The sequence below is a fragment of the Hyphomicrobium sp. genome, assembly GCF_051860585.1.
In the GTDB taxonomy this organism is placed as follows: domain Bacteria; phylum Pseudomonadota; class Alphaproteobacteria; order Rhizobiales; family Hyphomicrobiaceae; genus Hyphomicrobium_C.
Window position 1 is genome coordinate 141,632 of record NZ_JBHYDS010000002.1, and the last position, 115,343, is coordinate 256,974.

Sequence of the window (115,343 nt, forward strand, 5' to 3'; positions counted from 1 at the left end):
ACTGCCCACTGCCCACTGCCCACTGCCCACTGCCCACTGCCCACTGCCCACTGCCCACTGCCCACTGCCCACTGCCCACCACCGTCCTTGATTGTTGCAAATCATTCCTATATGCAGTTAAGGGACACCTTGGAAAGGCTGCCTGCTGATGTCGATGGCTGATGGCGCAACGCGCCGGTACGTGACGATCGCCGCCCTCGTTGCCGCCGTCGCACTCGCCGTTATGGCCTACCGGGGAGGAGCGGAGCACGAAGCAGCCGCCCCCGTTGGCCCCAAGACGTTCCGTGTCGTCACCACTTTCACGGTCATCCAGGACATCGCCCAGAACGTCGCCGGCAACGCCGCCGTCGTCGAATCCATCACGAAGCCCGGCGCCGAGATCCACGACTACCAACCCACGCCCGGCGACATCGTCAAGGCGCAGCACGCCGACTTGGTGCTCTGGAACGGCATGAACCTCGAGCGCTGGTTCGAGAAGTTCTTCGAGAACGTCAAGGACGTCCCGAGCGCCGTCGTCAGCGCCGGCATCGAGCCCGTCGGCATTGTGGAGGGGCCTTATACCGGTAAGCCCAACCCGCACGCCTGGATGTCGCCCAACAACGCGCTTGTCTACATCGAGAACATCCGCAAGGCGCTGGCGGAGCATGATCCCGCCAATGCGAAAACCTACGCCGGCAACGCCGCCGCCTATGCCGCCAAGATCAAGGCCCTGGACGCGCCGTTGCGCGCCCGCATCGCCACCATCCCCGACGCCCAGCGCTGGCTCGTCACCAGTGAAGGCGCGTTCAGCTATCTCGCGCGCGATTACGGCATGCGCGAAGCCTACCTGTGGCCGATCAACGCCGACGAGCAGGGCACCCCCCAGCAGGTTCGCAAGGTCATCGACCTCGTGCGGGCGAACAAGATCCCGGTCGTCTTCTCGGAAAGCACCATCTCCGACAAGCCCGCCAAACAGGTCGCCAACGAGGCCGGAGCCCGCTACGGTGGCGTACTGTACGTGGACAGCCTGAGCACAGAGACGGGACCCGTGCCGACGTTCATCGACCTTCTCAAAGTCACCGTTGAGACCATCGCCGAGGGTTTCACCTCTTGAACCTGCCGTCGATCAGCGCGCAGAACCTCACCGTGGCCTATCCCAACGGCCACGTCGCTCTCAGGGACATGTCGTTCGAACTTTCGTCGGGCACGATCTGCGGCCTGGTCGGCGTCAACGGCAGCGGCAAGTCCACGCTCTTCAAGACCATCATGGGATTCGTTCGCCCGACGCGCGGCGAGGTCCGCATCTCGGGCCTTCCCGTTCGCGACGCCCTGAAGCGCAACTGCGTCGCCTACGTTCCCCAGAGCGAGGACGTCGACTGGAACTTCCCGATCCTCGTCGAGGACGTGGTGATGATGGGCCGCTACGGCCACATGGGCTTTCTGCGCATCGCTTCGCAAGACGACCGCCGCAAAGTGGATGCCGCCCTTGAGCGTGTCGGCATGAGCGCCTTCCGCGCGCGCCAGATCGGCGAGCTATCGGGCGGACAGAAAAAGCGCGTGTTCCTGGCGCGCGCATTGGCGCAGGAAAGCCAGATCATCCTGCTCGACGAGCCGTTCACCGGCGTCGACGTCAAGACCGAGGGCGCGATCGTCGAGCTCTTGCGCGCGCTCCGCGAGCGCGGACACTTGATGCTGGTCTCGACGCACAATCTCGGCAGCGTTCCCGACTTCTGCGATCAGGTCGTGCTCATCAACCGCACGCTGCTGGCCGCCGGGCCAACGCGCGAGACGTTCACCGAGGCCAACCTCGAAAAAGCGTTCGGCGGCGTCTTGCGTCATTTCAAGCTCGAAGGCGCAGCCCTGCACGCCGACGACGACAGCCGCTCCGTCACCGTGCTCACCGACGATGAGCGGCCGCTGGTGTTCTATGGCGATGCCAGCGCGGCCGGCCGCAAGGACGAGCCGCAAAAAGACGAGGCCGGCTCATGAGCGAGCTGCTGGTCCCTTTTGATTATGACTACATGGTCCGCGCCATGTGGGTCAGCGGCCTTGTCGGCGCCACCTGCGCGTTCCTCTCCGCCTACCTGATGCTGAAGGGCTGGTCGCTGATGGGCGACGCCCTCGCCCACGCCATCGTGCCAGGCGTGGCCGGCGCCTACCTGCTTCATATTCCCTTCGCCGCCGGTGCGTTTTTCGCGGGCTTCCTCGCCGCCCTCGGCATGTGGTTCGTGCGCCAGGCCTCGAAGCTGCGCGAGGATGCCGTGATCGGCATCGTCTTCACGACCTTCTTCGCGGCCGGCCTCCTGATGGTCTCCATCTATCCGACAGCCGTGAACATCCAGTCGATCGTGCTGGGCAACATCCTCGGCATCTCGGACGGAGACGCGCTGCAGGTGGTGATCATCGCCGCCGTGTCGCTCGCCATCCTCGGCCTCAAGTGGAAAGACTTGATGGTCGTGTTCTTCGATGAATCGCACGCCCGCACGATCGGCCTCAACCCGACCGCCCTCAAGATCCTGTTCTTCACGCTGTTGAGCGCCTGCACGGTCGCGGCGCTCCAGACAGTCGGCGCCTGCCTCGTGATTGCGATGGTCGTGACGCCCGGCGCCACGGCGTACCTCCTGACAGACCGCTTCGGCCGCCTTCTGGTGCTGAGCGTCATCATCGGCGCGACGACGAGCATCGTCGGCGCCTACCTGAGCTACTTCCTGGACGGCGCCACCGGCGGCGTCATCGTCTCGCTCCAGACGTTGCTCTTCCTGACGGCGTTCGTCTTCGCGCCCAAACACGGATTGCTTGCCAGCCGCATGGCCAGTCGCATGGCCAGCACCGAAGGCGCACGCTGATGGGCGATGTCATGTCCTTCATCACCGCGCCGCTCGCCTTCGAGTTCATGCAGCGCGCCCTCCTCGCCGCCGTGCTGATCGGCGCGGTCTGCGCCGTGCTCTCCTGCTATCTCGTTCTCAGGGGCTGGTCACTGATGGGCGACGCGATCTCGCACGCGGTTCTGCCGGGCATCGTGCTCGCTTATGTCACTGGCCTTCCGCTCGCCGTCGGCGCCTTCGCGGCCGGCCTCTCATGCGCCGTCCTGACCGGCTACCTGAAGACGAACAGCCGCGTCAAAGAAGATACCGTCATGGGCATCGTCTTTTCCGGTATGTTCGGCCTCGGCCTCGTGCTCATGACGAAGGTCGAGACCGACCAGCACCTCATCCACATCCTGTTCGGCAACATGCTCGGCGTGACGTGGCGGGACGTGGCGGAGATCGCCCTCATCTCCGGATCCGTGTTGCTGATCGTCCTCTCCAAGCGCCGCGATCTGGTCCTCTACTGTTTCGATCCCCAGCATGCCCGCGCCATCGGCCTGCCCGTTGGCCTCATGCATTACGGACTGCTCGCGCTGCTCTCGCTGACCATCGTCGCGTCGATCAAGGCCGTCGGCGTCATCCTCGTCGTCGCCATGCTGGTGACGCCGGGCGCAACCGCGTTCCTGCTCACCCGCCGTTTCGAGCGGATGCTGGCCGTGTCCGCCGCCGTCTCCATCGGATCGAGCGTCCTCGGCACGCTCGTCAGCTTCCACATCGACGGCGCGACCGGGCCCTGCATTGTGCTGATCCAGTCGACGGCGTTCCTGCTGGCCTTCCTGTTCGCACCCGAGGCCGGCGTGCTCCGCAGGCGCCGCGAACACGCATCCGGAAACGCATAAGCGCGAACCGTCGATTTCAGCGCGCCGTGCCGGACAGGAAGATGAACCCGGAATATCCGCTGCGGATTTCGCGATCGACGATGCCGATCATCTCCGCGCCCACGTGATCCGCATGATGCTTGAAGACGTCCTGAATGGTCTCTGGCGACAGCTTCAGCACCGGAAACGGGCGGTCGGCGACCACGTAGCCTTCGGAGCGCACGAGAAACGCCGCCGCAAGCGTCCCGCCCGTGCGCACCGACCGCGCGAACGCCGCGCAGGCCGCCTCGAACTCGTCCATGACGCCGGTGATCGATTCCGCGCAGAAGAACATCGTCGCCGCGTCCCAGGTCCGCGCCGGGAGATCGAAAATCGACCCCTGCGTCACCTCGCATTTGGACCTGAGCGACGGGATCGGGTTCTCCGGCAAAGCGTACTCCGGGCCATAAGCCTCCCGCGTGACGCCCCAAAAGTGCTCCCACTGCGAACGCAGGTCGTCCCGCTCCAGCTCCGCCTTGAGCCACGCGACATTCGTCTCGGCATACTCCCACGCCGTCAGCCGCCGTGCGCGCGGCAGGGCGCAAAAAAACGGAATGAGATTGGGACCGGTACCGACGTCCACCACGTCGAGATCGCCCGCCACCGGCGCGGCGCGCTTGAGGGTTTCCACCGCGACGCGGATGACCAGATCGTCATCGGGATGCGGCTCGCCGTAATAGTGCTGGAAGTAGGCCTCGGAGTCGAATTTCGCCCACTGAAAATCAGCGTTGCCCTGCGGCCCGCTCGCGTCGCCCGTCCCACCCATAGCCACCCCGTCTTTGATTTGTGCCGTGACAGACACAAATCCCAACGTGGCGCCAAAATCAAGCCGATGCGGCCTGCGGGGATGGTTCCATCTGCGGAAGCTCCGTCACCGGCGAGATCCGCGGCACGAACCGTTCCAATAGGCTGGTGAGCTGCGCCGCCTCGATCGGCTTCGAGAAGTGGAAGCCCTGCATTTCGGTGCAGCCGAGGTGGTTCATCATCAGCGCGTCATAGTCCGTCTCGACGCCTTCCGCGACGATGCTCATGCCGAGGCCGCGCCCCAGCGAGACCACCGACTGGACGATGGTCCGCGATGTCAGCGCATTCGACACGTTGCTGACGAACGAGCGGTCGATCTTGATCTTGTCGAACTTGAAATTGCAGAGGTACGACAAGCTCGAATACCCCGTGCCGAAGTCGTCCAGCGCCGTCTTGAAGCCCATCGCCTGGATCGACTGCAGCACCTGCTTGGTGTGGTCGCTGGCCTCGAGCAGCACGCCCTCGGTGATCTCGAGCACGATCCGCTCCGGCTTGATGCCGTGCTCGGTCGTGAGACGCTCCAGGCGGTCCGCGAAATCGGCTTCGCCGAACTGCACCGGCGAAAGGTTGACCGCGATCTCGAGTTCCGGCCAGAGCTTGGCATCCTTGATGGCCCGCTCGATGATCCAGTTCCCGAGGGCGGGCATCATGCCCGACACTTCGGCGATCGGAATGAAGGTCGCGGGCGAAATATCGCCGCGCATCGGGTGACGCCAGCGCAGCAGCGCTTCCGCGCCGACGATGGCGCCGGTCCGGCACGATACGATCGGCTGATAGTGCAGCCGCAGCTCCTCGCGCTCGATCGCGGCGCGCAGATCGAGTTCGATCGATCGCCGCGTTTCGACTTCCTGCGCCATTTCGGCGGAGAAGGCGATCGCACGGTCGCGGCCCTGCTTTTTCGCTTCGTAGAGCGCGATATCGGCGTGCCGCATGAGCTGGTCGGCCGTCTGGCCGTGTTCGGGCGCCATGGAGAGCCCGATCGAAACGGAGGCCCGAATGTTCTGGCCGTCGATGGCGAACGGCTCGTCGAAGGCATTGGTGATCCGCGCGGCCAGTCGTGCCGCTCCGTCTTGCGCGTTGGACGAAATGCACATCACCGCGAACTCGTCGCCGCCGAAGCGGGCGAGGAAATCGTTCGTGCGCAGCCGCGCCTTGAGGCGCCGCGCGACGGCCTTGATCAGCTTGTCGCCGACCTCGTGACCGAGCGTGTCGTTGATGTCCTTGAACCGGTCGATGTCCACGTAGGCGGCAATGGCGTGCTCGCCGGCGCGCCCGCCATCGGAGGCCCTGAGCCAAGCCTCGACATTTTCGATCATGTTCTGGCGGTTGGGCAGCCCCGACAGGGCATCGTGCTTGGCTTCGTGGCGCGAGCGCGCTTCACGCTGCGTAAGCTCCTCCGACGCCAGCTTGAGGCGGGCGAACATGTCGTTGCAGAACATGCCGGTCGCAAATACGCCGCACGCGAGCAGCGGCAGGATAACGGCAAGCAGAAAATGGCCGGGACGCCGCGTTTCCCACGACAGGTACCCGACCAAGCCGCCGTCGTCGCCGACGAAGGGGTCGGAGACGTAGGTTCCTGACAGCACCCGCTCCTTCGACAGCGAAAGGGTCGGCAGAAGAAGCGTGCGGGACAGCCTCGAAATATAGTCGTCGTCGATATAGACGACACTGATGAGCAGCTTCGGCGGGCCCTTGAGCAGCGTCAGATCGACGTTCGGAACGATGGTGAGAGCGGCCACGACGGCATAGCGTCCCTCGACCGAGAAAATGTGTCCGGACCAGCGCGCCGATTCAACGGCGCCGGCGAGCACCTTGTAGTTTGTCTGCAGTTCCTTGAATTCGTCAGGCCGCGCCGTGAGCTTCGAGGCGCCGCCGCGGGCTTCCGAGATGACGGGAGCCAGAATGGCGCGCCGCTTCTCGAATTCGGCCGGCTCGTGCCGGGTCGCATCCGAATACGCGTAGAGCGGCCGGTCTTGCGCGTCGAGGATGTAGACTTCGTCGTGACCGTACGTTTCGGTCAGGAAGACGCCAAAGTTGCTGTCGGTGAAGTCGAGGTCGATCGCTTCGGGCGTGATCTTGGTGACGGCTTCGTCCCACCACGCCACGCTCTTCTGACCGTCGAGCACGTTGGCGATGCTTTGGTTGAACGCATTTTCGAGCAGAGAGCGCTCGGTCTCGGTTGCCGCACGATTTGCGGACCAGCCGGCAAATGCAACCGTCGCGAGCAGCACCATCCCGAAAAACGAAATGGCGATCCGCGTCAATCTCGTCAGGCGACGAAGATTGCCGTCGTAATGATCAGTCGTGTCTCCAAGTATCATAGCTGCTCGACCACGCCTTGATGTCTGGACACCAGCTAAACCGCGGAACAGCTAAGTCATTATTAGGCTGCACCATATTTGACCCCTTCTCTCAAATCGTCGTGAACAAACTGTTTCGGCCCGTAATGAAAGGGCGCGCGGACAGCGTGTTAACTCTTTTTCGGTTGCATTCAACAGATTAACGCTTTATTAAGCTCTCAGTAAGGGGACGGTTCCAAGTTCTCGCGTTTATAGAGTCATTGAGCAAAACTCTCATGGATGCACATCTCGTTATTCGTACTCGTGCAGACAGCGAAGAACTCCGGAAAGCCTCACTCTCGATAGAGCAGGCTGCGTGGAGCGAGCTGGGATACTTGAATTTCACCCGCGCTCACTATGAACTCTACGCAAATCTACTTACGGAATACTCTGACTATCAGCTCTGCCTCGTCGACGAAGACACAAATTATCCTGTGGCCGTCGCCAACTGTGTGCCCATCGACTGTGCAGGCCCGGACGATCTGCCGCCCGAAGGATGGGACTGGGTTGTAGAGACGGCCGCCCGCCCGAAGGGACGCCGCCAGATGTTGGGCGCCCTCGCCATTTCCGTCCCCGTCATTCATCGCTCCAAGGGCTACGCGCGCATGATGATCCGCGCCCTCATGGAGCTTGCGGAGGCTAAGGGGCTGGATGGGCTGGTCGCGCCGGTCCGCCCGTCCGCCAAGGCGCTTCACCCGTGGGTTTCGATCGACGACTACATCACCTGGACGGACGACCGCGGCCGCGTGTTCGACCCCTGGGTGCGCAGTCATCTGTCGTCCGGCGGCAAGCTGATCGGCCCCTGCAAGCGCTCCATGGTCGTCGACGAACCGCTTGCGTTCTGGGAGACGTGGAGCCGCCAGACCTATGATCGATCCGGTTCCTATGCCCTTGATGGCGCACTGGTTCCGGTCGATATCGATGTCGAGCGCAAGGTCGGCCGCTACGAAGAGCCGAATATCTGGGTCGCCTACTCCTGCTGATCCGATCGGCGGGCACAGGCCCTGCCGCAAGCGGCGCTCCGGCGTAAATGTCAGCACGCAGCCGGATCTCACTTTGTTGTCATGCTGCCGAGTTGCGCGGCGGCTATAATCAGTGTCTGTTGTGTCTGCGTATCGGGTGAACCGGGGCTCCCGGACGCGAGCACAATTGAGGGACACACATGACCTCTGCACGGCCTCTGAATAGGCGCCGCGGCTTGGCCGCCCTGGCGGCACCCATCATGACCATAGGCCTCGTCTCACCGTGCGCGGCCGAACCGACTTTCTCCCCTTTGCTTGGCTCCTGGGCGGGCGGAGGAATGTACAAGCTGCAAGACGGCACGTCCGAACGCCTGAAATGCGACGCCTACTACACCGGCAGCGGTTCGCAGCTCGGCATCGCCGTGCGCTGCTCGAGCCCAAACAATAAGATCGAATTGCGCAGCAAGATCAGCGCCAATGGCACGTCCCTGAGCGGAAACTGGGAAGAGCGCACCTATAACGCGGGCGGCGAGGCCAAGGGTACCCTGACCGACAGCAAGCTTGCGCTCGCGATTGTCGGCGGCGTGACAGGGTCGATGACAATCACCTATGATCAAACGAAGCAAAACGTCGCGATCGCGACCGAAGGAACGCCTCTCCAGAGCGTGACCATCAGCCTGTCGCGCAAATAATGCGTCGAACACGAAGGAAGTGAAGGTCAATGGGTTCGCCGCCCTCTCTAGCAGCCCGGCTCGGAACGGATCAAACCGTGCTGACGGCCGAAGGCTCTTGGACCATTGATCACGCCCACGCCCTTGACGGACTGATCGAGCAGACGCTGCGTTTGGCGCCCCAGGAGCGGCCCGTCGTCGTCGCCCTGGACGGCGTCACCAACCTCGACACCTATGGCGCTTGGCTGATCGAACGCGTCATCCGGACACGCGAGACCAGCGTCGGGCGCGCGCGCCTGCAAGGTCTGCCGGACCGCTATCGTAGCCTCTACGACGAAATCCGCAGCACCGAGCACGCGCCGGATCCATCGGCCGCCCCGGCGACGCCCGTGCTGGACCACATCCGCAACCTCGGCCGCGGTACGATTGCCTTCGGCCACGAGCTGGCCGCTTACGCCTCCATGCTCGGAGCCCTCGTGCTGGCGATCGGCCGCGTGATCGCAAACCCGCGCTCGTTTCGCGGCACGTCCACGCTTCATCACCTGGATCGGGTTGGCTGGCAGGCCGTGCCGATCATGGTCCTGATCACGTTCCTGATCGGCTGCATCATCGCGCAGCAGGGTTTTTTCCATTTCCGGAAGTTCGGCGCCGACGCCTACGTGGTCGACATGGTCGGGATCCTCGTGCTGCGTGAGATCGGCGTGCTCATCGTCGCGATCATGATCGCCGGCCGCTCCGGCAGCGCCTACACCGCCGAGCTCGGCTCGATGAAAATGCGCGAGGAGGTCGACGCGCTCCGCACCATGGGCCGCGACCCGATGGAGGTGCTGATCCTGCCGCGCATCGTCGCGTTGGTGATCGCGCTGCCGATCCTGACCTTCCTCGGCTCGATGGCGGCGCTCTACGGCGGCGGTGTGGTGGCCTGGCTCTACGGCGGCATGAGCCCGGAAATCTATCTCCAGCGTTTGCGCGAGGCGTTATCCGTCACGCACTTCGAGGTCGGCATGTTGAAGGCGCCGTTCATGGCGCTTGTGATCGGCATCGTCGCCTGCACGCGCGGGCTCGCGGTGAAGGGCAGCGCTGAATCGCTGGGCGCCGAGACCACCGCGTCCGTCGTGAAATCGATCTTTCTCGTCATCGTCCTGGACGGCCTGTTCGCCATCTTCTTCGCTTCGGTGGATATGTAGCCCATGATCAATGGCACCATCCAACACAACGTCATCGAGGTGCGGGATCTCGTCGTCGGCTTCGGCGACCGCACCGTGCTCGACCGTGTCAGTTTCGACGTGAAGCGCGGCGAGGTCTTCGGCTTCGTCGGCGGATCGGGCAGCGGCAAGTCGGTCCTGTTGCGCACCATCATCGGGCTGATCCCGCGGCGTTCCGGCACCATGAAGGTGCTCGGCACCCAACTCGACACGGCCTCGGAAGAAGCCCGCCGCGCCATCGAGCGCCGCTGGGGCGTCCTCTTCCAGCAAGGCGCGCTGTTCTCGTCGCTCACCGTCCTTCAGAACGTGCAGTTCCCGATGGTCGAGTATCTCGATCTCCCGCAGCGCCTGATGGATGAGATGGCGGCGGTCAAGCTCGACATGGTTGGCCTCCGCCCCGCCGACTACGACAAGATGCCGTCCGAGCTTTCGGGCGGCATGACGAAGCGCGTGGCGCTCGCCCGCGCGCTCGCGCTCGACCCCGAGCTCGTCTTCCTGGATGAGCCGACCTCGGGCCTCGACCCGATCTCCGCGGGCGATTTCGACGCCTTGATCCGCACGCTCCAGAAAACGCTCGGGCTCACGGTCTTCATGATCACGCACGATCTCGAAAGCCTGCACACCATTTGCGATCGCGTCGGCGCGCTGGCCGACGGGCGCGTGGTCAATACGGGCTCGATCGAATCCATGCTGGCCAGCGATCATCCGTGGGTTCAATCGTATTTCCGCGGCCGCCGCGCGGCCGCCTACAACAACCGTCCTGCCAACACCGAGGCTTGAGCCGACCATGGAAACGAAGGCGCGCTATACCCTGATCGGATCCTTTGTCCTGGCGGTCACGCTGGCCGTCTTCGCATTTGTCTACTGGCTCGCGAACACGGGCGGTTTGGCCGACCGGCAACTGTTCCGCATCCGCTTCCAGAGTTCTGTCTCGGGTCTCCTCAAGGGCTCGAGCGTCGTCTTCAATGGCATCCGCGTCGGCGAAGTGACCGACATCTCGCTCAACTCCGATGCGCCGAAAGAAGTCTTGGTCACGATCGCCGTCGATCCCTCGACGCCCGTGCGCGACGACACCGAAGTCAATGTCGACTTCCAGGGCCTCACCGGCGCGCCGGTGATCGAACTGAGCGGCGGAGAACCGACAGCCGCGCGCTTTGCCGCCGTAGCCGGAGAGCCGCCGCTCCTCACCGCCAGCCCAGCCAGCACGCAGAGCCTGACGCAGTCGGCGCGCGCCACGCTGACCCGCCTCGACAAGGTGATCGACGACAACAGCGCCGCCCTGCATGACGCCATTCAGGGCATCAGCACGTTCGCCGGTGTCCTCTCGCGCAACTCCGAACGCATCGACGGCATCCTCGCCGGCCTCGAACGCTTTGCCGGCGGCGCCAAGGCGAAGCCCGGCATCTACGTTCTGACGGCGCTGAAGGGCGACGCGTCATGCAAGGGGAAGAAGCAACCCCAGCTGGTGATCCCCGAGCCCGCCGCGGCCATGGCCTTCAACTCCGACAAGGTGATCGTCATCGGCGACCCGCCCGAGAACAATCCGTTCGACAAGGCGCAGTTCACCGACAACATCCCCTCGGTGGTGCAGTCGAAGGTGATCGAGAGTTTCGAGAATTCCGGCTGCTTCGATGGCGTCACGCGCCCCCTCGACAATCTCGAGGCGAGCGAACAGCTCCAGGCCGAGATCCGCACCTTCGCCGTCACGATGACGCCGAGCCCCAGCGCGACCGTCGAAATGGCCATCAAGCTCGTCAGCGCCGGCGGCAAGATCGAAGGCTCGCGCGTGTTTACGGAAACGACGCCGCTGGCCGCGGTCGATTCCCCGTCCGCTGTCGCCGCCCTGGATGCGAGCTTCGGCAAGGTGCTGTCGGCAGCCGTTCCGTGGGTCGCCAAGCTCCCGCGCACCGCCGCGCCGGCTAAGGCCGCCAAGCCGAAGGAGGGAGACGTGCCGAAGGACGACGATCTCCCGAAGGACGGCGATCTTCCAAAGGATGATGGTCCCGAGATGCCGGAGCCGCCGCCGGCGCCCTAGCGGGCTAAACCGCCCTTTCGAAGCGCAACGCGCGAGAGCGAAGCCAGACGCGCGAGCGGCAATCAGAAGCGGTCGCGCCGCACATCGACTTTCACGAGCCCGGTCGCATAGGCGATGACGGCCAGCACGATGGCGAGCGGAATGGCGACGACGAGCACCATGGCGAACGTCATGGCGATCCCGAGCAGCGCAGCCAACCCCACCATGACGACCAGCCCGAATACAACGTAGGCAGCGCCCGCCGCCAGCCAACGCCGCCAGCCGGTCAGCTCGGTGGGCTGTCCGCCCGTCTGCTGTGCGTGGCGATCGATCACGATGATCGTCTCGTCGGGTTTGGATTTCATCGGTATCTCCAGCCGCGGACGTGATGCCATCCGCACGTGTCACCCATTATACAGGACCTCATATAGGATTACGGGCGCGATTTTCGAGCACCGCAACCCTGTCACCAGGGCATTGCTCGCGGAATTGGCGTCGGCCGGCCATCAGGCGTCGGCATCCGCGGCCGCGGCCAAGCCGCCCTCGGCCAGCAGCGGCTCCGGCAGCCCCTCGCCCGTCTGCTCCAGCAAAAACGCGTCGAGCTCGATCGCGGTCGGAAGGCCGAGGCGCGCGCCCAGGCGGCGGCACTTGAGCGCCGCCGCAGCCGACGCGGCACGGGCCGCCGCCGTATCGCTCAGCCCCGACGCAATCCCGAGCGCGAATACACCGTGAAACGCATCTCCCGCCCCGGTCGTATCGACGATCGGCACAGCGAAGCTTTGCTGCTCGCCCGCGCCCTTCCGCCCGCTCCAGAGATAACCTCGCGCGCCGCGCGTCACGCCCGCGTGCTGTACGCCGCGCGCATGCAGAGCGGCGAAGCGCGCTCCCGCGTCGGCGCCGTCGATGAACTTCTCGAACGCGGGCGCGGAAAAGATCGCGTAGTCCGTGAGCCCGATGACGCGCTCCAGCAGGATGCCGCCCCCGAGGTCGATATCCGCAACGGTCGGCACGCCATGCCGCCGCGCTTCGGCAAAGGCGGCCTGCGTGCCTTCGAGCCACGAGAGATCGCTGAGCACCGCGCCCAAAGACGCGACCTGACCGAGCGGCAGCCAGCCTGCGTCCATCGGCATGACGCGGTCGTCTTCGCTGATCACCAGGCGTTCACCCTTGGCGTCCACGACAATGGCGGCCGTCGGCGTGATCGCGCCATCGCACGCGACGACGAATGCGGTGTCCACGCCGCACCGGTCGAGCGCACGCCGCACTTTCTCGCCGGTCTCGTCGTCACCGACGCGGCTCCAGAGGCGCGGCGTGCCGCCCAGCATGGCGATGGCCGACGCCGCATTCGAGGCCGCTCCGCCGCCGTCCTCGCGGTGGTCGAGCGCACGCACCTTGGTCGGCTTGGGAGGAAAGGCTTCGATGCGATAGAGGTGGTCGAGCGCTGCATATCCGACGACGATGACGGGTTTCATTTGGCTGGAACGATCCTCAAAGCGAAACTCTCGCGTTTTAAACGCTCCCAGCGTTCAGAAGGTCCAAGAGTCCGAAATTTATTCAGCAAAAACAGTGAATTTCGCGCACTTCGAAAACTTCGGTGATGTTCCTGCCGGGACAGAACTTCCTCGCGCCGCATGGCACTTTCCTGTCAACGGCGACCCGCACCGGGCCGCCACGGAAATTCAGATCGCCAGGAGCGAGCCATGTACAAGATCGTCGCCATCGTGCTTTCCACGCTGCTGATCGCCGCGTTTCAGATCCAGGCCGCATCGGCCGGCTGCGGCGGCGGACACGGCGGCTTCCACGCCTACCAGTCGCACGCTCCGAGCCGCCACGCCGCTCAGCAGTCTCGCGCGCGCAAGGCTCAGGCTGTCGCCGCCGCTAAGCAGAAGAAGGCCGCTCAGGTCGCTCGCGCCGAAAAGGCTGCCGACAAGAAGGCCGCCGAACCCGAGACGGCCGCTGCGTCCGCAACCTTCACGGAGAAGACCGCCGAGACGGCGAGCAGCACGGAAGTGTCCGACGAGAAGGTCACCGTCGCCGCTGTCGAAGGCTCCTGCTCCAAGTTCATCGCCGCCACCGGCACGACCGTCACCGTCGAGTGCGCCAAGCAGTAGAACGCGCACCATCACGATCCTGGCAAATCGAGACCGGAGCCCCGCTCCGGTCTTTTTGCTTTCAGACGCCACGCAACAGCCGCCAAATCGGCCACCCGCTGATCGCGATCCCCAGCGCGGCGAACGCACCGGTGGCCATGGCAAGACGCGTCTGCGAGACGTGATCCTCCGCGAGACGCTCCGCAAATGTCGCCCGCGAAAGCCCAACCACGCGGTCTGCGTGGAATATGCGCCGGCCTGCTTCGTCCTTGAGACGACCCATCGCCATCACCGAGCCGTTCGCGACCAGCCCTTCGATGCGGACTGAGCCGCGCGCAAAACGCGGATGCTCGTCGTCGCGCTTGGAATCGGTCCAGCGGGAGATCGTCCGGTCGAGTTCGTAATCGTCATTGCCGATCAGATACCTCCCTGACACGGTGTCGACCTCGAGCGGTTGCTTGCCGCCATCAAGGTCTCTCCAGCCACGTTCCCTGCGCTCGCGCCGATAGACGACGAACTCGTCGTGCAGCGGCACGACCGAAGCCGAAATCCGTCCGTCGATAATCGAGAGCTGACCGGGTGAGGCGGTCGCGACATCGGGGAGCGTTGCGAGCAGAATTTGCAGGTCCGCGATATCGCCGGCCGTGATGACAGCCTTGGCCGAGATCAGGAGAGCGACGACCGCGAGCGCGCCGACCGCGATGAAAAACCCATCGGCGTACGAGATGTTCGGGGGTCGGGCGGGTCTCATTGGCTGTCCGGCTGAAGGATCAGACGCCAGACAGAAATGCACGAGACCGTCCGACGTGTGAAGGGTCGAAGGAAAAATTCCCGCACGCAATCCTTGCTATGTTCTTATTTTGTTCTATACTATTGAAACCACCCCATCCTGACCCCGATCGGAGGCAAGCCGCTGATGACGCCCCCGCATGTCCGCTCGGCCTCCCGCACGCGCGATGAAACCGCCGCCACGCGCAACCAAACACTAGGCGAACTGCGCCGCATGCTGTCCCGCATCGAAGGCCTGCACATGGAAGGGATGCAGGGCGGCGAACCCGATTGCCTGTCGTTCGGGCTGCCTGCGCTCGACGCTTATCTTCCCCGCGGCGGTCTCGCCTTCGGCGCCATGCACGAGATCGCCCCCGAGACCGAAGCCGATGTGCCGGCCGCGTTCGGATTTCTGATCGCGCTTCTCGCCCGCACGCCGGGCACCGCCCCGCTTCTCCTCATCCTCACCGCGCGTGGTCCCGTCCGAAATGCGCGCCTCTTCGGCCATGGCCTCAACACGCTCGGCCTCGATCCCGGCCGCGTCATCCTCGTCGAGACCGCCGACGAGAAGGACGCCCTCTGGGCGACCGAGGAAGCCTTGCGCTCGGGCGTGCCCGCGGCCGTCGCGAGCACCCTCGGCGTCAAGCTGGATCTCAAGACGAGCCAGCGGCTGCAGGTTGCGGCCCGCGAGTCCCGCCGCGCACTGCTGCTCATGCGGCCGCCGGCCGCTGAGCACGCCGCCACCGCAACCACACGATGGCGCATCACCTCGAGCGAAGCCGCCCGCGACCGCTTCGGCCTCGCCGCCCGCTGGCGATGGCGCGCCGCGCTCGAGCGCTGCCGCAACGGCAGGCCCGGCGAATGGATCCTGGAGTTCGACCATGCCACGCATTGTTTCAGTCTGGCTGCCGCGCTGGCCGATCCTGCGCTTTCTGAGGAACGAAGCGCGCCAATCGCACAGCGAGTCCCACAATCGGCCCAAAAGCGAGCCGGTTGACCCGCGGCGGCCGTTCGCGCTCGCCGATGCCGCCGACACGGCGAGCATCCTGGCCGTCAATCGCGCCGCCGAGGCGGAGGGCCTCGCGCCGGGCGCGCGCCTTGCCGACGCGCGCGCGCGGATCGGCTTCCTGCAAGTTCGCACCCACGATCCTGAAGCCGACGCGAACGCCCTCGCCCGGCTCGCCCACTGGAGCACGCGCTACACGCCCTCCGTCGCCCCGTTCGATGCCGCGAATGGCGCCGATGGCTTGTTTCTCGACATCACGGGCGCGGCGCATCTTCTGGGTGGCGAGGAAAAACTGCTGGCCGATCTCGCCCGCAGGCTCGCCACCTTCGGCCTCGAAGCCCGTCTCGCCTGCGCTGAAACGCCCGGCGCCGCGTGGGCGATGGCGCGCTTTTCGCGCACGCCCTCCCCCATCGTGACCGCAGGCGCTGAGGCCGAAGCGCTCGCGCACCTGCCTGTCGAAGCCCTGCGGCTCGATGCGGAAACCGCGCTCACACTGCGCCGGCTCGGCTTCAAGCGCATCGGCGCTCTCACCGGTCAGCACCGCGCGCCCTTCGCCGCCCGCTTCGAAAAGGCCCTGCTGAAACGTCTCGATCAGGCGCTCGGCCGCGCGGCTGAACCGCTGCCGCTGCTCGCCCCCCCGGCCGTCTATCTCGCGCGCCGCTCGCTCATGGAGCCGATCTTCAACGAAGATGCGATTGTCGAAGTCGCCAACACGCTGATGGGCGACCTCGCCTCCACCCTCGAACGCGACGGCGCCGGCGCGCGCGCTCTCAAGCTCTCGCTCTATCGCGTCGACGGCTTGGTCGAGGCCATCGATCTGAGCCTTGCGCTTCCCACGCGCAATCCGGATCACGTCACGCGCCTCCTCAAGCTTCGGCTGCATCGCATCGCGCAGGAGGTCGATGCCGGATACGGCTTCGAGACTCTGACCCTCGCCGTCACCGTCGCGGAACCGATGCAGGCCGCGCAGGTGGAGATGGCCGCAGGCGCCAACACGTTCGAGGAAACCGCGCAGCTCGCAGCCCTTCTCGATGCCTTGCGCCAGCGGCTTGGCCCGCGCAGCGTCCGACGCTTCGAAGCCCGCGCCCGTCACATCCCCGAACGAAGCGAGGCCATCGTAGCGGCCGCTGCGCAGGCGGCGCCATGGCCGTCCCCACGCAACACGCGCCCGTTGCTGCTCTTTCCGCATGCCGAGCCGGCCGATGTCATCGCCCTCTTGCCCGATGGTCCGCCCCAGCGCATCACCTGGCGCGGCCGCCAGCACATGATCGCGCGCGCGGAAGGCCCCGAGCGCATCGCCGCCGAATGGTGGACCATGAAAGCGCAAGCCCCCACGCGCGACTATTATCTCGTCGAGGACAAAGCCGGCCGCCGCCTCTGGCTCTACCGCGAAGGCATCCCCGGCCGCGAAACCGCAGCCCCGCGCTGGTTCGTGCACGGCCTCTTCGCATGATCGACGTTAGCCAAATGCACCACCATATTCCTCCCCCACCTCGTCGAAGGCGAGCCGTCACTTCTCCTCCCCCATCGTGCCGGAGGCATATCTCCGACATGACATGGGGGAGGCCGGGAGGGGCGGATTCCAGAACGCTAACCGTCGGGATTCCCCCCACCCCTAACCCCTCCCCACAAGGGGGAGGGGAACGCCCTCGGCGAGATGGGGACGGCCCACAAGTGAAAGGAGAACCGCCTTCGGCAAGTGGAGAGGATCTCCCACAGGAGAGCAGCTCATGACCCGCTACGCCGAGCTCGCCGTCACCACCAATTTCTCGTTCCTGCGCGGCGCCTCCCATCCGGCCGAGATGGTGGCCGTGGCCGAAGCCCTGGGGCTCGACGCGCTCGCCATCACCGACCGCAACAGCTTCGCCGGCGTCGTCCGCGCGTTCGATGCCTGGAAGGAGAACAAAGCGCTGAAGCTGATCGTGGGCGTGCGTCTCGTCACCATCGACGGACTGGAGCTGCTCACCTATCCCACCGACCGCGAAGCCTATGCGCGCCTCTGCCGCCTGCTCACGCTCGGCAAGCGCAAGGGCGCGAACACCGAATGCCTGCTGACGCTCGAGGACATCCTTGCAGCCAGGGACGGCCAGATCTTCATCGCCCTCCCGCCGGATACGCTCACGCCTGATTTCGAACGGCGCCTCGACACGCTGGCCCGCGCCACACACGGCACAAGCTTCCTCGCCGCCGTCCACCGCCATCAGGGCGACGAGCCGCGCCGCTTCGGAGACCTGGATACGCTCGCGCGCCACGCAGGCACGCCCCTCGTCGCCGTCAACGACGTGCACTATCACGCGCCCGAGCGCCGTCCGCTCGCCGACGTGCTCACCTGCATCCGCGAGAAATGCACGATCCACGACGCGGGATTTCGCCTCGACGCCAATGCCGAGCGCCATCTCAAACCGCCCGCGGAGATGGCCCGCCTGTTCGCGGACTATCCCGATGCGATCCGGCGTACGATCGAGATCGCTGGAGCCTGCCGTTTCGCGCTCGACGATCTCAAGAACGAATATCCCGACGAGCCCGTGCCGCCAGGAAAGACCGCCCAAGAACATCTCGATGACCTGACTTGGCAGGGCGCGGCAAGACGCTATCCGAAAGGCGTTCCGGAAAAGGTCGAGAAACAGATCCGCGAGGAGCTGACCCTCATCGCCGAGCTCGATTACGCCCGCTATTTCCTCACTGTCCACGATGTGGTCAAAGAGGCGCGCCGCCTCGAGATCCTCTGCCAGGGCCGTGGCTCGGCCGCCAACAGCGCTATCTGCTTCTGCCTCGGCATCACCGAGATCGATCCAAGCACCTCCAATCTTCTCTTTGCCCGCTTCCTCTCAAAAGAGCGCAAGGAGCCGCCCGACATCGACGTCGACTTCGAGCACGAGCGGCGCGAGGAGGTGATCCAATACATCTATAAACGCTACGGCCGCGAATACGCCGCCATCTGCGCCACCGTCATCCACTACCGCTCGCGCCGCGCCATCCGCGAGGTCGGCAAGGTCATGGGACTGACGCCCGACGTGACCGCCGCCCTCGCCAAGACCGTTTGGGGCAGCCACGCCGACGGCCTTCCCGACACGCACATTCGCGAGGCCGGCTTCGATCCGGAAAATTCCGCGATCCGCCAGGCCATCCTGCTCGCGCGCGAGCTGATCGGCTTTCCGCGCCATCTTTCGCAACACGTCGGCGGCTTCATCTTGACGCGAAGGCGGCTCGACGAAACCGTGCCCATCGCCAACGCCGCCATGGCGGATCGCACCTTCATCGAGTGGGACAAGGACGACATCGACACGCTCGGCCTGATGAAAGTCGACGTGCTCGCACTCGGCATGTTGAGCGCGCTCCGGCGCGGCCTCGATCTCCTGCGCACGCATCACAAGAAAAGCTACACGCTGGCGACGATCCCTGCGGATGGCACGAAAGACGCGGAGAAAACCTACGATATGCTCTGCGAGGCCGATTCCGTCGGCGTCTTCCAGGTCGAGAGCCGGGCGCAGATGTCGATGCTGCCGCGCCTGAAGCCGCGCTGCTTCTACGACCTCGTCATCGAGGTGGCGATCGTTCGCCCCGGCCCCATCCAGGGCAACATGGTGCATCCCTATCTCAAGCGGCGCGATGAAAACCCCGATACGATCGTCTATCCCTCTCCGGCACCGGAACATGGCGACAAAGACGAACTGAAGGAGGTGTTGAAACGCACGCGCGGCGTGCCGCTCTTCCAGGAGCAGGCGATGCAGATCGCCATCACCGCCGCCGAGTTCACGCCCGACGAGGCCGACGGGTTACGACGCGCCATGGCCACCTTCCGTCATACCGGCAAGGTGCACCTCTATCGCGACACGTTCATCCGCAACATGACCCGCCGCGGCTACGATCCCACCTTCGTCGAGCGCTGCTTTGGCCAGATCGAAGGCTTCGGCGAATACGGCTTCCCCGAAAGCCACGCCGCGAGCTTCGCGCTGCTTGTCTATGCCTCGGCGTGGATGAAGTGCCACTATCCGGATGTCTTCTGCGCGGCGCTCCTGAACAGCCAGCCGATGGGCTTCTACCAGCCCGCCCAGCTCGTCCGCGACGCGCGCCAGCACGGCGTTGAGGTTCGCGAGGCCGATGCCAACTTCAGCGACTGGGACTGCACGCTGGAGCACGCCCACGCCGAAAGCCCGCACCGCTTCGCCGTCCGCCTCGGGCTGCGCCAGATCGAGGGCCTCCCCGAAAGCGAGATGAAACGCCTCATCGCCGCCCGCGGCAACGGATACGCCAATCTCGAACGCTTGGGCGCAGCCGGCATCTCGCGCGGCGCAATCGAACGGCTCGCCGCGGCGGACGCCTTCCGCTCGATGGGGCTCGACCGGCGCCAGGCGCTCTGGTCGGCCCGAAGATTGCGCGCCATCGGCGTGGAGTCGTTCCCCACAAGAAAAGAGGACGCGCACCCAACCGCCCATCGAAGCAAAAGAACCGTCCTGCAGGACACCCAAACGCTGCCGCTCTTCGATCCTCATCTCGGCGACGAGCTCTTTCCCGAGCCCGCCGTCATCCTGCCGTCGATGCCGCTCTCCGAGCACGTCGCCGAGGACTACGTCACGACGGGACTGTCGTTGAAGGATCATCCCATCGCCTTCTTCCGCGAGCGCTTGAGCCGGCGCGGCGTGACGCGCAATGCGGATCTGCGCGATCCAGCAAAGACACCACACGATCAGGAGATCATTGTTTGCGGTCTCGTTCTCACGCGTCAGATGCCGGGCGGCAAGAAGGCGGTCTTCGTCACGCTCGAGGATGAAACGGACATCGCCAACATCATCGTCTGGCCGAAAGTTTTCGCGAGCAACCGCCGCACCGTGATGAGCGCGCGCTTTCTTGCCGTTCGCGGTCGCCTGCAGCGCGCGGGGATCGTCGTGCACATCCTGGCCGAAAGCTTCATCGACCTCTCGGCGGATCTTGCGCTTTTGCGGGACGCGGAACGTCTGCAACAGGAGAACGACAGCACCGCGCCTCTCGCTCCGCAGACCTCATTTCCGCTGCGCAGCCGCGACTTCCATTGAAAACGCCAATCGCCCGATTGCAAAACTGTGCTTGCCCTACGTTATATTCTTATGAATATATCGTGAAGGGAGCGGATCTGGCCTCGCGCCAGGTCCGGAGTTGGGGGACTACAATGTCTAGAAAAGTGTTCGCTGCCGTTACGGCAGCAAGTCTTTGCGTGGCCGCATCGTCAGCGCTCGCACAAGAAGGCAGTACGGCAACCGCTGGTGGCGATGTCACGGCCGATGAAGCGACTCCGCTTCCGCCCATCGTCGTCCAATCCCCTAAGGAACCGCTTGTCAGCCGCCGCCGCACGAAGGGCGCAGGCGCCTCGTCCGCTCAGTCCACGGCAGCCGCCTCCGACGGATCCGAAGGCTCCGGCACAACCGCGATTGAGGGCGAAGGCCCCGCCATCGGCATCTTCACGCTCGGCCAGCTCGACATGATCGGCGGCTCGACGATCACCAACGAGGCGATGTGGACCTATAACACCCAGTCCCTCGATAAGGCCGTCGAACTCGCACCCGGCGTTTCGTCCCATACGGGCGGCGGGCGGCGCAACGAACGCGACATCTACGTGCGCGGCTTCGATCGCTTCCGGGTCCCGCTGTCGATTGACGGCGTGCGGGTCTACCTGCCGGCCGACAACCGTCTCGACATGAGCCGCTTCCTGACGCCCGACCTTTCTGAAGTCCAGATCCAGAAGGGATATGTCTCGGTCCTGAACGGCCCCGGCGGCCTCGGCGGCGCCATCAACATGGTCTCGCGCAAGCCCACCAAGGAACTCGAGGCCGAAGCCCGCTCCGGCGTGGTGATGAACGGCGACCTCGACGATCTCAATCAGTGGAGCAGCTACGCCTACATGGGCACGCGCCAGAAGGGGTACTACGCGCAGATCAGCGGCACCATCGTCGATCAGGACCAGTTCAACCTGTCGGACGATTTCCGCCCCGCGACGCCGTCGACGCCGTTCGATCCGTTCTTCCCTTACGAACAGGGCGGCGCCCGCGACAACTCCGATTTCAGCGACTGGCGCATCAATGCCAAGGTCGGCATCACGCCGAATGCGACGGACGAATACAGCATCAACTACACGACGCAGAGCGGCGAGAAGAGCGCGCCGCTGCACATTCGCAAGGAACAGTTCCAGACCCAGCGCTATTGGGAATGGCCCTACTGGGATATCCAGAGCTTGTCGTGGCTGTCTAAAACGCAAGTCGGAAGTGCGTCCTACGTCAAGACGAACGTCTATTACAACACGTTCGAAAACCGCTTGAGCTCGTTCGACTCCCCGAGCGCGACGGTTGCGCCCTATTCACAGCAAACAGCGATGTCCGCCTTCAACAGCGACTACGAGGATTTTGCCTACGGCGGCTTCCTGGAACTCGGCACTGAGCTGATCCCCATGAACACGCTTAAAGGCGCGATCCACTATCGCAGCGACAATCATGCCGAGCGCAACTTCGGACGCCCCGATCATCCAACCCAGAGCTTCGTCGAGCCCTGGCAGGAGAACATCGAGGACACGTGGTCCTTCGCGCTCGAGAACACGTTCCACGCCAGCAAGCGGCTCGATTTCATCGCCGGCGTGAGCTACGACTATCAGGATGTGAAGCGCGCCGAGGACTTCACCGCCGGCGTAGTCGTCCAGAACGAACTCACCACGAACCACGCCTGGAACTACCAGGGCGGCGCCGTCTATCGCTTCTCCAACACCGGCGACGTGCACGCGACCGTTTCGAGCCGCACGCGTTTCGCCACCGTGTTCGAGCGCTACAGCACGCGGTTCGGCTTTGCCATTCCCAACCCGAACCTCGAAGCCGAGCGCGCGACGAACTGGGAACTCGGCGCGACGGAGACGTTCTTACGGGACGTGCGCGTTTCAGGCGCCCTCTTCTATTCGGACCTCAAGGACTCGATTCAGTCCGCTTACATCATCCGTCCTGACGGCAGCGTGTTCACGCAGAACCAGAACGTGAGCGGCGAGACCTACGGTGCCGAACTGTCGGTTGACTGGGACGTCGCACCCGGCCTCCGCGTCGGCGGCAACTACACGTTCCTGGAGCGCAGCTTCGACTACATCACGCCGGGAACCCGGCCTGAAGGCACGCCCCAGCACGAAGGCTTCCTCTATCTCTCTTGGGATGCGACCTCGAAGCTGACGTTCACGCCGAGCCTGTCGCTCGCCAGCGATCGCACGAGCTTCGTCACCAGCGGAAAGACCAGAAGCTACATCGAGACCGGCAGTTTCGCGTTGGCGAACCTCCAAGCCGAGTACAAGTTCAACGAAAACGTCTCGGCTGCCGTTGGCGCGACCAACATTTTCGATCAAAACTACAGCTTGGTGGAAGGCTTCCCCGAAGCGGGCCGGCAGTTCTTTGCGAACGGCCGCGTGAAGTTCTAGGTCTCGGCACACTTGTCTTCAATTCTGCTGCGCGGCGCGATATAAGACGGTAGCTAGCGCCGTGCAGCAGAAGGATTTCAGTCCATGAAGATCAGCGCCCGCAACGTCCTCACCGGCAAGATCGTCGACGTGAAGAAGGGAGCGACCACCGCCCACGTGCGTATCGATATCGGCGGCACGATCGTGACGGCTTCGATCACCAACGAGTCCGTTGATGAACTGGCTCTCAAGCCCGGAATGACCGCGTCGGCGGTGATCAAATCGTCCGACGTCATGGTCGCGGTGGAGTAAGCATGAAGACGCTGCTGTCCCTTTTCGTTGCCAGTGCGGCGCTCGTTTCCGCGGCGGCCTCATCCGTCGCCGCGCCGGCTGTCGGCTGCGACGGCTTTTTGTGGCCGCTCGCAACCGAAATTGCCTGGATGAAATCGGACGGCACCGAAACGGTCGACAGCGGCTCGACCCTGCCAACGCCACCGGACGGCAAGGCCGTCGCGCTCGCCCTCAAACCGGCAGCCGAGGTCACGCTGCCGGCCACGCCGACCAAAACGCCGAAACCCGGCGACGACAAAACGCTCGCCGGCGTCGTCACCTTCGGGAGCATTTCCCAGGGACACTACCAGGTCACGCTGTCCGCCCATGCCTGGATCGACGTGGTCCAGAACGGCAAGGCGCTCGAGGCGACGGGTCATACCGGTTCGGCCGATTGCGAGTTCGCCCGCAAAAGCGTCCGCTTCGAGATCGCCGAAGGGCCGGTATCGATCCAGATTTATGGAGCGCAGGCGGCAGTCGTAAAATTCACGATCCGTCCCGCCACGGACTAACGACGCCTCGCCACCAAAACAGCCTTAATTCCCGGGCAAAGTTGCAACGCAAGCCCGAAAAATGACCGTGCGGCCGCCATATTTCGGCTTCCCCGCACAATGCGCTTGACCGCCGCCATTCCGCAGCCTGAAAGAAGGCGCTGCATTTATTTTGATCACATGTCGGCGCGGACGATCGCCGAACGTCATTTGAGCGACGCCCCACCGCGCGTCATCAGATTTTGACGACTGCAAAACAGAAGCTGAGATTTTCCCATGTTGAAGCACATCTTTGCTTGGATGCTCGTGATCCTTGCCATCGGCGGCACGGCGGGCGGGCTTGGCTACTACAAGTATTCCGAGATCCAGACGGCCATCGCCGCATCCCGGAATTCGCCGGAACCGAGCGAAGCGGTCCAGTCCGTTCGCGCCCACACGGGCGAGTGGTCGGCCACCACCCGCGCCATCGGCTCGGTCGTCGCGCTGCGCCACGTCGAGATCCGGAACGAGATCGCAGGCGTGGTCGCGGAGATCGGTTTCCGCTCGGGCGATATCGTCGATAAGGACGCGCTCCTCATTCAGTTCGACGCGCGCCAGGAGCAGGCCGCCCTCGCCGCGAGCGAAGCCGATGCGCGCCTGGCCAAAATCACACTCGACCGCCGCGAAAGCCTTCGCGCCAGTGCCGCCTTCAACGAGCAGGAATTCGATCGCTCGCGCGAGGAGTTCGCCGCTGCAACCGCGCGTGCCAACAACCTCGCTGTCGTCGTCGACAAGAAACGCATCACGTCGCCCTTCCGCGCCCGCGTCGGCATCACCAACTGGCAGCCCGGCGCTTACCTGGACGTCGGCACCCTGATCGTCACGCTGCAGGGCGTCGACGCGGATGCCTATGTCGATTTCGCATTGCCGCAAGACAGCGCGGCCGCCATTCGAGCCGGCAGCCGCGTGACGCTCTCGGGCCCCGCCGTACCGAACGGCGAGATGACGGCCACCATTCTTGCCGAGGACAACACGGCCGACGGATCGAACCGCGCCGTGGCCTTCCGCGCCGTCGCGCCCGGCTTCGGCGAGCGGCTGCGACCCGGCACCTTCGTCGACGTCACCGTCGAGACATCGAAACCACAGCAAGCGGTCATGGCGCCCCTGTCCGCCATCCGCCGCTCACCGAACGGGCAGAACGTGTTCGTCCTGGTCGAGGAGGAGGGCAAGCTGCGCGCGCGCATGCGGGCCGTCACCACCGGCGCCGTCAAGGGCGGCGACATCGTCGTCCTGAAAGGCCTTGCGGCCGGTGACCTGATCGCCTCGTCCGGCTCATTCAAGCTGCGCGACGGATTGCTCGTCCATACTGGCACTCCGGCTCCCGCTCCGGCCGAAGTCGGCGTCAACTGAGCGAGCCCGCCATGCGCGTCATCGACCTCTTCGTCCGCCGCCCCGTGATCGCGCTGGTCTTGAACCTGGCGCTGGTGCTGATTGGCCTCCGCGCCGCAACACAGCTTCCGATCCAGCAATATCCGCGCATCGAAAGCTCCTCGATCCTCATCACGACGATCTACGTCGGCGCATCTGCCGACAGCATCCGCGGCTTCGTCACCACGCCCATCGAGCGCGCCGTCTCCTCCATCACTGGCATCGACTACGTGGAGAGTTCGAGCGTCGCCGGTCTGAGCACCGTCACGGCCCGCCTTAAGCTCAACCATCCGAGCACGGTCGCGCTGGCCGAGGTCGGCAACCGACTCGACCAGATCCGCAGCGAGCTGCCGCAGGAGGTCGAAAGCCCCGTCGTCGAGGTGCAGCGCGCCGACCGGCCCTACGCGACCTTCTACGTCAGCGTCACATCCAACACGATGACGCCGCCCGAGATCACCGACTACCTCTCGCGCAACATCCAGCCGCGCCTGAGCACGATCGCCAACGTCCAGCGTGTCGGCATGGAGGGCGCGCGCCCACAGGCGATGCGCATCTGGCTCGACGCGGACCGCCTCGCGGCTTTCAACCTCGGCGCAAGCGAAGTCGAGGCCGCCCTCCAGCGCAACAACTTTCTTGCCGCCGTCGGCCGCACCAAAGGCAACGAAGTCCAGGTCGATCTTCTCGCCAATACCGATCTCAAGAGCGTCGAGGAATTCGAACGCCTGATCGTGCGCGAAGACGGCAAACGCATCGTCCGCATCTCGGATATCGGCCGCGTCGAGCTGGGCTCCGAGGAGGAAACCTCCAACGTCCGCCACAACGGCAAGGACGCGGTGTATCTATCCGTCTGGCCGCTCCCCGGCACCAACGAGATCGCCGTCGCCTATGCGCTGCGCGACGAGCTCGAGCGCATCCGCCCCGACTTGCCCGCCGGAACCGAGATCGACCTCGCCTACGACGGCACGGTCTACATGGAGAATTCGCTGAAGGAGATCGCCAAGACCTTCAGCGAAACCGTGCTGATCGTCGGCTTCATCGTCTTCCTGTTCCTGGGCTCGTGGCGCAGTGCGCTGGTTCCGCTCGTAACGATCCCGATATCACTCATCGCCGCCTTGGGGGCCATGATGGCGATGGGCTTCTCCCTCAATCTGCTGACGCTGCTCGCCATCGTGTTGTCCGTCGGCATCGTAGTCGACGACGCCATCGTCGTGGTCGAGAACGTCACGCGCCATATGCAGCACGGCATGGGCCGCATCCAGGCGGCGCTCCTCAGCACCCGCCAGCTGTTCACGCCCATCATCGCCATGACGATCACGCTCGCCGCCGTTTATGCGCCGATCGGGTTTCTGTCCGGCCTGACGGGCGTTCTGTTCAAGGAATTCGCGTTCACGCTGGCGATCGCCGTCATCTTCTCGGGCTTCGTCGCGATCACGCTGTCGCCGATCATGAGCGCCTACACGGCGACCGAGGGCGGCCATGAGGGACGCTACGCGCGCTTCGTCACGCGGAGCCTCGACCGCCTCTCCGAAGCCTACGGCAACGCTCTCGACGTCATCCTCACATTGCGCGCGCAGATCCTCACCTTCGGCGCCTTCATCTGCATGCTCGCCGTGCCCTTCTACATGTTCTCGTCGCAGGAGCTTGCGCCGGTCGAGGACGAAGGCTTCATCCTCCTGATCGTGAACTCGGCGCCGGACGCCTCGCTCGCCTACACCACCTCGCACATGGACAAGATCAAGAACATCGGCACCGCGCTGCCCGAATACGAAGCGATGTTCGAGATCGTCTTTCCGTCGAACGGCTTCGGCGGCTACCTGCTGAAGAACTGGCACGACCGCACGCGCAGCGCCCATCTGATCCAGCCGGAGATTTTTGGCGCCGTCTCGCAGATCAAGGAGCTGCAGGTGTTCCCCGTGCTGCCGCCCGCTCTCCCCGGCGCCGGCAACTACGACGTCGAACTCGTGCTTAAAGGCCCCGGCACGCCCGAACAGATGGCGGACTACGCCGGCAAGCTCGTCAACGCCGCCTTCGCCAGCGGACAGTTCATGTTCGCCGACACCGATCTCAAGATCGATCTGCCGCAGGTCATGGTGACCGTTCACCGCGAGCGCGTCGCCGATCTCGGCCTCGACCTGGCCGACGTCGGTCAGCAGCTCGGCGTTCTCATCTCGGGCAACTACGTCAATCGCTTCACGCGTGAGGGCCGGGCCTACAAGGTGATCCCGCAGGTGAACCTCGACGCGCGCGCCGTCGCCTCACGCCTGCTCGACTACAAGATCAGGACGCGCGACGGAAAACAGATCCCGGTTTCGGCCATCGCCAGCCTCGAGACGAAAACGGCCCCGCGCACGCTGACGCGTTTCCAGCAGGCCGACAGCTTCCGGGTCTTCGGCGGCGTCGTGCCCGGCGTAACCAAGGGCACGGCCCTCGCCACGCTGGAAGCCGCCGCGCGCGACATCCTGCCGGCCGACTACACCATCGACTACGCCGGTGAATCCCGCCAGATCCGGCAGGAAGGCGCAACGCTGGCCGGCACCCTCGCCTTCGCCATCGTGCTGATCTACCTCGTGCTCGTCGCGCAGTTTGGCAGCTTCCGCGATCCGCTCGTCGTGCTCGTCGGATCGGTGCCGCTTGCCCTTTCCGCCGCCCTGCTGTTCACGTTCCTCGGCTTCACCACGATCAACATCTACAGCCAGATCGGCCTCATCACCCTCGTCGGACTGATCGCCAAGAACGGCATCCTGATCGTCGCCTTCGCCAACGAGTTGCAGAGGGAAGGTCTGACCAAACTCGCCGCCATCCGCGAAAGCGCCAAGACGCGCCTGCGTCCGATCCTGATGACCACCGCCGCGACCGTCTTCGGCCACTTGCCGCTGGTATTCGTCACCGGCGCGGGCGCCGAAGCCCGCAACAGCATCGGCATCGTGCTCGTCACGGGCATGGCCATCGGCACCCTGTTTACCCTCTTCATCCTACCGGTGATCTACCTCGCCATCGCCGCCGAGCACCGCGCCGACGAATGGGACACCGAGGGCGAACCCCAGATCCCCACTGCGCCGGCCGCGCCGGGACATCCGAACCAAGGCGGCGCGGGCGCGTTCGTTTAACGGTCCGTCTACGCCCGCGGCCGCGCCGAGCCTTACGAATTTGTAACGGCGCGGAAAGCGGACGGACATCGCGGCGCAGTTATAGTCGGGGCACGCCGACACCTATCGCAAGGACGCGACGCATGCGCGTGCTACTCATCGAGGACGACCCCGACACCGCCCAATACGTCATCAATGGCCTCGAGGAAGAGGGCCACACCATCGACCACAGCGCCGACGGGCGCGAGGGCATGACCCAAGCCATGGGCGAAACCTACGACGTGCTCATCGTCGACCGCATGCTACCCGGCCTCGAAGGTCTCGCCATCGTCAAGACGATGCGTTCGGCCGGATGCAAAGTGCCGATCATCTTCCTCACGGCACTCGGCGGCGTCGACGACCGCGTCGACGGCCTGGATGCAGGAGGCGACGACTACCTCGTCAAGCCGTTCGCATTCTCGGAGCTGCTGGCCCGCATCAACGCCTTGTCGCGCCGCCCCCACCTCAAGGGCGAAGAAACACGGCTCAAGGTCGGCGACCTGGCGCTCGATCTCATCACGCGAAAGGTCTACCGCGGCACCGCTGAGATCGAGCTTCAGCCGCGCGAGTTTCGCCTCCTCGAAGTCCTGATGCGCAACAAGGGACGCGTCGTCACCCGCACGATGCTGCTCGAACGCGTCTGGAGTTTCCATTTCGATCCCAAGACCAGCGTTGTCGAGACGCACATCTCGCGGCTGCGCAGCAAGATCGACAAGCCCTTCGCGACCGAGCTGATCCATACCGTGCGCGGCAGCGGCTACAGCCTCCACGAAGGCCCGTGACGGAGGGCCCCGCCGTGCTGAAGCGAACCCCGTTCCGGCTCGCGGCGACATTCACGGCCCTGTTCGCGGCGACCGTCGTCGCGCTGTTCGCCATCCTCTTCCTCGGCATGACCTCGCGCCTCACGGATCAGATCCATGTCCGCGCCCAGGAGGCGATGGAGGCGTTCCAAGCCATCGACGACGAACGTTCGTTCCAAGATCTCGCGGGCGTTGTGGCGAGCGAAAGCGCCTCCGTCCGCCACGCGGATTTCATCGTCGAGCTCATCGACAAGGACGGCCGCCACGTCGCCGGTAACGTGCGCAACATTCCCACGACCGACGGCTGGATCACGCTCGAGCGCGCCAAGGTCCAGCCCGACAGCTCCGCGGGCGAACCGGACGACCGCTTTTTCGCCATGTGGGAGAACGTTTCCGAGGGCCGAATTCTGGTCGGCAGCAGCGACCGCGAGCTGCGGCGCACGCAAACGTTCCTGCTCGAAGTGCTCGGCATCGGCCTCGTTGCGACGACCCTGCTGGGCGGCGCGTGCGGCGCGTTCATCGCACGTCAGACCCAGCACCGCATCGACGCCTTTGCCCACACGCTCGCCGCCGTGTCCGACGGAAACATCAAGGCCCGCGTGCCGATGTCCGGCTCGGGCGACGACATCGATCATGTCGGAGAACAGGTCAACCGCACGCTCGACCACCTCCAGAAGCTGATGGAGAACGTCAACCAGTCCTCATCCGATATCGCGCATGATTTGAAGAAGCCCGTCGGCCGGCTGCGCCAGCGCCTCGACATCGCGCGCCGCGGAGCGAGCACCGCATCCGACTTCCGCGCGTCGCTCGACGGCGCGCTCGACGATCTCGACGCCATCATGGAAACGTTCGATGCCCTGCTGCGCATCACGCAGATCGAAGCCGGCGCACGCCGCGCACGGTTCGGCAGCGTCGATCTCGTCGCGATCCTCGACGATGTCGCGGAAATCTACGCCGCCGTCGCGGAAGACGCCGGACACCGCCTCGCTTGGGCCGATACGCGCTGGAAGCCCGCCCTCGTCAAGGGCGATCGCGAGCTTCTCGTGCAGCTGTTCGCCAACGTCGTCGAGAATGCCATTCGGCATTGTCCGACGGGCACGCATATTTCAATCGCGCTGTATGATGAGCCGCAAGGCTTCCGAGCGGAGCTTTCCGACAATGGTCCGGGCATTCCCGAGACCGAGCGGGAAAAGGTTTTTCAGCGCCTCTACAGGCTTGAGCGCGCCCGCACCACGCCCGGCAGCGGCCTCGGCCTCACCCTCGTCGCAGCCATCGCCGAGCTGCACGATGCGGCGATTGCACTGAAGGATCAGACACCTGGACTCTGCGTTGCGATTTCGTTTCCGGGCGCCGCCGAGGCGGCCTGATCGGCCCTTACGAATCCGTATGCTGGCGGCCAAGCGGCGGCAAGATGAGGAGTGCATATCAAGGGGGCGCATGGGTTGAGCCAAACGCCCGGCGAAAAAAACAGGAGCCACCGATGTCTACCAAAGTAGTCGCCCCCATCATGCTCGCAGCGCTGACCGCGATGTCCGTGAGCGCATTCGCGGCGTCGCAGACCAAAACCGGCGACGTCAAATCCACCGATGCCGCCAAGCACGAATTGACGCTCGCCAACGGCGACACGTTTGAAGTCGGCAGCCACGTCAAGCTCGACAAGATCAAGGCCGGCGACAAAGTCGCGATCACCTTCGACACGAAGGACGGCAAGATGATCGCCTCGAAGGTTCATCTCTCTAAGTAACGCCCTGCCGCGACGGGAAAGAAAGTACGGAGAGACCCGATGTATACGATCAAGACGATTGGCACTGTTGCTCTTGCACTGGCGACGGGTGCGGGCGCTGCCTCAGCCGCCGGCGCAACGCACGAGGCCAAAGGGCGCATCGAGCACTTGAACCCGCGCGCCCAGCACCTCACGGTCGGCCAGCAGACTTATCGGTATGACCCCCGCGCGATGGGACAGGGCCTGCGCCGCGGTGAGCAAGTGCGCGTCGTCTATCGCGAGGCCCATGGCCATCGCTACGCCATCAAGATCCTCCCCGCCGTGTGATCCAAAGCTCACCGGTTGAGAGGGGGCGGGACGCACTAATCCCCCAGTGCCCCGCCCTTCTTTTTTCTAATACCCGGTCATCTCCAGATACCCTTCTCCCGCGTGCGACCCGGCAAAACGGATCGGCCCTTCCCAATAGGGAAACGTCGTGCCCATCCAGGCATCGGCATTGAGCGGCACCGTCTTGATCTTGAGCCCCCGGCTCTTCACCTCGACCTCCCACGCAATAGGAACCGTCCGGCCCGCGACGCGGCGCGTCTCGCCCGGCGTCAGCACGATATCGCCGCTTGCGAGCGGCAGCACGGCGCCGTCGCGTCCAATCCAGTTTCCGGATCGGTAGAAATCACCCGCCGCGCCGCGGAGCTGGAACAGCATCAGTTTCTCCCCGCCCGGCAGATGTAGCGACAGCCAGTCCCAGCCTTTCTGTTCGGCCGCGAGCGGCTGGCTGCTCCACTCGCGATCCATCCACGCCGTCCCCGTAACGGCGACATCGCGCCCATCGAGCGTCAGCATGCCCGCGACGTCGAAATAGGGTTGGCTGAAATAGTAGGAGGCCTGTCCGCGATCCGACTTGCGGCTGTAGCCGCGCTCGCCTTGCAGCACCGGCGCGCGATCGGTCTTGAGCGTCAAAGCATAGGAGAAATCTTTCCCCCTCGCCGACAGCTTCGCTACCCGCATCGCCGTATCCGCTTTGTCGACGCTCTCGAACGACCAGTCGTCGATCCAGGCCTGGAACGGTTGGGCAGTAACACCCGCCTGTCCGACGCCGCCGCGCGCCAGCGTTTCCGAGAAGCGATGCGCAGCCGCGCTCGTCACTGCCGCGTGCCCCATCCAGACCTGCTGGTTCGCCCAGCCGTTGCGCTGCGGCCCTGGCTCGAGCGCTTGCCGGAAGAGCGTCCATTGCACGCCGTAGGCGGCGCCATCCTTGTCTTTGAGGTTGGCGGTCACATACCACCACTCGATGCGATAATCCGGATGCGCACCGAAATCGGCCGGAAACGCCATAACACGCCCCGGCACGACGGCCGCAAATCCGGCCGCGTCATCGCCAAGCCCTGCAAATCCTCCGGCCGCCACGCGCTCGCCGCCCCACACGACGAGGAGCAGCACGGCCGCAGCGATGCCCCGTCTAACGCTCATTGGCGAACACCTTGAGCAGATCCTGCGGCGCGGTGCGCCCCAGCCGCACGACCGGAATGATCGCCGCGACGAAGGCCGTGAGTAGCGCCATCGTGAAAATCAGCGCCCACTGCGACGGAAAAACGTGGAACGGCAGCCGCCAGCCGAACGCCTGCACGTTGACGATGGCCACGAGACACCACGCGAGCACGAGCCCCAGCGGGATCGCGAGCACGGCTGTCACCGCCGCAAGCAGCAGCAACTTGCCGACTTCAAGATCCCCGAGCCGCCGCCGCGTCACACCCAGCGCCCACACTGGCGCGACCTGCGCCAGCCGCACGCCGCTGAGCGTCAGCAGGCTCGCGAACAGCGCCACGCCCGAGACAAGCAGCGTCAGCGTATTGAGCGCGCCGGTCACGGCGAACGTGCGTTCGAAGATTTGCTTCGACATCGCCTTGAGCGCCGCTTGATCCACCACCCGCGAAAGCTTGGCGCCGAACGCAGTCTGCATGTCGCGGATCAGGGCGTTCGATCCCCCGGGCGCGACGCGCAGGCTGTAGCTCGTCCGCCTCGCATCCGGCCAATGTGCGACAAGCGCATCGACATTGACGCGCACCTGTCCCTTCGGATTGCCGTAGTCCGGGTACAGCCCGACGATGGGAACGCGCCAGCTATCGCGCGCCGTCGGAAGTTCGATCGCATCGCCGAGACCGAGCCGCGTCCGCCGCGCCAACTGTTCGCTGACAAGCGCGCCTTTTCCGTCGCGCACCGCATCCCAGGCGCCGGGCGACTGCGCGAGCAGAGTGAAATGATCGCGATAGGTGGCGTGATCGCGCGTGCCGAACACGTCCACCGGCCAGCCCGCAATCCGCGTCTCTGCTTTCCACACCGGCAGAACGGCGGTGACATCAGGCCGCCGTCCTAGCCACGCTTCGATCTCACGCGCTTCCGAAACGCCCGCCGCATCGAAATAGACTTCCGAGTTCAGCCGCTCGTCCAACCACGCCGTGAACGTCTTGCGGAATCCTTCGACCATCGTGCCGACACCCACATTGGCCGCAAGCGCGAGCAGCAACGCCATCAGCGCCAGCGAAAGCCCCGACAGCTGCTGGCGCGTATCCGCCCAGAACCACTGCGCCAGCGCGCCGGACGCCTGCCGCTCCCCCAACCTCAGTACGCCGGAGAGCACGAGCGGCAACAAGAGCGCGGACCCAAGCAAAATGCCCGCGATCACGGTGAACCCCGCTTCCAAACCGGTCCCGCCAAGATAGGCCGCACCCGCGATCGCCAGCGCGAGCACACCCGCCGCGCCTTGCCGCTTGAGCTGGAGCCGATGGGTTTCGCGCCACGCCAAAGGCTTCGCAATCGCCAGCACGGGCATGCGCGCAATCCTGAACAACCCCGCGGCATACGCGACCAACGCCCCGGCCAACGCCATCCCGATCCCGGACAACCACCAGCGCGCATCGAGTGCGAGCTGCCCGCCGACATGCGCGCCGTAAAGACCTTGCAGGCTTGCAGCAACATCCGGCAGCAGCGCGGCCGCGATCAAATAACCGCCCGCGACGCCGAGCGCGCCGGTCACCAATGCGAACAGGACAGCCTCGCCGACATGCGCGGCGATGAGTGTCTTGAGCGAGACGCCGACCGCCCGCAGCGTCCGCACTGTGGCGAGCCGCTGCTCGAACGCCAGCCCGATCGACGCGTGCACGATGAAAAGCCCCACGATGAACGCAAGAAAACCGAACGCCGTCAGGTTGAGATGGAAGCTGTCGGTCAGCCGCGCGAGGTCGCCGGCCTCCTCGGCCTTTTCGATCCTGAGTGTCTCCCGCAAGGTGGGCGGCAACGCGCGCGTCTCGACATCCCCTCCGCGCAGAGTGAGCCGCGACAACTGCCCCGGCCGCCCAAGCACGGCCTGCGCCTGTCCGATATCCACCACGAGCAATCCGGGCGCGACCGCATCCGAGACGGCCAATGGCGGCAAGTTCCGTCCCGTCTCCGTTCCCGGCTGCGCACCCGCCGCGACGTCGAGTTCGACCAGCGTCTCGGGCGCGACGAGCGTGCGGCCCGGTGCTCTCAAAAAGCCCTCAAGATCGACAGTCGTCGCGAGGCCGCCAACTGCAGATCCCTTCGGGCTCGTCAGCGGCTCGATGCCGATCAGCCGATACGAAACGCCGCGAATACGCACCGTGCCTTCGAGCACCGGCGACACAGGCCAGCCCGCGCGGCGCAGCGCCACGTAGCTCTGTTGCGGAATGAAGGAACTCCGCGACGCGACGAGGCTCGCCGCTCCCGCGTCGCCGAAGACGGCGGCAGCCTTGTCGTAGCTGGTGCGCGCCTGCGCGTTGAGCGCCGCCACGCCGCTCCAGAGCGCCGTCGCGATGGCGAGCCCGATCACGAGGGTAGCGAGGTTCATCGGATGGCGACGCCAATGGCTCAGCAGCGTCGCGAACGTCCAGAGCGCTTCGCTCATGGCATCACCAATACGCCCTTGGCAAGCGTCACCTGCCGGTCGAGGCGTCGCGCCAGGCGCGTGGAGTGCGTCACCATCAGAAATCCGCAGCCCGTCGCCGCGATGAGATCGAGCGCCAGCCCCAGCACGTCGTCGCCGGTCGCCTCGTCGAGATTTCCGGTCGGCTCGTCGGCGAGGAGAAGTTGCGGCTTGACGGCGAGCGCGCGCCCGATCGCGACACGCTGCTGCTGCCCACCCGAAAGCTGCTCGGGATAACGCTGCTCCAAGCCTTCGAGACCCAGCCGCGCCACAAGCTCGCTCTGCCACGCCGCATCGAACCGCCCCGCGATGCGCGCCTGGAAGGCGAGATTTCCCGCCACCGTCAGGCTCGGCACGAGATTGAACTGCTGGAACACGATCCCGACCCGCTCGCGCCGGAGCACCGAACGGTCCGCGTCGCCCTGCCCCGTGACGCGCACGCCATCGAGCACGATCTCTCCGGCATCCGCGTCGTCGAGACCGCCGACAAGGTGAAGGAGGGTACTCTTGCCGCTGCCGGACTCGCCGAGTAGTGCCAGGCTCTCTCCGCGCGCGAGCGTGAGATCGACGCCGCGCAACACGGGCACCGGCCCCTGCGGCGAAGGATAGGATTTATGGACCCCCGACACCCGAAGCAGCGGAGACGCGGCGGGCGGCGCACGATCCGTTTGCTGCGGCACATCGAGAAGGGTCACTTTGACGTCCCGGAGATGGGCGAGGTCCCGGCGGTGAACGAGGCCCCGGCGGTGAAGCGGTCGAAATCGGCCTGCGTGTCGATATCCGCGAACAGCGTCGCATCGTCGAAGACCACATCAAGCCGCTCTCCACCCAGTGTGTCCAGCAGAGACTTCCCGCCTCGCGCACCGTTGAGCCCGGCCAGCGCCGCAAATGCGGATCGCGGCCACAGCACCGGATTCCGCTGCGCGCCGTCGCTCGTGACCGGCACGACAATCTTGTGGCCACCATGCGCTTCGAATTCATGCGCAAGGCAGCGGAACAGGGCATCCGTCAGGTTGGGAAGATCGCCGGGCACGATGAAGACGCCGTCGGCGTTGTCTCGCACGAGCCGCACGCCGGCCGCGATCGATCCGCCCATCCCCTCGTCCCAAACCGGGTTCGCCACAAACCGAACGGGCAAGCGGTCGAGAGCCTGCACATAAGCGTCATGCTCCGCACCCGTGACGACAATCACGTCGTCGATGCCCGCGTCCAAAATGTGCAGCGCCACGCGGCGCACGAGAGGCATGCCACCGATTCCGGCCAGCAGCTTGTTGTCAGGCCCGAAGCGGCGCGACGCCCCTCCGGCAAGCAGCACGGCGGCGAGCCTGGCGCGCGGCGCGTCGGTCGAAGTCATAGTGCACTTGCCATGTCAGGCTCCGTGCCGGGCCTTGATCAACGCCGCGAGAATGGAAACCGCGATCTCACCCGGTCCCTTGGCGCCGATGCGAAGACCGACCGGCGCATCGACGCGGGCGATCTCGTCGTCAGACATCCCGGCCGCACTGAGACGCGCGACACGCTTCTCGTGCGTGCGGCGTGAACCGAGCGCACCGACATAGAAGCAAGGCGAACGAAGCGCCAGCAGTAGCGTCTCGTCGTCGAGCCGCGCTTCGTGCGCGAGCGTCACCACCGCAGTGCGGACGTCGAGGCCGAGCGCAGGAAGCGCAAGCTCAGGCCAGTCGTGACTGAGCGGCACGCCCGCGAACCGCTCGGCGGTCGAAAACGCCGTCCGCGGGTCGACGACCGTGACCTGGAATCCGAGCCGGGTGGCGAGATCGGCAAGCACCTGCGCGATATGGCCGGCACCGACAAGGATGACGCGAACCGGCGGTGCCAGCGCGTTGAGGAAACGGCGCGCTCCCGGCGTTTCATCGAGTAGGCATTCACCGGACGCGAGATTGGCCGCAACATCCGCGCCGAATGTGGCGGCATCGCCGTGAATCACACGCCGGCCGCTTTCAAGATCGGTCTCAACCACCAGCAGCGCCCGCGACGCCCGCGCGGCAAGAACCGTATCGAGATAGCGCGCGTCATCCGCGCCCGAGAGCCGTTCGACGAGCACCTCGATCTTGCCGCCGCAGGGCAGTCCGACATGCCAGGCCGTCTCATCCGAGACGCCGTACGCCAGCACCTTCGGCTGGCCCGCCACGACGCTCGCGGCCTCGGTGATCACGGCGGCCTCGACGCACCCGCCGGAAACCGATCCCTCGAAGCGGTCCTCCGGCCCGATGACGAGTTGGCCGCCGACAGGCACGGGAAACGATCCCGACGTCTTGATCACGGTCGCGATTGCGACCGTGCCGTACTGATCGAGCCAGCGGCGCGCAACGGTGACCGCATCGCGGTCGGCCGCATCGCGGTCGGAGAGCGCTTCGCCAGCTTGGCCATCGGCATGCAATAGGCCGGCATCCGGCATGTCATCTACCCCAGTTTCAATCCGACATCGAACGGCAGCACGCGCACGCGCTGACCTGTCCCCGCGGCGATTGCGTTGGCGACCGCAGGCCCGACCGGGGGAACGCCCGGCTCGCCAATCCCCGTCGGCGCTTCAGTGGACGGCACGATATGGACCTCCACATGCGGCATCTCGTTGATGCGGAGCACTTCGTAACTGTCGAAGTTGCCCTGCTCGACGACGCCGTCCTTCATGGTCACCTTGCTGTGGAGGACGGCACCCAGACCGAATCCCACGCCGCCTTCCACCTGCGCCTTGATGTTATCAGGATTGACGGCGAGGCCGCAATCGACCGCCGCCACCACGCGCTCGACCTTGGGCTTGCCATCGACGAGGCGAACCTCGGCCACTTCGGCGACAAAGCTCTTGAAGCTCTCGTGCACGGCCACGCCGCGGAACACGCCTTCGGGCGCCGGGGTGCCCCAGCCCGCCTTCTCCGCGGCGAGCTTCAACACGCCGGTGTGGCGCGGATGCTTGGTCAGAAGCGACAGCCGGAATTCCACCGGATCCTTGCCTGCCGCAACCGCGATCTCATCGATCATCGTCTCCATCACATAGGCCGTGTGCGTATGACCGACGGACCGCCACCACAACGGACGCGGACCGGCCGTGGTGCTGTGCAGCTCGACATGCATGTTGGGCACGTCGTAGGGCGTATCCGAAACGCCTTCGACGGACGTTCCATCGATCCCATCCTTCACGATCGCGCTTTCGAACGGCGTGCCCGTCGCAATCGACTGCCCGACGATGCGGTGATGCCAGCCGACGATCGCGCCGTCCTTGTCGAGCCCGACACGCACCTTGTGCACGTAGATGGGCCGGTAGTACCCGCCCTTGATGTCGTCCTCGCGCGTCCAGACCAGCTTGATCGGCTCGCTGCGCCCGGTCACCTTCACGATTTCGGCCGTTTCCGCGATGTAGTCGGAATCGTAGACGCCGCGACGGCCGAACGAGCCGCCCGCCCAGAGCGTGTTGATCGTCACGTCCTCGGGTTTGATGCCGAAGATCGCCGCCGTCACCGCCTGGTCGACGGTCTGAAGCTGAGAGCCCGTCCACAGCGTGGCCCGGCCATCCTTGAACTGCGCCACGCAATTCATCGGCTCCATCGGCGCGTGCGCGAGATAGGGAAACACGTACGACGCCTCGACCACCCGGTCGGCCTTGGCGAGCGCCGCGTCCGCGTCACCTTTCTTGGCGACGACACCCGGCGTCTCCGCAAGCTTTTGATACTCGGCGATCAGCGCATCCGTGCCGCGCATGTCGGCCTTGCTGTCGTCCCAGGTGATGTTGAGCAGCTCGCGGGCGCGGATCGCGGGATAGGTCGAAGTCGCGAGCACGGCCACGCCGCGCGAGGTCGTCACGACATCGACGACGCCCTTGACCGCGCGTGCCGCCTTGTCGTCCACCGACTTCACCACGCCGCCGAAGCGCGCCGGCCGCGCCAGCGTGGCGACGAGCATGCCCGGCATCTGCACATCCTGCGTGTAGATGCGCGCGCCCGTTGTCTTCGCCTTCGAGTCGAGGCGCGGGAACGACTTGCCAATGTAGGTGAATTGATCCGGGGTCTTGAGCGTGGGATCGGCCGGCACGGGAAAAGTCGCCGCGTCCTTCGCCAGCTCTCCGAGCGTCGCCGAGTTGGAACCCGACGTCACGACGCCCTTCGCGATTTTGACGCTCTCCGCCGCGACGCCCCAGCGCTTCGCCGCCGCCTGCACGATCATCGCGCGCGCCGCCGCGCCTGCCTTCCGGTACTGCTCGAAGGAGTTCGCAATGGCCGTCGATCCACCGGTGCCCTGCACGCCGAACGCAAAATTCTTGTAGAGCGCGACATTGGCCGGCGCGAATTCCGGAACGATCTGCGCCCAGTCCGCATCGAGTTCATCGGCCACGAGCGTCGAGAGACCGGTCGCGACGCCCTGCCCCTTGTCCTGATGCTTGATCAGCACCGTCACGACGTTATCGGGCGAGATCTGCACGAAGGGCGTGAAAATGCCGTCCGCTGTCTTCGACGCAGCGGCCGTTTCCGCAGCAGCCGGTGCGGTCTTGATCAACCCGCCGATGACGAGCCCTGCGCCCGTCCCGAGCGCGAGGCGCACGAACAAACGGCGGTCGAGCGGCAACGCCTCGCGGCGCGCTCCGGCAAAAGCGGGCAATTCATTGAGATCGATTGGTCCTAGCATCGCGCGTCCCTCCTCAGCCCTTCAATGTCGTTGCGGCGTCATGAATGGCCGTGCGAATTCTCTGATACGTATTGCACCGGCAGATGTTGCCGTTCATTGCGTTGTCGATGTCCGTCTCGGACGGAGCCGAAATCTCGCTGAGCAGCGCGACCGCGCTCATGATCTGTCCGGACTGGCAATACCCGCACTGCACGACGTCGAGCTTGACCCAGGCCTCCCGCACGGCTGACGCGACATCGCCGCCGAGCCCCTCGATCGTCGTCACCTCACGCCCGGCGACGTCGGACACCGGCGTCACACAGGCGCGAACCGGCTGCCCGTCGAGGTGCATGGTGCAGGCGCCACACTGCGCAACGCCGCAGCCGAACTTCGACCCGATCAGCCCCAACTCGTCACGGACCACCCAAAGCAAAGGGGTATCGTCCTCGGCCGTCACCGACACCTCGCGGCCGTTGATTTGAAACGTCGTCATGTGGAGATCCCTTTGTATTCACGGGCACTTCTTCATGGACACGACTGCCCCCAAGCCAGCAGACCGCAAGCATGCCCACCCGAGCGAGCGCGTCCGGCGCACGAACTGGGCATATGCGACCGGCGTGGCAATTTTTCCAGGGGCCGGAAATCACTTCTCTTTCCCGCGTCTTTACGGGGCGTTTGCCTAGAAATCCGGGCGCAGCACTTTCAATTCCCGCCGCGAGTTACATATGTGCGCGAGGCCCTCGCAGGAGATCTCCCGAATGACCGACAAGCTTTTCACGCCGCTCACGATCGGCACCATGACGCTGCCGAACCGTATTGTCATGGCGCCCCTTACGCGAAATCGCGCCGCCGAAGGCAATGTTCCGCACGACCTCAACGTCCAGTACTACGCCCAGCGCGCGACGGCGGGGCTCATCATTTCGGAAGGGACGCAGATCTCACCGGAAGGTCAGGGATACCTCGCCACGCCAGGTCTGCACGCCGACGAACAGGTCCTCGGCTGGCGCGCCGTCACGGACGCGGTGCACGCCAAGGGTGGCCACATCTTTGCCCAGCTCTGGCACGTCGGGCGCGTGTCCCATGCGTCTCTCCAGAAGTGGGAGCAGCCGCCCGTAGCGCCCTCGGCCATCACGGCCCGGACGCAAGTCTTCACGACCAAGGGCTTCGTCGACGCCTCCGCGCCCCGCGCCCTCGAAACGGAAGAAGTCGCCCGCGTCGTCGAGGACTATCGCAAGGCCGCCGAGAACGCCAGGATCGCCGGCTTCGACGGCGTCGAGTTGCACGCCGCCAACGGCTATCTCGTCGATCAGTTCCTGCGTGACGGCTCGAACAAGCGGCACGACTGCTACGGCGGCAGCGTCGAAAACCGCGTCCGCTTCCTGTCTGAAGTCTTGGCCGCGCTCATCACCGTCTTTCCCGCCACCCGCGTCGGCGTGCGCTTCAGTCCGTTCTCGAACTTTGCCGACATCGACGACAGCAACCCGATGGCGACCTTCGGCGCCGCCATCGCCCGCGCGAGCGAATTCGGCCTCGGCTATCTCCATCTCGTCGAAGGCCAGACCGGCGGCACGCGAGACCTGCCCGCAGGATCCGACATCCGGGCCCTGCGCAAGCTGTTCGCCGGCGCCTACCTCGCCAACAACGGCTACGACCGGGCGGCCGCCATCGACGCCGTCAACTCCGGCGCCGCCGACCTCATTGCGTTCGGCCGCCCGTTCATCGCCAATCCCGATCTCGTCACCCGCCTGACGCAGAATGCCCCCCTGAACGAGCCGATCCAGACCACGTTCTACGGCGGCGGAGCCGAAGGCTACACGGACTATCCAACTCTGGACGCGAAAGCCGCCTAGAGCATTTTCCGACGAAGTGGATACCGGTTCGTCGTAAGAAAATGCGACAAAACAAGAAACTAGAGCGTCCGATCCGATCTCGTCGGATCGGAAAACGCTCCCCAATTGCATCCAATACGGAACCAGTGTGCATCTACCGCGCCCATTGGTTCCGAGACGAAGCAATGGCATCTTCCTCCTCGAAACGGCGGCGCAGTTCGCGCCGCCAGCGAAAGGAGCAGAGCCATGATCACGGTTCGCAAAGGCAGCGACCGCGGCGCCAGCAACTTCGGCTGGCTCGACAGCAAGCACACGTTCTCGTTCGGTCACTACTACGACCCGGAGAACATGGGCTTCGGTACGCTGCGCGTCATCAACGAGGATGTCGTGTCGGGCGGCAAGGGCTTCGGCACGCATCCGCACGACAACATGGAGATCGTCTCCTACGTGCTCGAGGGCGCGCTCGCCCACAAGGACAGCATCGGCACCGGGTCGGTGATCCGCCCCGGAGACGTGCAGCGCATGACCGCCGGCACCGGCATCGCCCACAGCGAGTTCAACGCGTCGAGCAGCGACCCCGTCCACTTCCTGCAGATCTGGGTGCTGCCTGACAAGCGTGGACTTGCCCCGAGCTACGAGCAGAAATCGTTTCCGCCCGAAGAGCGCCAAGGCCGCTTGACGTTGGTCGGCGCGCGCGACGGCCGCGACGGCGCAGTGACGATCCACCAGGATCTCGATCTGTTCGTCGCCAACCTCGGCAAAGGCGATGCCGTGACGCACACCCTGCGCCCCCGCCGCAAGGCATGGGTGCAAGTCACGCGCGGCGAGGTCGTCATCAACGGCACGGTGATCGGCGCAGGCGACGCGGCCGCGCTGACCGACGAGACCGCCGTCAGCATCGGCGCCAACGACAACGCCGAGATCCTGCTGTTCGATCTCGCAGCATAAACACCCGCCGGAGCGGCTTCCAAACGCCGCTCCGGCGTCCTCCTCCTCACGACAATCCCGCCAACGGAAGGCACACCCCATGACTAAAGTTCTCGTTCTCTACTATTCGAGCTATGGCCACATCGAACGCATGGCCGAGGCGATCGCCGAAGGCGCGCGCGAAGCCGGCGCTTCGGCCGATGTGAAGCGCGTGCCGGAAATCGTGCCGCCGGACGTGGCCGAAAAGAGCGGCTTCAAGCTCAACCAGACAGCGCCCATTGCCACCGTCGACGACCTGGCGGGCTACGACGCGATCGTCTTCGGCACGCCGACACGCTTCGGCAACATGGCGGCGCAGATGAAAAACTTCCTCGACCAGACCGGCGGCCTCTGGTTCCAGGGCAAGCTGGTCGGCAAGGTCGGCTCGGTCTTCACGTCCACGGCCACTCAGCATGGCGGCCAGGAGAGCACGATCCTCTCGACCCACACCGTCCTGCTCCACCACGGCATGGTCGTCGTCGGCTTGCCCTATTCGTTCCAGGGTCAGACGATCCTGTCGGAAATCACCGGCGGCTCGCCGTACGGCGCCAGCACCATTGCCGCCTCGGACGGCTCGCGCCAGCCGAGCGAAAACGAATTGGCCGGCGCTCGCTTCCAGGGCCGGCACGTGGCCCAGATCGCAGCCAAGCTCGCCGCATAATCCAGCGCACGGAATCGCAGATGCCAGCGGCCGGGACGCAAGTTCGTTCCGGCCGCAAATGCGTCGGGGCAACCGCGAGAAATCGGCCACGTCCGCATAAAATCCCTGTATACCAGCGCTTTGCACGCTTGCGCGTGTCGGGCCGACTATGGAAAGCTTGCGACGCTCTGCCCAGAGACCGAGGAGCTTCGCTTGAAACGGAAAATCGCGGTCATTCTCGCGGCGGATATCGCCGGCTACAGTCGGCTGATCGCCGAGGATGAAGAAGAAACGCTCCGCCGCTTCGAGGGCTACCGCACCGTCTTCGCGGAGTTCGTCGAGCGCGGCGCCGGCCGCATTTTTAACACCGCCGGCGACGCCATCCTCGCCGAATTTCAGAGCGCCGTCGAAGCGGTGCGGTGCGCCGTCGACGTGCAGGAAAGCCTGAAGGCGCGCAATCTCGCCTACGCGCCGAGCCGCCACATGAACTTCCGCATCGGCATCACCATCGGCGATGTCGTCGAGCGCGAGGGCGGAGACTTGCTCGGCGACGGCGTCAACATCGCCGCGCGGCTCGAGTCCATCGCCCCGCCCGGCGGCATCTGCGTCTCGCGTTCAGTGCACGAGGCGGTCTCCGGCAAGATGGGCCTGCGCTTCGCCGATGCCGGGCCGCAGGCGTTGAAGAACATTCCCGAGCGCGTCCATGCCTACACGTTGGCCCTGGACGACGGCCCGGATACGCCTGTCGCCGTGACGAAGGTGGATCCGCCCGCGCCCTCCGCGTCCGCGCGGCCCCCACGCCCGAAGGGTCAGTCGAATTGGCTCAGCATCGTGCTCGCCCTCTCCGCGCTCGTGCTGGCCGGCGTCTACGCCTACGAATACCTGCCTAACTCGGTGCTCGAAAAAATCGGCCTCGCGAAGGAGCAGCCGCTCGATCTCGACAGCGGCCCGGCTCCGACCGCGGAAATAACGCCGGAGCCCGTCTCGCCGCCGCCGACGGCCAATCCTCCGGCGAAGACTGAGCCCGCACCGGAGCCACAACCGGAACCGGCACGCAAGACCGAGACGCCCGAACCAGCGCCCCAGCCTGAACCCGCGCCGCAGCCCGAACCGAAGAGCGCGCGCACGCCGCCCAATCCCCTCGCCTCACGCTACGTCCTGACCCGCCAGTGGAAGGACTGCCAGAACACCGAAAAGCCGGACGAGGCCGAGAAGGCGTGCAACGACCTCCTCGAAACGGGCGGGCTGGTCGATGAGGACTACGCCACCATCCATTATGCGCTCGGCCGCGCCCTTCGCGACAAGGGCGATCCGGACCAGGCCATCGAGCACTACGATGAATCGATCAAGCTGAACCCGACCCCCGACGCCTACAACCATCGCGGCGTCGCCTACTACGACAAGGGCAACTTTCAGTCCGCGATCAACGACTATACCGAGGCCTTGAGGCTGGCCCCGTCGATGGCGGACGCCATCAACAATCGCGCCTGGACGCGCTACAAGGCCGGCGACCTCACCACGGCCCTGCAGGATGCGAACCGCGCCATCGAGCTCGACGCCAACAAGGCGTACATGTTCGACACACGCGGACACATCCATGAGGCGCGCGGCTCCCGCAATGCCGCCATCAGCGACTATCGCAAAGCGCTCGCCCTGGACGGCTCGACCGACTCCAGCGCCGAGGGCCTGCGCCGCCTGGGCGTGAACTGAACCGGCGAACACGGAGTGTCCGACCCGGGTTGATGGGCTCGCCGTGCGCAGTAGCACGACCTCCAGCCGGCGCCGTTGTTCGACGCATCGGATCGGCCCGGCGCATAAGCGCTGCAAGCGCTTGCGCAAACAAAAAGGGTGCGAACCCGCGGTCCGCACCCTTCAATCTCGTCATCAAGTTGGCCGATGGCCCCGTCGCGCGAGCGCTAGAGAGTCGCGCGAGGGCTAGAGACCCGCGCCGACGCCCATCCCGAGCCCCGGAGGAGCACGGCGCGCCTGCTGACGTTGACCACCACCGCCTTGGTTGCGGCGCTGCGTGGCCTGCGCTGCACCCTTCTGACGCTTGCCCGTGTTCGGCCCGGCGCCTTCCTTGCGGTACGTGGGCAGCAACGGAGCGGCCATGCCAGGAGCCGACGGCGTGAAGTAGTACGTATCCGTCAGCGCGCTTTCTTCCCACGGCACCTGGCGGTTGGAGGTTTCCGTCTGAACGTCGAGGCGAACCTTGATCATCATCTGGTGAACGTCGAGGCCCGGCGTGCCCAGATGTTTGAGCAGCGCCTTCGTGAACGGGCTGTTGCGCCCGCCGCCGTCGTCCGAAACGTTGTTGGGCTGCGTCGCGTAAGCGCGGAAAATACCCGATGCGCCGCTCGTCGACGTCACGTTGACCTTTGAGATGCCGCGATGGAATGACAGCGAGCGAAGTTTCCGCGTCGCGCCGTCCTGCGCCACGATCTGCAATCCGAGTTCTTCCTTCGACGGCGTATTGCGGCACGCGTCGAGGAAGATCATGCCGAGCTTCGCCTTCTGCATCGGCTCGATCACCGCCGACATGTTCACGAGGTTGCTGTCCAGCGCCTCCTTGCTCGCGGCTTCGTCATCGACCTTGATCTCGGCCGGCATGTCGATCGGGATCAGGAAGTTTTCACCGCTGAGCGAGATGCCGTGACCGGCGTAGAAGAACAGGCCCTCGTCGCCCGGCTGAAGCTGCTCCGAAAAGTTCTCGAACGCCTCGTGCATCTGGTCGCGCGTCAGGTTCTGGCCGAGCATCACGTCGAACGAGAGCTTGCGCAGCTTGTCCGCCACGTCCGCCGCATCGTTCTGCGGGTTCGTGAGTTCGGAGACATGTTGATACGTCGAGTTGCCGATCACGAGCGCAAGACGCCGCCCGGCCGCATCGGCCGGAGCGGCACCGCCGGCCAAGGCAGCCAGTGCAATCGTCAGGATGGAATACGAAATCGTGCGAGTCCGCATGACACTATCCTCTCGATAAGCCGCTCAGGGCTGTGCTCACTGGTTCGGGTCGGTGCCCAGGGTCTTGCTGACGGACGCCGTCTTGTCCGTCACATTGATGATCTGCACCCGGCGATTGACGCTGGCATAGGGTGCCTGCTTGTCCTTGAGCCGCTCGGCGCCGTAACCGACAACCATGACGTTGCTCTCAGCTACATCGAACTTTTCGGCGAGGTATTTCCGGACCGCGTCCGCACGCTTCTCGGACAGCGAGAGATTGTATTCGTTGCGTCCCTTCGCATCCGTGTGCCCCGCGACCATGATCGAGGCGCCCTTGAGGGAGTCGTCCTTCAGCGCCGTGCCCAACGCATCGAGCGAGGCCTTCGACTTGCTCGAAATGTTGGCGGAGCCGAAGTCGAAATAGATCACGAAATCGAGCGAGGGCTTGTCGCTCACCGCTTCGGCAAGCTGTTGGCGCTCAGGCACCGACAATCCGCGCGAGGCTGCCTTTGTCTTGAGGTCGTCGATCACCTGCGCCTTTTCGATGTCCGCCTTGCTGGGCTTGACCGAAAGACCGCGCGTCTTGCGCGGCTTCAGCGCTTCGATGATCTGCTGAACCGACGGCGTCGCTTCGGCGCTTGCCGCGCCGGTCGATGAGGAAGACACAAACGAAAGGGAGAGGGCTGCCACAGCGCCGCAAGTCAAGGCTCGCGACCAGAAAACGTGTGTCGACATCGGAACCTCCAATAAATCAGTCATCAGCATATCCCAGAGCGTAATCGCTTGCCAGTGCTGATACTGCTCGACAAATCCTAACCGCGGCGATTTCGGTTAACACCGCCACAGCTTGTTCCCTAAGGCACCACAGGCCCTTAGCCCCGGCTGTTCCCTGCGTTACACCCTTCAAAAATCAACAAACTTTTCCGGCCCGCCGTCCCCCGCGGGGAGGACCCTGAGCGCAAAAAAAAGACGGGCACGCGATGGCGCACCCGTCTGGATCTGTCCGCAGCGATCGCCAGCTACTGCAGTTTGAACGATACGCCGAGGCGTCCGCCAACCGTGTTCTGGTCGCCCGAAAACTCGGTGTACACGGCGGCTCCGTAGGTCCAAGGCCCTTGGACGTAATCGTAGCCGGCTTCGAGGAGGCCGTAGTTGTTATCCTGCTCGAAGTCGGCCGTGAAGTCGCCGCGCACTTCGATGTCCTCGCCGAACACGTTCTTGTAGCCAGCCGCGAAGTAGGGCCGGGCGACGCCGCCGTCCATCTCGATGATCGTGAACACGGTGCCCTTGATGCCGGCGTTCCAGCCCTCGGCGTGTCCCTTGATGGTGTTGGCGGTCCCGGGAAGGGTGAAGCGATCGCCCTCGATGTCGTAGGAGCCAAGGTTGACGCGAGTGTCGAACTTCCAGCCGCCCGCCATATCCCAGGTGTAACCCATCACGCTGTTCGAGTAGTAGCCGGAGATGTCGTAGTTGTAGGATCCGCCTGCGTTCCGGCCATCGGCATCGCCCGAGAGGCCGATGAGGAGCGACATGCTGTAGTAGTTGCCCTTGGACCAGAGATAGCTGCCGCCGTAGATGAAGGCGTCGATCTCGTTCTTGAAGGTCTTGGCCTCGTCGTCCTGCGTCAGCGTGTTGTAGCCGAGCAGGCCGCTGACGCGGACCTTTCCGCCGAACCATGTGCCAGGGAGATCGTAGCTGGCGTTACCGAAGAACGAGGCTTCGTCCGTATCGAACTCCGGCGTTGTTCCGCCGCCGCCCTTGATCGTCAGCCCGTCATGATTGGTGTGCCGCAAACGGCCGGTGGGCGCAGCGAAGGCGGCGAAGGCGCCGACATTGAGCTGCTGGTTGATCATCGCGTCGCCGATCCCGCTCAGCGAGCTTCCCAACTGTGTGGCAACGTTGGCTGTCTCACCGCACTCCGGATAATCGACAAAAATGCCGGGCGAGACCTCGTAGCCGAAACAATGGCCGAGCTGCGCTTGCGCGGCCCCCGGCGCCAGCGCAACGAATGCAAGCGCAGCGATGCCGCCGCCAAATGCCTTAGTGTAAATGCCCCGTATCATATGTCCGTCCCCATGCACCGATGTGCGCCAGACCGAGAAAAGCCCCTCCGACTCAGTTAGCGCGATTCCCGACATTCGAAAGTCGCAATGCGACGACTGACGATGTGTCCACAGTCGTTTAAATGAGACTGTTGCGAAACTGCAACCGGCCGACACCGTTGAAAAATCGACGTGCCCCCTGCTCCGCCCCATCGCGCGCCCCGACGTCCACACGCTCTGTCGAGCGGTCCACGGATGAACGTAGACTTACCGAGGCGATCTTCGAAAGATTAATTCGACGTCAGATGATGCGACCACGTCGATTGATTCGCTATTGTTGCATAGGCGCAACCGAGCCAAACAAAGCAAGCGAAGCCGATTGGGGAAGCGGCCAGGGGCCCAACGGCCGTATTCGGTCTATTCGGGCCGCCCCCCTCCCGACGAATGGCGTCAAAGAGGGCGGGGGTGAAATGAACCCCTGGCGCGCCCCGCAGTCTAATCCATCCTGCCGTCGCCTTAAATGACAAGCCGCGGCCCGCACCGGCCGCCCGCCTTCGTATGCGCCAATCCTTGGGATAGCCCGTTGGGGACGCAGGAGGGGCCGTTCAGAATCGCGCTACAACCTTGCGAGGCGCGACGCAATTTTCCCGTCCGCACCTGTAACGCCACCGGCTTCACGCCACGGGACCCCAGCATGCCGCCAGCCGCGCTGCGCAAGACCGCCTCCCTCGCGCCCTTGGCCCCCCCGCCGAGCCAGGGCGAGGCGCGCACCGTGCCCAAAGTGCCGAGCCTCGCCGAGGCGCGCAACGTGCTGGAAGAGGTGTTCGGCTACACCAGCTTCCGCCCGCATCAGGCCGAGATCATCGAGGCCCTGATCGGCGGCGGCGACGTGCTCGCCCTGATGCCGACCGGCGGCGGCAAGTCGCTCTGCTACCAGATCCCGTCCCTCGTGCGCCGCGGCACCGGCATCGTCGTCTCGCCGTTGATCGCGCTCATGCAGGATCAGGTCGACGCGCTGAAGGAAGCCGGCGTCCGGGCCGCCTTCCTCAACTCCTCCCAGGATCGCAACACGCAGGACGCGATCGAACGTCAACTCGTCGCCGGCACGCTCGATCTCCTCTACGTCGCCCCCGAGCGCCTCGTGTTGGATCGTACACTGCGCCTGCTCGAGCGCGCCGAGATCGCCCTCTTCGCGATTGACGAAGCCCACTGCGTATCGCAATGGGGCCATGACTTCCGCCCCGAATACCGCCAGCTCAAGGTGCTCGCGAGCCGCTTCCCGAACACGCCGCGCATTGCCCTGACCGCAACCGCCGATCAGCGCACGCGCGAGGAAATCGCCACCGAACTCTGTCTTGAGAACGCGCTGCGGCGCGTCGCAAGTTTCGACCGCCCGAACATCCGCTACACGATTGCCGAGATGGGCTCGATGAGCGCCCGCGAGCGGCTCTGGAGTTTCCTCGCTGCCGAGCACCCCAACGACGCCGGCATCGTCTACTGCCTGTCGCGCAAATCCGTCGACGAGACGGCCGCCTGGCTTGTGCGCAAGGGACGCAACGCGCTTGCCTATCATGCCGGGCTCGATCCCGAAGTTCGCCGCTCCGCCCAGGAGCGCTTCCTGAAGGACGACAACATCGTCATGGTCGCGACGATCGCGTTCGGCATGGGCATCGATAAGCCGGACGTCCGCTTCGTCGCCCACCTCAATCTGCCGCGCTCCATGGAAGCCTACTACCAGGAGACCGGCCGCGCCGGCCGCGATGGAGAGCCGGCCAACGCCTGGCTCGCCTACGGCATGCAGGACATCATCCAGCAGACGCAATGGATCGCCCAGAGCGAAGGCTCGGAGCTGTTCAAGCGCGCCCAGCGCCAGAAGCTCGATTCTCTCGTCGGCCTGTGCGAAGCCGCGACCTGCCGGCGTCAACTTCTGCTCGCCTATTTCGGCGAGACCGGCTCGCCCCCGTGCGGCAACTGCGACAACTGCCTCAACCCGCCGCAAACCGTCGACGGCAGCGTACCCGCCCAGATGGCACTCTCGGCCGCCTACCGCACCGGCCAGCGTTTCGGCGTCGGCTATCTGATCGACGTCCTGCAGGCGAAAGACACCGAGCGCGCGTGCCGCAACGGCCATGATCGATTGTCGGTGTGGGGCATCGGCAAGGACACGGACGCTACCGTCTGGCGCAGCCTGTTCCGCCAGCTCACCGCCCTGGGCTATCTCGCCTCCGACGAAGAGGGCCACGGCACGGTGCAACTCACCGAAAAGGCGCGGCCCGTGTTGCGCGGCGAAGAGAAGTTCCTGCTTCGCTTGGCGCCGCCCCGGGAAAAGAAGGCCAAGTCGTCGAAGAGCGCCGCCGCATCCGCCGAAAAGGTCGCGGCCTCCGACCGCCCGCTCTACGACGCGCTCCGCGCCCTCCGGCTCAGCCTCGCCACAGCCGCGAAGCTGCCACCCTACGTCATCTGCCACGACAAAACGCTGGTGGAGCTAGCGACCAGCCGCCCCGCCGACGAGGAAGGTCTGCACGGCATCACCGGGCTCGGTGCAAGCAAGATCAAGCGCTACGGCAAGGCTATCCTGGATGAGATCGCGAGCTTTGGCGCCAACACCGGCTTCGACAGCCGCCTGAGCCCGACCGTCAACCGCACGCTTGCCCTGCATCGGACGGGTGTGGCGCCCGAGGCGATCGCGGCCGACCGCAATCTCGATGTTTCGACGGTCTACACCCACTTTGCCGACGCCATCGAAGCCGGTGTCCTTGCGGCCGACGACGTCCTCGATCTGGACCCGGCCGACCTCGACGAAATTCACGCCGTCTTCGAGCGCCTGGGCACCCTCGACTCCGGAAAGCTGGGCCCCGCCCACGCCGCGCTCGACGCACGCTTCGAGTACGGCATCCTGAAATGCCTTCTCGCCGAGCTGGCCTAGCGAAAGCTTTCGCGGCCTCCCCAAAATCGTCATGGCCGCGAAGGCGGCCATCCACGGCAAGTGTCCACGGATGTGACAAATCTGAGAACGCACCCGAGTTGAAACGTGTCGTGGGTGCCCGCCTCCGCGGGCATGACGGTGAGAGTGGGCGGCCGGAATCGCTCAACGGGACACCGCAAGCTATGCTTCGCATGGACCGATCGCTTTCGGGTGAAAGGGCGCGAGCGCATCGCCCCCACTGTCATCCTCGGGGTCATGGCGTAGCCATGCTCCGCATGGACTCCCGAGGACCCATTTCACCACTTGGGAAAGCAGCATGAGGCCAGCGCCCCCTCACCTTCCCCAGGGGGAGAGGGAACCTGTTGCCGATTGGTGGCGGTTGTTACCTCGTTGCATCGCAAGACTACGTCGGAAGCGGTGAGTGCGACCGATCCCTTCTCCCCGTGCTTACGGGGAGAAGGTTAGGATGAGGGGCAGCAACACACCGCAGCGCCAGCATCCGCCCCTCACCCTGACCCTCTCCCCGCGGGCGGGGAGAGGGGATTCTGGTTTTCCATGCAAACGATGCTATAGAGCCCGCCAAACGACGTTCCGGACAAGATGATGAGCAACGACAATCTGGCGGAAACGCCGGAGGCGCAGGACAGCCCCTCCGCAACTGCCGCACCGAAGCCCGCCGCAATGGCCCAGGCAAAGCTCGCCGAGGAAATCGGCCGGCGCCGCACGTTCGCGATCATCTCGCATCCCGACGCCGGTAAGACGACCCTCACCGAAAAGCTTCTCCTGTTCGGCGGCGCGATCCAGCTCGCCGGCCAGGTCAAGGCCAAGCGGGACGGACGCTCCACGCGCTCCGACTGGATGGCCATCGAAAAGGCGCGCGGTATCTCCGTCGTCACCTCCGTCATGACGTTCGAATACGGCGGCGCCGTCTTCAACCTGCTCGACACGCCGGGCCACGAAGACTTCTCCGACGACACCTACCGCACGCTGACGGCGGTCGATTCCGCCATCATGGTCATCGACGCCGCGCGCGGAATCGAAACGCGCACGCAGAAGCTGTTCGAGATCTGTCGCATGCGCGACATCCCGATCGTCACCTTCATCAACAAGCTCGACCGCGAAGCCCGCGAGCCGCTCGATCTCCTGGACGAGATCGAGAAGACTCTGGCGCTCGATACGGCGCCCATGGTCTGGCCGGTCGGCAAGGGTCGCGAGTTCCGCGGCACCTACGATCTCTATCAGCCGCGCATCCGCCGCCTCGACGCAAACCCGGACGGCGAACCGATCACCGGCCCCGACGATCCGCTGCTCCACGAGCTGCTGGAGCCGGACGCCTACGCCCGCTGGCGCGAGGAAATCGATCTCGTGGGCGCCGCGTGCGGCCGCTTCGATCTCGAAAAATTCCGCCACGGCGCGCTCTCGCCCGTCTACTTCGGCTCCGCGCTCAAGAACTTCGGCGTTCGCGATGTGCTGGACGCCCTCAAGACATATGCGCCCCCGCCGCTGTCGCAGCGCGCCGCCACGCGCGAGATCGAGGCGACCGAGCCGGCCATGACCGGCATCGTTTTCAAGATCCAGGCGAACATGGATCCGAACCACCGCGACCGCATCGCCTTCATGCGCGTCTGCTCGGGCAAGCTCACGCGCGGCATGAAGGTGAAGCACGTCCGCTCCGGCAAGACCATGGCGATCAACTCGCCCCAGTTCTTCTTCGCTCAGGATCGCTCGATTGCCGAGGAAGCGTTCGCGGGCGACGTGGTCGGCATTCCGAACCGGGGCGTGCTCCGCATCGGCGACGCGCTCACCGAAGGCGAGGACATCACGTTCCTCGGCATCCCGAGCTTTGCGCCGGAAATCCTGCGCCGCATCCGGCTCGAAGATGCCATCAAGGCCCGGAAGCTCAAGGATGCGATCCGCGAGATGGCCGAGGAAGGCGTCGTGCAGGTGTTCTCGCCGATCGACGGCACCCAGCCCGTCGTGGGCGTGATCGGCGCGCTGCAGCTCGACGTTCTCGCCGACCGGCTCAAGCACGAATACGGTCTGAAGACGGACTTCGATCCCGCGCCGTGCGATGCCGTGCGCTGGATCCGGTCCAAGGACCCCGCAGCTCTCAAGAAGTTCATCGACAGCAACCGCTCGTCGATCGCCACGGACCTCGACGGCGACCACGTCTATCTGCCGGGCTCGATCTTCAACCTCAACTACAACGCCGGCCGCAACCCGGACGTCGAGTTCCTGGAGATCAAGACGTAAGGCCCACGCCGCGGCGCAGCCTATCCATCATTCAAGCCTGGTAGGAAGCCTGCCCCTGCGGCGCACCAAGGACCTGCGGCGCAACATCGGCGACCATGATGCCGGGAGTGTCTCCGATCACGACCGGCTGCCCCAGCACCGCCACCCACTGCACCGTGGCCTGGTATTCGACGTCATTGAGCAGGTTCTCGGTGGGGCGGAACCCCGGCGCCTGGCTGATCGCCAGCGCCACCATCTTGCGGAACTCGGGCACCTCGAAATACGACGTGTGCACGAGTTCGTTCCACGTCAGATAGTTGGAAATCAGCTTCGACCGCGCATCCTCGCCTTCGGCATAGGAAAGTGTGCTGATCGCCTCGCGGAACTTCGCGATCGACTGCGAGGCCATCGCATTGCTGTGCGCGGAAATCCTGTCCGCCACATCCGCCGGCAGCTCCCACGTGACCGGGTCGAGCCATGACGGCCCATAGTCCGCCCCGACGACGATTTCGCCTTCCGTATCGTTGCCGAACGTCGACCGCTTCATTTCGGCCAGCGTCAGCTTGTTCAGCCCGCGCGCGAGCACCTTGCTCACGAACTGAGCCAAATATTCGATCACCTTCAGCATGACGAGCGCAATCACCGCGAACGCCAGCGGCACCAGTATCACCGGGATCAGCAGCCGCAGCAGACCGCCGATCCGTCCCCCCACGACTCCGTCGTCGATCACCGCACTCGAAAGCTCGTCCGTCACGACGTGGAACAGAAGCTTGCTGTTGAGTGCATAGTCATGCCCTCCGCCGCAGAGCCTCCCGCCCTCGCATGGCTGACCTGCACGCTGTAGAAAGCGGCGCTTGAAGCGTTGCGCGCGCTCCACGCTGTTGAACTCCGGAAACGACTGCTCGAGCTGCCGCCGCTTTTCCCGTAGCTCGCGCCGCGCGCCCGCCGCCCGTTGCCGCGCTTCTTCGGCGGCCGCCGGATTGAGACCGCTCTGCTGATCGGCCTGCTCCTGATATTCGCGCATCCGCCCCGAAAAATTCCGCAGTTCTTCGCGCGCTTTGGTCGCCGCGCCGTCTTCCTCGACGAACTCCTGCACGTCGTAAATCCGTGTCTGCAGAAAATCCGAGATCCCGAGCATGATCGTCGGCGACGTCACGGCGAAAAGATAGACGAGCGGCAGCGCGATGACCGCAGCCTTGGTGATCGTGGAGGCCGCGAAACCGTCGTCAAAGAAGTGGAGTTTCATGCCGGGCAGCATGCGCAACCCCTGCACGGCTTCGTCGTTCTTGTGGCTGATTGGCAGCCATTTTCCCGCGTACGAGGTACGCGCGCGCGCTACGGTTCCCCCACTGTACCCCTTCAGCTCTCGCCCATCGAAGAAGCGGAACACGATGTAGGAAAACAGGATGGGCAACGTCATCATTACGCCGTTGAACAACAGCGCCGTGTAGTAGCGGTCGCTGCGTGCCTGGAAGCCATGCGTGAACAACTCACCCATGACGTAGAACAGGAACATCAGCGCCAGCATCAGCGAGGCGACGAAGATCACCTTCCGCGTCAGCGTGAGGCGCGAGAACAGAAAGCGCTCCTTGCGCATCCCGACGAACGGCGTGCCGATCGTGATCCAGCGCTTGAGGTTGACCAGCGGCCTGCGCCGCGACACGCTCTCGATCAGCGCCGACGCAATCACCGACCCGCCGTGGCTATGCCCGACGACGACATACGGCTCGCCCTTCTTGTCGAGCCCGCGCAGCGTCTCGAGCAGAGCCGAGCCTGCCTGACGCCGATCGATCTCGCTGTTCTGGGAGCGCCATGTGAACGGCACGACGTCGACCGGCCCGTCCTCACCCGTGACGTAGCTCTTCACCTCGTGCTCGAAGGTGCTGCCCTGCTGCCACCATTGGACCGGCGCGTCGGGGTTGATGTTGAGGGCGTCGGCCGTGCCCGCCGAATGCACAAACGTGCCATGGACATTGACGACGGTGGCCACACAACCCTCCTACACAACCTGAACGGAACGCCCCCGGGAGCATCCGGCGGATAGCCTATAACCGTGACTGAAGCTAGGCAAAGCCGCTGGCGGGGCGCGCGCCCGGCCAGCAGTCAGGCGACCTCCTAGGGCTTGGCCTCCGCTCGCGCCGACGACGTCCGCACCGCGACCAGCAGATTGGATTCGTTTGGACGCCACCGGTAGCCGACCCCGAAATCGATGGGCGTGGCACGGCCTTTCGCGAACAGCTCCTGCATCTTCGGCTGGTAGGCCCTGGGGAAAATCCCAAGCGGCCGCAGATACCGGCCATAGGCCTCGAGCCGCCAGGCGGACTCCTCCAGGAAGCGCACCGGCACCCCCGAGTCGTCCTGCACCAGCGTGCCGCTGTTCTCGACGATGAACGACCGCACCATGGAGAAATTATCGGAGTGCATCAGGTACGACGCGCTCTTGACGAAGCTGTCACCCTCGCCGAGCCCCTTGCAGAACGCCAGAAACCCGCTCGCCTTCAGGCCGCCGTCCGAAAGATCGGTGTTGAAGTAATAGAGCGTCTTGTCGGGACCGGCCCCGGACGAGAACTGAATCTTGGCGCCCGGGCTCGCCCCCTTCGCCAACTCTCCCGTGAGCGGCGTCACCGTGCCGTCGGTGTTGAGCGAAACGAGCGTCGTCTCTTTCACCGTTTTTCCGGACCGCGCCAGGAACGTGTAGAGAATGGGAAGCGTGCCGGTGAGGCGTCCGTCGCGCAGCTGCGTCTTCATCTTCTTGGTGATGAAGAAGCTGTAGCTCAGCACCGAGTTGAGCGAGTTCTGCAAGCCCCGCAGCTCGCCCCCGAACGCCCGCGGCGTCAGCGCCGTGAGATCCGGCACCTGCCCGACCGGCTCGAGGCCGGACAGCACGTACGTCGAAGCGCCGTCGAAGAACGCGTCCGCGTACAGGAAGTCCGGACCGCTGAACATATAGAACAGCACCGGCTTGCGGTTCGGCACATGCTTGGCCGACCACGTCTTGATCTTGGAAAGCTGGCGCGCCGAAAGCTGCGCCCACGCCGAATTGAAGTACCGCGAATGCGACTGCCACGACGCCTCTTTCGTGAACGCTTCGAGCGGCGAGCCGGTCGAGGGCGCCAACCCTCCGAGCACGCGCGCCGTATCGTCTGGCGTCGCCTTGGCCTGCGTCGCCTTGGCCTGCGCGGCCGGGGCGGCAGGCGCCTGCGCGTTTGCCCGATCTGCGAATGGAAGGCTCGCGAACGCGAGCGCCAGGGCAAGCCCCGCGAGAACTGCGTGACGCAATCTCATCTGCCGAAATCCCTTGATGTTTGCGGTGGTGTTCGTCATGCCCGCGCCCCGCCCCTGTTCGACAGCGCGAACAGCACCAAGCCGGACGCCATCAGCCCGAGACTGGCAAGCGATTGCCAGGGCTTTTCGAAAAGAAGGTAAGTCATCATGAAGCCCGTGACGCCGAGAAACACGAGCGGCGTCAGGGGAAATGCCCAGACCTTGTAGGGCCGCGGCAGGTCCGGACGCGTCACGCGCAGCACGATCACGCCCGCCACGGCCAGGAACGAGCACAGCGTCAGGCTGAACTGGATGAAGTCGAGAACCGCTTCGAAGCTTTGCGTGAGCAGCAGAAGCGTCACGACCGAGATCTGCAGCAGGATCGCCGTCGCCGGTACGCCGCTGCGCGAGTACCGGGCAAATACGCTGAGCAACGAGAAGTCCTCGCCCATCGCCACCGTCACGCGCGGACCGATCCACATCATGGCGCTGATGGCAGAGACGAGGCCGATGCAGATCAAGCCGGCCACGATGCGCCCGCCGGTGGCGCCGAAGATGTGCTCGCCCGCAACCTGCGCCACGTTGAGCTGCCCCGCCATCGCGCTCATTGGCGTCGTATAGAGAAAGACGGCGTTGAGCAGCACGTAGAGCACAATGACGATCAGCGTTCCCCAGAACATCGCCCGCGGCAGACTGCGGGCCGGATCGTGCACGTCGCCCGCGATGTAGGTCGCGGCATTCCACCCCGAGTAGGAGTACATGACGAACACGAGGCTGACGGCGAACGGCGCGCTCGCGAGATAGGCGAGGTCGCCCGCCTGCGGCAGGAACGAGATCGGCTGCGGCTCGGCGGTCGAGAACCCGGCAACGATGAAGACGAGAATCAACGCGACCTTGATGGCCGTCGCGACGTTCTGAAAAATCACGCCCGGCGCCGCGCCGGAGAGCTGGATCAGCGTGACGCCCCACGCCACGGCGAGGCCGCACAGCAGCGGCGGAGCCCCCGGGAACGCGCCGGCGAAATAGTCGCCGAACGCCATGGCCGCCAGCGCGACCGGCGCCGCGAAGCCGACGGTCGCCGAGACCCAGCCGGCCATGAAGCCGATCATGGGGTGATAGATGCGCGACAGGAAGTTGTATTCACCCCCCGAACGCGGAAACGCGACCGCCAGCTCGGCGTACGAGAGCGCACCACACAGGGCCGCCGCGCCGCCGACAATCCAGAGCATCAGAACGGCAAAGCCGGACGGCAGTGACAGGAGCTGGAAGCCGAGGCTCGTGAACACGCCGATGCCGATCATGTCCGCAACGGCGATGGCCGTCGCAGTCCCCGTCGACACCGACCGCCGGTCGGCGTCGGGAGCGCGCGCGGTGAGAACGGCGTCCGTCGAAGTCATCTATCTGTGCCCACGTCCAAATCGAGCCGGAACCCTATAAGGCGGAACACGGACCAACAAGCGCGGGGCGAAATTCGGCGGTTCACGTGGCCAAATTGCACCGCCGGCGCAAATGCAACACAGATCAGTGGTCTCACATCTTGGACACGATTGATCGGTAAGGCGTCTGGGACGGGCATCAAGGCTCAAGAAACCATTCCGAGCCTAGGGTGTTCATTGAGCGTGTTCGTATTGAGCGTGTTCGCATCAAGGGGGTTCCGAGCGGGCCATGCGCGCATCTGGGCGCAGCCACAATCCGCATCCCTCAAGCAACGGCGGCCATGGAATGAGGCGTTCAGCCGAGACGACGACGACCTATGCGAACGCCGCGCGGCGAGCCGTTGCGCGCACGGCCAGGTTGTGTGCCGTCGCCCTGGCCGCGTTCGCGGCTCCTGCCGCGCACGCCAAGGCCACCCCCGTCAAACCGAATCCCGCCCGCGTCGCGATGCCGGAAGCCGTTCCGAAGCCCCATCCGGTCCAATCCCGTTCCGCGCCGCTCGCGCAAGCCAAGACGGCGCTCCTTCCCTTCCAGACCGCACCTTTCCCCTATCGCGGTGAAGTGCCGGGCACCGGCCACCCCTTCCTCGATGTCGTCAACGAGGAAGGCCGTCGCGGCCACACGACGCCTTATGGGCGGCTCTACTGGGAAGACGAAACGTACGCCGACGACCGCGTTCTCCTGCACATTCCCAAGGGCTTCGACATCCGCCGCCCCTCGGTGATCGTCGTCTTCTTCCATGGCCACGGCGCCACCCTCGAGCGCGACGTGCTGCGCCGCCAGCGGGTTGCAGATCAAATCTCCCGCTCGGGCGCCAACGCCGTCCTGATCGCCCCGCAATTCGCCGTCGACGCCGCCGATTCGAGCGCTGGCCGCTTCTGGGAGCCGGGAGCCTTCGGCCGCTTCATGGGGGAAGCGACGCAAGCCCTCACCAAACTCCACGGCGACCGCCGCAGCGCCGTGAGCTTCGCCTCCGCCCCCGTGGTCTTTGTCGCCTACAGCGGTGGATATCTTGCAGCCGCCACCTGCGCCACGAAGGGCGGCCTGAAAAAACGCCTGCGCGGCGTCGTGCTGCTCGACGCCCTTTACGGCGAGCTCGGCAAGTTCACGTCCTGGATCGAAAACGACCGCTCTGCCTTCTTCGTCAGCGCCTACCTCGGCTCCACGCGCGACAAGAACGTCGAGCTGGCCACCATCCTGGCATCGAAGGACATTGCCTACGAAACCGAGCTGGTCCGGCCGCTCAATCAGGGCGACGTGACGTTCCTGTCTGGCCTGTCCGGCGGCGAGGATGTGTCCCATCGCAGCTTCGTGACCCGGGCCTGGGTGGACAACCCCATCGAGGACCTGCTCCGGCGCCTGCCCGGCTACCGGCGCTAAACGCCAGTTTCCGGCATCCTCTGCCGAACATCTCACAAAATGTCATCCACCACCGCTCGGTTAAGCGGACTTTAATGCATGCTGATCAATTCTACAGGCTGATGCTTCTTTAGACCCGACGGGAACGTTTGCGGGCGGCTGTTTCCCCGTGAGCAATCCCGAACCGGGCTCCGTCAACCAAGGAGAATTTGCGTGTTTTCAATGCGACGCACGACTGAGCCCACGGACAAGATGCCGGTTCAAGCCGCGCCCGCCGGTCGAGCGGAGCAGCAGCTGGTCGACGCCCTCGAAACGCTCATTCGCAGCAAGCTGTCCGCCAAAATCTCCATCGACGGCAATCTGGGCAACGCCCTCGAACGTCTCGTCGACCTCGTGAAATCCGGTTACTCCAACCAGCTCGTCCTGGCGAGCGGCCTCGGCAAGGAAGCCTGCGAAGCCGCCATCAACATCGGCTGGCTGTCGCACGACTTCAGCGAAGTGGCCCAGTCGACGGTCTCGATCTCGAGCGCCGTCGAACAGATGGCCGCGTCCATCGCCGAACTGTCCACCGTCTCCGCCGCCAGCGCCACGCAGACCGAGAATGCGCGCGACACCATGCGCAGCTGCATCAACGACAGCCGCGCGGCCGTTGAGGCCATGACGAACATCCAAGGCCAGTCGAGCAAGATCGGCGAGCAGGTCGCGGTGCTGCAGAGCGCCGTCGATCAGATCGGCGAAATGGCAACCTCGATCGACTCGATCGCGCGTCAGACGAACCTTCTGGCCCTCAACGCCACCATCGAAGCAGCCCGCGCCGGTGAAGCAGGCCGCGGCTTCGCGGTCGTCGCCGCCGAAGTGAAGAGCCTCTCCGTTGAAACCGGCAAGGCAACGCAGGAAATCCGCTCGCGCGTCGAAGCCCTCACCCGCGAAATGCGCGAGATCCGCCACGCCGTCGCCGACAGCCTGAAGTCCGTGGCCTCCGGCAATTCCGTGGTCACCCAGGTCGGCTCCATCATCGAAAGCATGGGCGACGAAGTTGCCGAGGTTGCCGAGCGCATCCGCGGGCTCTCGAACGTGCTCGAACAGCAGCGCGCCGCCACCACCGAAATCACGCAGAACGTCGTCCGCATCTCGGAAAAGGCCACCAAGAGCAAGGACGAAGTCCAGAAGATCGGCAAGCGCCTCGAGGAATGCGAAGGCACTCTGCGCAAGGCGTTCGACGCCGCCGAGCTGCCGGTTCGCTGCGCCGCGCTCATCCGCGTCGGCTCCGAATCCGTATCCTGGAAGCTCCAACTCGCCCAGATCCTGCTCGGCGCGATGCCGGTGCCCGCCACGACCCCGCAGCTCTCGCAGTCCGGCGTCATGGCGGAAGCCGACGAGGTCGCGAATGCAACCGGCGCGTCGTCTCTCGCCGCCGATCTCGCCTCTGCGATGTCCACCGCCCAGACCCAGGCGACGAAGATGGTCGACGAGGTCCGCAATCACAACTGGGGCGCCGCAACGCCGGCCTACGTCGCCTGCGACGAAGCCATCGCGAAGCTCCAGCAGGCCGCAGCGCGCCTACTCGAACGCGCCGCCGGTTAAGCGACCACCACCCGAAAACAAAACGGCGCGCGACCATCCGGTCTGCGCGCCGTTAGTTTTTTGGAGGCGCGAACGCTAGAGGATTTCCGATCACACGGACGCGCACATTCTTCACCCTCCCCTTGACGGGGAGGGTGGCGCCGGCGTGACGGCGCCGGGTGGGGTGAAGCCAGAAAACCGACGAATGTCTCTTGGCTTTGCGCCTCTTACTCCTCCCCGCGTCCAGGCGCAGCATGGCTTCGCCATGAAGGGGGAGGGGATCGCATTGCGATTCCGCCAGATCGGAAAATGCTCTAAAGCAGGTCGCGCAGGCGATAGTACAGCATGCCCAGCGCCAGCATCTGGTTGCCGAGGAACTGCCCGACCGGCAGACGGATTTGGCGGATCTTCTCGAACAGATCGAGCCGCTCCATCGTGCCGGAGATCGCGTCCGCCACGATTTCGCCCGCGATATGCGTCGCGTTCACGCCGTGCCCGCAGTACCCCTGCATGTAATAGACGTTGGCCTCCCGACGTCCGATGGCCGGAACGCGCGTCAGCACAATGTCGATCTTGCCGCCCCATGCGAAATCGAGCGCCACGTCCTTGAGTTGCGGGAACACCTCGACCATGCGCGGCCGCAATGTTTCGCGGATATCGCTTGGATCGCGGTTCGAATAGTTGCACCGCCCGCCGAACAACAGTCGGCGGTCGGCCGATAGGCGGAAATAGTCGAGCACCACATTGCTGTCCGCAATGGCCAGATCACCGGGGATGATCTCGCGCGCGACGTCCTCCGCCAAGGGCTCCGTCGCGACGATATAACTGCCGGTCGGAAACAGCAGCCCATTGAGCGGACCGGTCTGGAACGAGGGATCGAGAAATCCCGCGAGCACGATCGAGGCCGCATCCACCCGCCCCTTCTCCGTCACGACCGCGGGCGACGCGCCCCCCGTGACGGAAACGACCGGGCTTTCCTCGAAGATGCGCACGCCCAGCCCCGCGGCCGCGCGCGCCTCCCCGAGGCACAAGTTCAACGGATGGAGATGTCCGCTGCGCCGGTCGACATAGGCGCCGTGGTAGGCATCCGAGCCGATCACCGTTTGCATGGCATCCGGCTCGATCACCTCCAGAAGATCGCCGTCGCCCTCGGCGTGTCTCTCCTCGACGTATGCGCGCAGCATGTCCATGTGACGCGGGCGCGCCGCCACCTCGCCCCAGCCGCGCTTGAGGTCGCAGCGGATCTGATGGGCTTCGATGCGGCGCTCGATGATGTCGTGGCCGAGATAGCGGATGTCGGCCAGCAGCCGGCGTCCATCCGCGCCGAGTTGGCTCTCGATGCGGTGCTCGCCGCTGATGCCGGCGATCATCTGCCCGCCGTTGCGCCCCGACGCGCCCCAGCCGATGCGTTGCGCCTCGACGAGAGCAACCGTATAGCCGCGCTCGACAAGGCTCAGCGCCGTCGAAACGCCCGAAAACCCGCCGCCAACGACGCAAACGTCGGCCTTGTGCGTACCTTCGAGCTTCGGATAGCGGGTCTGATCGTTGGCCGTGGCCGCGTAGTAGGAATTGATGTGAGTGGCTGACATGGGTCTTACTTAGGCGGTCGGAGCGCACTTGGAAATGGTCCACGGCGCCACCGCCCTCTCGACAGGATGCGATGGCAAGCGCGTCATAATCGCGCCACGACGAAACGTACGTCGAAACGCCGGAACGGATCTATTTCGCGCCCGCGTCGACCGCCTTCACCTCCCGCTCTTGCTGCTGGCTCGCGCGTTTCGTCGTGTACGACGCCACGAGCACGCCAATCGTCACCAGCCCGATCATGATCGTCGAGATCGCATTGATCTCGGGCGTCACGCCAAGCCGGACCTGACTGTAGATCTTCATCGGCAGCGTCGTCGCGCCGGGACCCGTTGCGAAGCTCGCGATCACGAGATCGTCGAGCGACAGCGTGAACGAAAGCAGCCACGCCGAGATCACCGACGGCGCGATGATCGGCAGTGTCACCTGCAGGAACGTCTGGATCTGCGTCGCACCGAGATCCATGGCCGCCTCTTCCACCGACTTGTCGAAGTCGAAGAGACGCGCCTGCACCACGACAGCCGCGAAGCACATCGAGAACGTGGCGTGCGCGATGACCACCGTCCAGAATCCGCGGTCCATGTTGAGCGCCACGAACAAGAGCAGCATCGAGAGGCCCGTGATGACTTCGGGCATGACGAGCGGCGCGAAGATCAACCCCGAGAACAGCGTCCGGCCTGGAAAGCGCCCCGCCCGCACCAGCACGAGGGCCGCCAGCGTGCCGAGAATGGTGGCGATCGTGGAGGACACGATGGCCACCCGCAGCGTCACCCACGCCGCGTTGAGGAGGCCCTCGTTTTGCAGCAGCGAGGCATACCATTTTGTGGACCAGCCGCCCCACACGGTCACCAGCTTCGATTCGTTGAAGCTGTAGATCACGAGCAGCAGGATCGGGATGTAGAGAAACGCAAACCCGAGTGCGATGGACGTCGCATTGAACCAGCTGAAGCGTCTCATCGCGCAGCCTCCCGCTGATTTTCCTGGTTGCGCTGGAACATCACGATGGGCACCACCAGCACCAGCAGCAGCACGACCGCCACCGCCGAGGACACCGGCCAATCGCGGTTGGCGAAGAACTCGCCCCACAGCGTCTTGCCGATCATCAGCGTGTCTGAGCCGCCGAGCAGATCGGGAATGACGAATTCGCCGGTTGCCGGAATGAACACCAGGAAGCAGCCGGCCAGCACGCCCGGCAGGGACAGCGGGAACGTGACCTGCCAGAACGCCTTCCACGGCGGCGAGCCGAGGTCGGCCGCGGCTTCGAGCAGCGCCGGGTTGATCTTCTCGAGGCTCGCGTAGAGCGGCAGAATCATGAACGGCAGATACGAGTAGACGATGCCGATATAGACCGCGAGCGGCGTGTTCATGATCGTCAGCGGCTCGCTGATCACGCCCATATTCATGAGGAATAGGTTGAGCAGGCCTTCCTTCTTCAGGATGCCGATCCACGCGTAGACGCGGATGAGAAACGAAGTCCAGAACGGCAGGATCACCAGCATGACGAGCGTGGGCTGCCATTCCTTCGGCGCCCGCGCCATGCCGTATGCGATCGGATAAGCGATGAAGAGCGTTAGAATGGTCGAGATCCCGGCGATCTTCAGCGCAGATAAATAGGAATTCACATACAGGCTGTCGTTGAAGATGAACCTGTAGTTCTCGAAATCGAGCTGCGAGATGAAATCGCGGATCCCGGTCGTGAAGTCGAACACCGGGGTGTACGGCGGAATGGCCGTCGCGATGTCCGACAGCGAGATCTTGAAGACGATGAAGAACGGAATGAGGAAGAAAACCAGGAGCCACAGGAAGGGCACCGAAATCAGAAGCCAGCGGCGCATGGGATCAAATCCTTCAACACGAGGCGAGCGGCGGACTACTTGGTGAGCACGATTCCGGTTTCGGCCGGCCACTGCAGCCAGACCTTGTCCTCCCAGCTGATCGGCCGGTCGACGGTGCGCGACGAGTTCGTCCGCAGCGCCTTCACCCGCTGCCCGTTGGCAAGCTCGACGTGGTAATGCGAGATCGACCCGAGGTAACCGACGTCGACCACTTTGCCCTCGACGGCATTGCTCGCGTCCGACGGCTTGTCGAGATCGATGTGGATCTTCTCCGGCCGGAGCGCGAGCCATACCTGCTGTTGGCCGGCGCAGCCTTCGGGAGCCACCGCCTTGAAGCGGGCAAGCCCCGGACCCCAGTCGATCTCCGCGAACCCGCCGGCAACGCTCACGACCTTGCCTTCGAACAGGTTCACGTCACCGATGAAGTTCGCCACATAGCGCGAGTTCGGCGCCTCGTAGATGTCGCCAGGCGACGACACCTGCACGAACTCGCCGTGGTCCATCACCGCGATCCGCGACGACACCGTCATCGCCTCTTCCTGATCGTGCGTGACGATGATGAAAGTCGTGCCGGTCCGTTCTTGAATGCCCATCAGCTCAAACTGAGCCGTCTGCCTCAACCGCTTGTCGAGAGCGCCGAGCGGTTCGTCGAGCAGAACGATGCGGGGTTTTTTCGCAATCGCCCGCGCCAGCGCCACGCGCTGCTGCTGTCCGCCGGAAAGCTGATGCGGCTTGCGTTTGCCGAACTTCCCAAGTTCGAGCATCGCCATCGTCTCTTCGACGCGCTGCGCCATCTGGTCCTTCGGCATGCCATCCTGCTTCAAGCCGAAGCCGATGTTCTGCTCCACGGTCATGTGCGGAAAAAGCGCATACGACTGGAACATCATGTTGACCGGCCGGTCGTACGGCGCGAGTTCGGTGATGTCCTGCCCGGCGACGAGGATGCGTCCGCTCGTCGGCTTCTCGAAACCGGCCAGCATGCGTAAGAGCGTTGTCTTTCCGCAGCCGGACGGGCCGAGCAGGGCGAAGAATTCCCGCTCGTAGATGTCGAGCGTGCAGTCCTTGACGGCGACGAAGTCGCCGAAGCGCTTCACGACGTTCTCGAACCGCACCATCGGCGTCTTGGAAGGGTCTTTCCATGGTGCGAACCCGGATTGCGGCGCCGCCGTGCGCAGCGGCGATCGCGACGCGCTCGCACCCGTTGGCGAAGAACTCAGCGCAGCCTCACTCATGATGAAGACCCTCGGTCAGTTTTCGACAATGAAATTTGCCGGCGCGCCGGCCGTATAAAAAAACCGCGCCCGGGAATGTCCCGAGCGCGGTTCCGATTTTATTGTCCGGTGACGACCTTGGTCCAGATCCGGGTCACCACCCGTTGCGTCTTTGCGTCATACGGGTTCTTGACGAACAGCCGCTTGAGCGTCGCGTCATCCGGGAAGATGGAGGTATCGGACTTTATCTCCTCGCTGATGAACTCCTGAGACGCGAGATTGCCGTTCGCATAGTTGATGTAGTTCGATGCCTTGGCGATCACCTTCGGTTCGAGCATGTAGTTGAGGAAGGCATGCGCCTCCTCGACATTCTTTGCATCGGTTGGGATCGCCATCTGGTCGAACCACATCTGAGCGCCTTCCTTCGGGATGTGATAGCCGACGGTCACACCGTTCTTGGCTTCCTCGGCGCGGTCGCGTGCCTGCAGGATGTCACCCGAGTAGCCGACGGCGATGCAGATGTCGCCATTGGCCAACGCGTTGATGAATTCAGACGAGTGGAACTTCTGGATGTTCGGACGGATAGTCTCGAGCAGAGCGCCGGCCTTCTGAAGATCGCCGGGATCATGACTGTTGGGATCGAGGCCCAGATAAAGCAGCGCGATAGGAAGAATGTCGTCGGCCGCATCGAGCAGGAAGATGCCGCAGTCCTTGAACTTCGACACGATCTCGGGCTTGAAGATCAAGTCCCAGGAATTGACTGGCGCATCCGGCATGCGTTCCTTGATCTTGGCTTCGTTGTAACCGATGCCCGTCGTGCCCCACATGTAGTTGATGGAGTAGTCGTTGCCGGGGTCGTAGAGGGCGGTCCGCTCATTGATGAGCGGCCAGGTGTTCTTCAAGTTCGGAAGCTTCGATTTGTCGAGCTTCTGGAAAACTTTTGCGGAAATCTGACGCGACAGGAACGGTCCCGTCGGCACGACGACATCGTAACCGCTGCCGCCGGCGAGCAGCTTTGTCTCGAGCAGTTCGTTGCTGTCGAACACATCGTAGACGACCTTGATGCCGGTTTCCTTCTCGAAGTCCTTGAGGACTTCCTCGTCGATGTAGTCGGACCAGTTGTAGACGCGGACCTCTTTGGCCAGCGCGGGCGCTCCGGCGAGCAGTGCTGCCGCGGCGGCAGCACCGGCAAACGACCGGCGCATTCCTGCAAAATCGAACATTCACGACCTCCCATCGGAGCGATAAAGACGGAACGGTTAAGGCCGCACGGCCCCGTCACCATCCGCCGACCTGACGCGCCCATTGTGATCACATTAATCGCGCGCTACAAGTATTTCCTTGGAGCAATCGCAGCCGCCATCGCAGTGAACTTGCCCAAAAACTGATCGAACGGCTTTACCGCGCCGCACAAATCCAAATCCTGCCTCTCAGAGGTGACGACCAGCCGATGTCCCAGCGAGAGAGAACGGACGCTCAGAAAGAGACCGGCCCCGGTCGCGCCGCAGCAGCCTTGAAGCGGACGCCGCAGCGTCTCGGCGACATCGCCCTCACCACGCACGAAAGCGTCTATCGCGCATTGCGCAACCGCATTCTTTTTGGCGGCTTCTTGCCGGGCAGCGCAGTCACGCTGCGCGGGCTGGCCGAGGACATGGGCGTAAGCCCCATGCCGATCCGTGAAGCCGTCCGCCGCCTCATCGCCGAACGCGCGCTCAAGATGATGGACAACCGCCGGGTGCTGATCCCGCCGATGACCGAGGAAGCGTTCGAGCAAATCATCTTTTGCCGCAAGACACTTGAGCCCGAACTCGCCTCCCGCGCCATGGACCGCATCGGACCGGCCGAGATCAAGGGCATCGTGTCCCACGACCGGGCCGTCGACCGCGCCATGGCGATCGGCGACGTCGAAGGTTACATGCAGGCCAATTATCGCTTCCATTTCGCCATCTACGAGCGCGCGCGGGCCGATACGCTGCTAGCCCTTGTCGAAAGCATCTGGCTGCAATTCGGTCCGTTCATGCGTATGGCTTACGGCCGCTGGGGCACGTCGTCCCTGGAGGACCAGCACCAGGCTGCCATCGCCGCGCTCGAGCGCCAGGACCGCAAGGCCCTCAAGGCCGCGATTGCCGCCGATATCAGCCAAGGCATGAACTTCATCGGCGAAGGCATTCTGAAGCGAGGCCCTTAACGGCCTGAACTCCGGCCCGAACCGCGCCAGCGCGCGGCGACCGCTTGAGTTTGCGCGCCACTTGTGATCACATCGCGCTTGAAATGAGCCCTTTGCGTCTTGCGAACGGCGGCGTCTCGATCGGCCGGCACGGGTAAGTGTGCCTTCCGCAAGGTTTACGCCGGGAATTTGGCCCGCAAGACCGCAAGTCGGGCTGAATGCGTGCATGATGCCACGACGCGCGCGACAACGACGTGCATGACAACAACGACGTGCATGGAAACCAAGGTGTAGCATGTCCCCCGACAACGGAACCCTGCCCTCTCCAGCTCCCGAAGAGTTTTCATTCGGCACGGAGCCGGAGCACCTGCGCGCCTGGCTGACGCATCATCGCATCGAGGAAGTCGACTGCGCCGTGCCGGATATCGCCGGCGTCGCCCGCGGCAAAACCATGCCCGCCGCGAAGTTCGCGAAGCTCGACGCCGTCCACCTGCCGATCTCGATTTTCCATCAGACCATCACCGGCGACTATGTCGGGTTCGAAGAAGACGGCCAGCAGCTCTACGCCGAAAGCGATCTGATGATGGTGCCGGATCTCGATACGATCCGCCCCGCCCCCTGGGCCTCGAGCCCGACGGCTCAGGTCATTCACGACGCAACGTGGCAGACCGGCGAGCCGGTCGAGATCGCGCCGCGCCAGGTTCTGAAACGCGTGCTAAAGCTTTTCGAAGACGAAGGCTGGCTGCCGGTCGTGGCGCCGGAGCTCGAGTTCTATCTCACCAAGACCAACCCGGATCCGGACTACCCGCTCGAGCCGCCGACGGGTCGCTCCGGCCGCGCCGGTGCGGGCCGTCAGGCCTACAGCCTCGGCGCCGTCGACGAGTACGACAAGATCGTCGATGACATCTACGAGTATGCCGAGCGCCAGTACCTGAAGATCGACACCATCATTCAGGAAGGCGGCGCGGCCCAGCTCGAAATCAATCTGTTGCACGGTGACCCGGTCGACCTCGCCGATCAGGTGTTCCTGTTCAAGCGGACGATCCGCGAAGCAGCCTTCACGCATGGCTGCTACGCCACGTTCATGGCCAAGCCGCTCGCCAACCAGCCCGGCAGCGCCATGCACATCCACCAGAGCCTTGCCGACAAGACGACCGGCCGCAATGTCTTCACCGACGAGAACGGCGGCCCGACGAAGCTGTTCTATCAGTTCCTCGCCGGCCAGCAGCACTACCTCCCGCAGGCCACCTGCCTGCTCGCCCCGTACGTCAATTCCTATCGCCGCCTCGTGCCTGGCGGCGCCGCGCCGATCAACGTCGAATGGGGCAACGACAACCGCTCGGCAGGCCTGCGTGTGCCGTTCTCGCCGTCCGCCGCGCGCCGCGTCGAAAACCGCCTCGCCGGCTCCGATGCCAACCCCTACATCGCCATCGCCGCCAGCCTCGCCTGCGGCTATCTCGGCATCAAGAAGGCCCTCGAACCGCGTCAGGCCGTGGTCGGCAACGCCTATCGCAGCGATCACCAGTTGCCGCGCGGCCTGCTCGAAGCGCTGACGGAATTCGAGGACAGCGCGGATCTGCACGAGATCCTCGGCAAGCGCTTTTCGCACGTCTACCTTGAACTCAAGCGCTCCGAGTTCGAGGAATTCATGCGCGTCATCAGCCCGTGGGAACGCGAGCATCTCTTGCTCAGCGTGTGAAACGGGCTACTGTTTTGGACGGCGGCCTTTGGACGGCCGGATTGAGGATGCCAGCGGCGTGACACGGATCGATCGAGTCTCGAAAACGCGCAAGACGGAGCTCCTCGAGCTGTGCGCCCGCATTGGATTTACACCGCCCGCGTCGCCCTGAGCTGACGCCTGACGGCCCTCGTCGCTCCGCAATTGAACACACGCCCCCCGAAAGGCGGCGTGCACGAACCGAGCCTCGCTCGCACTGGAGACACCCCCATGTCTAAGTTGCCTGACCCCCCGATCAAGAACAGCACAACCGAGTGGCGCGACCTCGACGCCCTCCACCATCTTCATCCCTTTTCCAACCACGCCAACCTCCGCAGCGGCGGCGCGCGCGTGATCGTCAAGGGTGACGGTCCGTACATCTGGGATAGCGAAGGCCACCGCATTCTCGACGGCATGGCGGGCTTGTGGACCACCAATGTCGGCTATGGCCGCGTCGAGCTGGCGGACGCCGCGCGCGAGCAGATGATCGAGCTGCCGTTCTACAACACGTTCTTCCGCACCACGCACCCGCCCGTCGTCGCCCTGTCCAAGAAGCTGGCGGAGCTTGCCCCGCCGCACATCAACCAGGTCTTCTTCGGCTCGTCGGGCTCGGAATCGAACGACACCGCCATCCGCCTGATCCGCCACTACTGGGCGCTCAAGGGCGAGCCGAAGCGGCGCATCATCATTTCGCGCAAGACCGCCTACCACGGCTCGACCATCGCCGCGGGATCGATGGGCGGCATGCCCCACGTCCACGAACACAGCTATCCCGTGTACGAGGGCTTCCGGCACATCATGGACCCGTGCTGGTTCGACGAAGGCCGTGACGGCGAGAGCCTGGAGGCGTTCGGCCTCCGCGCCGCCCAGGCCCTCGAGGACGAAATCCTGGCTCTCGGCCCTGAGAACGTTGCGGCCTTCGCGGGCGAGCCCGTGCAAGGCGCCGGTGGCGTGAAGATCGCCCCGGACTCCTACTGGTCCGAGATCCAGCGCATCGTCGACAAGTACGGCATCCTGTTCCTCGCCGACGAGGTGATCACCGGCTTCGGACGCCTCGGCGCCTGGTTCGGGTCGGATTACTACGGCATCAAGCCGAACATCATCACGTTCGCCAAGGCGGTGACGTCGGGCTACCTGCCGCTGTCGGGCATCCTGGTCGATGACCGGATCGTCGCCGCCCTGATGGCGCACAACGACGACTTCAACCACGGCTACACGTTCTCGGGCCACCCCGTGGCGTGCGCCGTCGCGCTTAAGAACATCGAGATCATGGAGCGCGAAAATCTCGTGTCCAAGGTCAAGGATTACAGCGCGCCACAACTGGCGAAGGTGCTCGCCAAGTTCAAGGACCACCCTCTCGTAGGTGAGGTCCGCTCGGTCGGCATGATGGGTGCGATCGAACTGGTGGCCGACAAGCGCACGCGCCGCCGCTTCGACAACCCCGGCCGCGTCGGCATGATCTGCCGCGACCACTTCTTCCGCGAAGGCTTCATCATGCGCGCCGTGTTCGACACCATGGTCTGCGCCCCGCCGCTGATCTGGGGCGACGCGGAATTCGCGGAAGCCGAACGCGTCATCGGCAAAGCGCTCGACCTCACGCTCGCCGAAGTCGCCGGAGAACTCGCTGCATGACACGGCCGATCGTCATCATTCCGTCCTGCACCAAGCTGATCGAAGGGAGCGCCTTCGACGCGGTCGGCCGCAAATATTCGTCGGCCGTCGCCGAGGTCGCGGAATGCCAGCCGCTCCTCGCCCCGCTCGGGCCGTCCATGGCCGACATGGGAGCGCTCCTCGAGATCGCGGACGGCATCCTGCTGTCCGGCTCGCTCTCGAACGTTCACCCGAAACTCTACGGCCTGGAAGAGCCGCCGCTCAACGCAAGCGCGCTCGATCCGGAGCGCGACGACCTCACGCTGCCACTCATTCGTGAGGCCCTCGCCCGCAAGCTGCCGATGTTCGCCATCTGCCGCGGCTTCCAGGAGCTTAACGTCGCCCTCGGCGGCACGCTCGATCAGGCCGTGCATACGGTCGCGGGACGCAACGACCACCGCGAGCGCTCAGATGTTCCCCTCGAAGACCGCTTCGGACCGTCGCATCCGGTGACGCTGACGGGCGAACTCAAGACTTGGGTCGGCAAGGACGAGATCATCGTCAACTCGCTGCACTGGCAGGGCATCAAGCAGCTGGCCCCGCCACTGACGGCCGTGGCCCACGCCGCCGACGGCCTCGTCGAAGCGGTGCGCGGCCCCGAAGAGCATCCCTTCCTTCTCGGCGTGCAATGGCATCCCGAATGGCAGCCCAAGAACAACCCCGTGTCCATCGAGCTGTTTCGCCGGTTCGGCGCGGCCGCCAAAAGGTCTTCCACGACATGAGCAACGACTTCCTCACTCCCGATGCGGCCCAGGCGTTCCTGGCCGCACATCCCGCGGTGGAGTGGATCGACACGTTCGTCCTCGACATAAACGGCCATCCGCGCGGCAAGCGCCTGCGGCGCGGCGATCTCATCGGCATCGCCAAGAGCGGAATGATGATGCCGGGCTCGGTCTTCATCATGGACCCGCGTGGCAACTGCATCGCGGAGACGGGCCGGCTCTGGTCGACGGGCGACCCGGATTTCAACTTCCGCATCCTGGCCGGAACGCTCGCCGCCGTGCCGGTCGCCGGCGGCCGCTTCGCCCAGGCCGTCATCGTGCCCGAGAAAGACGACCCGCTCGATCCGCGCCACGTGCTGGCCACCCAGGTCGCGCGCTTCAAGGCCAAGGGGCACACGCCCGTCGCGGCCGTCGAGCTCGAATTCTACGTCACCGTGCCCGGCCCCGGCGGCGCCTTCACGCTCGACGCCCCTCCCGGCGTCTCGCGCGAAACGGATATCCCCCTCACCTTCCAGTTCGAGGACATGGACGCGCTGCAGGCGTTCAACGACGACATCTATCGCATCGCCGAGGCGCAGGGCCTGCCCGTCGACGCGCTGACGCAGGAAAGCGGGCCGTCGCAGTTCGAGATCAACCTCAAGCACACCGACGACGTCGTCCGGGCCGCGCTCGACGGACTGCTGCTGAAACGGGCCGTCAAGGCCGCCGCCCGCGCCCACGGGCTGACGGCAACGTTCATGGCCAAGCCGCATCACGAGTGGGCCGGCTCCGGCATGCACATCCACATGAGCCTGCTCGACAAGGCCGGCGCCAACGTGTTCACGGGCGATCCCATCTCGCCGCTGTTCCGCCATGCGCTCGGCGGCCTTCGCGAGACCATGGGCGACTTCATGGCCATTTGGGCCCAGACCGCCAACGCCTACCGCCGCTACGTGCCGGAATCCTATGTCTCGATGGCCGCGCACTGGGGCTACAACAATCGCACCGTCGCGCTCCGCATTCCCAATCAAGGTGGCCCGGCCACGCGCATCGAGCACCGTGTTGCGGGTGCGGACGCCAATCCCTATCTCGTCATAGCGGCAATTCTGGCGGGCGCAGCCCACGGGATCGCCAACAAGACCGACCCGGGCCCGGACGTGAAAGGCAACAGCGAGGACCTGGATACGCCCCCACTGCCCAGCGTCTGGGTCAACGCCCTGTCCGCCTTCGAAACGTCGCCGGTCGTCCGCGAGGCGTTCGGCGCCGATTTCCAGCACGTTTACACGCGCTTGAAAGACAAAGAGCGCACGGACTTCGAACGCATCGTCACGTCGCTCGACCATCTTTGGTACGCCCAGGTTGCTTGAGCGCCGCTTGAGCATAGAAAGGTTGCATGAGGTGCCCCTATGACCTCGCTTGCACACTTTGAAAAAGTCGCCGGCTCGATTGCGCTGCCTGGCAAGGCCGTCATCGACGGCAAGACCCTGGCCGCCGCGAGCGGCGCGACCTTCGACAACGTCTCGCCGCGCGATGGCCGGGTGCTGAACCAGGTCGCGTCGTGCGGAGCAGCCGATGTCGATTTCGCGGTCACCTCCGCCCGTCAGGCGTTCGAGGACGGCCGCTGGCGCAAGCTGCACTATCGCGACAAGAAGCGGATCCTGTTCGCTCTCGCCGACCTCATGGAACGCGACGCCGAAATCCTCGCGGTGCTCGAGAGCCTCGACATGGGCAAGCCGATCTCGAACTCGCTCGACAGCGACGTGCCCGGCTCGATCGCGACGCTGCGCTATTACGCCGAGGCGCTCGACAAGGTTTACGGCGAGGTCGCGCCCGCCGCCCCCAACCGCTTTTCCTTCGTCGAGCACGAGCCGCTTGGCGTCATCGGCGCCATCGTGCCGTGGAACTTCCCGTTGCTGATGGCGATGTGGAAGATCGCGCCCGCCCTTGCCATGGGCAATTCCGTGGTACTGAAGCCAGCCGAGCAGTCTCCCATGACGGCGCTCAAGATCGGCGAACTGGCGCTCGAAGCCGGCCTGCCACCCGGCGTCCTGAACATCGTCCCCGGTCTCGGCGGCGAAGCCGGCAAGGCCATCGCTCTTCATAACGACGTCGACATGATCGCATTCACGGGCTCCGGCGCCGTCGGCCGCCTGTTGATGCAGTACTCCGGCCAGAGCAACCTCAAGCGCGTCAGCCTGGAGCTCGGCGGCAAGTCTCCGCACATCGTCTTCTCCGATTGCCCCAACCTCGACACGGCAGCCGAGCATGCGGCGTGGGGCATCTTCTACAATCAGGGAGAAGTCTGCACCGCGGGCTCCCGCCTCCTCGTCCACGAAAGCATCGCCGATCCGTTCGTCGAAAAGCTCCTCGCCGTCGCCCGCACCATTGTCGCTGGCGATCCGCTCGAGCCCAAGACGGCCTTCGGCGCCATGGTCTCTGGCGAACAGATGAACACCGCTCTCCGTTACATCGAGACCGCGGGCCGCGAAGGCGGCGACCTGCGCCTCGGCGGCAAACGCACGCGCGAAGAGACCGGCGGCTTCTACGTCGAGCCGACCGTATTCGACAACGTGACACCGACGTCCACCATCTCGCGCGAGGAAGTGTTCGGGCCTGTTCTCGCCGTCACGCGGTTCGCTGCCGTCGAAGACGCCATCCGCTACGCCAACGACACGCCCTACGGCTTGGCGGCCGGCCTCTGGACGCGCGACGTCACCCTGGCCCACCGCGCCGCCCGCGAGATCCGCGCCGGCCTCGTCTGGGTCAACGGCTGGGACAGTTGCGACCTGACGATGCCCTTCGGCGGGTTCAAGCAATCCGGCTTCGGCCGCGACCGCTCCCTGCATGCCCTCCACAAATATGCCGACCTGAAGTCGGTTTCGATCACGCTCCCCTGAGCCAACACGTCACGAACGGTGAACGCCATGAACGTGTCTCCTCCGAAGTATCCGACCGCGGCGCTGATCGACGGCCAGTGGGTCACGTCCGCCGACACCTTCGCGGTGCTCGACCCGGCAACGGGCGAGGAGATCGCGCGCGTCCCGAACCTCGGCGCCGCTGAGACGACCAAGGCCATCGACGCGGCGGAGAAAGCCTTTCCCGCGTGGTCGAAAAAGACCGCCAAGGAGCGCGCGCAGATCCTGAAGCGCTGGTTCGATCTCGTCATTGCCGACACCGAGGCGCTCGCCCAGCTCATGACGGCCGAGCAGGGCAAGCCGCTCGCGGAATCGCGCGGCGAGGTCGCCTACGGCGCGTCCTTCATCGAGTGGTTCGCCGAGGAAGGAAAACGCGCCTACGGCCGCACCATCCCGAACACGATGGCGGGCAAGCGCTACCTCACCATCAAGCAGCCGATCGGCGTTATCGCTGCCATCGCGCCGTGGAACTTCCCGATCGCCATGATCACGCGCAAGATCGCGCCCGCCCTGGCCGCGGGCTGCACGGCCGTGGTCAAGCCGGCCGAGGACACCCCGTTGTGCGCGCTCGCAATCGCCAAGCTCGCGCTCGACGCTGGCGTCCCGCCCGGCGTCTTCAACGTCGTCACCACCGCTGATGCTCCCACTGTCGGCAAAGTCCTTTGCGACGACTCCCGCGTCCGCAAACTCTCGTTCACCGGCTCGACCGAGGTCGGCAAGGCGCTCTATCGCCAGTGCGCGGGCACCGTGAAGAAGCTCACCCTCGAACTGGGCGGCAACGCGCCGCTTCTCGTGTTCGACGATGCGGACCTCGCCCAGGCCGTCGCCGGCGCGATGGCCTCCAAATACCGCAACGCCGGCCAGACGTGCGTGTGCGCCAACCGCATCCTCGTCCAGTCCGGCATCTACGATCGCTTCGCCGAGGCACTGGCCGCCGAGACGAAAAAGCTCACCGTCGGCCCCGGCCGCGACGCGGGCGTCACCATCGGTCCGCTCATCAACGGCGAAGCGGCGAAGAAAGTGGACGGCCTCGTGCGCGATGCCGTGAGCAAAGGGGCAAAGGTCCTCGTCGGCGGCGCGCCCGCTTCAGCCGGTTCGTTCTTCTACCAGCCGACGGTGCTGACCGGCGTGAAAGCCGGCATGACCATCACTGAAGAAGAGATTTTCGGACCCGTCGCCTCCCTCATCCGTTTCGAAACCGAGGAAGAGGCGATCGCGATCGCCAACGGCACACCCTACGGCCTCGCGGCCTACCTCTTCAGCCAGAACATCGCCCGCGCCTGGCGCGTCGCCGAAGCGCTCGATGCCGGCATGGTCGGCGTCAACGAAGGTATCTTCTCGAATGAAGCGGTGCCGTTCGGCGGCGTGAAGGAATCCGGCCTCGGTCGCGAAGGCGCCGCCGAAGGCCTCGACGAATACTTCGAGACCAAATTCATCTGCCTCGGTGGCATCGGCTGAAGCGTGAAGCATGACCAACGCCTCCTCGTTTCATCCGTCATGCCCGCGAAGGCGGGCACCCACGACACCTTTCAACAAAGGTGCGCTCTCTCATTCGTCGCATCCGTGGATGCTTGTCATGGATGGCCGCCTGCGCGGCCATGACGATATGGGTGGATCAGCTGCCTCGTCCCACTTCTCGTGCCTCATTTGCGAAAGACGCTCCACATGACCACCTCCGCCGAGCTTCACACCCGCCGCATGGCCGCCGTTCCGCGCGGCATCGGGCACGCGACGCAAATCTATGCCAAGCGCGCCAAGAATGCCGAGCTCTGGAGCGAGGACGGCAAGCGCTACATCGATTTCGCCGCCGGCATCGCCGTCGTCAACACGGGCCACCAGCACCCGCGCATCCTCGCCGCCATCGAGGAGCAGCTGAAATCGTTCAGCCACGTCTGCTTCCAGGTGACGCCGCACGAAAACTACGTCTCGCTCGCCGAGCGGCTGAACGCCGTCGCGCCTGTCACGGGGCCTGCCAAGACGATGCTGGCCTCCACCGGCGCCGAAGCGGTCGAGAACGCGGTCAAGGTCGCGCGCTGCTTCACCGGCCGGCCCGGCATCATCTCGTTCTCGGGCGGCTTCCACGGCCGCACGCACATGGGCATGGCGCTCACCGGCAAGGCCGTGCCCTACAAGAAGGGCTTCGGTCCCTTCCCGGCCGACATCTACAACGTCGCCTTCCCGAACCTCTATCACGGCACCTCGACGGCGGAGAGCCTGAAGGCCCTCAAGGCGATCTTCAAATATCAGGCTGACCCCTCGTCGATCGCCGGCATCATCATCGAGCCCGTGCAGGGCGAAGGCGGCTTCAACATCGCGCCGCCCGACTTCCTGCACGCATTGCGCGCTCTCTGCGATGAGCACGGCATCGTCTTCATCGCCGACGAGATCCAGACCGGCTTCGCCCGCACCGGCAAGCTGTTCGCGCTCGAGCACGCCGGCGTGAAGGCCGACGTGGTGACGCTCGCCAAGGGTCTCGCCGGCGGCTTGCCGCTCTCCGCCATCACCGGCCGCACGGACATCATGGACGCGTCCGGTCCCGGCGGCCTCGGCGGCACCTATGCCGGCAACCCCATCGCCTGCGCGGCCGCCCACGCCGTGCTCGACATCATCGAAGACGAAAATCTCTGCGCCCGCGCCAACGCCATCGGCGACATCATCCAGTCCCGCTGCCGCGAGCTGGCCGGACGCTCGAACCTCAACTGCATCGGCGACGTGCGTGGCCTCGGCGCCATGTGCGCGGTCGAGTTCGTCAAGGACACCACCAGCGGCGAGCCTTCGCCGGAACTGACCGCGCAGGTCCTGAAGATCGGCAACGAGCGCGGTCTGATCCTCTTGTCGTGCGGCACCTACGGCAACGTCATCCGCTTCCTGCCGCCGCTGACCGCCTCCGACGCCCTCGTCAAGGAGGGCATGGACATCTTCGAAGCGACCCTCAACGAAGCCGTCAGCAAGCTCCAGTGATCAAGACCGCGCAAACACTTTCAGGCACGCTCCATTCCGTCACGCCCCATATCTTTACGCAAGGCACGCGTCCATGACCGTTCAGCTCAAGACCAACGATCTCGAAGCCTTCTTCATGCCGTTCTCGGCCAACCGGAGGTTCAAGAGCGCGCCGCGCCTGCTCGCCTCCGCCAAGGACATGCACTATTTCACCGAGGACGGCCGCAAGATCCTGGACGGCACGTCCGGCCTCTGGTGCGTCAACGCCGGCCACTGCCGCCCGCGCATCGTTGAAGCGATCCAGAAGCAGGCCGCCGAACTCGATTTCGCCGGCACCTTCCAGATGGGCCATCCGAAAGCGTTCGAAGCCGCGTCAAGACTGGTCAACATCGCGCCGAAGGACTTCGATCACGTCTTCTTCACCAACTCGGGCTCCGAGTCCGTCGAGACCGCGCTCAAGATGGCGCTGGCCTACCATCGCGCCAAAGGCAATGCGTCGAAGGTCCGTCTGATCGGCCGTGAACGCGGCTATCACGGCGTCAACTTCGGCGGCACGGCCGTCGGCGGCATCGCCGCCAACCGCAAATGGTTCGGCACCGTGGTCGCGGGCGTCGACCACCTGCCCCATACGCATGACCTCGCCCGCAACGCCTTCAGCCGCGGCGAGCCCGAGCACGGCGTCGAGCTGGCCAACGAGCTGGAACGCCTCATCGCGCTGCACGACGCATCCACCATCGCCGCCGTCATCGTCGAGCCGGTCGCCTGCTCGACGGGCGTGCTGATCCCGCCGAAGGGCTACCTGAAGCGCCTCGAAGCCATCTGCCGCAAGCACGACATCCTGTTGATCTTCGATGAGGTCATCACCGCCTTCGGCCGCCTCGGCACGCCGTTCGCCGTCGATTACTTCGACGTCTCGCCCGATCTCATCACGACCGCGAAGGGCGTCACGAACGGCACCATCCCGATGGGTGCCGTGTTCATGAAGGGCCACATCAACGACGCCTTCATGTCCGGCCCCGAGAACGCCATCGACTTCTTCCACGGCTACACCTATTCCGGCCACCCGATGGCCGCCGCCGCCGCCATCGCGACGCTCGACACCTATCATGAGGAGCTACTCCTCACCCGCGCCGCCAAGCTCGCGGCCTATTGGGAAGAGCGCATCCACGCGCTCAAGGACCTGCCGCACGTCATCGACATCCGCAACATCGGCCTCATCGGCGCCGTCGAGTTCCTGCCCGATCCCGATGATGCGCCAGGCGAGCGCGCCTATTCCCGCTTCGTCAAATGTTTCGAGAAGGGCCTGCTCGTGCGGCAGACCGGCGACATCATCGCCCTTTCGCCGCCGCTGATCGTCACCGAAGCCCAGATCGATCACCTGTTCGACATTTTCACAGACGTGCTCACGCACGCCGATTAGGAAAGATCCCTGTCTGGCGGACACATCCCGTGCCTCCTGCACACCGCCATCCCTCCCCCCTTGTGGGGGAGGTTAGGAGGGGGGGATGCCAGAACGCCAGCATTGCTCCCCCTAGCTCACCTCCAAAAAATTGGGGACGAGTTCATTTTGTTCTAATGCTCCAGAGGGCATCACATGCGCACGATCGAAAACGGCGTCGGTGGGAAAAAGGTAGTTTCCGCGTCCACCCAGGCGTCCCACGTCTATGACCCCGCGACGGGTGAGGCCACCACACGCCTTCCGCTCTCGACCGTCGAGGAAGTCGGCGCCGCCGTCGCCGCCGCGAAGAGCGCAGCATCCGCCTGGGGCGCGACGCCACCCATGAAGCGGGTAGCGCCCATGTTCCGCTTCAAGGAGCTGCTGCAGAAGAACGCCGACGCCATTGCCAGCGCAATTTCTGCGGAACACGGCAAGACCCACGCCGACGCCCTCGGCGAGCTGCAGCGCGGCATCGAGGTCGTCGAGTTCGCGTGCGGCATCCCGCATCTCCTGAAAGGCGAGTTCAGCCGCAACATCGGCCCCGACATCGACAGCTGGTCGGATCGCCAGCCGCTCGGCGTCGTTGCCGGCATCACGCCATTCAACTTCCCGGCCATGGTGCCGATGTGGATGTTTCCCGTCGCCGTCGCCTGCGGCAACACCTTTGTCTTGAAACCCTCCGAGCGCGATCCCTCCGCGCCGATGCTGATCTGGGAGCTGTTCCAGGAAGCGGGTTTCCCCGACGGCGTGCTCAACGTCGTCCACGGCGACAAGACCGCCGTCGATGCGCTGCTCGATCATCCCGATGTCAAGGCCGTCAGCTTCGTCGGCTCGACGCCGATCGCCGAATACGTCTACATGCGCGGCGCCAAGGCCGGGAAGCGCGTGCAGGCGCTCGGCGGCGCCAAGAACCACATGATCGTGATGCCCGACGCCGACATGGACAAGGCCGTCGATGCCCTGATGGGCGCGGGCTACGGCTCGGCCGGCGAACGCTGCATGGCGATCTCGGTCGCCGTCCCCGTCGGCGCCCGCACCGCCGACCGCCTGGTCGAAGCCCTCGCCCCGCGCGTACGCGCCCTGAAGGTAGCGCCCGCGTCCGATCCCGAGTCCGAAATGGGCCCGGTCGTCACCGCCGAAGCCAAGCGCCGCATCACCGACCTGATCGCGCTCGGCGAGAAGGAAGGCGCGGAACTGGTGGTCGACGGCCGCGGTCTCGTGCTGCAAGGCTACGAAAACGGCTTCTTCCTCGGCGGCACGCTGTTCGATCGCGTCACACCGGACATGACGATCTACAAGCAGGAAATCTTTGGCCCCGTGCTCTCCGTCGTTCGCACCGAGAGCTACGACGAGGCGGCCGACCTCGTGAACAGCCACGAGTACGGCAACGGCACCGCCATCTTCACCCGCGACGGCGACACCGCCCGCGCCTTCGCCGACAAGATCGAAGTCGGCATGGTCGGCATCAACGTGCCGATCCCGGTTCCCGTCGCCTACCATTCGTTTGGCGGCTGGAAGCGCTCCCTGTTCGGGGATCACGCCGTGTACGGCCCCGAAGGCGTCCGCTTCTACACGCGCATCAAGACCGTCACCGCCCGCTGGCCGACCGGCATCCGCTCCGGCGCCGAATTCAACTTCACTGGAAGAAGCTGAGCCAAGCGAAGATGCCGCTAGCTGACTGCAGCACTGGTACTCACTCACGTTATCGTGGGGCGGGGTGGGCTACATTGTAATGTGCCGCTACGGGCAACAAACTTTTGCCCAGAACTGATATTCAATGCCTAGGGATACACCTGTGTTGGATTTTCAGAACGATGACTGAATCAAAGAAAGTTTATCTCAACGGTCAACTTGTGGGCGAGGTGCCTATTGCGACAAACAACGAAGAAGGAATGCGGCTTGCCATTGCCCTTTTGAAAGAAAAGGGTCTTTACGAGCCAACATCACTTGTTCAAGGAATGTTCAGGCAAGCCGTTTCGTTCGCAACCACCTCGTCTTATCTTTACAAGCGCGATCTTACGAAAATTCCAAGGAATGGAATGAGCTTGGCTCCGTTCGTCGTAAATAGCGTGTTCGCCATCGAGCTCTATCTTAAGACGCTCGGCCAACTTCACGACGCACCAATGCGCGGGCATGACCTCCTCAAACTTTTCGCTTCGCTGCCACCATCAGCACATCAAAAATTGATGCCGCACTTTTCGTCTTCACAGCGCAAATCCGATCTTTCCACCCTTGACGATTTCCGCGACACACTTGTGATGATGCGCGGAGCGTTCGTCGAATGGCGCTATCTATATGAAACCGAGCGCACTGAAGAACTCAGGCTCGAGCCGATGATCTTCGTAATGGAGGTACTTCACAACGCCTGCAAATCACACAACGAGCTGCGCAAGCGCACATGACCTCACACACCGGCGGCTGCATATGCGGCGCGAACCGCTTCCGGCTCACCGGCCCACCTTTCGAGGTCGACTACTTGCCACTGCGTGTCCTGCCCCAAGCACACCGGCGGGCCGGTCATCGTATTCGCCGATTGCAAACGCGATGTCGTCGCGTTCACGCAAGGCACGCTAACGCATTAGGAGTCATCTCCCGGCGTACGGCACGGTTTTTGCGGAAAATGCGGCTCGACCCTCCCCCAACAAATCTCGCCGTAAACGGAACAAACTGGCCAACTCGGCGTTCTGTTTGGTCGGGGCGAGGTGTCCCTATATTCTTGTTGTATGACTGTCGAGTAGCCGGCGCTTGGCGACCTGATCGCCGGCGCTGCCGGGGATTTCCGACAAACCAGAAAGGCATGAATGTCGATTTTCTCTTCGGGCTTCGCACGTAAGACCCTCGGCCTGATGGCCGCCGCGACATTCATCCTTATAATGATTGCGCTTCTCTCGCTCTGGATGGTCGCGCGAACCCAGGACAGCGCATCGTCGGTCGCAAACGACCGCCAGGTCCGCATTGCAGCGGGTACGATCCTCACCGCGCTGCTCAACGCCGAAACCGCGCAACGCGGATTCCTGCTCACTGGCGATGAAGCCTATCTCGGGCCCCTGACCGGGGCCGAAAGCGATCTGCCTCGTTACTTCACGGCGCTCCGGGAGGCGGCTCAACGGGCGCGGGATACCAGCGCGGAAATCGACCAACTCGAACAACTCGCCAGCATGAAGATGCGCGAGCTGACGCGCACGGTCGAGCTTCAGCGCGCCGGCCGCCACGACGATGCGTTGACGATCGTCAACACCGGCGAAGGCCGCACGGCGATGGACGACGCACGAAAAGTCCTCGGGCAAATCATTGCCAGCGCTGAAAGCGAGGTCGGAGACAACCTCGGCGCGATGGAGCGGGACGCCAAACAATTGGCATGGGTCACCGGCCTTGGCGGCCTCAGCATCGTCCTGTTCTCGTTGGCAGCATTTTACATCGTAAAGCAGAATACCGCGGGCCTCGTCGCCGCCCGCCAAACGGTGCTCGAACTCAATACGGGCCTGGAAGATCGCGTAGCCGAGCGCACGACGTCGCTTACGCGCGCCAATGACGAAATTCAGCGCTTCGCCTATATCGTCAGCCATGACCTGCGTGCGCCGCTCGTGAACATCATGGGTTTCACGAGTGAACTGGAAGTCGGCACTGCGGCTCTGAAGACGTACTTCGCGGCAGCGGAGCCGAATGAGGATCAGATCCTCTCCGCTCGCCGCGCGGCCGAGGAAGAAATTCCTGAGGCGGTGCATTTCATCCGGACCTCTACGCACAAGATGGACGGTCTGATCGGAGCCATCCTCAAACTGTCGCGCGAGGGGCGCCGCGAGCTCAAGCGCGAACGTGTGGATCTCGATGCGCTCGTCAGGGGCGGCGGCGCCAACCTTCAGCATCAGCTCGATACAGCCGACGCGGCGATCGATATTCCCAAGGAGCTTCCAAGCGTTGTCGGAGACCGTCTGGCGCTCGAGCAGGTCTTCGGCAACATCTTGGAGAACGCCGTAAAGTATCTCGCCAAGGATCGGCCCGGCCTGATCGAGGTCGAGGGCGAGGAGTCGGGCGGGCGCGTAAAGATCCGGATTAAGGATAATGGGCGCGGAATCGAGGAGAAGGACCTCGAGCGTGTATTCGAGCTGTTCCGGCGTGCAGGTCCGCAGGATCGTCCAGGTGAAGGCGTAGGCCTTGCACATGTGCGAGCTCTTGTGCGCAGGATGGGTGGAGACGTGACCGTAGCCTCAAGATTCGGCCACGGAACTACGTTTGAAGTCGATCTCCCGAAAAAATCGCGAACAAAAGATACGTACGCGGAGAGCCTATGATGATGTCTGATACCGCCAAAGCTGCTCACGTCACGATCGTGATGATCGAGGACGATGAAGGACATGCCAAACTCATCGAACGCAACATCCGCCGCGCCGGCGTAACGAACGAGATCGTCCCGTTCCAGAACGGCACCGCCGCGCTGTCCTATCTGTTCGGCGAGGATGGATCGGGCGACGCCAACGCGCGCCGCGCACTGCTCGTGCTGCTCGATCTCAACCTTCCCGATATGAGCGGCGTCGACATTCTCGAGAAGATCAAGTCGAACCCGAACATCCGGCGCTCCCCGGTCGTCATCTTGACGACCACGGATGACGAGCGCGAAATTCAGCGTTGCTACGATCTCGGAGCCAACGTCTACATCACCAAGCCGGTGAACTACGAGAGCTTCGCCAATGCGATCCGGCAGCTCGGCTTGTTTGTCTCCGTCATGCAAGTGCCGACAACGGATTGAGAGCGCTCAAGGTCGATGGTGCATGTCCTTTACATTGACGACGATGAAGGATTGGCACGCCTCCTGAAAAGAGCGCTGGCGGCCGAGGACATTACGTTGGAGCACGCGCTCGACGGCCGCCAAGGCATGGCGCTGCTGAAGGCGAACGCCTTCGATGCCATCGCCCTCGACCACAACCTGATCAGCGAGACCGGCCTCGACCTCATTCCAGAGATCCTGGCCATCGAAGGCGCGCCTCCCATCATCTACGTCACCGGCTCCGAGGATGCGCGCGTCGCCGTGTCTGCCCTCAAAGCCGGCGCCGTCGATTACGTCTGGAAGGATGTCGATGGCCACTACCGCGAGCTTCTTTCGCAATCGATCAAATCGGCGCTGATCCAGCGGCGTCACGTGCTTGAGCGCGAGGAACAGCGGCGCGCCATCGAGGCGGCCAAGGAACGGGCCGAACTTCTCCTTGCCGAGGTCAACCATCGCGTCGCGAACTCGCTGGCCCTGATCGCCTCGCTTGCGTCGTTCCAGGCAAGCGCCGTGTCCGACGAGGCCGCCAAGACGGCGCTCAACGAGATGAAGGCGCGCATCATCGCCATCGCCGGCATTCACCGGCGGCTTTACACCTCAACCGACGTTCGCTTCGTCGATCTGGACGCCTACCTCAACAACCTCGGCGAGGAGCTGGTCGCGGTTCTCGGTAACGAAGGCCAAAGCGCCATCAAGGTTTTCGCCGATGAAAACATCCGCCTCCCGACCGATCGCGCCATTTCACTTGCAGTCATCGTCACCGAGTTGGTGACCAACGCCTTCAAGTACGCCTACCCGATCGATCAAACCGGGGACATCCGCGTCTTCCTGCGCCGCCTCAACGACACCCAGCTGTCCCTCGTCGTCGAGGACGACGGCATCGGCTGGAACGGCTCGGATACGCCGAAGGGATCGGGCCTCGGCACGCGCATCATCACGGCGATGGCGCGCGGCCTCGAAGGTACGTTCCGCTACGAAGCCGGCGGTCGCGGCACGCGCGCGAGTCTCGACTTCGCGCTCTGATCGCGCCGAACCGCTCCCGGACATCCGCGCTCGACCCCCACGCTCGTCGCTGGACCTTGGAGAGCCCGTCGCTGGACCTCAGGGACATGAGCCGCTATCACTCCGGCGCAAATGTAAAACGGAGGTGTCGGCAAGCATGTCGATCGCATCATCATTCGCTCGGCCACTTCGCGTATCCATCGCGGCACTTCTCATCGCGATCATGGGCGCGTCGCCTTCCCTCGCGCGTGAGTGCGGCAATGGCCCAGGCGGATTCGGTGCCTGGCTCGCCGGATTCAAGAGGCAAGCCATCGCAGCGGGCATTTCCCCGCGCGCTATCTCCCAGGGACTCGATGGCGTCACCTACGACCCCCGCATCATTCATTTCGATCGCAATCAGAAGTCGTTCAAGCTGTCATTCGAGCAGTTTTATGCGCGTCGCGTCGGCTCCGTCCTCGTCGGCCGCGCGCGGGCCCGCATGAAGACACACCGCGCCACGCTCGACCGCATGGAACAGCAGTTCGGCGTCCCCGCCGAAATCGTCATTTCCATCTGGGGCCTCGAAACCAATTTCGGCGCCGACACGAGCGGCAAGTATTCCATCTTCCGCTCGCTAGCCACGCTGGCTTACGACTGCCGCCGCTCACCCTTCTTCACCGGTCAACTGCTCGACGCGCTGCGCATAATCGACGACGCGCACATGCGCCCTGAAGAACTGCGCGGCGGCTGGGCGGGCGAGATCGGACAGACGCAGTTTCTGCCGACGCCCTACGTCAAGTACGCCGTCGATTTCGACGGTGACGGCAAGAAGGATCTGATCCACAGCGTGCCGGACATCCTGGCTTCCACCGCTAACTTCCTCAAGGGCCACGGGTGGCAGGCCGGGCAATCCTGGGCACCAGGCTCCGCCAACTACGCCGTCATCAAGGATTGGAACCGCGCCGAAGTCTACCAGCGCACCATTTCGGTGATGGCGTCGAAGCTCGCCGCCCAGCGCTGAGAACGGCCAACGCAACGAACAAAAAATGCCGGCCCGCCCCGGGGGGAAACGGGGAGCGGACCGGCTGCACGGCGCGCGTTACGGGGGGAAACGGCGCGCCGGATCGAAAAGCGTCGCGGCCCCTAGGCCGCGGCCACCGAGCGGGCCGAGCCCGCGCCAACACGATCGAACCCGAGCGAGGCGGCCACGGCGGAATGCGTGATCCGCCCGTCGCGCACATTCAATCCGGCCGCCAGATGCTTGTCCCGGTCGAACGCCGCAAGCCCATGGTCCGCGAGCTTGAGCACGAACGGCAGCGTCGCGTTATTGAGCGCCTGCGCGCTCGTCACCGGCACCGCGCCCGGCATGTTGGCCACGCAATAATGGATGACGCCGTCCACATCGAACGTGGGATGAGCGTGCGTCGTCGGCCTCGAGGTTTCGAAGCATCCGCCCTGATCGATCGAGACGTCCACCAGCACCGCACCGCGCTTCATCGAGCCGAGCATCGACCGCGATACCAGCTTCGGCGCGCTCGCACCCGCGACCAGAACCGCGCCGACCACGACGTCCGCATCGAGCACCGCGCTTTCGATGGCATGCATCGTCGAGGCGAGGGTCACGACCCGGCCATGAAACAGTTCGTCGAGCTGACGCAGCCGCGGCAACGACTTGTCGATGATCGTCACGTCCGCGCCGAGGCCCACGGCCATCCGCGCCGCATGCGTGCCGACAACGCCGCCGCCGAGCACGACAACCTTGGCCGGCCGCACGCCGGGCACGCCGCCCATCAGCACGCCGCGTCCGCCGGTCGGTCGCCGCAGCGCAATCGCCGCCGCCTCGATCGAAAGCCGTCCCGCCACTTCGCTCATCGGCGCCAGCAGCGGCAAACCGCCCGCCGCGTCCGTCACGGTCTCATAGGCGATGGCCGTCGCGCCGGAGGACAAGAGCCCGCGCGCCTGGTCCGGATCCGGAGCGAGATGGAGATACGTGAACAACACCTGGTGCGGCTTGAGGCGCGCCACCTCGACCGCCTGTGGCTCCTTCACCTTCACGATCATGTCGGCTTCGGCGAACACCTGCTCGGCCGTCGGCAGAATGCGGGCCCCGGCCTGCACGTACACAGCGTCGTCGGCGAAGATGCCCGCGCCCGCGCCGGACTGAACCAGAACCTCGTGGCCCCTCGCGGCGAGTTCGCGGACCGAGCCCGGCACGAGCCCAACGCGAAACTCATCGCTTTTGATCTCCGTCGGCACGCCGATGCGCATTGGCCGTCTCCCTGAGGGCGCTCATATCCGGCACGAACTTTACCAACAAATGAGCATCACGAGTCCGCAAATTTCGTTGAACAACCGCCCGCTAGCGCAGATAATCGTCGTAGATTCCAATTTTACGCAGAATTCCAATGACCAACATTCCAGATGCGCTCGATCACGCCATCATCGACGCCCTTGTCGAAGATGGACGGCTCAGTCAGGTCCAGCTTGCCGAGCGCGTGCCCCTCTCCCCCACCGCCATTGCACGCCGCATTCGCGCCCTCGAAGAGTCGGGCGTCATCGAGGGCTATCAGGCGCGCATCAACCGCCGCGCCATCGGATTGGGAATGACGGTGCACATCTTCATCAGTCTGCAAAACCAGACGGAGCAGCGCCTGGAAGCGTTTGAGGCGGCCGTTGCGGCGTCGCCCTCGGTCATCGGCTGCGATCTGATGTCGGGCGAGGACGACTATCTCCTGACCGTGCTCGCCCGCGACCTCGACGACTACGAACGCATTCACAAGCAGGAGCTGTCCCGCCTGCCGGGCGTCACGCGCTTGCGCTCGAGCTTCGTCCTGCGTGAGGTGAAGGCGCGCCCGATTCCGGGCCTCACGGTCCGCCCAACGTCCCGCCACCAGCGCTCGAAGGGGTAACAGCCGAGTAGGACGACACCGGCAGGATCGCTCTGGCGCAGGACCGGCGTCTGGCCCTGTTGCGACGCACAACTCACCCGACGGATCGGCTTCGACCAATTGCCTATATTTTAGCGATTCCGGTGACAAATGCGTCACAAATTTGTCTGCAATTCGGGCAATTACGACATTTCTGAGACAGAGTGCTTGACGGGCCTGAATGGCCCTGCTGCATTGCACCTTCGAGCCCGAGGGAGTGGTCGCTGATGCACTACTACACGTATGAGCTCACGCACGCTTTGATGCACCCGGTCCGCCTTATGACTCGGGCATTCAAAACGCAGCTGGATGCCCCGTACAATCCATTCTCCTCCACCGAGTTCGCCAAGAACCTGTCGGCAGCCTGCGAAGTTTTCGAGGGCATGACGCGCCGCTACGGCAAGCCGGAATTCGGCATCAAGGAAACCAAGATCCACGGCCTCACGGTGCCGGTCAAAGAAGAAATTGTTCTAAAGAAACCGTTCTGTAGTCTGCTCCACTTCGACCGCGATGAAACCATTGTCGGAAAGCGTTACGATCCGAAGGTGCTGCTCATTGCGCCGATGTCCGGGCATTACGCGACGCTCTTGCGCAACACCGTCGAGGCGATGATCCCGGAGCATAATCTCTACGTCACCGACTGGGCCGACTCGCGCGATATCCCCGCCTTCGCCGGCCCCTTCGGCCTCGACGATTTCATCGACTACATCATCGAGTTCGTGCAATTCCTCGGGCCGAACACGCACGTCATCGCCGTGTGCCAGCCCGCCGTTCCCGCGCTCGCCGCGACCGCGATCATGGCCGCCAACGATGATCCCGCCCAGCCGGCCTCGATGACCCTCATGGGCGGCCCCATCGACACGCGCCGCAATCCGACGCAGGTGAATAAGCTCGCCGAGGAGAAGCCGCTCTCCTGGTTCGAGAACAACGTCATCAACTATGTGCCCTTCCCGAATGCGGGCATCGGCCGCCGCGTCTATCCGGGCTTCATCCAGCTCACCGGATTCATGACCATGAACCTCGAGCGCCATACGCAGGCGCACATGAAGCTGTTCGAGAACCTCGTCAAAGGCGATTGCGACTCCGTCAACGCCCACAAGACGTTCTACGAGGAATACCTCGCCGTCATGGACCTGCCGGCCGAGTTCTATCTCGAGACCATCAAGACCGTGTTCCAGGATCACTTGCTGCCCAAGGGCGAGATGATGCACCGGGGCAAGCTTGTCGATTGCTCCGCCATCCGCAAAACGGCCCTCATGACGGTCGAAGGCGAACGCGACGACATCTGCGGCCTCGGCCAGACCCAAGCCGCGCATGACCTCTGCACCAATATTCCGCCCGACGAACACTATGCCTACGTCCAGCCCGGCGTGGGTCACTACGGCGTCTTCAGCGGCACGCGCTGGCGCACCGAGATCCAGCCGCGCATCCGCGAGATGATCCGCTCGATCCAGTTCAAGCGCCGGTCGGGCTCCGAGGACACCAAGGTCCCGGCTCCTTACCGCGCGTTGCAGCCCGCGCGCGAAAACATCATCGACTGGCGCACCCACGGCGAGCGCCCCAAAGGCGAAGTGAACGGCTCGCCGCGCTGATCCCGGCCCGCTAACCGGCCACGTTGACACGCCCCGCTCGCTCACTAGAGTGCGCGCGCATTCTGCCATTCTCCATAGCAAGACCGAGGTCCGCCCGATGAGCGCCGTCCGCACGCCCGCGAAGCATTTCGCCCCCCTCGCCATCGGCGCCCCCGAGCCCTTCCGCGCCGCCCCGGTCCGCATCGAGCGCATGATTCACTTCGTGCCGCCGCACAACGAAAAGATCCGTTCGAAAATCAAGGATATCGCGAGCCAGGTCGACGTCGTGCTCGGCAACCTCGAAGACGCGATTCCGGTCGGCGACAAGGAAGCGGCCCGCCGCGGCTTCATCCAGATGGCGCGCGAGAACGATTTCGGCGACACCGGCCTGTGGACGCGCATCAACTGCCTCAACTCGCCGTGGATGCTCGATGACGTCATCGACATCGTGCGCGAGGCCGGCAACAAGGTCGACGTCATCATGCTGCCCAAGGTCGAAGGCCCCTGGGACATTCACTACCTCGACCAGCTCCTGGCGCAGCTCGAAGCCAAGTACAGCGTCGCGCGCCCGATCATGATCCACGCCATCCTCGAAACCGCCGAAGGCGTGAAGAACGTCGAAGCCATCGCCGCCGCGTCTCCGCGCATGCACGGCATGAGCCTCGGCCCGGCGGACCTCGCCGCGTCGCGCGGCATGAAGACGACGCGCGTCGGCGGCGGCCATCCCGATTACAACGTGCTGGCCGATGCCGGTGCGGACGCCAACGCCCCACGCGCGCGCGCGCAGCAGGACCTCTGGCACTACACCGTCGGCAAGATGGTCGATGCGTGCCTCGCCTACGGTCTCAAGCCGTTCTACGGCCCCTTCGGCGATTTCTCCGACGGCCCGGCGTGCGAAGCCCAGTTCCGCAACGCGTTCATCCAGGGTTGCCTCGGCGCCTGGTCGCTGCACCCGAGCCAGATCGATATCGCCAAGCGCGTCTTTTCGCCCGACGAGAAGGAAGTCGCCTTCGCCAAGCGCATCCTCGAGGCCATGCCCGACGGCACCGGCGCCGTGATGATCGACGGCAAGATGCAGGACGACGCGACCTGGAAGCAGGCCAAGGTCATCGTTGACCTCGCGCGGCTCGTCGCCAAGAAGGATCCGGAGCGCGGCGCCGTTTACGGGTTCTGATGCCGCAGGCCGTCAACCATCTTGCACTGTTGGGTTGACATCGCCATCTCCCTCGCCTCGTATGCGGTCGGGACGGAGACGATGTCGCAGAAACCGAAGAAAATCACGCAGCGCCGCCGCAAGCGGAAGGACCCGGCAACGGATATCCGCAATGCGAAATACGCGATCGGCCAGGTCGTGCGCCATCGCGTCTACGCGTTCCGCGGCGTCGTATTCGACATCGATCCCGTCTTCAGCAATTCCGAGGATTGGTGGCTCGCCATCCCGGCCGAGATCCGCCCCGTCAAGGACCAGCCCTACTATCATCTGCTGGCTGAGAACGAGGAGACGGAATACATCGCCTACGTCTCGGAACAGAACCTGCTGCCGGACACGAGCGGCGAACCGCTGCGCCATCCTCAGCTCGCCGATTATTTCGTCGAGGACGAGGACGGACGGTATCGCGTTTTCGCCCAGCCGCATTAGGCGCGAGCGAGCAGCCTCAATCATCCGGCGCGTCCGAAACACCGCAGGCCGCATACGTCTCGGCTTGAAGCCCGCCGCCGCGCCGATCCGTAGTCCGTTCCGCAAACAAAAAGGCCGCTCTCGCGAGCGGCCTTTTCCGTGCGGAATGCAATCCGCTTACTTTTTCGCTGCAGGCGCGGCAGCCGGCTCGCCACCACCCGGAGGAGGAGGCAGGTCCTTCATCTTCTCGGCGCGGAACTTCTCGTAGGCTTCCTGCTGCTTCTGGCGGATCTGAGCCATCAGCTGGCCGCGCGCCTTCTTATACTCGGCGTTGTCCACCGGCTTGCCGGCGAAGGCATCCGTGAAGCCGTCAAGCGGCACCGGGAAACCGATCGGCTGGGCCTGCGCGTTCATGGCGAGAATCATGATGCCGCCGCCCGCCTTCATCTGGTCGACGATGTCCTTGGTGGCTTCCACTTCCGCGGTGCAGCCAGAGGAATGGCAGAGCGAGTACTTGAGATCGATCGGCTTCAGCTCCTTGTCGTCGACCTGCTCGTTCTTGGCAGCCTTTTCCCACTGCTCCTTGGTGTAGACGGCGGCCTTCAGGCCGGGCGGAAGCGCCATGCCGAGCGGAACCATGACCATCAGGTGATCGTGCTCGCTGCCCTCGACCTGGCGGATCGCCGCCGAGACGAGCACCATGCCCGAGTTTCCGTCGAGACGCTCATGATGCGTCAGGCAGATATTCTTCTCTTCCTTGACGTCCTTGCCATCCTTGTCCTTGTGGACCAGGGGCGACTTTTCGCAAAGCTTCACCCAGGCGCTCTGTTTCGCGGCCGGTGCGGCCTTTGCATCCTTGGCAGCGGGCGCGTCCTTTGCAGCCGGCGCGGGTGCGTCCTTCTTATCTTGAGCCCCAGCCGGTGCGCTCAGCGCCAGACCGGCGATGAGGGCGAGCGTGGCTCCGCCTGCCAACATCCCGCGGCCGAAGCCGGTTGCGATGCCATCTCTATGCGACATAGGAAATTCGACCTTTCGTAAATGAGCCAGTCCGTAAGCCGCCCGGCGTCCCCGGCCGGTGGCTCAGCCCCTTTCCGCAGCGCTCGAACGATATTATTTATGGGAGCGCGCGCCCTGACGCCCACGGCGCCATCCGGTGCGGCAGTAAGGCCCCGAATACGGCAATCCCGTGGCCAGTTGGGCCACCATGCCGTCGTGCACAGATTGAAGCGACGTATCCGTTGCAATAGCGCAACGCGCCTGCCTCATCCCCGCACCATTTGCTGGTCCATAAGGTGTGCTACGAACCAAGCGCGGGGCGAGCGAATCCAAGGTGTTGCATGCGGGCGTGGCGATGTCCGGACACATGCGTTGCACCCGCCTGCCCCAGGGTGGCGAATCGGCGGTCGCCGCCGGTATCCGCCGCCCAGGTTGAGGAGAAATCGGTGCGACGATTAATTTTCCTGGCGATGGCGGCGGCCGGCCTCGTAGCCGCCGCGGGATTTTATCCTGGCTCGGCCCATGCCGAGCCGGCGCACGCCATCGCCATGCACGGCACCCCCGCCCTGGCTGAGGGGTTCACAACCTTCCCATACGTCAATCCGGATGCGCCGAAGGGTGGCCGCGTGACGCTTGGCTCTCCCGGCTCCTTCGACAATCTCAACCCGATGATCGTGCGCGGCGAGCCGGTGCAAGGCATTCGCGAATTCGTCGTCGAAAGCCTGATGGCGCGCAGCCAGGATGAGCCCTTCACGCTGTACGGCCTCATTGCCGAAAAGATCGACGTCGCCGACAACCGCACCGAGGTGACCTTCCACCTCAACCCGCTCGCGAAATTCTCCGACGGCCAGCCGGTGACCGCGGCCGACGTGCTGTTCTCGTTCGAAGCCCTGCGCGACAAGGGCCGTCCCAACTACCGCACCTACTACAAGAAGGTCGTCAAAACCGAAGTCCTGTCCGATCACATGATCCGCTTCGTGTTCGCCGACGCCGAAGATCGGGAGCTGCCGCTCATCCTCGGTCTCATGCCGATCCTTCCGCGCCACGCCATGTCGGCGGACACCTTCGACCAGACCACCCTCACGCCCATCGTCGGCTCCGGCCCCTACCGCATCGCTTCCGTCGATCCGGGCCGCGCCATCACTTACGCGCGTAACCCGGACTATTGGGCGCGCGACCTGCCCGTCAACCGCGGCCGCTTCAACTTCGACGAGATCCGCTTCGAGTACTTCCGCGAGGGCACGACGCTGTTCGAGGCCTTCAAGACAGGCAACATCGACCTCCGCAACGAGGACGATCCGGGCACGTGGGCCAAGAACTATAATTTCCCGGCCGTCACGAGCGGGCGCATCGCGCGCGAGGAAATGCCGATCGCGCTTCCCGCCGGCATGACGGGTCTCGTCTTCAACACCCGCCGCGCGATTTTCGCCGACGAGCGTGTCCGCCTCGCCCTCATCCACCTGTTCAACTTCGAATGGGTCAACAAGAGCTTCTTCCACGGCCTCTACAAGCGCAGCCAGAGCTACTTCGAGCGCTCGCTGCTGTCCTCGTCGGGCCGCCCCGCCGACGAGCGCGAGCGCAAACTGTTGGCGCCCTTCGCGAACGCCGTCCTGCCGGAGATCATGGACGGCACCTACCGCGTTCCCGAAAGCGATGGCACGCCGCACAATCGCGCCAACGCCCGCAAAGCCTTCGAGATGCTGGAAGCCGCCGGCTATACGATGAAGGGCGGCAGCCTGGTCGACAAGTCGGGCACGCCCTTCACCTTTGAAATCCTGGCCGCGACGACGAGCCAGGAGCGCCTCCTCGGGGCCTTCACCGGCGATCTCGCCAAGCTCGGCATCAAGGCGCGCATCCGCGTCGTCGACAGCGCGCAATACCAGTCCCGGCTGAAAGACTACGACTTCGACATGATCCAGTTCACCTGGCCGTCGTCGCTCTCGCCGGGCAACGAGCAGTTGTTCCGCTGGTCGTCGAAAGTCGCCGCCGATCCCGGGTCGTACAATTACGCAGGCGTCAAGAACCCCGCCGCGGACGCCATGATCGCGACCATGCTGGCCGCCGAAAGTAACGAGGATTTCGTATCGTCGGTCCGCGCCCTCGACCGCGTCCTGCTCTCGGGCCATTATGTGATCCCGCTCTTCCATTCACCCGCCCAGTGGATCGCCTCCTGGAAGCGTCTCGCCCATCCCGAGGCCATTCCATTGTCCGGCTTCAACCTCGACACGTGGTGGGTGCAGCCCAAGCCCTAGAGTGCTTCCGGAAACGGTTTTCCGGTAAGAAGCACGACCAAGCAAAGACCTGGAGACGTTCCGCGGTCCCACTTAAGCGGAACGACTCTAGACAGAACAAGAAGACCTCACCCTCCCGATGCTCACGCCCCCGTTCACACCTCTGTTCACGCCTACCGCCAACCCTCCCTTCAACATGGCCCGCTATTGCCTCGCGGGCGCGGCGTCGGCGCACCCCGCCAAGCCCGGCCTCATCGTCATGGCGGACGCCGCCTCGCCTCAACCGGCCGAGGTCTGGAGCTACGCCGATCTGGAAGATGCCGTTCTGCGCACGGCCGGCGCCTTGCGGGCAGCCGGCTTCGTCGCAGGCGACCGCATCATGATCCGCCTCGACAACACCAGCGCTTACGCCATCCTGTTCTTCGGCGCCGTCGCTGCAGGTCTCGTAGCCTTGCCCGCGTCGAACCAATTGACCGACCGCGAAGCTCTGTTTCTCGCCGAGGACAGCGGCGCCGCCGCCATCGCCTGCGGCTCACCCCTCGACACGTCCGCACTCACCCGCGCCCCGCTGATCCTCTCGCCCGACGACGTCGCCCGCATGATGCGAGAAGGCCCGCGCGTCGACTACGCGAACACGCTCGCCGAAGCGCCCGCCTTCCTGATCTACACCTCCGGCACCACCGCAAACCCGAAAGGCGTGCTCCACGCCCAGCGCGTGGCGATCGGGCGGACGCCCATGTATCAGGGCTGGTATGGCATCACCGCCACCGACCGCGTCTTCCATGCCGGCGCCTTCAACTGGACGTTCACGCTCGGCGTCGGCCTGACCGACCCTTGGGCCAACGGCGCGACCGCGCTCATCTACACCGGCGAAAAAGACCCCGTGCTGTGGCCGCGCCTGATCAACCGCAGCGGCGCGACGATGTTCGCGGGCGTGCCCTCTCTCATGCGGCAGATTCTGAAATACGCCGACGTTGCCCCGTCCTCGATGCCGACGCTGCGCCACGCGCTCATCGCCGGCGAGGCCCCGCCGCCCGATCTGTTCGACGACTGGCGCGGCCGCACCGGCACGGATCTCCACGAGGGTCTCGGCATGAGCGAGCTCTCGACGTACATCTCGACGGCGCCGACGGTACCGAGAAAGCCCGGCGCCGTCGGTAAGGCCCAGCCCGGACGCCACGTCGCGATCATTCCCGTTTCCGGCGCGAATGATCCGCTACCGCCGGACACCGAAGGTCTAATTGCGGTCCACCGTACCGATCCGGGATTGATGCTCGGCTACTGGAACCGCCCGGCGGAACAGGCGGACGTCGTGCGCGGCGACTGGTTCGTCGGCGGCGACCTCGGCCGCATGGATGCCGACGGCTACATCACCCACGAAGGCCGCAACAACGAGATCATCAAGGCGCTCGGCTATCGCGTCTCTCCCGCCGAGGTGGAAAGCGTGCTCGCCAGCCATCCGGACATCGCCGAAGTCGCATGCACGGAACTGGCCGTGCGCGCGGACGTGCACGTCGTCGGCGCATTCGTCGTCCTGAAGCCTGCAGCGACCGCCGACTCCGCCGGCATCCTCGCCTACGCGAGCGAGCGCCTCGCCGCCTACAAATGCCCGCGCGAAATCCGCTTCCTCGACCGCCTGCCCCGCACCGCCAACGGCAAAGTCCGCCGCTCAGCGCTTGTCAGCTTGTGACCCAAAGCGGAAGCTATCTCATCGAGTTGCATGAGGTCTTACCTTCGCGAGGAGCGTGCCTGGCACTACGGGCCGCCGGAAGCGTGGCAAATCCGGCACGCTTTCGCGTTCCTCGCGGGATATCCTAGCCTGCAGGAGGCCGACTCTGTTGTCGAAGGCCACACGCTCACCTAGTTTCAAGACTCGGATAGGTAATTTTACTGAGGGGCAAATGCGCAATTTCAAACTCGGCTTAGCCGCCACGGCGGTGATCTGCGCACTTTCGGCGACGGCTCAAGCCAACTGCATCAAAGTCGGATCGGTCGGCGAGTTCGCGAGCCATGATGTCGCTGCGCTCTTTGCAACGAACGGTCTTAAAAACATCATCTACGGGCAGGGCCGCGAGGGCAAAGGCCCCGTCAGCCTGAAGTGCGAAGACGGCACAGGCACAACGACGTGCCGCGCCTCGCAGATGGCGTGCCAAGTGACAACACCCAAAACCTGCTTAGGCGCTTGGTTGTGCTTGCCCGGGTAACCCCGTCGCTCGGAGCAACTGAAAAATAGCCTCTCCCCGTACTTGCGGGGAGAGGGGGACGATGAGGCGAGCAACAGAGAGTGACAAGGACGCCCACCCACCAACTGTCATCCTCGGGGTCATGGCGTAGCCATGCATCGCATGGACCCCCGCGGACCCCTTCTGCCGTTCGGAAGAAGGGATGCATTTGGTAAAGCGTCGGCCCACCGGTCTGCGGCCTTCCCACGTGGATAAATAGGTCCTAGGCACAAGGCCTAGGATGACACGTCGCGAGCTAAGCCGCCTTCGCGCCCTTGGCCGCGATCTCGGCGAGCGTAGCCACCAGCGCGCGCACGCCCTTGCAGCGCACCAGGGCAATTCACAATCGCATCCCGGCCGACTCCGCCGGCATCCTCGCCTACGCGCGCGAACGCCTCGCCGCCGACAAATGCCCGCGCGAGATCCGCTTCGTCGACCGCCTGCCCCGCACCGCCAACGGCAAAATCCGCCGCTCCTCGCTTGTTAGATTTTGACCGTGAGTTCAACTGATCGCCGCAACACGTAAGCGGACGTTAGGCGCGAGCGTCACACGCGCCCGCTAAAGCGCCAGGCGCCATTCACGTTTGTCGAGCTGGGCGCGATGTCGAGACAACATCTTGGTAAATTAGTTTCTTCGGATGCGGATGGTGCCGGGCGGGTCACCTAGCTGCAGTCGTGCTATCATTCTCAGCAATTCGCGCTGCCCTCGAGGCTTGGGCTCGCGTCATCGGGATCGCCGCTTTGCATCACGCTGTCATCGCCGCCACAGGGCTGTACGCCCCGCCATTCAGCGTCTCGAACGCCGAGCTGGTCGACACATTCAACGCCTATGTCGAGCGGTTTAACGCCCGGAACGCCGACGCCATCGCTGCCGGCGATATCGTGGCGCTCCTCCCATCCTCGGTGGAATTCATCGAGAAGGCCTCGGGCATCAAATCGCGCCATGTGATGAACAAGAGCGGCATCCTCGATCCCGCAATTATGCACCCGGTCCTGCCCGAGCGTCCCAATGACCAGATCTCAATCCTCGCCGAGATGGCGGTCGCGGCGGCCGAGGACGCAATTCTGGCCTGGGGGAAACCGGTCAGCGAAATCGGCGCGGTGATCTGCGCGGCGTCCAATATGCAACGCGCCTATCCGGCTATGGCGATTGAGGTGCAGCAAGCCCTGGCCATCAATGGCTTCGCTTTCGACATGAACGTGGCCTGCTCGTCAGCCACGTTTGGCATTAAGACAGCGACTGACTTCATCGCCTCCGGTTCGGTCAAGGCGGTGCTGATTGTCAATCCTGAAATCTGCTCGGGTCACCTGAACTTCACCGACCGCGACAGCCATTTCATATTCGGTGACGTGGCTACCGCCGTGATCGTGGAAGCGGCGTCTCAGACCACCGGCGGCTGGGAGATCTTAGGCACGCGGCTGAAAACCGTGTTCTCCAATAACATCCGCAACAATTTTGGCTTCCTGAACCGCACGGCCCTGGAAGGAGCCAGCACCAAAGACAAACTGTTCGTCCAAGAAGGCCGCAAGGTATTCAAGGAGGTCGTGCCAATGGTCAGCGAATTGATCGTCCAGCACGCTAGCGATCTCGGCATTGATCCGCGCAGTCTGAAGCGGCTATGGCTGCACCAAGCCAACATCAATATGAATGAGATGATCGGACGCAAGGTGCTCGGCCGCGATCCAGCCCCCGGCGAGAACGTCATCATTCTCGACACCTTCGCCAATACGAGCTCGGCCGGCTCGATTATCGCCTTCCACACGACCAATGACGACTTCGCCGTTGGCGAGATAGGACTGATCTGCAGCTTCGGCGCGGGGTATTCGGCCGGCACGGTGTTTCTCAGGAAAAGGTAGAACTACATGCGGCCTGCAGTCGGCCGAGCCGACGGCCCGCGTTCGCCGTTCCCGACACGATGGGACCAATGACGGGCGAGCGGCGGGCAGACGAATAATTCCGAATGTCTGCATGTGGACCCTTAGCGGACTTCCAACCCTCACCACCTGCCCTAAGCCGCCTTCGCGCCCGTGGCCGCGATGTCGGCCAGCGTAGAGACCAGCGCGCGAACGCCGCACCAGGGGCAATTCCCAATCGCATCCAGGCGGACTCCGCCGGCATCCTCGCCTACGCGCGCGAGCGCCTCGCCGCCTACAAATGCCGCGCGAGATCCGCTTCCTCGACCGCCTGCCCCGCACCGCCAACGGCAAAGTCCGCCGCGCCGCACTTGTCAGCTTCTGACACATAACGGACCGACAACGCACCGGTCCACCTGGTGCGCACTGGCGCCAAGCGAACCACATTAACGTCCTCGTGCTATTGGACCGTCACTTCTACCTTCTCAATGGAGCCATCGAATTTGAATGGGCGACGGTCGAAGTATGCAGGCGAGACCGGGGAGCCAAGATCGATCCCGACATCAAAGCTCTCGCTGGCGGTGAAGGCGGCAGGCACCGTGCGATTGACCGTGCCGCGTGCGACCTCCACGCCATCGACTTTGAGCACCACTTCGGCAGCACCTGCGGGCTTCACGATCGAGGTGTCGATCTCGATGCGACGCTTGCCGGCGGCGAGCTTGTCTTTCGAGCGGATCGACGTGCGCTCGATCTCCAGCATGTTGTACTCGTAAGCGAGTTCGCCGCCGTCCATGAACAGAGTGAGACCGCCTGAAAAACCGCCAAGCGCGTATAGGACGCCCGAGGCATCGTTGCCGATCTCCGCATCGATCACCACCGTGCTGCTTTGGCGGCCGAGACCCGGCGCCGCGAATTCCGGCATGCGCGTCGTCGCGGCGTCGAAGACCCAGCTCGAATAGGGGGTTTTTACCCGATCTTCCGGGTGCAGGCGGAGCCAGTTTCCGGCGCCGATAGGAAAGGCCATGTTGGCCTTCGCTTCAGCAAGAAATAGCTCTTTCATCTCGGAAAGCTTCTGCGGGTTCTTGGCAGCCAGATCGTCGCTTTGTGAATAGTCGTTGCGCAGATCGTAAAGCTCCCACACGTCCGTGTTCGCGTTCCACTTTCTCATGCGCTCGACAGAGCCGGGCGTATCCCAGGGGACGAAGGGCCCGAACGTTCCCGCAAACCACCCATCGTGGTAGACGCCGCGGCTGCCGTTGTTGTCGAAATACTGCGTGTGCTTCTGCTCGGGCACTGCTGCGCTCGCGAACGTGTACTTCATGCTGACGCCGTCGATCGGGTCCTGCTCGAAGCCGTCGACGATCTTCGGCGGCGTAATGTTGAGAACGTCGTAAAGCGTGGGCACGATGTCGTTGACATGATGAAACTGAGCGCGCGGCGTCTTGTCAGGCTTGATCCCCTTTGGCCACGAGATTACGAGCGGATTGCGGGTGCCGCCGAAATATGCGCCCAGCAATTTCGTCCCTTTGAACGGTGTGCTTCCGGCCCAGGCCCATCCGGCATGGTACATGTTGTCGGTCTTCGGCCCGCCGAGCACGTCGAGCCCGCCGAGGTCGTTCAATGCCGCAAGCTGCTGCCCGATGGTGGTCGGAATGTTGTTCTGCGCAAGCAACTCGCTGATCGAGCCGCGCTGCCCTTCGGCGCTCGAACCATTGTCGCCGAAGATGTAGAAGACGAGCGTATTCTCGCGCAGGCCGAAACGCTCCAACCCGTCGATGAGCTTACCAGCCTGCGCATCGGCATGCTCTGTGAAGCCGGCAAAGATCTCCATCAGTCGCGCCTGGAACTCACGTTCGGCGGCCGGAATGCTGTCCCAAGAGGCCAGCGTCGGATCGCGTGGCGTGAGATGAGCGGCCTCTGGAATCCAGCCGAGCTCTTTCTGGCGCTTGAAAGTCGCCTCGCGGAGCGCGTCCCAGCCTTGGTCGAACTTGCCTCTATATTTGTCTGCCCATTGCTTGAAGATGTGGTGCGGACCATGGGCAGCGCCCGGCGCCCAATACATGAGGAACGGCTGATCGGGCGCGTAGGCGCGATGCTTGCGCAGCCAGGTCAGGGCCTTGTCAGCGAGATCCTCGCTGAGATGATAAGTCTCGTCGTGCGGCGGCTCGATCGCATTGAAGTTTTCGGTCAGGCGTGGCTCCCATTGGGACGTCTCGCCTGCAAGGAAGCCATAGAAGTAATCGAAGCCTATCCCCTCGCCGGTCGGCCAGAGCGTAAATGGACCCATCGCTGTCGTCTCGGTCGCAGGCGTATTGTGCCATTTGCCGAAGGCGGCGGTCTTGTAACCATAGGCACCGAGCACCTTCGCCATCGTTGCCGAGGTCCGCGGAATGCGACCGGTGTATCCGTCCCAATTGACGGCACGTTCCGCGATAGTGCCGGAGCCAACGCGCTGATGATTCCGCCCGGTCAGAAGAGCGGCACGCGTGGGCGAGCAGATGGATGTCGTGTGGAAGGCATTGTAGCAGATGCCGTCGTTGGCGAGGCGCGACAGGGTCGGCGTGTGGATTGGTCCGCCGAAGGTATCCGGCAGGCCGAAACCCACGTCATCGAGCATGATGATCAGGACGTTCGGTGCGTCCTTCGGCAAGTGACGAACGACGGGAAACGGCACCAGCTTGGAATCTTGGAGCGTGGGCGCAGCGATGCTTTTGCTCGGCTCGGGCGGGAACGGCAGCACTGATCCATCCCTGACTGCAGGATGCTCTGCCCCGCACGGCGAGGCCATGCACAAGCCGATTGCCAGCGAGCACGCCGCTGTCGCCTTCCGAGCAGAACGCGGTATCCGCCCACGGCGAATAGGCTGTGCAAAGGATATGCCGGGTGGCGTTGGCAGCAGCGGACCTGTCACAAGTCCGGTGGTAGGCAAAGCAATCTGGGGCATTTGGGCACCACGATTTTGGATACCCCCCGTACAAAGAACATACGGTCCCAAAGCGGAGCAGGCAACTTGTTCGGCGGAGTGAGTTAAGAAGCGATAATCGAAGCGCCTCGAGCCCAATCGCTAGCGTTCGTTTCTGGCCCAAAGCGGACGCCCCACTCGCCGCCTACAAATGCCCGCGCGAGATCCGCTTCCTCGACCGCCTGCCCACACCGCCAACGGCAAAGTCCGCCGCGCCGCCCTGGTCAGCTTTTGAAGTGACGTTGTGATAGTGTCCGCACACGTGGGCGAGCGAACTTTCTCGGAATGCACCAAATAGCAACAGAAGTGGACGCCACAGCGCAAGAAGTCACACGCAAGCTGGAGACGACAGTACCGAGTACGCTATTTGGCAGGCGTTGCGGTGATGACGGGGGACTTGAATGCAGGTCACACGAGACCAGTTCCGAACGCTCGCCCAGGCGAAGCTCGATGACGCAAAGAATTTGTTTGACCTAGGCTCGTGGGGGAATGCGTACTACCTGGCTGGCTACGCGATAGAGTTCGGTTTGAAAGCGGTTATCGCCAGCAGCTTCCGGGAGAACACGCTGCCGGACAAGAACCTTGTGAATAGCGCGTATGTCCACGACATCGAGAAGCTGGTAAACACCGCTGGGCTGACGGTCGCTTTGACACAGGCCCGACAGGGTGATGCCGCGCTGGAGATCAATTGGGCAGTCGTGAAGGATTGGAGTGAACAGTCCCGCTACGAGGACGCGACAGAGAATGAGGCGCGAGAACTTATTGCCGCTATCGAAGACCAACAACATGGAGTGTTGCAATGGATAGCGCAGCATTGGTGAGTGACGGCAAAGCCGTCGTCGACGCACTTGTAAGCCAGGGAATGCAGCTTCAGGCGGCGGCTTGGCTCTATGAAACCGATAGCGGTTGGCGATTTGCAGTCGTCCCGAGAGTGCCGTTCAAGAGCAGGCACGAAATCTACACCCGGATTGCAAACGCTGTGCGGGCGACAGGCGCCAACATTCCGCCGACGCTGATCGAGGCATATGAACCCCAAAGCCTCATGGGAATGGAGCTCAACTCGGTAGGCGCGATCGTGACGGGACAGGCCCGGTCGTTTGATGCAATTCGGCTAGGCCCCTACTTCTACGACCGCGCAATAGTGTTTAAGACACCTGACTTGGCTTCATAAGTGGACCGCTTCCCGAGAAGACTTCTCTCAACGGAAGGTCGGGTGACCATTGGAACTCTTTTGCTAGGAAGATTGGGATGTACAGATGCTTATGAATGGCATCGATAGCCTCCTTAAAGGCCTCCATGTCGAGGTCTGGTAGGTCTATGATAATGTCTTTGTTCGCTTCCATGGTGAAGGCAAAGAGCCTGACGTTCCAAATCAGCGAGAAACACGTCCAAAAATCACGAAACAACGGCGACTTGATTTTGTAATGTGGGGGCTTCCCCCAAGGGCGGCGCGTTAGCTCGTGTGTGCTGAAGTGCACAGTCTTTGAAGTGGCGAAATAGAGGAAGTCGTACAGTCTCCCGTGATCAACTTTGCGCGCGATGTACGCGAACGGTGGAGGCTTTGCCTTTTTGCGGCTACGGCCCGGAAACTCCAGCTCGGTAGCGAGCTCAAAATATTTCGCTCGATGCTCGGGCTCAATTTTCTTCAAACCATCTCGTTGAAATGAGATGCCCATGGCGGCGATTGACTTGTCCCCGGTAAATGCGGCTTGCGCTTCAAGGGTGTTGAACATGTCGAAGAACAACAGATGTTCAACGAGGGTTGATGCCTTCTCTCGTCCGATGAGGTTGAAATACTCGCACCAGATATACTCTTCGACCGCCGGTCGAAGGAACGGCACCGTAGTCTCGCCAAGCTCGACATCAGCGAGAGTCAAAGTCGCTTTCATGCAGTCATGTTGCCGCTTGAGCGCAACTCTTCGCACGCAGTCGAGATGGTTATGAACCTCCATGTTGAGCTGGGAAACGTTGTCCACGACTGGCTGCCAAGCAGAGTGCAGGAACTTGGCTGCTTTGGAAACCTCGACAAGCGCTTCGTCGACCATCAGCATACCGCTGACCCCCTGAGCAGAAAATCTAGACTGGCTCATAGTATTCGATTCTTCAGCGCAGGCTTCGATGTGGGCTAGAGGCGGCGTGACACGCTGGCGTACAAATGTCCGCTCCTGCCCCTCAGCCCACTTCCAACACCACCACCCACCCTAAGCCGCCTTCGCGCCCTTGGCCGCGATCTCGGCCAGCGTGGCCACCAGCGCGCGCACGCCCTTGAATCGCACCTGCGGCTGATCCCAGTCGCCCTTGAAAATGATCTTGTGATCCGGCTGCACCTTGGCCTTGCCGCGCGAGGCCTGCAGGAACTGCGCGAGCCCCTGAGCGTTCGCAAACGTGTTGCGATGGAACGAGATCACGCAGCCCTTCGTGCCCGCATCAACCTTCGCGATGTTGGCAATGCGGCACAGACCCTTGATCTCCATGACGTCGAGCAGATGATCGACTTCGGCCGGCAGCTCGCCGAACCGGTCCACAAGCTCTGCCGCAAACGCGTCGATCTCGGCACGCGTTTCGAGCGCGGACAGCCGCCTGTAGAGCCCGAGGCGAAGCTGAAGATCCGCGACATACGTCTCCGGGATGAGAACCGACAGCCCGATCGAGATTTCCGGGCTCCACTGGTCGGCCGCTTCGAGATCGCCGCCCTTGAGCGCAGCCACCGCTTCTTCCAGCATCGATTGATAAAGCTCGAAGCCGACTTCACGGATATGCCCCGACTGCTCCTCGCCGAGCAGGTTACCGGCGCCGCGAATGTCGAGGTCGTGCGAGGCGAGCGAGAACCCGGCGCCCAGCGTATCGAGCGACTGCAGCACCTTGAGGCGCTTTTCCGCGCCCTCCGTCAACGCCTTCCCCGGCGGCGTCGTGAAGTAGGCATATGCGCGTCTCTTTGAACGGCCTACGCGGCCGCGCAACTGATAGAGCTGCGCCAGGCCGAACATATCCGCCCGGTGCACGATCAGCGTGTTCGCGTTCGGCACGTCGAGGCCGGACTCCACAATGGCAGTCGCGAGCAGCACGTCGAATTGGCCTTCGTAGAACGCCGTCATGATGTCTTCCAGCTCGGTCGGAGAGAGCTGGCCGTGCGCCACCGCGACCTTGAGATGCGGCACCGCCTCGCGCAGGAACTCGGACACCTCCTCGAGATCGGAGATGCGCGGCGCGACGTAATACGTCTGCCCGCCGCGATCGCGCTCGCGCTTCAAGGCGTCGATCAGAATGACCGGATCGAACTGCGAGATGTAGGTGCGCACCGCGAGACGGTCGACCGGCGGCGTCGTGATCAGAGATAGCTCGCGCACGCCGGTCAGCGCCAGTTGCAGCGTGCGCGGAATTGGCGTCGCCGAGAGCGTCAGCACGTGCACGTCCTCGCGCAGTTGCTTCAGACGCTCCTTGTGCGTCACGCCGAAATGCTGCTCCTCGTCGATCACGAGCAGGCCGAGGCGCTGGAATTCGATCTGCTTGCCGAGCAGGGCATGCGTGCCGACCACGATATCGACCGTGCCGTTCTTGATGCCGTCCTTGACCTCGGTGAGATCCTTCGCCGCCACCAGCCGCGACGCCTGCGCCAGCTTGAGCGGCAGGTTCTTGAACCGTTCCATGACGGTGCGCGTATGCTGCCGCGCGAGCAGCGTCGTCGGCACGACGATGGCAACCTGCAGCCCGTTCATCGCCGCCACGAATGCAGCCCGCAGCGCCACTTCCGTTTTGCCGAAACCGACATCGCCGCAAACAAGCCGATCCATCGGACGGCCGGATTGCATGTCGCCCAGCACCGCCTCGATGCTCGCCGCCTGATCCTCGGTCTCCTCGTATGGGAACCGCGCTACGAACTCGTCGTAGGCGCCGGCCGGCGGCGCCAGCACGGGCGCTTCGCGCAGCAACCGCATTGCCGCGATCTTGATCAACTCGCCCGCCATTTCGCGCAGGCGTTTCTTGAGGCGTGCCTTGCGCGACTGCCACGCGACGCCGCCGAGCTTGTCGAGCTGCGCCGTCCCGTCGTCCGAGCCGTACCGCGACAACAGCTCGATGTTTTCGACCGGCAGATAGAGCGTGTCGCCGCCGTGGTACTTGAGTTCCAGGCAGTCGTGCGGCGCGCCCAGCGCCGTGATCGTCTTGAGGCCTTCGAAGCGCCCGATGCCGTGGTCGGCGTGCACGACGAGATCGCCCACCGAAAGGCTCGTCGCCTCGGTCAGCACATCGGCGGCCTTCTTCGCCTTGCGGCGCGGCCTGACGAGGCGATCGCCCAGGATGTCCTGTTCCGCGACCACCACCAGCTCGGGCGTCTCGAACCCCTGTTCGAGGCCGAGCACCGCCAGCCCCGCGACGTTGGGATCGAGCGCCAGCGCGTCCGTGTAGCCCTCGACCTTGGCCTGCGCCTTGAGCCCATGATCGGAGAGCAGCGAGCCGAGCCGCTCGCGCGCGCCGGTCGTCCAAGCCGCCACGATCACGCGCCGGTGTTCGCTTTGCACGCGCTTCACATGCGCCACGACCGCATCGAACACGTTGCCGTCCGGGTTCTGCCGCTCGGGCGCGAACGAGCGTCCAGCCCGGCCGCGCCATGGCCGCACGCCCGCGCCTTCGGTCATCTCGAACGGCGTCAGCCGCACGACCTTATGGCGCGCGAGCGCTTTCTTCCAGCCGGACGCGTTGAGGAACATCTGGTCCGGCGGCACGGGCTTGTAAGGCGGCGCGCCGAAGCGCTCCGTCTCGAGCCCTTCCGTGCGCGCGAGGTAGTGTTCCTTGATTTGATCGAAGCGGCTCTTGACGGCGTCGTCGACGAGATTGTCGAAGCTCACCACCGCGCCGTCCATATAGTCGAGCAAGGTCTCCAGCGTTTCGTGGAAGAACGGCAGCCAATGCTCCTGGCCCGAATAGCGCCGCCCGCTGCTGACCGCCTCGTAGAGCGGATCGTCGCCGGTCGCGCCGCCGAACAGCTCCACGTAGCGCGTCCGGAACAGCGCCGTCGCCGCGTCACCAAATGCGATCTCCGACACGGGCATCAGGATCAGCTTGCGTAGCGCCTTTGCGGTCCGCTGCGTCTCGGCGTCGAACGCCTTGACCGATTCCAGCGTGTCGCCGAAGAAATCGAGCCGTACCGGGTTCTGCCGTCCGGGCGGAAAGAGATCGAGGATACCGCCGCGAACCGCGAACTCGCCCTGCTCCATCACCGTGCCGGTGCGCGTGTAGCCCGCGAGCGAGAGCCGCGAGACGAGCCGGTTGAGGTCCACGCGCTGGCCCGGCGAAATGCTCTTCATGGCGTTGCGAATGAACGCCTTCGGCGGCACCTTTTGCAGCGCCGCGTTCACCGTCGTCAGCACGACGACCGGCTCGCTGCGATTGGCGAGCGCCAGACGCGAGAGCGCCGTGATGCGCTTGGCCACGATCTCCGCATTCGGCCCCGAGCGATCGTAGGGCACCGTATCCCACGCCGGAAACGGCACGACGCGCACCTTGGGAGCGAAAAAGCGGAGCTGATTTTCGAGCACGTCGAGCCGGCGGTCGTCGCGCGCGATGTGCAGCAGCAGGCCGGAGCGTGCGCCATCGGCCGCTTCCTCCACGAGGCGCGCGAGAACGAGCGCGTCGAGCCCTTCCGGCACGCCCGTAAAGATCAGATCCGCCCGCTCGCTCATGTGCTCTCAACAACCTTCGTCAAAACGTTACGTCCATGTGTCCAATTTCAAGCATGTGTCTGATTTCAAGCGAGCCCGTGATACTTGCGGATCGCGGTCACGATCTCCGCAAACTCCGTTTCCCCAGCCCCCGGTTCCGGCGCGAGCAGCCAGGCTTGCAGCTCCGGCTCGCTGACCGCGAGAAACGCCTCGAAGCGCGCGAGGTCCGGTTCGCCCATGGACGCGAGGTGCACGGCCGCGAAGCGCCCGACGAGGAGATCCAGCTCCTTGGTGCCCCGATGCCCGGCTCGCCACACGGCGCGCCTGCGGCGGACCTCGATGTCCTCGCCCATAGTTTGGATCCGCCAAAAAACGACCAATGAGAACTGACCCGGCCCAATCGGCGCTCGCCGAAAAACCCTGTCCCTCGCCGCATCCGGGATGAGGCCGGTTTTCGGGTGAGCAGCACGACAAAACCAGGGAAATCCGGCAGCGCTTTGCGTCGCCCGTCGAGGGGTGTCATATAGCGCCCTGGCCGGGCGATGTCAGCCCGTCCTGCTTCAGCTTCGAGCGCCCGCGTCGCCGCAGGCACCCTGAATTTTCACGCGGATCCAGCTCCTTCGTCATGCGGCCTCCAGAGCTTACACCCCTGTTTGCGTCGGCGGAGGTCCTGAAGGGCGTCGGCCCGCGCGTCATTGCCCTGCTCAAGAAGGCCCTGCGCCTGCCCCCGGGCGTCGTCTTGCCCCGCGTCATCGACATGCTGTGGCACCTGCCCACCGGCGTCATCGATCGCCGCGCCGAGCCGACCGTAGCCGCAGCCCTGCCTGGCACCATCGCCACCCTCAAGGTCCGCGTGCTGAAGCACAAAGCCCCGCCGCGCGGCAACAACAAGGCCCCTTACAAGGTCGCGACGGAAGACGAGACCGGCCGCCTGGACCTCGTCTTCTTCCGCGTCGAGCGCTCATTCGTCGAGCGCCAGCTTCCCGTTGGCGAGGAGCGCTACGTCTCCGGCCGCGTCGAGCGCTACGGCGAAACCCTGCAGATGGCGCACCCCGACTACATCGTCGCCCCTGAAAATCGCGGCGACCTCCCGCTGCTCGAACCCGTCTACCCGCTCACCGGCGGCCTCTCGGGCAAGGTGCTGCTCAAGGCCGAGCGCCAGGCGCTCGAACGCGTGCCGCAATTGCAGGAATGGCAGGACGCCGCCTGGCTCAAGCAGCAAGGCTGGCCCGCTTTCATCGAGGCCCTGAAGCGCCTCCACCATCCCGAGGATGCCGCTGACGTGTCGGCCGGCAGCACGCCGCTCCAGCGCCTCGCGTACGATGAGCTGCTGGCCAACCAGCTCGCCCTCGCCATGGTGCGCGAGAGCTTCAAGGCCCAGCGCGGCCGCCCCGTAAAGGGCGACGGCAGCCTGCGCGCCAAGATCGTCGCCGCCTTACCGTTCTCGCTCACAAACTCGCAAGTCTCCGCCCTGCGCGAGATCGAAGCCGACATCAGCGCCCCGCGCCGCATGCTGCGTCTCCTGCAAGGCGACGTCGGCTCCGGCAAGACCGTGGTCGCCTTGCTGGCGATGGTCGTCGCCGTCGAAGCCGGCGCGCAATCCGCCCTCATGGCGCCCACTGAAGTCCTCGCCCGCCAGCACATGGAAACGATCGGCCCGCTGGCCGAGAAGGCGGGCATCCGCATCGGCCTGCTCACCGGCCGCGAAAAGGGCCGCGTGCGCGACGACATCCTGGCGCGCCTCGCCGGGGGCGACATCGACATCCTGATCGGCACCCACGCGCTGTTCCAGGCCGACGTCGTCTTCAACGATCTCGCCTTCGCCGTCATCGACGAGCAGCACCGCTTCGGCGTCCACCAGCGCCTCGCGTTGCAGACCAAAGGCGGGGGCGGCGGCGCGAACATGCTTGTGATGACCGCGACGCCCATTCCCCGCACGCTGCTCATGACGCATTACGGCGACCTCGAAGTCTCGAAGCTCACCGAAAAGCCAGCCGGCCGCAAACCGATCGTCACCAAGCAGATTGCCAATGGCCTGATGGAAAAGCTGATCGCCCGCGTCAAAGCGCAGCTCGCCGAGGGCGCGCAGGTCTATTGGGTCTGCCCGCTCATTGAATCGTCCGACATCTCCGATCTCGCCGCCGCCGAGGAACGCCATGCCCACCTCACCCAGGTGCTCGGAGAGGGCGTCGGCCTCCTGCATGGCGGCATGAACGCCACCGCCAAGGACGCGACCATGGCCTCCTTCGCCGACGGCAATCTCAAGGTGCTGGTGGCGACGACGGTGATCGAGGTCGGCGTCAACGTGCCGAACGCCAATATTATGGTCATCGAGCATGCCGAGCGTTTCGGCCTGGCCCAGCTTCACCAGTTGCGCGGCCGCGTCGGACGCGGCAGCCGCGAGAGCTTCTGCATGCTCCTGTATGCCGAACCGCTGACGCGCACCGCCCAGGAACGCCTCGCGATGATGGAAGATACCGAGGACGGCTTCCTGATCGCGGAAAAGGATTTGGAACTGCGCGGCGGCGGCGAAGTGCTCGGCGCGCGCCAGAGCGGCGAAGCGGAATTCCGCGTCGCGGGTGGAGCGGGCTTTTCCGAGCTTCTCTCAGCCGCGCACGACGACGCCCGCATGATCCTCTCGGCCGATCCGCAGCTCACGACCGAACGCGGCGAAGCCCTGCGCCGCCTCCTTTACCTGTTCGAATGCGACGAAGCCATCCGCCTCTTCCGCGCCGCGTAAACGTCGAAGAAGCGCGGTCCAGCATCACAATCCAGTCCGTCATCCCGGCGAAGCCCTGCGCCGCCGCCTCTACGTGTTCGAATGCGACGAAGCCATCCGCCTCTTCCGTGCGGCGTAAACGTCGAAGAAGCGGGCTCCAGCATCGCAATCTAGTCCGTCATCTCGGCGAAGCCCTGCGCCGCCTGCTCTACGTTTTCGAATGCGACCAAGCCATCCGCCTCTTCCGCGCGGCGTAAACGTGGAAGAAGCGCGGTCCAGCATCGCAATCTAGTCCGTCATCCCGGCGAAGCCCTGCGCCGCCTGCTCTACGTTTTCGAATGCGACCAAGCCATCCGCCTCTTCCGCGCGGCGTAAACGTGGAAGAAGCGCGGTCCAGCATCGCAATCTAGTCCGTCATCCCGGCGCAGGCCGGGACCCACGCCAGTCTCCAAATATTCAACGACGCTTGATCGCTCACCGCTGCACCGTCGGGTCATCTTTCGACCGACGGGTTCGCTGAAGCTTGCGTAGGTACCGGCCTTCGCCGGCATGACGTTGGTGTGCAGCAGCGAAAGTGAACCTAAACCCCCGTTGCCGACGGCGGTGCGCCCGGTGTCGCCCCGGGCAGAACGACGCGCTTGCCCTCGGTCTTGACGGCCATGTCCGCGAGCTGCTTCAGACGCGCTTCGTAGTCCGGCACGACCATGCCGGCGGAGATCACGATCTTCGCCGCATCCTCGACGCTCATCTTGAGGAACGTCACGTCGCGCCGCGGCATGAAGCAGATGAAACCAGTCGGCGGCACGATGCCGGTCGGCATGAAGACCGTCACGAGATCGTCCTCACCACCCGGCTTCGTGCTGCCGATTTCACCCTTGGTCTCGCCGGTGACGAACACGATCGACCACAGCCCCTTTGAAGGAAACTCGATCAGCCCGACTTTCTGGAAGCCCGACTGCTGGCTTCCGCTCGCCGTCGCCGAGACCAGCGACTCGAAGAACTGCTTCAACGCCCGGTACACGTTACGCACGATCGGCATGCGGTCGAGCGCCATCTCGCCGAACGAGACCATCGATCGGCCGATCAGGTTGGCGGTGAGCGCGCCGGTCAGCGTCAGGAACACGATCCCGAACAAGAGCCCGATGCCCGGCACGGAGAACGGAAGGTACGTATCCGGAAGATAGGCGCTCGGGACGAACGGCTTCAGCCACGCGTCCGTGACGTTGATCACCCACCAGATGATGTAGATCGTGAGCGTCACCGGGCCGACGATGATCAGTCCCGTGAGGAAATAGTTGCGCAGCCGCGCGCCAATGCGGAGCGGCGCGCCGTCGTCGGTCGCCAGGCGCTGCAAGCCGGCCGAAAGGGCGTGGCTGTCGTCGCTCTCGGGAGGGGGTTTGCCGGAATGCTTGCTCATGGGCGCCATCGTGGGGTCTGGCAGGCCCGCTCGTCAACACCGCACGGCGGCCGCAGAGGCGCCGCCTGCCAGCCAGCGCCGGACTGTTACTGCGTCACCACGAGGCAATCGAAGCCCTGCGGCTTCAGCGTCGAACAAAGCTGCCCCGGCTCCTTGGCATCGGCATAGGGGCCGAGCCTGACCCGGTAGAACGTCCCCATGCTGCCGATCACGGCCTCGTCGATTTCGGTCTGCACCGTCCCGTCGCGCACGGCCGGATAGGTCGTCAGCGACTGCGCCAGCCGCTGCGCTTCCTCGCGCGACCGGACGGCCGCGACCTGAAGCTTGTAGCGCCCGCTCCCGGCCGTCGGCGCGGCGTTCGCGACCTTCACGGGCTTCGGTTTTGCGGGAGCCTGAGCGCTCTCGGTCGTCCAAGGCATGGCTTCCGTGCTCGGCGAAGACGGTGACGACGACGGTGGTGATTCTGGGCCGCGCTGAACCATCGACGAGGTTTGCGAGGTCACGACCGTCGTATCGCCGCCCCAGCCGCCCGGCGACGTTTCCGTCGATCCGGTGGTCACGGCGGCGCCCTCAGCCGGAGCCGGCTGCGCCCCACCCGACGACGAGCCGAACATGTTGCTGAAGAAGCCCGTCACGGCCTGGCCGGCGCCCGAGAGCGGATTGCTGGTGCCGGTGGAGGCCTCGGGAACAGACGTCGGCGCGGATGCGGCCGGCGGCGGCACGTAGGCGTCGTGCTGCGGCGCATGGCTGGCGACGACGGTGCTGGCAACGACGGTCTGCGACGGCGCGGGCTGCGCAGCCGCGGCGGATGCCGTCTGCGTATCCCACGACGTGGACGGAGCCGTCTGCGCGGGCTCGGGCGGAGCCGCAAATCCCATCGCCGGAGCCGAGGCGGCCTCGGACGACGCTGCAACCGTTGTGGTCGAGAAGCCGGCGGCGGCAGGCGGCACGCCCTCGGCCGGCTGCTGCGAAGATCCGCCGCCGAACGACGGGAGAAAATTCCAGAGTGAAGACGGCTGTTGCGCAACCTCGCCCGTCGCCGCCGGCGCGGCAGCCTGCGCCGTCTGTGTCGGCTGGCCACCGCCGAGGCTCGGCAGCGTGGGCACGGAAATGCCGCTCCAGAAGCTCTTTTCAGTCACCTGCACGACCTGTACGCCAGTGCCCGGCTTGGGCGCGCCAGGCGTCCCCGAGGCATTCTGGTCGAGCGGCGCGGCCCCGATGGGCGGCGGCGTATTGCCGAGACCGGCTTCCTGGTACGCAAGCTTGCGCGCCTCGATGGCCTTGGTCTTGAGATCTTCGGGCAGGCCGCCCTTGAGCCAGACGGCCGTCGTGAGATCCGAAATGGCTTGCGCGGGCCGGCCGAGCTGACGGTAGGACGAACCGCGATAATAGAGCGCGCGCGCCATTTGCGCGTTCGGCAGCCCGCCGCCCGCGAGCGCGACGCTGAGCTGTTGTTCCGCGCCCTGGATGTCGCCGCCTTCGAATGCCTTCACGCCGGCCGCATAGGCGCGCTGGCCGGCGGCCGCGCTTTCCCGCTGGGCATCGGCCGCGGCCTTGGCGTCTTTCATCTGCTTGGCTTGCTGGGCCGCTGTCGGCCGTTTGGCCTGCGCCGCCGGCTTGGCCGGAGTGGCGTCCTCAGCAGCGGCGTCCTGGGCGACAGCGTCCGTCGCGAACGGCATTCCTGTTGCGAGCGCCAGCACGGCAGCCGCCAGCAGCAGCCCGCCCGAAAGAGCGCTCAGCGAACGAATTGAACGTAGCCCCCGATGCGTCGCATCGACCATGCGTACTTTTCCCAGCCGCTTTAACAGACGCAGCACCCCGTGAACGTGTAGGTCAACCAGACGGAAGAGGCAAATCCGCGGCGGCAGTGTGGCCGGGCTTATCCCCTATTCCACCGTCACGGACTTCGCCAGGTTGCGTGGCTGATCCACGTCCGTCCCCATGAACACGGCCGTATGATAGGCGAGAAGCTGGACGGGCACCGCATAGATGAGCGGATTGGTCAACGCGTGCGCCTTGGGCGTCACGATGTGGGCCGCCAGCGCGCAGCCGATTTTTTCCGGATCGGCGTTTGAAATCAAGATGATCTGCCCACCTCGTGCGGCCACTTCCTGCACGTTCGAGATGGTCTTTTCGAGCAGATCGTCGTCCGGCGCGACCACGATCACCGGCACATTTTCATCGATCAGCGCGATCGGCCCGTGTTTCAGCTCGCCCGCCGCGTAGCCCTCGGCGTGGATGTAGGAAATCTCCTTGAGCTTGAGCGCGCCCTCGAGCGCCAGCGGATAACTGGAGCCGCGCCCGAGGTAGAGCACGTCGCGAGCCTTGGAGAGGCTCTGGGCCAGCTCGATGAACTGCTCTTCGTTGCGCAGCATCGAGGAGATCAGGCGCGGCACTTCGATCAGCGCCGTCACGAGTTCCTGCTCCTGTGCCTCCGTCAGCGCGCCGCGCGCGCGGCCGAGCGCGATCGCGAGACACGCCAGCGCCGCAAGCTGGCACGTGAACGCCTTGGTGGATGCGACGCCGATTTCCGGCCCCGCCAGCGTCGGCAGCACCGCATCCGACTCGCGCGCGATCGTCGACGTGCGCACGTTGACGACGCTGCTGATGCGCTGTCCGTTGGCGCGCGCATAGCGCAGCGTCGCGAGCGTATCGGCCGTCTCGCCGGACTGCGAAACGAACAGCGCCAGCCCGCCTTCCGGCAGCGGCGCTTCGCGGTAGCGCATCTCGGACGCCACGTCGATTTCGACCGGCAGCCGCGCATAGCGCTCGATCCAGTACTTGCCGACCAGCCCCGCATAGTAGGCCGTGCCGCACGCCGAGATCGTCACGCGCGAGATCTTGGCGAGATCCACGCCGAGATCCGGAATGTTCACGCGCCCGGTCGCCATGTCGATATAGTTGGCGAGCGTATGGCTGATGACTTCCGGCTGCTCGTGGATTTCCTTCGCCATGAAGTGGCGATGATTGCCCTTGTCGACCAGCAGCGAGCTGGCGACGGACTTGATTTGTGGCCGCGTCACGGCCTGCCCGGCGCGATCGAATATCTCGACGCCCGCGCGGCGCAGCACCGCGCAGTCGCCTTCTTCGAGATAGGTGATCGCATCCGTGAACGGCGCCAGTGCGATCGCGTCGCTGCCGAGATACATTTCGCCCCGCCCGTGGCCGATAGCGAGCGGGCTGCCCTGCCGGGCCGCGATCATGAGATCGTCTTCACCGGCGAAGATGATGCCGAGCGCGAACGCGCCGCGCAGCTTGCCCAGCGCCGCCTTGACCGCATCCACCGGACCCGCCCCGCGCTGCATCTCGTCGGTCACGAGGTGCACGACCGCTTCGGTGTCCGTGTCCGTCTCGAATTTGTGGCCCTTGGCCGAAAGCTCGCCCTTGAGCTCGCGGAAGTTCTCGATGATGCCGTTGTGAACGACCGACACGGCGGCGGTCATATGCGGATGCGCATTGCGCTCCGTCGGCCGCCCATGCGTCGCCCAGCGCGTGTGCCCGATTCCGGTGTGGCCGCTCAACGGCTCCGACAACAGACGCGTCTCGAGGTTGCGCAGCTTCCCCTCGGCGCGCCGCCGCTCCAGATGCCCGTTCTCGACCGTGGCGATGCCCGCGCTGTCGTACCCGCGGTATTCAAGCCTGCGCAGCGCGTCGACGAGGTCCGTCGCGACGGGTTTGCTGCCGAGAATGCCGACAATCCCACACATCGATAAGCCTTTCGCTGCCGCCCTGCGCCAAAGACACGGAGCAGTACCCCCGGGCCGGCGCCCCCTCATTTGCCGTAAGTGACGCCAGTGACGCGATCAAATCAAACAATATGTCTGTTCTTAACGGGGATCACTTGCTGGCCGCGGCCTTCCGGCGCGTCATCATCGAGCGAAACTTTTCGGCCCATCCCGGCCGCTCGTCCTGCGCCGTCCGCGAGAGGGCGAGCGCATTTGCCGCAACGTCCTTGGTGATGACGCTGCCCGAACCGATGTAGGCCCCTGCCCCGATCTTGAGCGGCGCCACCAGCGACGAGTTCGAGCCGACGAACACCCCCTCGCCGATGTCCGTCTTGTGCTTGAAGAAGCCGTCGTAGTTGCAGAAGATCGTGCCCGCGCCGATGTTGGCCTTCGCGCCGACCGTGCCGTCGCCGAGATACGACAGGTGGTTGGCCTTCGCCCCATCCGCCAACGCGACATTCTTCAGCTCGACGAAATTGCCGACGTGAACGTCCCGCCCGAGCACCGCGCCCGGCCGCAGCCGCGAGAACGGCCCGACACGCGCGCCCGCGCCGATCCGCGAGCCTTCGAAATACGAATTCGCCTTGATCTCCGCGCCTTCGTCCACCGACACGCCGATGCCGAAATAGACGTTCGGCTCGATCGTGACGTCGCGCCCGACGACGGTATCGAACGACAGCCAGACCGTCTCCGGCGCGATCATCGTCACGCCGTCATCCATCAGCTTGTTGCGCGCGCGCCGCTGCCAGATTGCTTCGGCGGCGGCAAGGTCACGCCGCGCGTTGACGCCGAGCACCTCGTCCTCGTCGCACACCACGGCCGCCGCCCGGCCTCCTCGCTTACGCGTCAGTTCGACCGCGTCCGTGAGGTAATATTCGCCTTTCGCGTTGCCGTTCCCGATCGCGTCCAGCAGCGACAGCGGATCGTCGACGCGGAATGCCATCACGCCCGAGTTGCAGA

Annotated in this window: 90 protein-coding genes and 2 pseudogenes (1 of these 92 cut by a window edge); 59 read left to right on the plus strand and 33 right to left on the minus strand. The window is 64.5% G+C overall.

The window, feature by feature from the left end; all coding sequences use genetic code 11:
* The first annotated feature begins 223 nt into the window (after window positions 1–223).
* The 4 genes from ACTIFK_RS03540 to ACTIFK_RS03555 are packed head-to-tail and all read left to right on the plus strand — an operon-like array spanning window position 224 to window position 3,685.
* Complete coding sequence (locus ACTIFK_RS03540; protein WP_439542067.1) at window positions 224–1,093, plus strand: metal ABC transporter substrate-binding protein; 870 nt, start codon at window positions 224–226, stop codon at window positions 1,091–1,093.
* Complete coding sequence (locus ACTIFK_RS03545) at window positions 1,090–1,968, plus strand: manganese/iron ABC transporter ATP-binding protein (RefSeq protein WP_439541670.1); 879 nt, start codon at window positions 1,090–1,092, stop codon at window positions 1,966–1,968. Before ACTIFK_RS03540 ends, ACTIFK_RS03545 begins: the two co-directional genes overlap by 4 nt.
* Entirely contained in the window at window positions 1,965–2,825 is an 861-nt protein-coding gene (locus ACTIFK_RS03550) for a metal ABC transporter permease (RefSeq protein WP_439541671.1), read from the plus strand. The genes ACTIFK_RS03545 and ACTIFK_RS03550 overlap by 4 nt, the downstream gene beginning before the upstream one ends.
* Entirely contained in the window at window positions 2,825–3,685 is an 861-nt protein-coding gene (locus ACTIFK_RS03555) for a metal ABC transporter permease (RefSeq protein WP_439541672.1), read from the plus strand. The genes ACTIFK_RS03550 and ACTIFK_RS03555 overlap by 1 nt, the downstream gene beginning before the upstream one ends.
* Before the next feature lie 16 nt (window positions 3,686–3,701).
* Here ACTIFK_RS03555 and ACTIFK_RS03560 read toward each other — a convergent pair whose 3' ends face one another.
* Together ACTIFK_RS03560 and ACTIFK_RS03565 are read right to left on the minus strand one after the other, a co-directional pair.
* Window positions 3,702–4,469 carry a hypothetical protein gene (locus ACTIFK_RS03560; protein ID WP_439541673.1) on the minus strand — a complete coding sequence of 256 codons (768 nt, stop codon included), beginning with the start codon at window positions 4,467–4,469 and terminating at the stop codon, window positions 3,702–3,704.
* A gap of 58 nt (window positions 4,470–4,527) precedes the next feature.
* Complete coding sequence (locus ACTIFK_RS03565; protein ID WP_439541674.1) at window positions 4,528–6,828, minus strand: bifunctional diguanylate cyclase/phosphodiesterase; 2,301 nt, start codon at window positions 6,826–6,828, stop codon at window positions 4,528–4,530.
* A gap of 254 nt (window positions 6,829–7,082) precedes the next feature.
* Between ACTIFK_RS03565 and ACTIFK_RS03570 the strand changes: the two genes are divergently transcribed.
* The 5 genes from ACTIFK_RS03570 (at window position 7,083) to ACTIFK_RS03590 (ending at window position 11,719) form a co-directional block, all read left to right on the plus strand.
* The gene (locus ACTIFK_RS03570) at window positions 7,083–7,829 is read left to right on the plus strand and encodes a transferase (RefSeq protein WP_439541675.1); all 747 of its coding nucleotides are present in this window, start codon (window positions 7,083–7,085) and stop codon (window positions 7,827–7,829) included.
* A gap of 215 nt (window positions 7,830–8,044) precedes the next feature.
* Window positions 8,045–8,500, plus strand: coding sequence for a hypothetical protein (locus ACTIFK_RS03575; protein ID WP_439541676.1), 456 nt, complete (start codon window positions 8,045–8,047; stop codon window positions 8,498–8,500).
* Window positions 8,501–8,529: 29 nt separating this feature from the next.
* Window positions 8,530–9,666, plus strand: a complete 1,137-nt coding sequence (locus ACTIFK_RS03580; RefSeq protein ID WP_439541677.1) for an ABC transporter permease — start codon at window positions 8,530–8,532, stop codon at window positions 9,664–9,666.
* A 3-nt stretch (window positions 9,667–9,669) separates the two neighbouring features.
* The gene (locus tag ACTIFK_RS03585) at window positions 9,670–10,464 is read left to right on the plus strand and encodes an ABC transporter ATP-binding protein (RefSeq protein ID WP_439541678.1); all 795 of its coding nucleotides are present in this window, start codon (window positions 9,670–9,672) and stop codon (window positions 10,462–10,464) included.
* A 7-nt stretch (window positions 10,465–10,471) separates the two neighbouring features.
* The gene (locus ACTIFK_RS03590; protein WP_439541679.1) at window positions 10,472–11,719 is read left to right on the plus strand and encodes an ABC-type transport auxiliary lipoprotein family protein; all 1,248 of its coding nucleotides are present in this window, start codon (window positions 10,472–10,474) and stop codon (window positions 11,717–11,719) included.
* 62 nt (window positions 11,720–11,781) lie between these two features.
* On the opposite strand, the gene ACTIFK_RS03595 is transcribed toward ACTIFK_RS03590, so the two are convergent.
* Both ACTIFK_RS03595 and ACTIFK_RS03600 read right to left on the minus strand, forming a co-directional pair.
* Window positions 11,782–12,063 (minus strand): hypothetical protein, encoded by a 282-nt coding sequence (locus ACTIFK_RS03595; RefSeq protein ID WP_439541680.1) that lies wholly within the window; start codon window positions 12,061–12,063, stop codon window positions 11,782–11,784.
* A gap of 141 nt (window positions 12,064–12,204) precedes the next feature.
* The gene (locus ACTIFK_RS03600) at window positions 12,205–13,170 is read right to left on the minus strand and encodes a PfkB family carbohydrate kinase (RefSeq protein WP_439541681.1); all 966 of its coding nucleotides are present in this window, start codon (window positions 13,168–13,170) and stop codon (window positions 12,205–12,207) included.
* Between the two features lie 228 nt (window positions 13,171–13,398).
* Between ACTIFK_RS03600 and ACTIFK_RS03605 the strand changes: the two genes are divergently transcribed.
* Window positions 13,399–13,809 carry a hypothetical protein gene (locus ACTIFK_RS03605; protein WP_439541682.1) on the plus strand — a complete coding sequence of 137 codons (411 nt, stop codon included), beginning with the start codon at window positions 13,399–13,401 and terminating at the stop codon, window positions 13,807–13,809.
* 61 nt (window positions 13,810–13,870) lie between these two features.
* Here the strand turns inward: ACTIFK_RS03605 and ACTIFK_RS03610 are convergent, their stop codons facing one another.
* Entirely contained in the window at window positions 13,871–14,539 is a 669-nt protein-coding gene (locus ACTIFK_RS03610; RefSeq protein ID WP_439541683.1) for a hypothetical protein, read from the minus strand.
* A gap of 165 nt (window positions 14,540–14,704) precedes the next feature.
* On the opposite strand from ACTIFK_RS03610, the gene ACTIFK_RS03615 reads away from it, so the two are divergent.
* The 12 genes from ACTIFK_RS03615 to ACTIFK_RS03670 all read left to right on the plus strand — a co-directional run bounded on the left by ACTIFK_RS03615 (window position 14,705) and on the right by ACTIFK_RS03670 (window position 31,161).
* Window positions 14,705–15,553, plus strand: coding sequence for an ImuA family protein (locus ACTIFK_RS03615; RefSeq protein WP_439541684.1), 849 nt, complete (start codon window positions 14,705–14,707; stop codon window positions 15,551–15,553).
* The gene (locus ACTIFK_RS03620; protein WP_439541685.1) at window positions 15,438–17,015 is read left to right on the plus strand and encodes a Y-family DNA polymerase; all 1,578 of its coding nucleotides are present in this window, start codon (window positions 15,438–15,440) and stop codon (window positions 17,013–17,015) included. Before ACTIFK_RS03615 ends, ACTIFK_RS03620 begins: the two co-directional genes overlap by 116 nt.
* A gap of 277 nt (window positions 17,016–17,292) precedes the next feature.
* Window positions 17,293–20,595 (plus strand): error-prone DNA polymerase, encoded by a 3,303-nt coding sequence (locus tag ACTIFK_RS03625; protein WP_439541686.1) that lies wholly within the window; start codon window positions 17,293–17,295, stop codon window positions 20,593–20,595.
* Between the two features lie 113 nt (window positions 20,596–20,708).
* A complete protein-coding gene (locus ACTIFK_RS03630; protein WP_439541687.1) occupies window positions 20,709–22,979 on the plus strand; it encodes a TonB-dependent receptor plug domain-containing protein in 2,271 nt (756 codons plus the stop codon).
* Window positions 22,980–23,063: 84 nt separating this feature from the next.
* Entirely contained in the window at window positions 23,064–23,270 is a 207-nt protein-coding gene (locus ACTIFK_RS03635) for a TOBE domain-containing protein (protein WP_439541688.1), read from the plus strand.
* Between the two features lie 2 nt (window positions 23,271–23,272).
* The gene (locus ACTIFK_RS03640) at window positions 23,273–23,800 is read left to right on the plus strand and encodes a hypothetical protein (RefSeq protein WP_439541689.1); all 528 of its coding nucleotides are present in this window, start codon (window positions 23,273–23,275) and stop codon (window positions 23,798–23,800) included.
* A 255-nt stretch (window positions 23,801–24,055) separates the two neighbouring features.
* Window positions 24,056–25,168, plus strand: a complete 1,113-nt coding sequence (locus ACTIFK_RS03645) for an efflux RND transporter periplasmic adaptor subunit (protein ID WP_439541690.1) — start codon at window positions 24,056–24,058, stop codon at window positions 25,166–25,168.
* 11 nt (window positions 25,169–25,179) lie between these two features.
* The gene (locus ACTIFK_RS03650) at window positions 25,180–28,293 is read left to right on the plus strand and encodes an efflux RND transporter permease subunit (RefSeq protein WP_439541691.1); all 3,114 of its coding nucleotides are present in this window, start codon (window positions 25,180–25,182) and stop codon (window positions 28,291–28,293) included.
* A gap of 122 nt (window positions 28,294–28,415) precedes the next feature.
* Window positions 28,416–29,093, plus strand: coding sequence for a winged helix-turn-helix domain-containing protein (locus tag ACTIFK_RS03655; protein WP_439541692.1), 678 nt, complete (start codon window positions 28,416–28,418; stop codon window positions 29,091–29,093).
* A 14-nt stretch (window positions 29,094–29,107) separates the two neighbouring features.
* On the plus strand, window positions 29,108–30,478 hold the full coding sequence (locus ACTIFK_RS03660) for an ATP-binding protein (protein ID WP_439541693.1): 1,371 nt from the start codon (window positions 29,108–29,110) through the stop codon (window positions 30,476–30,478).
* A 113-nt stretch (window positions 30,479–30,591) separates the two neighbouring features.
* Window positions 30,592–30,855, plus strand: coding sequence for a DUF1344 domain-containing protein (locus ACTIFK_RS03665; protein ID WP_439541694.1), 264 nt, complete (start codon window positions 30,592–30,594; stop codon window positions 30,853–30,855).
* A 39-nt stretch (window positions 30,856–30,894) separates the two neighbouring features.
* Window positions 30,895–31,161: a hypothetical protein gene (locus tag ACTIFK_RS03670; RefSeq protein WP_439541695.1), complete on the plus strand. Its 267-nt coding sequence runs from the start codon at window positions 30,895–30,897 to the stop codon at window positions 31,159–31,161.
* A gap of 66 nt (window positions 31,162–31,227) precedes the next feature.
* Here the strand turns inward: ACTIFK_RS03670 and ACTIFK_RS03675 are convergent, their stop codons facing one another.
* From ACTIFK_RS03675 to ACTIFK_RS03705, 7 genes and pseudogenes are all read right to left on the minus strand, one after another.
* A complete protein-coding gene (locus ACTIFK_RS03675; RefSeq protein WP_439541696.1) occupies window positions 31,228–32,301 on the minus strand; it encodes a lipocalin-like domain-containing protein in 1,074 nt (357 codons plus the stop codon).
* Entirely contained in the window at window positions 32,291–34,753 is a 2,463-nt protein-coding gene (locus tag ACTIFK_RS03680; RefSeq protein ID WP_439541697.1) for an FtsX-like permease family protein, read from the minus strand. Before ACTIFK_RS03680 ends, ACTIFK_RS03675 begins: the two co-directional genes overlap by 11 nt.
* Before the next feature lie 146 nt (window positions 34,754–34,899).
* Window positions 34,900–35,466, minus strand: a pseudogene (locus ACTIFK_RS03685) (ABC transporter ATP-binding protein); the annotation flags it as partial.
* Window positions 35,463–36,125 carry a nucleotidyltransferase family protein gene (locus tag ACTIFK_RS03690; RefSeq protein ID WP_439541698.1) on the minus strand — a complete coding sequence of 221 codons (663 nt, stop codon included), beginning with the start codon at window positions 36,123–36,125 and terminating at the stop codon, window positions 35,463–35,465. The pseudogene ACTIFK_RS03685 and the gene ACTIFK_RS03690, both read right to left, overlap by 4 nt.
* Before the next feature lie 15 nt (window positions 36,126–36,140).
* Complete coding sequence (locus ACTIFK_RS03695; RefSeq protein WP_439541699.1) at window positions 36,141–37,187, minus strand: XdhC family protein; 1,047 nt, start codon at window positions 37,185–37,187, stop codon at window positions 36,141–36,143.
* A gap of 5 nt (window positions 37,188–37,192) precedes the next feature.
* Complete coding sequence (locus ACTIFK_RS03700) at window positions 37,193–39,406, minus strand: molybdopterin cofactor-binding domain-containing protein (protein WP_439541700.1); 2,214 nt, start codon at window positions 39,404–39,406, stop codon at window positions 37,193–37,195.
* Window positions 39,407–39,419: 13 nt separating this feature from the next.
* Window positions 39,420–39,878, minus strand: a complete 459-nt coding sequence (locus ACTIFK_RS03705) for a (2Fe-2S)-binding protein (RefSeq protein WP_439541701.1) — start codon at window positions 39,876–39,878, stop codon at window positions 39,420–39,422.
* A 265-nt stretch (window positions 39,879–40,143) separates the two neighbouring features.
* Between ACTIFK_RS03705 and ACTIFK_RS03710 the strand changes: the two genes are divergently transcribed.
* The 4 genes from ACTIFK_RS03710 to ACTIFK_RS03725 all read left to right on the plus strand — a co-directional run bounded on the left by ACTIFK_RS03710 (window position 40,144) and on the right by ACTIFK_RS03725 (window position 44,530).
* Window positions 40,144–41,235, plus strand: a complete 1,092-nt coding sequence (locus ACTIFK_RS03710) for an alkene reductase (protein WP_439541702.1) — start codon at window positions 40,144–40,146, stop codon at window positions 41,233–41,235.
* Window positions 41,236–41,460: 225 nt separating this feature from the next.
* The gene (locus ACTIFK_RS03715; protein WP_439541703.1) at window positions 41,461–42,162 is read left to right on the plus strand and encodes a pirin family protein; all 702 of its coding nucleotides are present in this window, start codon (window positions 41,461–41,463) and stop codon (window positions 42,160–42,162) included.
* Window positions 42,163–42,241: 79 nt separating this feature from the next.
* A complete protein-coding gene (gene wrbA, locus ACTIFK_RS03720) occupies window positions 42,242–42,841 on the plus strand; it encodes an NAD(P)H:quinone oxidoreductase (RefSeq protein ID WP_439541704.1) in 600 nt (199 codons plus the stop codon).
* A gap of 192 nt (window positions 42,842–43,033) precedes the next feature.
* Complete coding sequence (locus ACTIFK_RS03725; protein ID WP_439541705.1) at window positions 43,034–44,530, plus strand: tetratricopeptide repeat protein; 1,497 nt, start codon at window positions 43,034–43,036, stop codon at window positions 44,528–44,530.
* A 225-nt stretch (window positions 44,531–44,755) separates the two neighbouring features.
* On the opposite strand, the gene ACTIFK_RS03730 is transcribed toward ACTIFK_RS03725, so the two are convergent.
* The 3 genes from ACTIFK_RS03730 to ACTIFK_RS03740 form a co-directional block, all read right to left on the minus strand.
* Window positions 44,756–45,781 (minus strand): caspase family protein, encoded by a 1,026-nt coding sequence (locus ACTIFK_RS03730; protein WP_439541706.1) that lies wholly within the window; start codon window positions 45,779–45,781, stop codon window positions 44,756–44,758.
* A gap of 36 nt (window positions 45,782–45,817) precedes the next feature.
* A complete protein-coding gene (locus ACTIFK_RS03735; protein ID WP_439541707.1) occupies window positions 45,818–46,495 on the minus strand; it encodes an OmpA family protein in 678 nt (225 codons plus the stop codon).
* 284 nt (window positions 46,496–46,779) lie between these two features.
* Window positions 46,780–47,823 (minus strand): hypothetical protein, encoded by a 1,044-nt coding sequence (locus ACTIFK_RS03740; RefSeq protein WP_439541708.1) that lies wholly within the window; start codon window positions 47,821–47,823, stop codon window positions 46,780–46,782.
* A 673-nt stretch (window positions 47,824–48,496) separates the two neighbouring features.
* Here ACTIFK_RS03740 and recQ point away from each other — a divergent pair.
* Both recQ and ACTIFK_RS03750 read left to right on the plus strand, forming a co-directional pair.
* Complete coding sequence (gene recQ, locus ACTIFK_RS03745; protein WP_439541709.1) at window positions 48,497–50,728, plus strand: DNA helicase RecQ; 2,232 nt, start codon at window positions 48,497–48,499, stop codon at window positions 50,726–50,728.
* Between the two features lie 681 nt (window positions 50,729–51,409).
* Complete coding sequence (locus ACTIFK_RS03750) at window positions 51,410–52,981, plus strand: peptide chain release factor 3 (RefSeq protein WP_439542068.1); 1,572 nt, start codon at window positions 51,410–51,412, stop codon at window positions 52,979–52,981.
* Window positions 52,982–53,012: 31 nt separating this feature from the next.
* On the opposite strand, the gene ACTIFK_RS03755 is transcribed toward ACTIFK_RS03750, so the two are convergent.
* The 3 genes from ACTIFK_RS03755 to ACTIFK_RS03765 all read right to left on the minus strand — a co-directional run bounded on the left by ACTIFK_RS03755 (window position 53,013) and on the right by ACTIFK_RS03765 (window position 57,621).
* Window positions 53,013–54,950 (minus strand): hypothetical protein, encoded by a 1,938-nt coding sequence (locus tag ACTIFK_RS03755; protein WP_439541710.1) that lies wholly within the window; start codon window positions 54,948–54,950, stop codon window positions 53,013–53,015.
* Between the two features lie 125 nt (window positions 54,951–55,075).
* Window positions 55,076–56,284 carry a hypothetical protein gene (locus ACTIFK_RS03760; protein WP_439541711.1) on the minus strand — a complete coding sequence of 403 codons (1,209 nt, stop codon included), beginning with the start codon at window positions 56,282–56,284 and terminating at the stop codon, window positions 55,076–55,078.
* The gene (locus tag ACTIFK_RS03765) at window positions 56,281–57,621 is read right to left on the minus strand and encodes an APC family permease (RefSeq protein ID WP_439541712.1); all 1,341 of its coding nucleotides are present in this window, start codon (window positions 57,619–57,621) and stop codon (window positions 56,281–56,283) included. Before ACTIFK_RS03765 ends, ACTIFK_RS03760 begins: the two co-directional genes overlap by 4 nt.
* Window positions 57,622–57,946: 325 nt before the next feature.
* Between ACTIFK_RS03765 and ACTIFK_RS03770 the strand changes: the two genes are divergently transcribed.
* Together ACTIFK_RS03770 and ACTIFK_RS03775 are read left to right on the plus strand one after the other, a co-directional pair.
* On the plus strand, window positions 57,947–59,038 hold the full coding sequence (locus ACTIFK_RS03770; RefSeq protein ID WP_439541713.1) for an alpha/beta hydrolase: 1,092 nt from the start codon (window positions 57,947–57,949) through the stop codon (window positions 59,036–59,038).
* A gap of 201 nt (window positions 59,039–59,239) precedes the next feature.
* Entirely contained in the window at window positions 59,240–60,601 is a 1,362-nt protein-coding gene (locus ACTIFK_RS03775; RefSeq protein WP_439541714.1) for a methyl-accepting chemotaxis protein, read from the plus strand.
* Between the two features lie 293 nt (window positions 60,602–60,894).
* Here ACTIFK_RS03775 and ACTIFK_RS03780 read toward each other — a convergent pair whose 3' ends face one another.
* The 5 genes from ACTIFK_RS03780 to ACTIFK_RS03800 all read right to left on the minus strand — a co-directional run bounded on the left by ACTIFK_RS03780 (window position 60,895) and on the right by ACTIFK_RS03800 (window position 66,433).
* Entirely contained in the window at window positions 60,895–62,169 is a 1,275-nt protein-coding gene (locus tag ACTIFK_RS03780; protein WP_439541715.1) for an NAD(P)/FAD-dependent oxidoreductase, read from the minus strand.
* Between the two features lie 130 nt (window positions 62,170–62,299).
* Window positions 62,300–63,121 (minus strand): ABC transporter permease, encoded by an 822-nt coding sequence (locus ACTIFK_RS03785; RefSeq protein WP_439541716.1) that lies wholly within the window; start codon window positions 63,119–63,121, stop codon window positions 62,300–62,302.
* A complete protein-coding gene (locus ACTIFK_RS03790) occupies window positions 63,118–63,999 on the minus strand; it encodes an ABC transporter permease subunit (RefSeq protein WP_439541717.1) in 882 nt (293 codons plus the stop codon). The genes ACTIFK_RS03785 and ACTIFK_RS03790 overlap by 4 nt, the downstream gene beginning before the upstream one ends.
* A gap of 35 nt (window positions 64,000–64,034) precedes the next feature.
* Window positions 64,035–65,231, minus strand: coding sequence for an ABC transporter ATP-binding protein (locus ACTIFK_RS03795; protein WP_439541718.1), 1,197 nt, complete (start codon window positions 65,229–65,231; stop codon window positions 64,035–64,037).
* A 98-nt stretch (window positions 65,232–65,329) separates the two neighbouring features.
* Entirely contained in the window at window positions 65,330–66,433 is a 1,104-nt protein-coding gene (locus ACTIFK_RS03800; protein ID WP_439541719.1) for a polyamine ABC transporter substrate-binding protein, read from the minus strand.
* A gap of 227 nt (window positions 66,434–66,660) precedes the next feature.
* Between ACTIFK_RS03800 and ACTIFK_RS03805 the strand changes: the two genes are divergently transcribed.
* From ACTIFK_RS03805 to ACTIFK_RS03875, 15 genes are all read left to right on the plus strand, one after another.
* Complete coding sequence (locus ACTIFK_RS03805; RefSeq protein ID WP_439541720.1) at window positions 66,661–67,398, plus strand: GntR family transcriptional regulator; 738 nt, start codon at window positions 66,661–66,663, stop codon at window positions 67,396–67,398.
* A 274-nt stretch (window positions 67,399–67,672) separates the two neighbouring features.
* Window positions 67,673–69,076 (plus strand): glutamine synthetase family protein, encoded by a 1,404-nt coding sequence (locus ACTIFK_RS03810; RefSeq protein WP_439541721.1) that lies wholly within the window; start codon window positions 67,673–67,675, stop codon window positions 69,074–69,076.
* A gap of 249 nt (window positions 69,077–69,325) precedes the next feature.
* Window positions 69,326–70,726: an aspartate aminotransferase family protein gene (locus ACTIFK_RS03815; RefSeq protein ID WP_439541722.1), complete on the plus strand. Its 1,401-nt coding sequence runs from the start codon at window positions 69,326–69,328 to the stop codon at window positions 70,724–70,726.
* Entirely contained in the window at window positions 70,723–71,466 is a 744-nt protein-coding gene (locus tag ACTIFK_RS03820) for a gamma-glutamyl-gamma-aminobutyrate hydrolase family protein (protein ID WP_439541723.1), read from the plus strand. The genes ACTIFK_RS03815 and ACTIFK_RS03820 overlap by 4 nt, the downstream gene beginning before the upstream one ends.
* Window positions 71,463–72,812 carry a glutamine synthetase family protein gene (locus ACTIFK_RS03825; RefSeq protein ID WP_439541724.1) on the plus strand — a complete coding sequence of 450 codons (1,350 nt, stop codon included), beginning with the start codon at window positions 71,463–71,465 and terminating at the stop codon, window positions 72,810–72,812. Before ACTIFK_RS03820 ends, ACTIFK_RS03825 begins: the two co-directional genes overlap by 4 nt.
* 39 nt (window positions 72,813–72,851) lie before the next feature.
* Entirely contained in the window at window positions 72,852–74,342 is a 1,491-nt protein-coding gene (locus tag ACTIFK_RS03830; protein ID WP_439541725.1) for an aldehyde dehydrogenase, read from the plus strand.
* 27 nt (window positions 74,343–74,369) lie between these two features.
* The gene (locus tag ACTIFK_RS03835) at window positions 74,370–75,818 is read left to right on the plus strand and encodes an NAD-dependent succinate-semialdehyde dehydrogenase (RefSeq protein ID WP_439541726.1); all 1,449 of its coding nucleotides are present in this window, start codon (window positions 74,370–74,372) and stop codon (window positions 75,816–75,818) included.
* 207 nt (window positions 75,819–76,025) lie between these two features.
* Window positions 76,026–77,321: a 4-aminobutyrate--2-oxoglutarate transaminase gene (gene gabT, locus ACTIFK_RS03840; RefSeq protein ID WP_439541727.1), complete on the plus strand. Its 1,296-nt coding sequence runs from the start codon at window positions 76,026–76,028 to the stop codon at window positions 77,319–77,321.
* A gap of 73 nt (window positions 77,322–77,394) precedes the next feature.
* On the plus strand, window positions 77,395–78,720 hold the full coding sequence (locus tag ACTIFK_RS03845) for an aspartate aminotransferase family protein (protein ID WP_439541728.1): 1,326 nt from the start codon (window positions 77,395–77,397) through the stop codon (window positions 78,718–78,720).
* A 174-nt stretch (window positions 78,721–78,894) separates the two neighbouring features.
* Complete coding sequence (locus ACTIFK_RS03850; protein ID WP_439541729.1) at window positions 78,895–80,391, plus strand: CoA-acylating methylmalonate-semialdehyde dehydrogenase; 1,497 nt, start codon at window positions 78,895–78,897, stop codon at window positions 80,389–80,391.
* A gap of 161 nt (window positions 80,392–80,552) precedes the next feature.
* Window positions 80,553–81,140 (plus strand): hypothetical protein, encoded by a 588-nt coding sequence (locus ACTIFK_RS03855; RefSeq protein WP_439541730.1) that lies wholly within the window; start codon window positions 80,553–80,555, stop codon window positions 81,138–81,140.
* 399 nt (window positions 81,141–81,539) lie between these two features.
* Complete coding sequence (locus tag ACTIFK_RS03860) at window positions 81,540–83,030, plus strand: sensor histidine kinase (RefSeq protein ID WP_439541731.1); 1,491 nt, start codon at window positions 81,540–81,542, stop codon at window positions 83,028–83,030.
* A gap of 2 nt (window positions 83,031–83,032) precedes the next feature.
* A complete protein-coding gene (locus ACTIFK_RS03865; RefSeq protein WP_439542069.1) occupies window positions 83,033–83,485 on the plus strand; it encodes a response regulator in 453 nt (150 codons plus the stop codon).
* A gap of 15 nt (window positions 83,486–83,500) precedes the next feature.
* The gene (locus ACTIFK_RS03870; protein ID WP_439541732.1) at window positions 83,501–84,526 is read left to right on the plus strand and encodes a sensor histidine kinase; all 1,026 of its coding nucleotides are present in this window, start codon (window positions 83,501–83,503) and stop codon (window positions 84,524–84,526) included.
* Window positions 84,527–84,662: 136 nt separating this feature from the next.
* Window positions 84,663–85,505, plus strand: coding sequence for a lytic murein transglycosylase (locus tag ACTIFK_RS03875; protein ID WP_439541733.1), 843 nt, complete (start codon window positions 84,663–84,665; stop codon window positions 85,503–85,505).
* 122 nt (window positions 85,506–85,627) lie between these two features.
* On the opposite strand, the gene ald is transcribed toward ACTIFK_RS03875, so the two are convergent.
* Complete coding sequence (gene ald, locus ACTIFK_RS03880) at window positions 85,628–86,752, minus strand: alanine dehydrogenase (protein WP_439541734.1); 1,125 nt, start codon at window positions 86,750–86,752, stop codon at window positions 85,628–85,630.
* A gap of 137 nt (window positions 86,753–86,889) precedes the next feature.
* Between ald and ACTIFK_RS03885 the strand changes: the two genes are divergently transcribed.
* From ACTIFK_RS03885 to hspQ, 4 genes are all read left to right on the plus strand, one after another.
* Complete coding sequence (locus ACTIFK_RS03885) at window positions 86,890–87,393, plus strand: Lrp/AsnC family transcriptional regulator (RefSeq protein WP_439541735.1); 504 nt, start codon at window positions 86,890–86,892, stop codon at window positions 87,391–87,393.
* A 245-nt stretch (window positions 87,394–87,638) separates the two neighbouring features.
* Entirely contained in the window at window positions 87,639–89,003 is a 1,365-nt protein-coding gene (locus ACTIFK_RS03890; protein WP_439541736.1) for a polyhydroxyalkanoate depolymerase, read from the plus strand.
* A 97-nt stretch (window positions 89,004–89,100) separates the two neighbouring features.
* On the plus strand, window positions 89,101–90,156 hold the full coding sequence (locus ACTIFK_RS03895) for an HpcH/HpaI aldolase/citrate lyase family protein (RefSeq protein WP_439541737.1): 1,056 nt from the start codon (window positions 89,101–89,103) through the stop codon (window positions 90,154–90,156).
* 81 nt (window positions 90,157–90,237) lie between these two features.
* Window positions 90,238–90,621, plus strand: coding sequence for a heat shock protein HspQ (gene hspQ, locus ACTIFK_RS03900; protein WP_439541738.1), 384 nt, complete (start codon window positions 90,238–90,240; stop codon window positions 90,619–90,621).
* 156 nt (window positions 90,622–90,777) lie between these two features.
* Here hspQ and ACTIFK_RS03905 read toward each other — a convergent pair whose 3' ends face one another.
* Window positions 90,778–91,617: an invasion associated locus B family protein gene (locus tag ACTIFK_RS03905; protein ID WP_439541739.1), complete on the minus strand. Its 840-nt coding sequence runs from the start codon at window positions 91,615–91,617 to the stop codon at window positions 90,778–90,780.
* Between the two features lie 449 nt (window positions 91,618–92,066).
* Between ACTIFK_RS03905 and ACTIFK_RS03910 the strand changes: the two genes are divergently transcribed.
* From ACTIFK_RS03910 to ACTIFK_RS03940, 7 genes and pseudogenes are all read left to right on the plus strand, one after another.
* Complete coding sequence (locus ACTIFK_RS03910) at window positions 92,067–93,848, plus strand: extracellular solute-binding protein (RefSeq protein ID WP_439542070.1); 1,782 nt, start codon at window positions 92,067–92,069, stop codon at window positions 93,846–93,848.
* A gap of 118 nt (window positions 93,849–93,966) precedes the next feature.
* On the plus strand, window positions 93,967–95,517 hold the full coding sequence (locus ACTIFK_RS03915; protein ID WP_439541740.1) for a class I adenylate-forming enzyme family protein: 1,551 nt from the start codon (window positions 93,967–93,969) through the stop codon (window positions 95,515–95,517).
* A 30-nt stretch (window positions 95,518–95,547) separates the two neighbouring features.
* Window positions 95,548–95,691, plus strand: coding sequence for a hypothetical protein (locus tag ACTIFK_RS03920; protein ID WP_439541741.1), 144 nt, complete (start codon window positions 95,548–95,550; stop codon window positions 95,689–95,691).
* Between the two features lie 37 nt (window positions 95,692–95,728).
* Window positions 95,729–96,031, plus strand: coding sequence for a hypothetical protein (locus ACTIFK_RS03925; RefSeq protein WP_439541742.1), 303 nt, complete (start codon window positions 95,729–95,731; stop codon window positions 96,029–96,031).
* A 293-nt stretch (window positions 96,032–96,324) separates the two neighbouring features.
* On the plus strand, window positions 96,325–96,543 hold the full coding sequence (locus ACTIFK_RS03930) for an AMP-binding enzyme (protein ID WP_439541743.1): 219 nt from the start codon (window positions 96,325–96,327) through the stop codon (window positions 96,541–96,543).
* Between the two features lie 247 nt (window positions 96,544–96,790).
* Window positions 96,791–97,906, plus strand: a complete 1,116-nt coding sequence (locus ACTIFK_RS03935) for a beta-ketoacyl-ACP synthase III (RefSeq protein WP_439541744.1) — start codon at window positions 96,791–96,793, stop codon at window positions 97,904–97,906.
* Window positions 97,907–98,160: 254 nt separating this feature from the next.
* A pseudogene (locus tag ACTIFK_RS03940) lies at window positions 98,161–98,288 on the plus strand (AMP-binding enzyme); the annotation flags it as partial.
* A 75-nt stretch (window positions 98,289–98,363) separates the two neighbouring features.
* Here ACTIFK_RS03940 and ACTIFK_RS03945 read toward each other — a convergent pair.
* Window positions 98,364–100,691: an arylsulfatase gene (locus ACTIFK_RS03945; protein ID WP_439541745.1), complete on the minus strand. Its 2,328-nt coding sequence runs from the start codon at window positions 100,689–100,691 to the stop codon at window positions 98,364–98,366.
* A 575-nt stretch (window positions 100,692–101,266) separates the two neighbouring features.
* On the opposite strand from ACTIFK_RS03945, the gene ACTIFK_RS03950 reads away from it, so the two are divergent.
* Together ACTIFK_RS03950 and ACTIFK_RS03955 are read left to right on the plus strand one after the other, a co-directional pair.
* Window positions 101,267–101,686: a HEPN domain-containing protein gene (locus ACTIFK_RS03950; RefSeq protein WP_439541746.1), complete on the plus strand. Its 420-nt coding sequence runs from the start codon at window positions 101,267–101,269 to the stop codon at window positions 101,684–101,686.
* Window positions 101,665–102,036, plus strand: a complete 372-nt coding sequence (locus ACTIFK_RS03955; RefSeq protein WP_439541747.1) for a hypothetical protein — start codon at window positions 101,665–101,667, stop codon at window positions 102,034–102,036. Before ACTIFK_RS03950 ends, ACTIFK_RS03955 begins: the two co-directional genes overlap by 22 nt.
* Here ACTIFK_RS03955 and ACTIFK_RS03960 read toward each other — a convergent pair.
* The 3 genes from ACTIFK_RS03960 to ACTIFK_RS03970 all read right to left on the minus strand — a co-directional run bounded on the left by ACTIFK_RS03960 (window position 102,011) and on the right by ACTIFK_RS03970 (window position 106,875).
* The gene (locus tag ACTIFK_RS03960) at window positions 102,011–102,916 is read right to left on the minus strand and encodes a DUF5677 domain-containing protein (protein WP_439541748.1); all 906 of its coding nucleotides are present in this window, start codon (window positions 102,914–102,916) and stop codon (window positions 102,011–102,013) included. The genes ACTIFK_RS03955 and ACTIFK_RS03960 overlap by 26 nt on opposite strands.
* A 150-nt stretch (window positions 102,917–103,066) precedes the next feature.
* Complete coding sequence (gene mfd, locus ACTIFK_RS03965) at window positions 103,067–106,543, minus strand: transcription-repair coupling factor (protein ID WP_439541749.1); 3,477 nt, start codon at window positions 106,541–106,543, stop codon at window positions 103,067–103,069.
* Window positions 106,544–106,608: 65 nt separating this feature from the next.
* Window positions 106,609–106,875 carry a succinate dehydrogenase assembly factor 2 gene (locus tag ACTIFK_RS03970; RefSeq protein WP_439541750.1) on the minus strand — a complete coding sequence of 89 codons (267 nt, stop codon included), beginning with the start codon at window positions 106,873–106,875 and terminating at the stop codon, window positions 106,609–106,611.
* A 272-nt stretch (window positions 106,876–107,147) separates the two neighbouring features.
* Between ACTIFK_RS03970 and recG the strand changes: the two genes are divergently transcribed.
* On the plus strand, window positions 107,148–109,262 hold the full coding sequence (recG, locus tag ACTIFK_RS03975; RefSeq protein ID WP_439541751.1) for an ATP-dependent DNA helicase RecG: 2,115 nt from the start codon (window positions 107,148–107,150) through the stop codon (window positions 109,260–109,262).
* 559 nt (window positions 109,263–109,821) lie between these two features.
* Here recG and ACTIFK_RS03980 read toward each other — a convergent pair.
* From ACTIFK_RS03980 to glmU, 4 genes are all read right to left on the minus strand, one after another.
* Window positions 109,822–110,658: a DUF502 domain-containing protein gene (locus tag ACTIFK_RS03980; protein ID WP_439541752.1), complete on the minus strand. Its 837-nt coding sequence runs from the start codon at window positions 110,656–110,658 to the stop codon at window positions 109,822–109,824.
* A gap of 86 nt (window positions 110,659–110,744) precedes the next feature.
* Window positions 110,745–112,439 carry an SPOR domain-containing protein gene (locus ACTIFK_RS03985; RefSeq protein WP_439541753.1) on the minus strand — a complete coding sequence of 565 codons (1,695 nt, stop codon included), beginning with the start codon at window positions 112,437–112,439 and terminating at the stop codon, window positions 110,745–110,747.
* Between the two features lie 105 nt (window positions 112,440–112,544).
* The gene (glmS, locus tag ACTIFK_RS03990) at window positions 112,545–114,365 is read right to left on the minus strand and encodes a glutamine--fructose-6-phosphate transaminase (isomerizing) (protein ID WP_439541754.1); all 1,821 of its coding nucleotides are present in this window, start codon (window positions 114,363–114,365) and stop codon (window positions 112,545–112,547) included.
* Window positions 114,366–114,495: 130 nt separating this feature from the next.
* On the minus strand, window positions 114,496–115,343 hold the 3' portion of the coding sequence (gene glmU / locus ACTIFK_RS03995) for a bifunctional UDP-N-acetylglucosamine diphosphorylase/glucosamine-1-phosphate N-acetyltransferase GlmU (RefSeq protein WP_439541755.1). 511 nt of this gene lie beyond the right edge of the window; 848 of the gene's 1,359 nt are visible here — the last part of the coding sequence; its start codon lies beyond the right edge, outside the window; it ends in the stop codon at window positions 114,496–114,498.

Excerpts from the sequence above, each read along its gene's own strand:
- ACTIFK_RS03540 (WP_439542067.1), top strand. The coding sequence starts at position 224 with ATGGCCTACCGGGGAGGAGCGGAGCACGAAGCAGCCGCCCCCGTTGGC.
- ACTIFK_RS03550 (WP_439541671.1), top strand. The coding sequence starts at position 1,965 with ATGAGCGAGCTGCTGGTCCCTTTTGATTATGACTACATGGTCCGCGCC.
- ACTIFK_RS03555 (WP_439541672.1), top strand. The coding sequence starts at position 2,825 with ATGGGCGATGTCATGTCCTTCATCACCGCGCCGCTCGCCTTCGAGTTC.
- ACTIFK_RS03560 (WP_439541673.1), bottom strand. The coding sequence starts at position 4,469 with ATGGGTGGGACGGGCGACGCGAGCGGGCCGCAGGGCAACGCTGATTTT.
- ACTIFK_RS03565 (WP_439541674.1), bottom strand. The coding sequence starts at position 6,828 with ATGATACTTGGAGACACGACTGATCATTACGACGGCAATCTTCGTCGC.
- ACTIFK_RS03570 (WP_439541675.1), top strand. The coding sequence starts at position 7,083 with ATGGATGCACATCTCGTTATTCGTACTCGTGCAGACAGCGAAGAACTC.
- ACTIFK_RS03580 (WP_439541677.1), top strand. The coding sequence starts at position 8,530 with ATGGGTTCGCCGCCCTCTCTAGCAGCCCGGCTCGGAACGGATCAAACC.
- ACTIFK_RS03585 (WP_439541678.1), top strand. The coding sequence starts at position 9,670 with ATGATCAATGGCACCATCCAACACAACGTCATCGAGGTGCGGGATCTC.
- ACTIFK_RS03590 (WP_439541679.1), top strand. The coding sequence starts at position 10,472 with ATGGAAACGAAGGCGCGCTATACCCTGATCGGATCCTTTGTCCTGGCG.
- ACTIFK_RS03595 (WP_439541680.1), bottom strand. The coding sequence starts at position 12,063 with ATGAAATCCAAACCCGACGAGACGATCATCGTGATCGATCGCCACGCA.
- ACTIFK_RS03600 (WP_439541681.1), bottom strand. The coding sequence starts at position 13,170 with ATGAAACCCGTCATCGTCGTCGGATATGCAGCGCTCGACCACCTCTAT.
- ACTIFK_RS03605 (WP_439541682.1), top strand. The coding sequence starts at position 13,399 with ATGTACAAGATCGTCGCCATCGTGCTTTCCACGCTGCTGATCGCCGCG.
- ACTIFK_RS03610 (WP_439541683.1), bottom strand. The coding sequence starts at position 14,539 with ATGAGACCCGCCCGACCCCCGAACATCTCGTACGCCGATGGGTTTTTC.
- ACTIFK_RS03615 (WP_439541684.1), top strand. The coding sequence starts at position 14,705 with ATGACGCCCCCGCATGTCCGCTCGGCCTCCCGCACGCGCGATGAAACC.
- ACTIFK_RS03620 (WP_439541685.1), top strand. The coding sequence starts at position 15,438 with ATGCCACGCATTGTTTCAGTCTGGCTGCCGCGCTGGCCGATCCTGCGC.
- ACTIFK_RS03625 (WP_439541686.1), top strand. The coding sequence starts at position 17,293 with ATGACCCGCTACGCCGAGCTCGCCGTCACCACCAATTTCTCGTTCCTG.
- ACTIFK_RS03630 (WP_439541687.1), top strand. The coding sequence starts at position 20,709 with ATGTCTAGAAAAGTGTTCGCTGCCGTTACGGCAGCAAGTCTTTGCGTG.
- ACTIFK_RS03635 (WP_439541688.1), top strand. The coding sequence starts at position 23,064 with ATGAAGATCAGCGCCCGCAACGTCCTCACCGGCAAGATCGTCGACGTG.
- ACTIFK_RS03640 (WP_439541689.1), top strand. The coding sequence starts at position 23,273 with ATGAAGACGCTGCTGTCCCTTTTCGTTGCCAGTGCGGCGCTCGTTTCC.
- ACTIFK_RS03645 (WP_439541690.1), top strand. The coding sequence starts at position 24,056 with ATGTTGAAGCACATCTTTGCTTGGATGCTCGTGATCCTTGCCATCGGC.
- ACTIFK_RS03650 (WP_439541691.1), top strand. The coding sequence starts at position 25,180 with ATGCGCGTCATCGACCTCTTCGTCCGCCGCCCCGTGATCGCGCTGGTC.
- ACTIFK_RS03655 (WP_439541692.1), top strand. The coding sequence starts at position 28,416 with ATGCGCGTGCTACTCATCGAGGACGACCCCGACACCGCCCAATACGTC.
- ACTIFK_RS03665 (WP_439541694.1), top strand. The coding sequence starts at position 30,592 with ATGTCTACCAAAGTAGTCGCCCCCATCATGCTCGCAGCGCTGACCGCG.
- ACTIFK_RS03670 (WP_439541695.1), top strand. The coding sequence starts at position 30,895 with ATGTATACGATCAAGACGATTGGCACTGTTGCTCTTGCACTGGCGACG.
- ACTIFK_RS03675 (WP_439541696.1), bottom strand. The coding sequence starts at position 32,301 with ATGAGCGTTAGACGGGGCATCGCTGCGGCCGTGCTGCTCCTCGTCGTG.
- ACTIFK_RS03680 (WP_439541697.1), bottom strand. The coding sequence starts at position 34,753 with ATGAGCGAAGCGCTCTGGACGTTCGCGACGCTGCTGAGCCATTGGCGT.
- ACTIFK_RS03690 (WP_439541698.1), bottom strand. The coding sequence starts at position 36,125 with ATGACTTCGACCGACGCGCCGCGCGCCAGGCTCGCCGCCGTGCTGCTT.
- ACTIFK_RS03695 (WP_439541699.1), bottom strand. The coding sequence starts at position 37,187 with ATGCCGGATGCCGGCCTATTGCATGCCGATGGCCAAGCTGGCGAAGCG.
- ACTIFK_RS03700 (WP_439541700.1), bottom strand. The coding sequence starts at position 39,406 with ATGCTAGGACCAATCGATCTCAATGAATTGCCCGCTTTTGCCGGAGCG.
- ACTIFK_RS03705 (WP_439541701.1), bottom strand. The coding sequence starts at position 39,878 with ATGACGACGTTTCAAATCAACGGCCGCGAGGTGTCGGTGACGGCCGAG.
- ACTIFK_RS03710 (WP_439541702.1), top strand. The coding sequence starts at position 40,144 with ATGACCGACAAGCTTTTCACGCCGCTCACGATCGGCACCATGACGCTG.
- ACTIFK_RS03715 (WP_439541703.1), top strand. The coding sequence starts at position 41,461 with ATGATCACGGTTCGCAAAGGCAGCGACCGCGGCGCCAGCAACTTCGGC.
- wrbA (WP_439541704.1), top strand. The coding sequence starts at position 42,242 with ATGACTAAAGTTCTCGTTCTCTACTATTCGAGCTATGGCCACATCGAA.
- ACTIFK_RS03730 (WP_439541706.1), bottom strand. The coding sequence starts at position 45,781 with ATGCGGACTCGCACGATTTCGTATTCCATCCTGACGATTGCACTGGCT.
- ACTIFK_RS03735 (WP_439541707.1), bottom strand. The coding sequence starts at position 46,495 with ATGTCGACACACGTTTTCTGGTCGCGAGCCTTGACTTGCGGCGCTGTG.
- ACTIFK_RS03740 (WP_439541708.1), bottom strand. The coding sequence starts at position 47,823 with ATGATACGGGGCATTTACACTAAGGCATTTGGCGGCGGCATCGCTGCG.
- recQ (WP_439541709.1), top strand. The coding sequence starts at position 48,497 with ATGCCGCCAGCCGCGCTGCGCAAGACCGCCTCCCTCGCGCCCTTGGCC.
- ACTIFK_RS03750 (WP_439542068.1), top strand. The coding sequence starts at position 51,410 with ATGGCCCAGGCAAAGCTCGCCGAGGAAATCGGCCGGCGCCGCACGTTC.
- ACTIFK_RS03760 (WP_439541711.1), bottom strand. The coding sequence starts at position 56,284 with ATGACGAACACCACCGCAAACATCAAGGGATTTCGGCAGATGAGATTG.
- ACTIFK_RS03765 (WP_439541712.1), bottom strand. The coding sequence starts at position 57,621 with ATGACTTCGACGGACGCCGTTCTCACCGCGCGCGCTCCCGACGCCGAC.
- ACTIFK_RS03770 (WP_439541713.1), top strand. The coding sequence starts at position 57,947 with ATGAGGCGTTCAGCCGAGACGACGACGACCTATGCGAACGCCGCGCGG.
- ACTIFK_RS03775 (WP_439541714.1), top strand. The coding sequence starts at position 59,240 with ATGCGACGCACGACTGAGCCCACGGACAAGATGCCGGTTCAAGCCGCG.
- ACTIFK_RS03780 (WP_439541715.1), bottom strand. The coding sequence starts at position 62,169 with ATGTCAGCCACTCACATCAATTCCTACTACGCGGCCACGGCCAACGAT.
- ACTIFK_RS03785 (WP_439541716.1), bottom strand. The coding sequence starts at position 63,121 with ATGAGACGCTTCAGCTGGTTCAATGCGACGTCCATCGCACTCGGGTTT.
- ACTIFK_RS03790 (WP_439541717.1), bottom strand. The coding sequence starts at position 63,999 with ATGCGCCGCTGGCTTCTGATTTCGGTGCCCTTCCTGTGGCTCCTGGTT.
- ACTIFK_RS03795 (WP_439541718.1), bottom strand. The coding sequence starts at position 65,231 with ATGAGTGAGGCTGCGCTGAGTTCTTCGCCAACGGGTGCGAGCGCGTCG.
- ACTIFK_RS03800 (WP_439541719.1), bottom strand. The coding sequence starts at position 66,433 with ATGTTCGATTTTGCAGGAATGCGCCGGTCGTTTGCCGGTGCTGCCGCC.
- ACTIFK_RS03805 (WP_439541720.1), top strand. The coding sequence starts at position 66,661 with ATGTCCCAGCGAGAGAGAACGGACGCTCAGAAAGAGACCGGCCCCGGT.
- ACTIFK_RS03810 (WP_439541721.1), top strand. The coding sequence starts at position 67,673 with ATGTCCCCCGACAACGGAACCCTGCCCTCTCCAGCTCCCGAAGAGTTT.
- ACTIFK_RS03815 (WP_439541722.1), top strand. The coding sequence starts at position 69,326 with ATGTCTAAGTTGCCTGACCCCCCGATCAAGAACAGCACAACCGAGTGG.
- ACTIFK_RS03820 (WP_439541723.1), top strand. The coding sequence starts at position 70,723 with ATGACACGGCCGATCGTCATCATTCCGTCCTGCACCAAGCTGATCGAA.
- ACTIFK_RS03825 (WP_439541724.1), top strand. The coding sequence starts at position 71,463 with ATGAGCAACGACTTCCTCACTCCCGATGCGGCCCAGGCGTTCCTGGCC.
- ACTIFK_RS03830 (WP_439541725.1), top strand. The coding sequence starts at position 72,852 with ATGACCTCGCTTGCACACTTTGAAAAAGTCGCCGGCTCGATTGCGCTG.
- ACTIFK_RS03835 (WP_439541726.1), top strand. The coding sequence starts at position 74,370 with ATGAACGTGTCTCCTCCGAAGTATCCGACCGCGGCGCTGATCGACGGC.
- gabT (WP_439541727.1), top strand. The coding sequence starts at position 76,026 with ATGACCACCTCCGCCGAGCTTCACACCCGCCGCATGGCCGCCGTTCCG.
- ACTIFK_RS03845 (WP_439541728.1), top strand. The coding sequence starts at position 77,395 with ATGACCGTTCAGCTCAAGACCAACGATCTCGAAGCCTTCTTCATGCCG.
- ACTIFK_RS03850 (WP_439541729.1), top strand. The coding sequence starts at position 78,895 with ATGCGCACGATCGAAAACGGCGTCGGTGGGAAAAAGGTAGTTTCCGCG.
- ACTIFK_RS03855 (WP_439541730.1), top strand. The coding sequence starts at position 80,553 with ATGACTGAATCAAAGAAAGTTTATCTCAACGGTCAACTTGTGGGCGAG.
- ACTIFK_RS03860 (WP_439541731.1), top strand. The coding sequence starts at position 81,540 with ATGTCGATTTTCTCTTCGGGCTTCGCACGTAAGACCCTCGGCCTGATG.
- ACTIFK_RS03865 (WP_439542069.1), top strand. The coding sequence starts at position 83,033 with ATGTCTGATACCGCCAAAGCTGCTCACGTCACGATCGTGATGATCGAG.
- ACTIFK_RS03870 (WP_439541732.1), top strand. The coding sequence starts at position 83,501 with ATGGTGCATGTCCTTTACATTGACGACGATGAAGGATTGGCACGCCTC.
- ACTIFK_RS03875 (WP_439541733.1), top strand. The coding sequence starts at position 84,663 with ATGTCGATCGCATCATCATTCGCTCGGCCACTTCGCGTATCCATCGCG.
- ald (WP_439541734.1), bottom strand. The coding sequence starts at position 86,752 with ATGCGCATCGGCGTGCCGACGGAGATCAAAAGCGATGAGTTTCGCGTT.
- ACTIFK_RS03885 (WP_439541735.1), top strand. The coding sequence starts at position 86,890 with ATGACCAACATTCCAGATGCGCTCGATCACGCCATCATCGACGCCCTT.
- ACTIFK_RS03890 (WP_439541736.1), top strand. The coding sequence starts at position 87,639 with ATGCACTACTACACGTATGAGCTCACGCACGCTTTGATGCACCCGGTC.
- ACTIFK_RS03895 (WP_439541737.1), top strand. The coding sequence starts at position 89,101 with ATGAGCGCCGTCCGCACGCCCGCGAAGCATTTCGCCCCCCTCGCCATC.
- hspQ (WP_439541738.1), top strand. The coding sequence starts at position 90,238 with ATGTCGCAGAAACCGAAGAAAATCACGCAGCGCCGCCGCAAGCGGAAG.
- ACTIFK_RS03905 (WP_439541739.1), bottom strand. The coding sequence starts at position 91,617 with ATGTCGCATAGAGATGGCATCGCAACCGGCTTCGGCCGCGGGATGTTG.
- ACTIFK_RS03910 (WP_439542070.1), top strand. The coding sequence starts at position 92,067 with ATGGCGGCGGCCGGCCTCGTAGCCGCCGCGGGATTTTATCCTGGCTCG.
- ACTIFK_RS03915 (WP_439541740.1), top strand. The coding sequence starts at position 93,967 with ATGCTCACGCCCCCGTTCACACCTCTGTTCACGCCTACCGCCAACCCT.
- ACTIFK_RS03920 (WP_439541741.1), top strand. The coding sequence starts at position 95,548 with ATGAGGTCTTACCTTCGCGAGGAGCGTGCCTGGCACTACGGGCCGCCG.
- ACTIFK_RS03925 (WP_439541742.1), top strand. The coding sequence starts at position 95,729 with ATGCGCAATTTCAAACTCGGCTTAGCCGCCACGGCGGTGATCTGCGCA.
- ACTIFK_RS03945 (WP_439541745.1), bottom strand. The coding sequence starts at position 100,691 with ATGGCCTCGCCGTGCGGGGCAGAGCATCCTGCAGTCAGGGATGGATCA.
- ACTIFK_RS03950 (WP_439541746.1), top strand. The coding sequence starts at position 101,267 with ATGCAGGTCACACGAGACCAGTTCCGAACGCTCGCCCAGGCGAAGCTC.
- ACTIFK_RS03955 (WP_439541747.1), top strand. The coding sequence starts at position 101,665 with ATGGATAGCGCAGCATTGGTGAGTGACGGCAAAGCCGTCGTCGACGCA.
- ACTIFK_RS03960 (WP_439541748.1), bottom strand. The coding sequence starts at position 102,916 with ATGCTGATGGTCGACGAAGCGCTTGTCGAGGTTTCCAAAGCAGCCAAG.
- mfd (WP_439541749.1), bottom strand. The coding sequence starts at position 106,543 with ATGAGCGAGCGGGCGGATCTGATCTTTACGGGCGTGCCGGAAGGGCTC.
- ACTIFK_RS03970 (WP_439541750.1), bottom strand. The coding sequence starts at position 106,875 with ATGGGCGAGGACATCGAGGTCCGCCGCAGGCGCGCCGTGTGGCGAGCC.
- recG (WP_439541751.1), top strand. The coding sequence starts at position 107,148 with ATGCGGCCTCCAGAGCTTACACCCCTGTTTGCGTCGGCGGAGGTCCTG.
- ACTIFK_RS03980 (WP_439541752.1), bottom strand. The coding sequence starts at position 110,658 with ATGAGCAAGCATTCCGGCAAACCCCCTCCCGAGAGCGACGACAGCCAC.
- ACTIFK_RS03985 (WP_439541753.1), bottom strand. The coding sequence starts at position 112,439 with ATGGTCGATGCGACGCATCGGGGGCTACGTTCAATTCGTTCGCTGAGC.
- glmS (WP_439541754.1), bottom strand. The coding sequence starts at position 114,365 with ATGTGTGGGATTGTCGGCATTCTCGGCAGCAAACCCGTCGCGACGGAC.